Annotated in this window: 122 protein-coding genes, 1 tRNA gene, 2 pseudogenes and 1 riboswitch; of the genes and pseudogenes, 42 read left to right on the top strand and 83 right to left on the bottom strand. The window is 71.4% G+C overall.

Translation table 11 applies throughout. From position 1 onward, the window contains the following. Positions 1-96: 96 nt before the first annotated feature. The 4 genes from ACPC54_RS23030 to ACPC54_RS23045 form a co-directional block, all read right to left on the bottom strand. Complete coding sequence (locus ACPC54_RS23030; RefSeq protein WP_498967256.1) at positions 97-1,743, bottom strand: dipeptide ABC transporter ATP-binding protein; 1,647 nt, start codon at positions 1,741-1,743, stop codon at positions 97-99. Positions 1,744-1,828: 85 nt separating this feature from the next. Further along, positions 1,829-2,821: an ABC transporter permease gene (locus ACPC54_RS23035; protein WP_498967258.1), complete on the bottom strand. Its 993-nt coding sequence runs from the start codon at positions 2,819-2,821 to the stop codon at positions 1,829-1,831. Between the two features lie 117 nt (positions 2,822-2,938). After that, on the bottom strand, positions 2,939-4,693 hold the full coding sequence (locus ACPC54_RS23040) for an ABC transporter substrate-binding protein (protein WP_498967260.1): 1,755 nt from the start codon (positions 4,691-4,693) through the stop codon (positions 2,939-2,941). A gap of 121 nt (positions 4,694-4,814) precedes the next feature. Next, positions 4,815-5,789, bottom strand: a complete 975-nt coding sequence (locus ACPC54_RS23045; protein ID WP_498967262.1) for an ABC transporter permease — start codon at positions 5,787-5,789, stop codon at positions 4,815-4,817. A 325-nt stretch (positions 5,790-6,114) separates the two neighbouring features. Then, positions 6,115-6,212: riboswitch (ZMP/ZTP riboswitch) on the top strand. A gap of 21 nt (positions 6,213-6,233) precedes the next feature. Here ACPC54_RS23045 and ACPC54_RS23050 point away from each other — a divergent pair. Continuing rightward, entirely contained in the window at positions 6,234-7,724 is a 1,491-nt protein-coding gene (locus ACPC54_RS23050) for a glycine hydroxymethyltransferase (RefSeq protein WP_498967264.1), read from the top strand. A 72-nt stretch (positions 7,725-7,796) separates the two neighbouring features. Here ACPC54_RS23050 and ACPC54_RS23055 read toward each other — a convergent pair whose 3' ends face one another. Continuing rightward, positions 7,797-9,236, bottom strand: coding sequence for an aldehyde dehydrogenase family protein (locus tag ACPC54_RS23055; protein ID WP_498967265.1), 1,440 nt, complete (start codon positions 9,234-9,236; stop codon positions 7,797-7,799). 674 nt (positions 9,237-9,910) lie between these two features. On the opposite strand from ACPC54_RS23055, the gene ACPC54_RS23060 reads away from it, so the two are divergent. Then, entirely contained in the window at positions 9,911-10,900 is a 990-nt protein-coding gene (locus tag ACPC54_RS23060) for a class I SAM-dependent methyltransferase (RefSeq protein ID WP_498967266.1), read from the top strand. Positions 10,901-10,972: 72 nt separating this feature from the next. Here the strand turns inward: ACPC54_RS23060 and ACPC54_RS23065 are convergent, their stop codons facing one another. Beyond that, positions 10,973-12,616 (bottom strand): APC family permease, encoded by a 1,644-nt coding sequence (locus ACPC54_RS23065; RefSeq protein WP_498967268.1) that lies wholly within the window; start codon positions 12,614-12,616, stop codon positions 10,973-10,975. Between the two features lie 294 nt (positions 12,617-12,910). Beyond that, positions 12,911-12,998: transfer RNA gene (locus tag ACPC54_RS23070), tRNA-Leu, on the bottom strand. Positions 12,999-13,394: 396 nt separating this feature from the next. Here ACPC54_RS23070 and ACPC54_RS23075 point away from each other — a divergent pair. Further along, positions 13,395-13,886 carry an ATP-binding protein gene (locus ACPC54_RS23075; protein ID WP_045699591.1) on the top strand — a complete coding sequence of 164 codons (492 nt, stop codon included), beginning with the start codon at positions 13,395-13,397 and terminating at the stop codon, positions 13,884-13,886. A 56-nt stretch (positions 13,887-13,942) separates the two neighbouring features. Here the strand turns inward: ACPC54_RS23075 and idi are convergent, their stop codons facing one another. Beyond that, positions 13,943-14,563, bottom strand: a complete 621-nt coding sequence (gene idi, locus ACPC54_RS23080) for an isopentenyl-diphosphate Delta-isomerase (protein WP_498967569.1) — start codon at positions 14,561-14,563, stop codon at positions 13,943-13,945. A 489-nt stretch (positions 14,564-15,052) separates the two neighbouring features. Here idi and ACPC54_RS23085 point away from each other — a divergent pair, with 489 nt between their 5' ends. The 15 genes from ACPC54_RS23085 (at position 15,053) to ACPC54_RS23155 (ending at position 32,734) form a co-directional block, all read left to right on the top strand. Further along, positions 15,053-15,808 (top strand): phosphocholine cytidylyltransferase family protein, encoded by a 756-nt coding sequence (locus ACPC54_RS23085; protein WP_498967270.1) that lies wholly within the window; start codon positions 15,053-15,055, stop codon positions 15,806-15,808. Then, positions 15,796-16,857 carry an iron-containing alcohol dehydrogenase family protein gene (locus tag ACPC54_RS23090; RefSeq protein ID WP_498967271.1) on the top strand — a complete coding sequence of 354 codons (1,062 nt, stop codon included), beginning with the start codon at positions 15,796-15,798 and terminating at the stop codon, positions 16,855-16,857. Before ACPC54_RS23085 ends, ACPC54_RS23090 begins: the two co-directional genes overlap by 13 nt. 91 nt (positions 16,858-16,948) lie before the next feature. Next, a complete protein-coding gene (locus tag ACPC54_RS23095) occupies positions 16,949-17,686 on the top strand; it encodes a CDP-alcohol phosphatidyltransferase family protein (RefSeq protein WP_498967571.1) in 738 nt (245 codons plus the stop codon). A gap of 17 nt (positions 17,687-17,703) precedes the next feature. Next, positions 17,704-18,606: a glycosyltransferase family 2 protein gene (locus tag ACPC54_RS23100; RefSeq protein ID WP_498967273.1), complete on the top strand. Its 903-nt coding sequence runs from the start codon at positions 17,704-17,706 to the stop codon at positions 18,604-18,606. 148 nt (positions 18,607-18,754) lie between these two features. Continuing rightward, positions 18,755-19,696: an ABC transporter permease gene (locus tag ACPC54_RS23105; RefSeq protein ID WP_498967275.1), complete on the top strand. Its 942-nt coding sequence runs from the start codon at positions 18,755-18,757 to the stop codon at positions 19,694-19,696. A 37-nt stretch (positions 19,697-19,733) separates the two neighbouring features. After that, positions 19,734-20,498 carry an ABC transporter ATP-binding protein gene (locus ACPC54_RS23110; RefSeq protein ID WP_498967573.1) on the top strand — a complete coding sequence of 255 codons (765 nt, stop codon included), beginning with the start codon at positions 19,734-19,736 and terminating at the stop codon, positions 20,496-20,498. A gap of 271 nt (positions 20,499-20,769) precedes the next feature. Continuing rightward, positions 20,770-21,735, top strand: a complete 966-nt coding sequence (gene hpnC / locus ACPC54_RS23115; RefSeq protein WP_498967276.1) for a squalene synthase HpnC — start codon at positions 20,770-20,772, stop codon at positions 21,733-21,735. Positions 21,736-21,776: 41 nt separating this feature from the next. After that, positions 21,777-22,634: a presqualene diphosphate synthase HpnD gene (gene hpnD / locus ACPC54_RS23120; protein WP_498967575.1), complete on the top strand. Its 858-nt coding sequence runs from the start codon at positions 21,777-21,779 to the stop codon at positions 22,632-22,634. 154 nt (positions 22,635-22,788) lie between these two features. Then, on the top strand, positions 22,789-24,222 hold the full coding sequence (gene hpnE, locus ACPC54_RS23125) for a hydroxysqualene dehydroxylase HpnE (protein WP_498967278.1): 1,434 nt from the start codon (positions 22,789-22,791) through the stop codon (positions 24,220-24,222). A 224-nt stretch (positions 24,223-24,446) separates the two neighbouring features. After that, on the top strand, positions 24,447-25,535 hold the full coding sequence (locus ACPC54_RS23130; protein WP_498967280.1) for a polyprenyl synthetase family protein: 1,089 nt from the start codon (positions 24,447-24,449) through the stop codon (positions 25,533-25,535). A gap of 7 nt (positions 25,536-25,542) precedes the next feature. Next, positions 25,543-27,624, top strand: coding sequence for a squalene--hopene cyclase (shc, locus tag ACPC54_RS23135; RefSeq protein ID WP_498967282.1), 2,082 nt, complete (start codon positions 25,543-25,545; stop codon positions 27,622-27,624). After that, on the top strand, positions 27,621-28,301 hold the full coding sequence (locus ACPC54_RS23140) for a 5'-methylthioadenosine/S-adenosylhomocysteine nucleosidase family protein (RefSeq protein ID WP_498967283.1): 681 nt from the start codon (positions 27,621-27,623) through the stop codon (positions 28,299-28,301). The genes shc and ACPC54_RS23140 overlap by 4 nt, the downstream gene beginning before the upstream one ends. Before the next feature lie 2 nt (positions 28,302-28,303). Then, entirely contained in the window at positions 28,304-29,332 is a 1,029-nt protein-coding gene (hpnH, locus tag ACPC54_RS23145) for an adenosyl-hopene transferase HpnH (protein WP_498967285.1), read from the top strand. A 98-nt stretch (positions 29,333-29,430) separates the two neighbouring features. Further along, positions 29,431-31,341, top strand: coding sequence for a 1-deoxy-D-xylulose-5-phosphate synthase (dxs, locus tag ACPC54_RS23150; protein ID WP_498967286.1), 1,911 nt, complete (start codon positions 29,431-29,433; stop codon positions 31,339-31,341). Beyond that, on the top strand, positions 31,331-32,734 hold the full coding sequence (locus ACPC54_RS23155) for an aspartate aminotransferase family protein (protein ID WP_498967287.1): 1,404 nt from the start codon (positions 31,331-31,333) through the stop codon (positions 32,732-32,734). Before dxs ends, ACPC54_RS23155 begins: the two co-directional genes overlap by 11 nt. 73 nt (positions 32,735-32,807) lie before the next feature. Here the strand turns inward: ACPC54_RS23155 and ACPC54_RS23160 are convergent, their stop codons facing one another. Next, positions 32,808-33,083, bottom strand: a complete 276-nt coding sequence (locus ACPC54_RS23160; protein WP_498967289.1) for a DUF6343 family protein — start codon at positions 33,081-33,083, stop codon at positions 32,808-32,810. 78 nt (positions 33,084-33,161) lie between these two features. Between ACPC54_RS23160 and ACPC54_RS23165 the strand changes: the two genes are divergently transcribed. Continuing rightward, the gene (locus ACPC54_RS23165) at positions 33,162-33,341 is read left to right on the top strand and encodes a proteinase inhibitor I78 (protein ID WP_498967290.1); all 180 of its coding nucleotides are present in this window, start codon (positions 33,162-33,164) and stop codon (positions 33,339-33,341) included. A gap of 37 nt (positions 33,342-33,378) precedes the next feature. Here the strand turns inward: ACPC54_RS23165 and ACPC54_RS23170 are convergent, their stop codons facing one another. Together ACPC54_RS23170 and fabG are read right to left on the bottom strand one after the other, a co-directional pair. Next, positions 33,379-34,245 (bottom strand): phosphatase PAP2 family protein, encoded by an 867-nt coding sequence (locus ACPC54_RS23170; protein ID WP_498967291.1) that lies wholly within the window; start codon positions 34,243-34,245, stop codon positions 33,379-33,381. A gap of 243 nt (positions 34,246-34,488) precedes the next feature. Next, positions 34,489-35,256, bottom strand: a complete 768-nt coding sequence (gene fabG / locus ACPC54_RS23175; RefSeq protein WP_498967293.1) for a 3-oxoacyl-ACP reductase FabG — start codon at positions 35,254-35,256, stop codon at positions 34,489-34,491. A 406-nt stretch (positions 35,257-35,662) separates the two neighbouring features. Between fabG and ACPC54_RS23180 the strand changes: the two genes are divergently transcribed. Next, a complete protein-coding gene (locus tag ACPC54_RS23180; protein WP_498967294.1) occupies positions 35,663-36,529 on the top strand; it encodes a MarR family winged helix-turn-helix transcriptional regulator in 867 nt (288 codons plus the stop codon). 240 nt (positions 36,530-36,769) lie between these two features. Here ACPC54_RS23180 and ACPC54_RS23185 read toward each other — a convergent pair whose 3' ends face one another. Next, on the bottom strand, positions 36,770-37,636 hold the full coding sequence (locus ACPC54_RS23185) for an aldo/keto reductase (RefSeq protein ID WP_498967297.1): 867 nt from the start codon (positions 37,634-37,636) through the stop codon (positions 36,770-36,772). 468 nt (positions 37,637-38,104) lie between these two features. Between ACPC54_RS23185 and ACPC54_RS23190 the strand changes: the two genes are divergently transcribed. From ACPC54_RS23190 to ACPC54_RS23245, 12 genes are all read left to right on the top strand, one after another. After that, complete coding sequence (locus tag ACPC54_RS23190) at positions 38,105-39,874, top strand: ABC transporter transmembrane domain-containing protein (protein ID WP_498967299.1); 1,770 nt, start codon at positions 38,105-38,107, stop codon at positions 39,872-39,874. 103 nt (positions 39,875-39,977) lie between these two features. Continuing rightward, positions 39,978-41,750, top strand: a complete 1,773-nt coding sequence (locus ACPC54_RS23195; protein WP_498967300.1) for an ABC transporter ATP-binding protein — start codon at positions 39,978-39,980, stop codon at positions 41,748-41,750. 117 nt (positions 41,751-41,867) lie between these two features. Further along, positions 41,868-42,113, top strand: a complete 246-nt coding sequence (locus ACPC54_RS23200; protein ID WP_498967302.1) for a lipopolysaccharide assembly protein LapA domain-containing protein — start codon at positions 41,868-41,870, stop codon at positions 42,111-42,113. Between the two features lie 47 nt (positions 42,114-42,160). Further along, a complete protein-coding gene (locus ACPC54_RS23205; protein WP_498967576.1) occupies positions 42,161-42,889 on the top strand; it encodes an amino acid ABC transporter ATP-binding protein in 729 nt (242 codons plus the stop codon). A gap of 66 nt (positions 42,890-42,955) precedes the next feature. Then, positions 42,956-43,834: a glutamate ABC transporter substrate-binding protein gene (locus ACPC54_RS23210; RefSeq protein WP_498967577.1), complete on the top strand. Its 879-nt coding sequence runs from the start codon at positions 42,956-42,958 to the stop codon at positions 43,832-43,834. Between the two features lie 13 nt (positions 43,835-43,847). Then, positions 43,848-44,492 (top strand): amino acid ABC transporter permease, encoded by a 645-nt coding sequence (locus tag ACPC54_RS23215; RefSeq protein WP_498967304.1) that lies wholly within the window; start codon positions 43,848-43,850, stop codon positions 44,490-44,492. Beyond that, positions 44,489-45,358, top strand: a complete 870-nt coding sequence (locus ACPC54_RS23220) for an amino acid ABC transporter permease (RefSeq protein WP_498967306.1) — start codon at positions 44,489-44,491, stop codon at positions 45,356-45,358. Before ACPC54_RS23215 ends, ACPC54_RS23220 begins: the two co-directional genes overlap by 4 nt. Before the next feature lie 118 nt (positions 45,359-45,476). Beyond that, entirely contained in the window at positions 45,477-46,382 is a 906-nt protein-coding gene (locus tag ACPC54_RS23225) for a LysR family transcriptional regulator (RefSeq protein WP_045700099.1), read from the top strand. A 76-nt stretch (positions 46,383-46,458) separates the two neighbouring features. Beyond that, positions 46,459-47,040, top strand: coding sequence for a cysteine dioxygenase family protein (locus tag ACPC54_RS23230; protein WP_498967307.1), 582 nt, complete (start codon positions 46,459-46,461; stop codon positions 47,038-47,040). A gap of 50 nt (positions 47,041-47,090) precedes the next feature. Further along, entirely contained in the window at positions 47,091-48,137 is a 1,047-nt protein-coding gene (locus ACPC54_RS23235; protein ID WP_498967578.1) for a YeiH family protein, read from the top strand. 107 nt (positions 48,138-48,244) lie between these two features. Beyond that, complete coding sequence (locus tag ACPC54_RS23240) at positions 48,245-48,958, top strand: spermidine synthase family protein (RefSeq protein ID WP_498967309.1); 714 nt, start codon at positions 48,245-48,247, stop codon at positions 48,956-48,958. Between the two features lie 135 nt (positions 48,959-49,093). Further along, the gene (locus ACPC54_RS23245; protein WP_498967310.1) at positions 49,094-50,047 is read left to right on the top strand and encodes a TetR/AcrR family transcriptional regulator C-terminal domain-containing protein; all 954 of its coding nucleotides are present in this window, start codon (positions 49,094-49,096) and stop codon (positions 50,045-50,047) included. Between the two features lie 62 nt (positions 50,048-50,109). Here the strand turns inward: ACPC54_RS23245 and ACPC54_RS23250 are convergent. The 4 genes and pseudogenes from ACPC54_RS23250 to ACPC54_RS23265 all read right to left on the bottom strand — a co-directional run. After that, positions 50,110-50,616 (bottom strand): annotated as a pseudogene (locus ACPC54_RS23250) (TetR/AcrR family transcriptional regulator C-terminal domain-containing protein); the annotation flags it as partial. A gap of 245 nt (positions 50,617-50,861) precedes the next feature. Then, on the bottom strand, positions 50,862-52,742 hold the full coding sequence (locus ACPC54_RS23255; RefSeq protein ID WP_498967311.1) for a hypothetical protein: 1,881 nt from the start codon (positions 52,740-52,742) through the stop codon (positions 50,862-50,864). 143 nt (positions 52,743-52,885) lie between these two features. Further along, a complete protein-coding gene (locus tag ACPC54_RS23260) occupies positions 52,886-53,740 on the bottom strand; it encodes a TetR/AcrR family transcriptional regulator (protein WP_498967314.1) in 855 nt (284 codons plus the stop codon). Between the two features lie 58 nt (positions 53,741-53,798). Next, positions 53,799-54,314, bottom strand: a complete 516-nt coding sequence (locus ACPC54_RS23265; RefSeq protein WP_498967316.1) for an NUDIX hydrolase — start codon at positions 54,312-54,314, stop codon at positions 53,799-53,801. 88 nt (positions 54,315-54,402) lie between these two features. Between ACPC54_RS23265 and ACPC54_RS23270 the strand changes: the two genes are divergently transcribed. Then, on the top strand, positions 54,403-55,626 hold the full coding sequence (locus ACPC54_RS23270) for a serine hydrolase domain-containing protein (RefSeq protein ID WP_498967317.1): 1,224 nt from the start codon (positions 54,403-54,405) through the stop codon (positions 55,624-55,626). A gap of 21 nt (positions 55,627-55,647) precedes the next feature. On the opposite strand, the gene ACPC54_RS23275 is transcribed toward ACPC54_RS23270, so the two are convergent. From ACPC54_RS23275 to ACPC54_RS23290, 4 genes and pseudogenes are all read right to left on the bottom strand, one after another. After that, positions 55,648-55,971: a nuclear transport factor 2-like protein gene (locus ACPC54_RS23275; protein WP_498967318.1), complete on the bottom strand. Its 324-nt coding sequence runs from the start codon at positions 55,969-55,971 to the stop codon at positions 55,648-55,650. A gap of 217 nt (positions 55,972-56,188) precedes the next feature. Further along, a pseudogene (locus ACPC54_RS23280) lies at positions 56,189-56,332 on the bottom strand (aldehyde dehydrogenase family protein); the annotation flags it as partial. A gap of 45 nt (positions 56,333-56,377) precedes the next feature. Next, positions 56,378-56,593, bottom strand: coding sequence for a hypothetical protein (locus ACPC54_RS23285; RefSeq protein WP_498967320.1), 216 nt, complete (start codon positions 56,591-56,593; stop codon positions 56,378-56,380). A gap of 325 nt (positions 56,594-56,918) precedes the next feature. Further along, positions 56,919-57,107 (bottom strand): hypothetical protein, encoded by a 189-nt coding sequence (locus ACPC54_RS23290; protein WP_498967321.1) that lies wholly within the window; start codon positions 57,105-57,107, stop codon positions 56,919-56,921. A 168-nt stretch (positions 57,108-57,275) separates the two neighbouring features. Between ACPC54_RS23290 and ACPC54_RS23295 the strand changes: the two genes are divergently transcribed. Continuing rightward, entirely contained in the window at positions 57,276-58,322 is a 1,047-nt protein-coding gene (locus tag ACPC54_RS23295; protein WP_498967322.1) for a hypothetical protein, read from the top strand. Here ACPC54_RS23295 and ACPC54_RS23300 read toward each other — a convergent pair. Then, positions 58,290-58,490, bottom strand: a complete 201-nt coding sequence (locus tag ACPC54_RS23300) for a hypothetical protein (protein ID WP_498967324.1) — start codon at positions 58,488-58,490, stop codon at positions 58,290-58,292. The two genes, ACPC54_RS23295 and ACPC54_RS23300, sit on opposite strands and share 33 nt — an antisense overlap. A 116-nt stretch (positions 58,491-58,606) precedes the next feature. Here ACPC54_RS23300 and ACPC54_RS23305 point away from each other — a divergent pair, with 116 nt between their 5' ends. Further along, the gene (locus tag ACPC54_RS23305) at positions 58,607-58,852 is read left to right on the top strand and encodes a helix-turn-helix domain-containing protein (RefSeq protein ID WP_498967325.1); all 246 of its coding nucleotides are present in this window, start codon (positions 58,607-58,609) and stop codon (positions 58,850-58,852) included. Positions 58,853-59,068: 216 nt separating this feature from the next. Here the strand turns inward: ACPC54_RS23305 and ACPC54_RS23310 are convergent, their stop codons facing one another. From ACPC54_RS23310 to ACPC54_RS23320, 3 genes are all read right to left on the bottom strand, one after another. Continuing rightward, positions 59,069-59,611, bottom strand: coding sequence for a UCP032817 domain-containing protein (locus ACPC54_RS23310; protein ID WP_498967326.1), 543 nt, complete (start codon positions 59,609-59,611; stop codon positions 59,069-59,071). Between the two features lie 180 nt (positions 59,612-59,791). Beyond that, positions 59,792-59,929 carry a hypothetical protein gene (locus ACPC54_RS23315; protein ID WP_498967328.1) on the bottom strand — a complete coding sequence of 46 codons (138 nt, stop codon included), beginning with the start codon at positions 59,927-59,929 and terminating at the stop codon, positions 59,792-59,794. After that, the gene (locus ACPC54_RS23320) at positions 59,926-60,588 is read right to left on the bottom strand and encodes a hypothetical protein (RefSeq protein WP_498967329.1); all 663 of its coding nucleotides are present in this window, start codon (positions 60,586-60,588) and stop codon (positions 59,926-59,928) included. Before ACPC54_RS23320 ends, ACPC54_RS23315 begins: the two co-directional genes overlap by 4 nt. A 106-nt stretch (positions 60,589-60,694) precedes the next feature. Between ACPC54_RS23320 and ACPC54_RS23325 the strand changes: the two genes are divergently transcribed. Genes ACPC54_RS23325 through ACPC54_RS23335 form a run of 3 tightly spaced genes read left to right on the top strand, consistent with a single transcriptional unit; the run spans position 60,695 to position 62,206 of the window. After that, the gene (locus tag ACPC54_RS23325; RefSeq protein WP_498967330.1) at positions 60,695-61,462 is read left to right on the top strand and encodes a helix-turn-helix domain-containing protein; all 768 of its coding nucleotides are present in this window, start codon (positions 60,695-60,697) and stop codon (positions 61,460-61,462) included. After that, positions 61,449-61,916, top strand: a complete 468-nt coding sequence (locus ACPC54_RS23330; RefSeq protein WP_498967331.1) for an NUDIX hydrolase — start codon at positions 61,449-61,451, stop codon at positions 61,914-61,916. The genes ACPC54_RS23325 and ACPC54_RS23330 overlap by 14 nt, the downstream gene beginning before the upstream one ends. 35 nt (positions 61,917-61,951) lie before the next feature. Beyond that, positions 61,952-62,206 (top strand): hypothetical protein, encoded by a 255-nt coding sequence (locus ACPC54_RS23335; protein WP_498967332.1) that lies wholly within the window; start codon positions 61,952-61,954, stop codon positions 62,204-62,206. 56 nt (positions 62,207-62,262) lie between these two features. Here the strand turns inward: ACPC54_RS23335 and ACPC54_RS23340 are convergent, their stop codons facing one another. Further along, entirely contained in the window at positions 62,263-62,946 is a 684-nt protein-coding gene (locus ACPC54_RS23340) for a SpoIIE family protein phosphatase (protein WP_498967334.1), read from the bottom strand. A 171-nt stretch (positions 62,947-63,117) separates the two neighbouring features. Here ACPC54_RS23340 and ACPC54_RS23345 point away from each other — a divergent pair, with 171 nt between their 5' ends. Beyond that, complete coding sequence (locus ACPC54_RS23345) at positions 63,118-63,633, top strand: helix-turn-helix domain-containing protein (RefSeq protein WP_498967335.1); 516 nt, start codon at positions 63,118-63,120, stop codon at positions 63,631-63,633. Positions 63,634-63,654: 21 nt separating this feature from the next. Continuing rightward, the gene (locus tag ACPC54_RS23350) at positions 63,655-64,188 is read left to right on the top strand and encodes a hypothetical protein (protein WP_498967337.1); all 534 of its coding nucleotides are present in this window, start codon (positions 63,655-63,657) and stop codon (positions 64,186-64,188) included. Between the two features lie 759 nt (positions 64,189-64,947). Here ACPC54_RS23350 and ACPC54_RS23355 read toward each other — a convergent pair. The 12 genes from ACPC54_RS23355 to ACPC54_RS23410 form a co-directional block, all read right to left on the bottom strand. Beyond that, complete coding sequence (locus ACPC54_RS23355; RefSeq protein ID WP_498967339.1) at positions 64,948-65,277, bottom strand: hypothetical protein; 330 nt, start codon at positions 65,275-65,277, stop codon at positions 64,948-64,950. Next, positions 65,274-65,651 (bottom strand): hypothetical protein, encoded by a 378-nt coding sequence (locus ACPC54_RS23360; RefSeq protein ID WP_498967341.1) that lies wholly within the window; start codon positions 65,649-65,651, stop codon positions 65,274-65,276. Before ACPC54_RS23360 ends, ACPC54_RS23355 begins: the two co-directional genes overlap by 4 nt. Before the next feature lie 5 nt (positions 65,652-65,656). After that, positions 65,657-67,258, bottom strand: a complete 1,602-nt coding sequence (locus tag ACPC54_RS23365; protein WP_498967343.1) for a GH25 family lysozyme — start codon at positions 67,256-67,258, stop codon at positions 65,657-65,659. Further along, on the bottom strand, positions 67,255-67,749 hold the full coding sequence (locus tag ACPC54_RS23370) for a DUF1003 domain-containing protein (RefSeq protein WP_498967345.1): 495 nt from the start codon (positions 67,747-67,749) through the stop codon (positions 67,255-67,257). Before ACPC54_RS23370 ends, ACPC54_RS23365 begins: the two co-directional genes overlap by 4 nt. Positions 67,750-67,757: 8 nt before the next feature. Next, on the bottom strand, positions 67,758-68,297 hold the full coding sequence (locus tag ACPC54_RS23375) for a phospholipase D-like domain-containing protein (protein ID WP_498967347.1): 540 nt from the start codon (positions 68,295-68,297) through the stop codon (positions 67,758-67,760). Between the two features lie 93 nt (positions 68,298-68,390). After that, positions 68,391-68,870 carry a VIT1/CCC1 transporter family protein gene (locus tag ACPC54_RS23380; RefSeq protein ID WP_498967349.1) on the bottom strand — a complete coding sequence of 160 codons (480 nt, stop codon included), beginning with the start codon at positions 68,868-68,870 and terminating at the stop codon, positions 68,391-68,393. A gap of 85 nt (positions 68,871-68,955) precedes the next feature. After that, entirely contained in the window at positions 68,956-70,212 is a 1,257-nt protein-coding gene (locus ACPC54_RS23385) for a beta strand repeat-containing protein (RefSeq protein WP_498967351.1), read from the bottom strand. Positions 70,213-70,225: 13 nt separating this feature from the next. Next, positions 70,226-71,392 carry an SGNH/GDSL hydrolase family protein gene (locus ACPC54_RS23390; protein WP_498967353.1) on the bottom strand — a complete coding sequence of 389 codons (1,167 nt, stop codon included), beginning with the start codon at positions 71,390-71,392 and terminating at the stop codon, positions 70,226-70,228. Positions 71,393-71,408: 16 nt separating this feature from the next. Beyond that, positions 71,409-71,714: a hypothetical protein gene (locus tag ACPC54_RS23395; protein WP_498967355.1), complete on the bottom strand. Its 306-nt coding sequence runs from the start codon at positions 71,712-71,714 to the stop codon at positions 71,409-71,411. 22 nt (positions 71,715-71,736) lie between these two features. Then, a complete protein-coding gene (locus ACPC54_RS23400; protein ID WP_498967356.1) occupies positions 71,737-72,942 on the bottom strand; it encodes a hypothetical protein in 1,206 nt (401 codons plus the stop codon). Next, the gene (locus ACPC54_RS23405; protein ID WP_498967358.1) at positions 72,939-74,015 is read right to left on the bottom strand and encodes a hypothetical protein; all 1,077 of its coding nucleotides are present in this window, start codon (positions 74,013-74,015) and stop codon (positions 72,939-72,941) included. The genes ACPC54_RS23400 and ACPC54_RS23405 overlap by 4 nt, the downstream gene beginning before the upstream one ends. A 25-nt stretch (positions 74,016-74,040) precedes the next feature. Continuing rightward, complete coding sequence (locus ACPC54_RS23410; RefSeq protein WP_498967359.1) at positions 74,041-75,288, bottom strand: phage tail family protein; 1,248 nt, start codon at positions 75,286-75,288, stop codon at positions 74,041-74,043. Positions 75,289-75,594: 306 nt separating this feature from the next. Between ACPC54_RS23410 and ACPC54_RS23415 the strand changes: the two genes are divergently transcribed. After that, positions 75,595-76,020, top strand: coding sequence for a hypothetical protein (locus tag ACPC54_RS23415; RefSeq protein WP_498967360.1), 426 nt, complete (start codon positions 75,595-75,597; stop codon positions 76,018-76,020). A 64-nt stretch (positions 76,021-76,084) separates the two neighbouring features. Here ACPC54_RS23415 and ACPC54_RS23420 read toward each other — a convergent pair whose 3' ends face one another. The 45 genes from ACPC54_RS23420 to ACPC54_RS23640 form a co-directional block, all read right to left on the bottom strand. Beyond that, on the bottom strand, positions 76,085-79,948 hold the full coding sequence (locus tag ACPC54_RS23420) for a transglycosylase SLT domain-containing protein (protein ID WP_498967361.1): 3,864 nt from the start codon (positions 79,946-79,948) through the stop codon (positions 76,085-76,087). A 3-nt stretch (positions 79,949-79,951) separates the two neighbouring features. After that, complete coding sequence (locus tag ACPC54_RS23425) at positions 79,952-80,236, bottom strand: hypothetical protein (protein ID WP_498967362.1); 285 nt, start codon at positions 80,234-80,236, stop codon at positions 79,952-79,954. Positions 80,237-80,262: 26 nt separating this feature from the next. Further along, positions 80,263-80,655, bottom strand: coding sequence for a hypothetical protein (locus ACPC54_RS23430; protein ID WP_498967363.1), 393 nt, complete (start codon positions 80,653-80,655; stop codon positions 80,263-80,265). A 105-nt stretch (positions 80,656-80,760) separates the two neighbouring features. Continuing rightward, positions 80,761-81,351 carry a hypothetical protein gene (locus ACPC54_RS23435; protein WP_498967365.1) on the bottom strand — a complete coding sequence of 197 codons (591 nt, stop codon included), beginning with the start codon at positions 81,349-81,351 and terminating at the stop codon, positions 80,761-80,763. Between the two features lie 81 nt (positions 81,352-81,432). Beyond that, positions 81,433-82,146, bottom strand: a complete 714-nt coding sequence (locus ACPC54_RS23440; RefSeq protein ID WP_498967367.1) for a hypothetical protein — start codon at positions 82,144-82,146, stop codon at positions 81,433-81,435. Continuing rightward, entirely contained in the window at positions 82,146-82,310 is a 165-nt protein-coding gene (locus ACPC54_RS23445; RefSeq protein ID WP_498967368.1) for a hypothetical protein, read from the bottom strand. Before ACPC54_RS23445 ends, ACPC54_RS23440 begins: the two co-directional genes overlap by 1 nt. A gap of 11 nt (positions 82,311-82,321) precedes the next feature. Beyond that, on the bottom strand, positions 82,322-82,822 hold the full coding sequence (locus tag ACPC54_RS23450) for a hypothetical protein (protein ID WP_498967370.1): 501 nt from the start codon (positions 82,820-82,822) through the stop codon (positions 82,322-82,324). Positions 82,823-82,836: 14 nt separating this feature from the next. After that, positions 82,837-83,214 carry an HK97 gp10 family phage protein gene (locus ACPC54_RS23455; RefSeq protein WP_498967372.1) on the bottom strand — a complete coding sequence of 126 codons (378 nt, stop codon included), beginning with the start codon at positions 83,212-83,214 and terminating at the stop codon, positions 82,837-82,839. Between the two features lie 12 nt (positions 83,215-83,226). Further along, positions 83,227-83,547 carry a hypothetical protein gene (locus tag ACPC54_RS23460; RefSeq protein ID WP_498967373.1) on the bottom strand — a complete coding sequence of 107 codons (321 nt, stop codon included), beginning with the start codon at positions 83,545-83,547 and terminating at the stop codon, positions 83,227-83,229. 86 nt (positions 83,548-83,633) lie between these two features. Further along, complete coding sequence (locus tag ACPC54_RS23465) at positions 83,634-84,536, bottom strand: hypothetical protein (protein ID WP_498967375.1); 903 nt, start codon at positions 84,534-84,536, stop codon at positions 83,634-83,636. A gap of 49 nt (positions 84,537-84,585) precedes the next feature. Next, positions 84,586-85,266 carry a hypothetical protein gene (locus ACPC54_RS23470; RefSeq protein ID WP_498967377.1) on the bottom strand — a complete coding sequence of 227 codons (681 nt, stop codon included), beginning with the start codon at positions 85,264-85,266 and terminating at the stop codon, positions 84,586-84,588. A gap of 84 nt (positions 85,267-85,350) precedes the next feature. Beyond that, complete coding sequence (locus ACPC54_RS23475; RefSeq protein ID WP_498967378.1) at positions 85,351-85,698, bottom strand: hypothetical protein; 348 nt, start codon at positions 85,696-85,698, stop codon at positions 85,351-85,353. 76 nt (positions 85,699-85,774) lie between these two features. Beyond that, positions 85,775-86,191, bottom strand: a complete 417-nt coding sequence (locus ACPC54_RS23480; protein WP_498967379.1) for a hypothetical protein — start codon at positions 86,189-86,191, stop codon at positions 85,775-85,777. Between the two features lie 103 nt (positions 86,192-86,294). Next, positions 86,295-87,269 carry an HNH endonuclease signature motif containing protein gene (locus ACPC54_RS23485; protein WP_498967380.1) on the bottom strand — a complete coding sequence of 325 codons (975 nt, stop codon included), beginning with the start codon at positions 87,267-87,269 and terminating at the stop codon, positions 86,295-86,297. Between the two features lie 99 nt (positions 87,270-87,368). Continuing rightward, positions 87,369-88,871 (bottom strand): hypothetical protein, encoded by a 1,503-nt coding sequence (locus tag ACPC54_RS23490; RefSeq protein ID WP_498967382.1) that lies wholly within the window; start codon positions 88,869-88,871, stop codon positions 87,369-87,371. A gap of 81 nt (positions 88,872-88,952) precedes the next feature. Next, positions 88,953-90,575 (bottom strand): hypothetical protein, encoded by a 1,623-nt coding sequence (locus ACPC54_RS23495; protein ID WP_498967384.1) that lies wholly within the window; start codon positions 90,573-90,575, stop codon positions 88,953-88,955. Positions 90,576-90,577: 2 nt separating this feature from the next. After that, positions 90,578-90,961: an XkdF-like putative serine protease domain-containing protein gene (locus ACPC54_RS23500; RefSeq protein ID WP_498967385.1), complete on the bottom strand. Its 384-nt coding sequence runs from the start codon at positions 90,959-90,961 to the stop codon at positions 90,578-90,580. Positions 90,962-90,973: 12 nt separating this feature from the next. Beyond that, positions 90,974-91,363 (bottom strand): structural protein, encoded by a 390-nt coding sequence (locus tag ACPC54_RS23505; RefSeq protein ID WP_498967386.1) that lies wholly within the window; start codon positions 91,361-91,363, stop codon positions 90,974-90,976. A 326-nt stretch (positions 91,364-91,689) separates the two neighbouring features. Further along, positions 91,690-94,017 carry a phage portal protein gene (locus ACPC54_RS23510; RefSeq protein WP_498967387.1) on the bottom strand — a complete coding sequence of 776 codons (2,328 nt, stop codon included), beginning with the start codon at positions 94,015-94,017 and terminating at the stop codon, positions 91,690-91,692. A gap of 18 nt (positions 94,018-94,035) precedes the next feature. After that, a complete protein-coding gene (gene terL, locus ACPC54_RS23515) occupies positions 94,036-95,649 on the bottom strand; it encodes a phage terminase large subunit (RefSeq protein WP_498967388.1) in 1,614 nt (537 codons plus the stop codon). A 14-nt stretch (positions 95,650-95,663) separates the two neighbouring features. After that, positions 95,664-96,047, bottom strand: a complete 384-nt coding sequence (locus ACPC54_RS23520) for a hypothetical protein (RefSeq protein WP_498967389.1) — start codon at positions 96,045-96,047, stop codon at positions 95,664-95,666. Positions 96,048-96,274: 227 nt separating this feature from the next. Beyond that, on the bottom strand, positions 96,275-96,589 hold the full coding sequence (locus tag ACPC54_RS23525) for a hypothetical protein (RefSeq protein ID WP_498967390.1): 315 nt from the start codon (positions 96,587-96,589) through the stop codon (positions 96,275-96,277). Then, positions 96,589-97,728 carry a DNA-methyltransferase gene (locus ACPC54_RS23530; RefSeq protein ID WP_498967391.1) on the bottom strand — a complete coding sequence of 380 codons (1,140 nt, stop codon included), beginning with the start codon at positions 97,726-97,728 and terminating at the stop codon, positions 96,589-96,591. The genes ACPC54_RS23525 and ACPC54_RS23530 overlap by 1 nt, the downstream gene beginning before the upstream one ends. 146 nt (positions 97,729-97,874) lie before the next feature. Further along, positions 97,875-98,177: a hypothetical protein gene (locus ACPC54_RS23535; protein ID WP_498967392.1), complete on the bottom strand. Its 303-nt coding sequence runs from the start codon at positions 98,175-98,177 to the stop codon at positions 97,875-97,877. A gap of 25 nt (positions 98,178-98,202) precedes the next feature. Then, positions 98,203-98,553: a hypothetical protein gene (locus ACPC54_RS23540; RefSeq protein ID WP_498967394.1), complete on the bottom strand. Its 351-nt coding sequence runs from the start codon at positions 98,551-98,553 to the stop codon at positions 98,203-98,205. A 29-nt stretch (positions 98,554-98,582) separates the two neighbouring features. Further along, positions 98,583-98,765 (bottom strand): hypothetical protein, encoded by a 183-nt coding sequence (locus ACPC54_RS23545; RefSeq protein ID WP_498967396.1) that lies wholly within the window; start codon positions 98,763-98,765, stop codon positions 98,583-98,585. A 343-nt stretch (positions 98,766-99,108) separates the two neighbouring features. Continuing rightward, complete coding sequence (locus ACPC54_RS23550; RefSeq protein WP_498967398.1) at positions 99,109-99,315, bottom strand: helix-turn-helix domain-containing protein; 207 nt, start codon at positions 99,313-99,315, stop codon at positions 99,109-99,111. Positions 99,316-99,420: 105 nt separating this feature from the next. Further along, positions 99,421-100,116 (bottom strand): hypothetical protein, encoded by a 696-nt coding sequence (locus tag ACPC54_RS23555; protein ID WP_498967399.1) that lies wholly within the window; start codon positions 100,114-100,116, stop codon positions 99,421-99,423. A 96-nt stretch (positions 100,117-100,212) separates the two neighbouring features. Next, the gene (locus ACPC54_RS23560; protein ID WP_498967400.1) at positions 100,213-100,992 is read right to left on the bottom strand and encodes a transposase; all 780 of its coding nucleotides are present in this window, start codon (positions 100,990-100,992) and stop codon (positions 100,213-100,215) included. 151 nt (positions 100,993-101,143) lie between these two features. Beyond that, positions 101,144-101,488, bottom strand: coding sequence for a hypothetical protein (locus tag ACPC54_RS23565; RefSeq protein WP_498967402.1), 345 nt, complete (start codon positions 101,486-101,488; stop codon positions 101,144-101,146). 24 nt (positions 101,489-101,512) lie between these two features. Beyond that, a complete protein-coding gene (locus tag ACPC54_RS23570; RefSeq protein WP_498967404.1) occupies positions 101,513-101,887 on the bottom strand; it encodes a hypothetical protein in 375 nt (124 codons plus the stop codon). Positions 101,888-101,923: 36 nt separating this feature from the next. Next, positions 101,924-103,501, bottom strand: a complete 1,578-nt coding sequence (locus tag ACPC54_RS23575) for a restriction endonuclease fold toxin-2 domain-containing protein (RefSeq protein ID WP_498967405.1) — start codon at positions 103,499-103,501, stop codon at positions 101,924-101,926. A 197-nt stretch (positions 103,502-103,698) separates the two neighbouring features. Then, positions 103,699-103,872, bottom strand: coding sequence for a hypothetical protein (locus ACPC54_RS23580; protein WP_498967407.1), 174 nt, complete (start codon positions 103,870-103,872; stop codon positions 103,699-103,701). A 55-nt stretch (positions 103,873-103,927) separates the two neighbouring features. Beyond that, positions 103,928-104,092, bottom strand: a complete 165-nt coding sequence (locus tag ACPC54_RS23585) for a hypothetical protein (protein WP_498967409.1) — start codon at positions 104,090-104,092, stop codon at positions 103,928-103,930. Between the two features lie 17 nt (positions 104,093-104,109). Continuing rightward, positions 104,110-104,421: a hypothetical protein gene (locus tag ACPC54_RS23590; RefSeq protein ID WP_498967410.1), complete on the bottom strand. Its 312-nt coding sequence runs from the start codon at positions 104,419-104,421 to the stop codon at positions 104,110-104,112. Then, on the bottom strand, positions 104,418-105,158 hold the full coding sequence (locus ACPC54_RS23595; protein WP_498967411.1) for a hypothetical protein: 741 nt from the start codon (positions 105,156-105,158) through the stop codon (positions 104,418-104,420). The genes ACPC54_RS23590 and ACPC54_RS23595 overlap by 4 nt, the downstream gene beginning before the upstream one ends. After that, positions 105,155-105,694 carry a hypothetical protein gene (locus ACPC54_RS23600; RefSeq protein WP_498967412.1) on the bottom strand — a complete coding sequence of 180 codons (540 nt, stop codon included), beginning with the start codon at positions 105,692-105,694 and terminating at the stop codon, positions 105,155-105,157. Before ACPC54_RS23600 ends, ACPC54_RS23595 begins: the two co-directional genes overlap by 4 nt. After that, positions 105,691-105,987 carry a hypothetical protein gene (locus tag ACPC54_RS23605; protein ID WP_498967414.1) on the bottom strand — a complete coding sequence of 99 codons (297 nt, stop codon included), beginning with the start codon at positions 105,985-105,987 and terminating at the stop codon, positions 105,691-105,693. Before ACPC54_RS23605 ends, ACPC54_RS23600 begins: the two co-directional genes overlap by 4 nt. Positions 105,988-105,989: 2 nt before the next feature. Continuing rightward, the gene (locus ACPC54_RS23610) at positions 105,990-106,148 is read right to left on the bottom strand and encodes a hypothetical protein (protein WP_498967416.1); all 159 of its coding nucleotides are present in this window, start codon (positions 106,146-106,148) and stop codon (positions 105,990-105,992) included. A gap of 2 nt (positions 106,149-106,150) precedes the next feature. Beyond that, positions 106,151-106,303, bottom strand: a complete 153-nt coding sequence (locus ACPC54_RS23615; protein WP_498967418.1) for a hypothetical protein — start codon at positions 106,301-106,303, stop codon at positions 106,151-106,153. After that, the gene (locus ACPC54_RS23620) at positions 106,300-107,388 is read right to left on the bottom strand and encodes a hypothetical protein (RefSeq protein WP_498967419.1); all 1,089 of its coding nucleotides are present in this window, start codon (positions 107,386-107,388) and stop codon (positions 106,300-106,302) included. Before ACPC54_RS23620 ends, ACPC54_RS23615 begins: the two co-directional genes overlap by 4 nt. Positions 107,389-107,495: 107 nt before the next feature. Beyond that, on the bottom strand, positions 107,496-108,215 hold the full coding sequence (locus ACPC54_RS23625; RefSeq protein ID WP_498967421.1) for an NUDIX domain-containing protein: 720 nt from the start codon (positions 108,213-108,215) through the stop codon (positions 107,496-107,498). Positions 108,216-108,228: 13 nt separating this feature from the next. Further along, positions 108,229-108,393, bottom strand: coding sequence for a hypothetical protein (locus ACPC54_RS23630; RefSeq protein ID WP_498967422.1), 165 nt, complete (start codon positions 108,391-108,393; stop codon positions 108,229-108,231). Next, a complete protein-coding gene (locus tag ACPC54_RS23635) occupies positions 108,390-108,569 on the bottom strand; it encodes a hypothetical protein (protein WP_498967423.1) in 180 nt (59 codons plus the stop codon). The genes ACPC54_RS23630 and ACPC54_RS23635 overlap by 4 nt, the downstream gene beginning before the upstream one ends. After that, the gene (locus ACPC54_RS23640) at positions 108,566-108,718 is read right to left on the bottom strand and encodes a hypothetical protein (protein WP_498967424.1); all 153 of its coding nucleotides are present in this window, start codon (positions 108,716-108,718) and stop codon (positions 108,566-108,568) included. The genes ACPC54_RS23635 and ACPC54_RS23640 overlap by 4 nt, the downstream gene beginning before the upstream one ends. A gap of 145 nt (positions 108,719-108,863) precedes the next feature. On the opposite strand from ACPC54_RS23640, the gene ACPC54_RS23645 reads away from it, so the two are divergent. Further along, complete coding sequence (locus ACPC54_RS23645) at positions 108,864-109,190, top strand: hypothetical protein (RefSeq protein ID WP_498967425.1); 327 nt, start codon at positions 108,864-108,866, stop codon at positions 109,188-109,190. A 247-nt stretch (positions 109,191-109,437) separates the two neighbouring features. Here the strand turns inward: ACPC54_RS23645 and ACPC54_RS23650 are convergent, their stop codons facing one another. Further along, positions 109,438-109,683, bottom strand: coding sequence for a hypothetical protein (locus ACPC54_RS23650; protein WP_498967426.1), 246 nt, complete (start codon positions 109,681-109,683; stop codon positions 109,438-109,440). Positions 109,684-109,696 lie beyond the last annotated feature (13 nt).

Genomic DNA, 109,696 nt, shown 5'->3' on the forward strand with positions numbered 1-109,696 from the left:
CACCTTCCTGCACCAGTACAACTACCATCGCTGCCACACCGCACTCGGAGGCAAGCCGCCGATCAGCCGCGTGAACAACCCTGCGGGTCAATACAGCTAGTGCGCCGCCGCCAGCAGTTCCCGGGTGTACTCGGTGTGCGGCGCGGCGAACAGCCGGTCCCGGTCCGTCGACTCGACGAGCCGCCCCCGGTGCATGACCGCCACCCGGTCGCAGAAGTGCCGTACCACGGCCAGGTCGTGCGAGACGAACAGAAAGGCCACGTCGAGGCGTTCGCGCAGTTCCATCAGCAGGTTGAGCACCTGTGCCTGCGCGGACACGTCGAGCGCCGACACCGGCTCGTCCGCGATGATCAGGCGCGGCTGCGGCGCCAACGCCCGGGCGATGCCGATGCGTTGGCGCTGGCCGCCGGAGAACTCGTGCGGGTAACGGTCCAGGTGGTCGGCGGACAGCCCGACCTGTTCCAGCAGTTCGGCCGCGCGCTCGCGCCGCTGCGCCGCGCCGAGCGGGGTGTGCAGGCGCAGCGGGGTGTCCAGCGTCCGGGCGACGGTGCGGCGCGGGTTGAGCGAGGCGTACGGGTCCTGGAAGACCAGCTGGACTTCGCGGCTGAGTCGTCGCCGTAGCTCCCGGTCGGGCCGGGTGGCGTCCTGGCCGTCGTACAACACCGTCCCGCCGCTGGGGTGTTGCAGTCCGGCGAGGACCCGTGCGGTGGTGGACTTGCCGGAGCCGGATTCGCCGACCAGCCCGACCGTCTCGCCGGGGGCGATCCGCAGGCTCACCCCGTCGACGGCCCGCACCGGCTCGGCCCGCAGCGTCGGGAGGCGTCGCCGCCCGGGGAAGTGCACGGCGAGGTCGTCGACCTCCACCAGCCGGCGTTGCGGCGACGGCCGCCCGGCCGCCCTCGGCCGGAAGACCCGCGAGGGGGACGGATCGTCGACCGTCGCCAGGGCGGTGCCCGGTACGGAGTCCAGCCCCAGCGCCGCGCCCACCAGTGCCCGGGTGTACGGCTCGCGCGGCGCGGCCAGCAGTTCGGCGGTCGGCGCGGATTCGACCTCGCGGCCGCCGCGCAGCACCAGTGTGCGGTCGGTGGTGCCCGCGACCACGCCCAGGTCGTGGCTGACCAGCAGTACCGCCGTCCCGTGCTCGCGCTGCAACTCGCCCAGCAGGTCCAGGACCTGGCGCTGGACGCGGGCGTCCAGGGCGGTGGTCGGCTCGTCGGCGATCAGCAGCTGCGGGTCGTTCATCAGCGCCATCGCGATCATCACCCGTTGGCGCATACCGCCCGAGAACCGGTGCGGGTGGTCGCCGGCCCGGGCGGCCGGGATGCCGACGCGGTCCAGCATCGCGACCGCCCGCCGGCGGGCCTCGGCGCGCCCGGTGTCCGGGTGGTGCAGCCGGTACATCTCGGCGAGTTGGGCGCCGACGCCGTGGAACGGGCTGAGCGAGGTGAGGGCGTCCTGGAAGACCAGCGCCGCCCGGCCGCCCCGCACCCGGCGCAGCACCGATTCCTCGGCGCCCACCAACTCCTGCCCGCCCAGCCGGATCGAGCCGGTGACGGTGGTGGTGCGCGGGTCGTGCAGGCCGAGCACCGCCAGTCCGACCGTCGACTTCCCCGAGCCCGACTCGCCGACCAGGCCGAGGACTTCACCCGGCGCGAGGTCGAAGGACAGCCCGCTCACCGCCGTCACGGGCTCGCCGCCGCGCGGGGCGGCGAAGGTGACCGTCAGGTCCCGCACGCTCAGCACGGGCCCGGCCTCCACCGAATCACGAGCGCGAGCACCAGCGCGATCAAGATCGAGATCAACAGACTTCACCATCGGACAACTCCCCTCAGCCCAACCGGACGCGCGGATCGAGCCAGGCCACCGCCAGGTCCGCCAGCGCGACGAACAGCACCACGAAGCAGGCGGCCAGCAGCACCGCGCCGACCACGGCCGGCAGGTCCTGCCCCTCGACGGCCTCGGCGGCGAACCGCCCGACCCCGTTCAGCCCGAACACCGTCTCGGTGATCACCGCCCCGCCGAGCAGCGCCCCGGCCTCCAGCCCGAGCAGCTGGACGAGCGGTCCGGCGGCGCCGCGCGCCGTGTACTTGAGGTGGGCGCGCAGCCGTCCGAGGCCCTTGCCGCGTGCCGTCCGGACGTACTCCTCGCTCATCGTCTCCAGCAGCTGGGAGCGCGAGAGGCGGGCGAACACCGCCGAGTTGACGAAGCCGAGGACGAGCCAGGGGAGCAGCATCCCGCCGGCCCAGGCGGCCGGGTCGTCGGCCGGCGGGGTGTAGCCGGGCAGCGGCAGCAGCCCGGTGGAGTAGACCAGTCCCCACTGGGCGACGTAGCCGAGGAAGTAGATCTGCACGCTGGCGCCGACCAGGGTGAAGCCGGACAGCAGCCGGTCGGTGCGGCGGCCGTGCCGCAGCGCGGAGACGAATCCGGTGCCGGGGCCGAGCACCAGCAGCACCGCGAGCGCGCCGGCGGTCAGCGACAGGGTGACGGGCAGGTGGTCGGTCAGCGCCTCGGTGACGGGCTGGTGCAGCCGGTAGGAGTAGCCGAGGCAGGGGGCGGCGCAGTGGATGACGGAGCCGTCCACGTCGCCGACGTCCCGCCCGGCGACGATCCCGCCGAGGTAGTCGGCGTACTGGGCGAGCAGCGGCTGGTCGAGCCCCATGCTCTGGCGCACCGCGGCGATCTGCCCGCTGTCGCAGCGCGGGCCGCAGGCGGCGCGGGCCGGGTCGGCGGGCGCGGCGTAGAAGAGGGCGAAGGCGGCGGCGGAGACCGCGGCCAGGACGGCGAGCGCCTGGAGGGCGCGCCGCAGGGCGAAGGTGAGCATTTCTCGGTACCTCGGACAGCCTCGGACGACGTCTGACGGGCTCGGACGATCCCGGAGGATCCCGCGGGCGGTGGGCGGACGGCTCGCAGCGCCGGCCGCCCACCGGCCCGCCCTGCCTCAGGACTTCAGGTACAGCCAGCTCAGCCCGACCGTCCCGTAGATGGGGTGGACGAACGCCCCGCCGACGTTGGCGCCGTGCAGCTGGTTGACGGTCGGGTAGGCGAACGGCAGCACCGGCACGTCCTTCATCACGGTCTGCTCCAGCGCGTACAACTCCTTGGCCTTGGCGCGCGGTTCGCCGATCTGGTTGATCCGGTCGATCTCCCGGTCGACCGCCGGGTTGCGGTAGCGGGCCGAGTTGAGGTCGCCGCCGGCCCGGCCGTCGAAGGAGAACGGGATCAGGGTGGAGGGCGTCGGCCAGTCGACGGACGAGGTCTCCTCGAACAGGTCGTACGGCGAGTCGGCGCGGTGCACCTCGTCGAGGTAGGCCTTGGGGTCGATCGGCTTGGGCACGACGGTGATCCCGGCCTTGGCGAAGCCGTCGACGAGCACCTGGGCGACGCGCTGCCCGTTCGGCGTGTTCTTGTACCCGTACGTCAGGCTGGCGGGTGCCTGCTTGGCCTTGGCGAGTTCGGCCTTGGCGGCCTCCGGGTCGCCCTCCGGCTTGGCCGGGTACAGGTCGTACTTCTGCCAGTCGATGAGGGCGGGCGAGCTGAGGGTGGTGGCGAGTTCGCCGGTCCGGGAGCCGCCCTGGACCTGGCGGGCCTGCTGGCGGGGGTAGGCCAGGTGCAGGGCCTTGCGGACCTCGACGTCGGGCACCCGCTCGTTGTTGACGACGAGCTGGGTGACGAAGGCGCCCTGGCGGCCGGTGACGACGAGGTCGCGGGCCTTGGGGTCGGTGTCGGCGGTCTGGTACAGCTCGGGGGAGAGGGTGTCGGAGGCGGTGGTGGCGTCGGCGCCGCCGTCGCGCCCGGCGAGGACCTCCTGGTTGATGTTGAGCGTCTCCTTGCCGTAGGTGAAGACGAAGCGGTCGGGGTACTGGTTGCGGATCGGGTCGGTGTCGGCCTTCCAGCCGGGGTTGCGCTCCAGCACCATGCGGGTGTTCTGGACGTGCTCGACGATCCGGTAGGGGCCGGTGGCGAACGGCAGCCGGTCGTAGTCCGTCCCGGTGTCCTTGTCGCGGCGCACCGGCGAGGAGGAGGACTGCGCGGCCATGTACGGCACGTCGGCCTGCGGCTGCGGGAAGTGGAAGACGACGGTGCGCTCGTCCGGCGTCTCGATCGCGGCGAGGTCGCCGGCCTGCGGGCCCGCGTACTTGGCGCGGGCGGCCTCGTAGGAGGCCTCGCCGGTGAGCCACTGCGGCCAGTACGGCGGGCCGACCTCGTAGCCCTTGCCGAAGGTGCGCTCGATGCCGTACTTGACGTCCTGGGAGGTGATCGGCTTGCCGTCCTCCCAGGCGACGCCCTCCTTGAGCCGGTACGTCCAGGTGCGTCCGCCGTCCGCCGGGGTGCCGGTGTCGGTGGCGAGGTCGCCGACCAGCTTGGCCCTGCCGTCGACGACCTGGTACTGGGTGAGCTGGCGGCCCCAGAGCAGTGAGGCGTTGTAGGCGGCGCCGGCGTACACCTTCTGCGGGTCGAGGTGGCGGAACTCCACGCTGTTGTAGACGTTGACCGTGCCGCCGGGGCGGGCGCCGGGGACGGCGGGGGCCGGTCCGGCGCTCTCCTTCTCGGTGCCGAGCGCGGCGGTCAGCGGCGAGGTCTCCTTGGCGGAGGCGCCGGCGGGCGCGGAGCCGGTGCTGCCGGCGCCGGCCGAGCAGGAGGTGGCCAGCAGGGTGGTGGCGATGACGGCGAGCGACGCTCTGGTCCAGCGCATGGCGAATCTCTCCTCGGCCCCGGGCGGATCGCACCGGAGCGAACTGGGTGACGGGGGTGACGGGGACATCGGGGGTGACAGGGAAGTCAGGGGTGACGGGTGGGGCGAGTGAGGGCGGGTCTCAGCGCCCGCCGCCGGTCCGCGGATCGAGCGCGTCGCGGACGGCGTCGCCGAGCAGGTTGAAGGCGAGGACGAAGGCGAGCAGGGCCACGCCGGGGAAGACCATGTAGGTGGGGTCGGCCTGGAAGACCTCCGAGCCGCGGGCGATCATCCGGCCCCAGTCCGGTACGGGCTCGGTGACGCCGACGCCGAGGAAGGACAGCGCGGCCTCGGAGGCGACGAAGGTCGGCACCGCCATGGTGGCGTGCACCAGCAGCTGCGAGCGGACGTTCGGCAGCAGTTCGTGGACGACGATGTGGAACCGGCTCGCTCCCTGGGCCCGGGCGGACTGCACGAAATCCCTTTCCCGGAGCGATCGCACGGTGGCGCGCAGGGAAAGTGCGAGCGGAATCCAGCCGAATGCGGAGAACACCAGGATCAGCACCAGGAACTGCATCCACTCGGGCTCGGCGGCGCCCGGATCGACCAGCCGGGACTGGACGACCGGGCTGAGTGCCAGCAGCAGGAGCAGGGTGGGGAAGGCGAGCAGCACGTTCGCCAGGAATCCGAACGCGCGGTCCGCGATCCCGCCGAGGTAGCCGACCGCGACGCCGGCCAGCACGCCGAGCGCGGTGGTGACGGCGGCGGCCGCGAGGGCGATCAGCAGTGAGGTGCGGATGCCGTACAGCAGCTGGGTCAGCACGTCCCGGCCGAGCCCGGGCTCCAGTCCGAACCAGAACTCGCCGGAGATCCCGCCGTTGGGCGCCATCGGCAGCCCGCCGTCGCTGAGCAGGCCCGGCAGGTTCTGGCCGTAGTGCTCGACCGGGTTCTTCCCGTACAGCGCGGCGACCAGTGGCGCCGTGAGGGCGAGCAGCAGGAACAGCAGGACGACGGCGAGTGCGGCGGCGCCCACCCGGTCGTGCAGCAGGCGGCGCAGCGGGCCCGGCGCGGCGGGGCGCCGGCGGACCGGCGCCGGGACGGTGTCGACCACGGCCATGACAGGCGTACTCCCCGAATTCTCCGCCGCCCCGTGGGTGTGGGTGCGTCGATGGGCATGTGAGGCGGCCTTGCGGGGGTTTCCCGGCGGGCCGTGCGGGCCACATCAGATCGGATGCGTCGGATGTTCGGCAAATCCCCGGAATGCGGTCCGAAGCCATTCCTTCCGTTTTCCTTCGGCATTGTTTCCGGAATGGTGACGGCTTCATTTCGCCGCAACACTGCCGTCGCACCGGAACGGACATAAGCCTCAATCCGGGCGGGCCGTCCCGCATTCTGAGACCTCCGCCACAGTCCCTCCGCCGGCGCCCGGTATTGCTACGATCCCGGTGGGCCGCGACTGGCGCGCACGGATGGAATCGACCATCGGGAAGCGGCCCCGTGAATCCTCACGCCGAAGTTGCCGAGCGCCTGGGCCGCCCGCAATCCCCGTCAGGAGACCGCCATGGCCCAGGACCGGCACCCGCAGCCCCCGCGCACCGAGCAGGCCCCGCACACCGCCGCCACCCCCACCGCGAACACCGCCTTCCGCAGCGCCGTCGACGTCGTCGCCGAGGTCGAGCCGCGGATCGCCGCCGCCATCGGCCGCGAGATCGACGACCAGCGCGCCTCGCTCAAGCTGATCGCCAGCGAGAACTACGCCTCCCCGGCCGTCCTGCTCGCGATGGGCAACTGGCTCAGCGACAAGTACGCCGAGGGCACCGCCGGCCGCCGCTTCTACGCCGGCTGCCGCAACGTGGACACCGTCGAGACGATCGCCGCCGAGCACGCCCGCGAGCTGTTCGGCGCCGAACACGCCTACGTCCAGCCGCACTCCGGCATCGACGCCAACCTCACCGCCTTCTGGGCCGTCCTCTCCCAGCGCGTCGAGAGCCCCGCCCTGGCCCGGGCCGGGGTCCGGGGCGTCAACGACCTCACCGAGCAGGACTGGGCGCGGCTGCGCCAGGAGCTCGGCAACCAGCGGATGCTCGGCATGTCCCTGGACACCGGCGGCCACCTCACCCACGGCTTCCGCCCCAACATCTCCGGCAAGATGTTCGAGCAGCGCAGCTACGGCACCGACCCGGCCACCGGCCTGATCGACTACGCCGCGCTGCGCGAGAGCGCCCGCGAGTTCCGCCCGCTGATCATCGTGGCCGGCTACTCGGCGTACCCGCGGCTGGTGAACTTCGCCACGATGCGCGAGATCGCGGACGAGGTCGGCGCGACCCTCATGGTCGACATGGCGCACTTCGCCGGCCTGGTGGCGGGCAAGGTGCTGACCGGCGACCACGACCCGGTGCCGCACGCCCACATCGTCACCACCACCACCCACAAGTCCCTGCGCGGCCCGCGCGGCGGCATGGTGCTCAGCACCGCCGAGCTCGCCGAGCACGTCGACCGCGGCTGCCCGCTGGTGCTCGGCGGCCCGCTCTCGCACGTGATGGCCGCCAAGGCCGTCGCCCTCGCCGAGGCCCGCCGCCCCGAGTTCCGGGCCTACGCGCACGCCGTCGTCGACAACGCCCGGGCGCTCGCCGAGGGCCTGCTGCGCCGCGGCACCACCCTGGTCACCGGCGGCACCGACAACCACCTGGTCCTCGCCGACGTCTCCGGCCACGGCCTGACCGGCCGCCAGGCCGAGGCGGCGCTGCTCGACGCGGGCATCGTCACCAACCGCAACTCCGTCCCGCTCGACCCGAACGGCGCCTGGTACACCTCCGGCGTCCGGCTCGGCACCCCGGCGCTCACCACCCGCGGCCTCGGCACCGACGAGATGGACGAGATCGCCGCCCTGATCGACACCGTCCTGCGCGCCGCCACACCGACCACCACCGCCCTGGGCGCCCCCTCCAAGGCCGGCTACGCCCTCGACGACACCGTCCGCGACGGCGTCGCCAAGCGGGCCGCGGACCTCCTCGCGCCCTTCCCGCTCTACCCGGGCGTCGACCTGGCCTGACCGCCTCCCGCCGGGCCGTCCGACGCCGCCTCCCGCCGGGCCGCAGGACGCCGGCCCGGCGGGGCGACTCGGCTAGTACTGCAGCGACTTGTACTGGAGGAACTCCTCCAGCCCGTGGCGGCCCATCTCCCGGCCGAGGCCGGAGCTCTTGTAGCCGCCGAACGGGGCGAGCGGGTTGAAACGGCCGCCGTTGAGGTCGACCTGGCCGGTGTCGAGGCGGCGGGCGAAGGCGGCGGCGGTCTCGGTGTCGGCGGCCCAGACGCCGCCGGCCAGGCCGTACTCGGTGCCGTTGGCGAGGTCGGCGGCGTGGTCCTCGTCGCGGTAGGGGAGGACGACCAGGACGGGGCCGAAGATCTCCTCCTGGGCGGCCGCGGCGTCCGACGCGACGTCGGCGAGCACGGTCGGCCGGACGTAGTGGCCGGTGGGGAGTTCGGCGATCGGTTCGGCGCCGCCGACGACCAGCCGGGCGCCCGCGGCGAGCGCGTCGTCGAGGTAGCGGCGCACCCGGGCCAGCTGCTTGGCGTTGACCAGCGGCCCGACCCGGGTCTGCGGGTCGGTCGGGTCGCCCGGCCGGTACTTGGCGGCGGCCTTGGCGGCGAGCGCGACGGCCTCCTCGTACTGGTCCTCGTGCACCAGCAGCCGGGTCCAGGCGCTGCAGGTCTGGCCGGAGTTGGCGAAGACGTTGGCGATGTTGACGTTCACCGCGCGGACCAGGTCCGCGCCGGGCAGCACCACGTTGGCGGACTTGCCGCCGAGTTCCAGACAGACCCGCTTCAGCCCGCGCCCGGCCGTCTCGGCGATCTGCCGGCCGACCGCCGTGGAGCCGGTGAACGACACCGCGTCCACCCCGGGGTGCGCGGCCAGCGCCGCCCCCGCCACCGCGCCGGTGCCGGTCACCAGGTTGAACACCCCGGCCGGGAAACCGGCTTCGTGCACCAGCCGGGCGAACAGCCGGGCCGTCAGCGGGGTGTCCTCGGCCGGCTTGAGCACCACCGTGCAGCCGGCCGCCAGCGCCGGGAGGACCTTGGCCGTGATCTGGTGCAGCGGGTAGTTCCACGGCGTGATCGCGGCCACCACCCCGGCCGGCTCGGCGAGTACCACCGAGTTGCCGATCCGCTCCTCGAAGGGGTGCTCGGCGAGCAGCGTCAGGTAGGAGTTCGCCACCGTCAGCGGCAGTCCGGCGTGCACGGCCGCGGCGAAGCCGACCGGGGCGCCGAGCTCGGCCACCACCGTCGCGGTGATCTCCTCCTGCGCGGCGGCGAGGCCGTCCCGCAGCCGGGTCAGCGGTGCCAGGCGCTGGTCGGCGGTGGTGGCGCCCCAGGCCCGGGCCGCCCGGCGGGCCGCGGCGACCGCGGCGTCGACGTCGGTGGCCCCGCCGGCCGGGACGGTGGCGATGGCCCGCTCGGTCGCCGGGTTCAGCACGGTGATCGACCCGGCGTCCCCCGAGGGCCGCCAGTCGCCGTCGATGTACTGGTCGCCGTACCGGTCGCCGTACTCCGCGTGCTGCTGCACCGATTGTCCTCTCGTCCGATCACCTGCTGCGCGTGACGGTGGTAGTCAAGGCGGCCGGGGCACCCGCGCGCAAGAGCCGATTCCGCCCGCTGGGGCGTGCGTCGACGGCCCGTCACCTGCGAGGCGTCGCCGACTGCCGGTCACCCACCGCCGTTCACCCGGGCGTGAACCGCGCGGTGTACGCGTCGAACGGCCCGCCCCCGCCCCGCCGAGCGACCGGTCGCGCGGCCGACTCCCCTACGGTGAAGGAGTTCTGACGACCAACCCGGTGCCTGTCCGCCACTGCGGTGCTCGCCTTTCCCGATTCCGCCCCCTCCGTCCCGGGGCACGCCCCCCACCGCGGTGCGAGGGGAAGGCCCGGCGAAGGCCGTCCCGGTGGAGCGGTGACTCGGCGCGGTCGGTGGACCACGGTGGAGACCGGCCGCCCGGCGGCCGTGTACATGTCCGCCCCCGAGGTGCGCGGACCGTGGAAATTGCCGGCCGAATGCCCTCCCCAGAAGGGGGTCTACCGGAGTAGATTGCGTCGAACGCAGCACGGGGGGACCATCGCTGTCAGTGGTCTGATACGACGTACACGGTCGACGACCAGCACTCTTCTGGGCCGGGCGAGGCGTGCCCCACGGCTGAGGTTCGCTCAACTCGCTTGTAGTACGTACCGTTCAAAGGAGCACCCCGTGGTTGACGCCGCGTTGCAGGGCGAAGCGCACAAGCCCGCCGAACCGGCTGATTTGAACGATGTCCCGGGTTGGTTCTGGGACCACGACCGGCATTCCTTCGAGTGGTTCCTGGCGCGCCAGGAGAAGGCCGGCGTGACGGGTGACCTGATGGAGATGGGTGCCTACCTGGGCCGCAGCGCGATCGTGATCGGCGAGCACCTGCAGCCCGGTGAGACGTTCACCGTCTGTGACCTCTTCGACTCGGACGCTCCCGACGACGAGAACGCGGCCGAGATGGACATGTCGTACCGCAAGACGCTGACCCGCGCGGCGTTCGAGGCGAACTACCTGTCCTTCCACGACGAGCTGCCGGAGATCATCCAGGCGCCGACGAGCGTCCTGGCGGACGGCCGCCTCGCGCCCCGTTCCTTCCGGTTCATCCACATCGACGCCTCGCACCTGTACGAGCACGTGGTGGGCGACATCCAGGTGGCCCGGGTCGCGCTGCAGGAGCAGGGCGTCGTGGTGATGGACGACTTCCGCTCGCAGCACACCCCCGGCGTCGCCGCGGCGACCTGGGAGGCGGTGTTCAACCACGGGCTGAAGCCGATCCTGCTCACCGAGTCCAAGTTCTACGGCACCTGGGGCGACCCGGAGCCGTTCCAGCGCGACCTGCTCGACCGGGTCGGCCTCGCGGCCGGCTGCGAGCTCGGCATCGAGACCATCAACGGCCTGCGGTTCCTGCGGATGGTCGGCAGCTCGGAGGGCATCGAGCCGTTCCGCCCGTCCCGGCACAACGACCGGCTGGCCGCCCAGGAGGCCCGCCGCGAGGCCGAGGAAGCCCGCCGGGCGCTGCGCGAGGCCCAGGACGAGGCCGCCCGCGACCTGGCCGAGCGCCGGGCCCGGGCCGCCGAGCGCCGCCGCCCGGTGAACGTCGCCAAGCGCGCCGCCCGCGACCTGCTCCCGCCGGTGGTCACCTCCGCGATCCGCCGCGCCCGCCGCGGCTGAGCCGCCCCGCACGTACGGCGAAGGGCCGGTCGGATGTTCCGACCGGCCCTTCGCCGTACGTGCCTGCGGGCCTCAGACCCGCGCGGCCTCGACCGGCTCCTCTGCCGGCTGCTCCGCCTCGGCCATCTCCTGCCGGACGGCGGCCAGCGAGGGGTTGGCCCAGGCGCTCGCGACGCCCCAGTAGTAGAAGGCCAGCGCGATCGCGGCCACGATCAGCAGGTCCCAGCCCTCCGGCAGGTCGCCGCGGCCGCCGTAGTCGGTGCTGCCGGCCCAGGAGATCCCGGCCATCACGAACAGGTAGGCGATCATCCAGGCGCCCGCCTTCAGGTGTGGCTTGAGCTCGGCCCACGGCTTGCGCAGCTCGTAGAAGGCCCAGATCGGCAGGCCGGCGGCCATCAGCAGGATGACCTTGCCGGTGAGCGGCCACTTGGCCCAGTACAGGACCAGCGAGCCGAACACCATGGCGATCGGGGCGATCACCGGCATGGCCCGCAGCCGGACCGGCCGCTTCAGCTCGGGGGCGAGGCGGCGCAGCGCCATCACGGCGACCGGGCCGGTGATGTACGAGATCACGGTGGCCACCGAGACGATCTCGGCGAGCGAGCCCCAGCCGCGGAAGACGGCGAGGAACAGGAAGGCGACGATCAGGTTGAGCACCAGCGCCGGGCGCGGGATGCCGGTCTTGGCGTCGACCTTGCCGAAGACCTTCGGCAGGTGTCCGTTCTCCTGCACGCCGTGGATCATGCGCGAGGTGGTGGCGGCGTAGATCATGCCGGTGCCGGACGGCGAGACGAAGGCGTCCGCGTACAGCAGCATGGCGAGCCAGTTCAGGCCCCAGGCCATCGCGAGGTCGGCCAGCGGCGAGGTGTAGCCGAGGCCGCTCCAGCCGTTCGCCAGGCCTTCGGTCGGCACGGCGCCGAGGAAGGCGACCTGGAGCGCGATGTAGATGACCAGGGCGATCAGGATCGAGCTGATGACGGCCTTCGGCAGCGACTTGCCGGGGTTGCGGGCCTCACCGGCGAGGTTGAGCGGCGACTGGAAGCCGTTGAAGGCCCAGACGATGCCGGAGGTCGCGACGGCGGTGAAGACGGCGCTCCAGCCGTTCGGCGCGAAGCCGCCGTGGTCGGTGAAGTGGGCGGTGTCGAAGTGCGCGAAGAGCAGGGCGCCGGCGGTCAGCGCGGGGACGACGACCTTGAAGACGGTGATCGCCGTGTTGGTCTTGGCGAACATCGTGATCGCGAACCAGTTCAGCGCGAAGTACACCAGGAGCAGCACGCTGGCGAGCGCGACGCCGGTGACGCTCAGTTCCTGGCCGTCGTACAGGGCCTTCGCCCAGCCGAAGTCCCAGGAGCTCATGTACTGCACGGAGGCGGTGGCCTCGCCCGGGATGACCGAGACGATGGCGATCCAGTTGGCCCAGGCGGCGAGGTAGCCGGCGAGCGAGCCGTGCGAGTACTGGCCGTAGCGGACCATGCCGCCGGCCTTGGGGAACATCGAGCCGAGCTCGCTGTAGGTGAGGGCGATGGTGAGCGCCACCGCGGCCCCGATCACCCAGGCGAGGATCGACGCGGGGCCGGCCAGTCTGGCGGCCCGCTCGGCGCCGAAGAGCCAGCCCGAGCCGATGATCGACCCGAGGCCGACCGCGGTGAGGCTGATCGTGCCGAGTGACCGGCGGTAGTTCTGGTGTGATGCCGTCGACGCTTCGGGCTCACTCAACGTATCGGTCCTCTCGCTCGCGGTCCACCGGATGGAGTCGTGGTTTTTGCGGTTTTGCACTGCCATTTGGGGCAAACGGAGAGCAGCCTATGGGGCGAAATGGGGCGAAGACCTCAGAGGAAGCTCAAACCGTCCGATCGTTGCCATCTCGTGTCCGGCTTCCGGACGCGGATGCGCAGGTCGGAGGCCAGATCGGGGAGTCGGGCAACGGGTCGGACGGGGCCGGCCGCAGTCGGCCGGGCCGGGAAAAGAAAATTCCCCGCGGATTCCTGGGGAATCCACGGGGAATTTCTCTGGTGTCCGAGGGGGGACTTGAACCCCCACGCCCGATAAAGGGCACTAGCACCTCAAGCTAGCGCGTCTGCCATTCCGCCACCCGGACGGGGTGTGTGCTTCGGGGGTTTTTCTCTCGCCCCCTCGGCGACAGAGAGAACACTACCAGCATTCGGGCGTGGTTCTCACCGCGTTTGCACCGGTGGGGAGGGGCGGGGTGGCCGGGGTGGCTGGGACGGCTCGTGAGGACGCTCGAAACCGGGCCGAACTGGGCCCCGATGCGAAGGAAGCGGTCGACTCCGGTGCCCGCTGCGGTCGGTTCCGGTCGGAAGCGGTCCGACACGGGCAAGTTGTCGCCGGTGCCCCGGCCGCCGGGGCGGCTCTCCTAGCCTCTGTGGACCGAGGGGCCCGGGGTGGAACAACGGGTTCCCGGACGGTTCCGGTGGTTCCGGTCGTTCCCGGACCGCGCCGGGTCGCGGACGAAGGGCGGCGGCACGTGGAGCAGATCAGCGGGGCGGCGAAGGCCGAGCCGAGACGCGGCGGGCCGCGCGCGGCCCCGGACGGGCCGGTCGAGGGGGTCTGGCGCTTCCCGGTGCCCGCCGCCGAGGCCTCGGTGCCGCTCACCCGGCACGCGGTCCGGGACCGCCTGCTCGCCCAGGGCATGGCCGGGGTGCGCTACCAGGAGCTGGTGGACGACCTGCTGCTGATCGTCTCGGAGCTGGTCGGCAACGCCGTCACGCACGCCGCCGAGCTGTCCCCCGAGGTGACCACCGAGCTGTCCGTGCGCCGGGGCTGGGTGCGGGTGTCGGTCGAGGACGGCGACCCGTACCGGCCGAAGGCCCAGGAGAGCGACGCCGGCCGCACCGGCGGCCGCGGCCTGCTGCTGGTCAAGAGCGTGACCCTGCAGGCGGGCGGGGTGTGCGACGTGGAGCGGACCGGGGAGGGCGGCAAGGTCGTCTGGGCCTCGCTGCCCGTCCCCCCGGAGCCGGCGGACTGACCGGCACCGGCCGGGGCCGGCCACCGGGAGCGACCGGCGCCGCGGGCCCGCCCCGGCTACCAGTCCCGCCCGGCGATCTCCCGGATGCCCGGCAGCGCGGCCTCGAAGACCGTCTCGAACCAGACCGAGAACGGGCGCTCGGCGCGCAGCTCCCGCAGCTCCTGCGCGGTGACGAAGGCGAAGTCGTCGACCTCCTCCGGGTCCGGCTGCACCGGCGCGGTGACCAGGCCCACGAACAGGTGGTTCCACTCCCGCTCGATCAGCCCGGAGGCCTCGTCTGGCAGGTCGTAGCGGACGGTGCCGGCCTCGCAGAGCAGCGCCGGCGCGACGCCCAGCTCCTCGGCGGTGCGGCGGGCGGCGGCCACGAACGGCTGCTCGTCCGGGTACGGGTGCCCGCAGCAGGTGTTCGACCAGACGCCGGGGGAGTGGTACTTGCCGAGGGCGCGGCGCTGGAGCAGCAGCCGGCCCTGGCGGTCGAAGAGGAACACCGAGAACGCGCGGTGCAGCCGGCCGGGCTGCTGGTGCGCCCAGAGCTTCTCGCCGGTCCCGATGGTGACGCCCTCGTCGTCGACCAGCTCCAGCAGGATCTCGGGGCCGGTCGCGGCGACGGCCACGTCCGTCTCCACGTCGAGGCCGGTGTCGATCTCGGCGGTGAACTGCGTCGGGTCGGTCGGCAGACTCTGGGGCATGGTGCCTCTTTCGGGAGCGGAACCAGGGGGAGCACGAGCATGGGGGTGCGCCCGGTGGACCGCGAGGGGTGCGGCAGACGTGCCGGACGCGGCGGGCGCACCGGCGCCGACGCCGGGGTCAGTCTGCCGTACGGGTGGCGGTCGGCACCGGCCACACGCACAATCCGATGGATCATGACCCTCGGGGGTCCGGTCCTGGCCGGGCGGGGCACCGGGGGCCCCTCGAAAGAGGGACCGCAATCGGATACCCGCGCGATCGGCGTTCGAACCACGTTCGAGCGTACGATCCGTCGCCCGCCCGTCACCGCACAGCCCCCGGCCGCGTTCGGGCTGGTCGCCCCGGTCGCCTACCATCACTTACAGCACGGTGCCCGGATCCGCGCCGCTACCGGCGCGCCGCCGCCCGGTTCGGCCCGGCGGCGCCGGTGCCCCCCGGCACACCCCCTGTGCACAGCACGACGGATCAGGAGACCCCGCATGATCGGCCTCGTTCTGGCAGCCGGCGCCGGCCGCCGGCTGCGCCCGTACACCGACACCCTGCCCAAGGCGCTGGTGCCGGTCGACGGGGAGCGGACCGTCCTGGACCTCACCCTCGGCAACTTCGCCGAGGTCGGACTGCGCGAGGCCGCGATCGTCGTCGGCTACCGCAAGGAGGCGGTGTACGACCGCAAGGACGCCCTGGAGAGCAAGTACGGCGTCAAGCTCCACCTGGTCGAGAACGACAAGGCCGAGGAGTGGAACAACGCCTACTCGCTCTGGTGCGCCCGCGAGCTGTTCACCGAGGGCCTGCTGCTGGCCAACGGCGACACCGTCCACCCGGCCTCCGTCCAGCGCACCATGCTGGAGGGCAACCAGCGCCTCACCGAGGCCGGCACCGCCCCCGGCATCCTGCTCGCCCTCGACACGGTGAAGAGCCTCGCCGACGAGGAGATGAAGGTCGTCGTCGACCCGGCCACCGGCATGCGCCGCATCACCAAGCTGATGGACCCGAGCGAGGCGACCGGCGAGTACATCGGCGTCACCGTGATCAACCCGGCCGCCGCCGCCGACCTGACCGACGCGCTGCGCGCCACCTACGAGCGCGACCCGCAGCTGTACTACGAGGACGGCTACCAGGAGATGGTGGACCGCGGCCTGCGGGTCGACGTCCAGCCGATCGGCGAGGTCTCCTGGGTCGAGGTCGACAACCACGACGACCTGGCGAAGGCGCGGGAGATCGCGTGCCGGTACTGACCCGACTGGTCCCGTCGCCGCTGTTCGTCGAGGTCCGCCCGGGCGCGCTGGACGCACTCGGCGGTATCCTCGCCGACCAGCGGCTGTCGGCCTCGGGCCGGATCGCGGTCGCGATCAGCAACGGCTCCGGCGCGGCCATGCGCCGCCGCCTGGAGCCGGCCCTGCCCGGGGCCGACTGGTACAACGTCGACGACGGCAGCCTCGACAGCGCGGTGCGCTTCGCCGAGGAGATGCGCGGCAAGCACTACGACGCGGTCGTCGGCCTCGGCGGCGGCAAGATCATCGACGCCGCCAAGTACGCCGCGGCCCGGGTCGGCCTGCCGGTGGTCGCCGTCGCCACCAACCTGGCCCACGACGGCATCTGCTCGCCGGTCTCCACCCTCGACAACGACTCCGGCCGCGGCTCCTACGGGGTGCCCAGCCCGATCGGCATCGTGGTCGACCTGGACGTCATCCGGCAGGCCCCCAAGCGCTTCGTCGCGGCCGGCATCGGGGACGTGGTCTCCAACATCTCCGCCTGCGCCGACTGGGAGTTGTCGCACGCGGTCACCGGCGAGCCGGTGGACGGACTGGCCGTCGCGATGGCCCGGTCGGCGGGGGAGAACCTGCTGCGGCACCCAGGGAACATTCAGGATCAGGACCTGCTGACGGCGCTGGCCGAGGCCCTGGTACTGTCCGGCATCGCGATGAACATCGCGGGCAGCACCCGGCCCTCCTCGGGCGCCTGCCACGAGATCTCGCATGCCCTGGACGTGCTTCACCCCAAGCGCTCCGCCCAGCACGGCGAACAGGTGGGCCTCGGCGCCGCTTTCGCCAGTTTCCTGCGGGGCGAGCGCGAGCTGTCCGGACTGATCGTGGAACGCCTGGCGCGCCACGGACTTCCGGTGACCGCAGCTCAAATCGGCTTCACGGATGCGGAGTTCACCGAAGCGGTGCACTACGCTCCGAACACCCGGCCGGGGCGCTTCACCATCCTCGAACACCTCGACCTCTCCCCTTCCGCGATCAGGGACGCGTACGCCGACTATGTCCAAGCCGTCAACAGCTGACCCCTCCACCGCGGGCGCCGCACCGCCCCCGGTCGACCTGACCCGCCGCCCCTCGATCGAGGAGCTGCGCGCGGTGATCCACCCGGAGGGCATGCTCCAGCGCCGCAGCGCCGAGCACTGGGCCGGGCGCCTCTACATGCGGAGGATCTCGCTGCGGATCACCCGCGTGCTCTCCACCATGACGGCGATCACGCCCAACGGCCTGACCTACCTGATGATGCTCACCGGCGTCCTGGCCGGCGCCGCGCTGGTGCTGCCCGGCCTCGCCGGAGCCGTCCTGGGCGCGGTGCTGATCCAGGTCTACCTGCTGCTGGACTGCGTGGACGGCGAGGTCGCCCGCTGGCGCCGGCAGACCTCGCTCACCGGCGTCTACCTGGACCGGGTCGGCCACTACATGTCCGAGGCGGCGCTGCTGACCGGCCTCGGCCTGCGCGCCACCGACCTGCTGCACCGCGAGGGCGCCGGCGCGCACTGGGAGTGGGCCTTCCTCGGCACGCTGGCCGCGCTCGGAGCCATCCTGATCAAGTCCGAGACGGACCTGGTGGACGTGGCCCGGGCCCGCAGCGGCCTGACGGCCGTCGAGGACAGCGCCTCGGTGCCGCGCTCGGCCACCGTGGCCAAGGCCCGCCGGGCGGCGTCGCTGCTGAAGTTCCACCGCCTGGTCGGCGCGGTCGAGGCCTCGCTGTTCATCCTCGCGGCCGGGATCGCCGACGCGGTGCACGGCGGGCTGTTCTTCACCCGCATCGCGGTCGTGGTGCTGGCGGCGATCGCCATGCTGCAGACCGTGCTGCACCTGCTGAGCATCGTCCTCTCCAGCAGGCTGCGATGAACGAGCGGAGCGAGCGAATGAACGAGCGCACCACCACCGCCGAGGGCTTCCGCCTCGGCGCGGTGATCATCACCATGGGCAACCGGCCCGCCGAGCTGAACGCCCTGATCGAGTCCGTCCGCGCCCAGGAGGGCCCGGCCGTGGAGCTGGCCGTGGTCGCCAACGGCGCCCCGCTGCCCCCGCTGCCGGAGGGCGTGCGCAGCGTCGAGCTGCCGGAGAACCTCGGCATCCCGGGCGGGCGCAACGTCGGCATCGAGCTGTTCGGCCACGACGGGAAGGACGTCGACGCCGTCCTGTTCCTGGACGACGACGGCCACCTGCCGCGCACCGACTCCGCCCGCCTGCTGCGCGAGGCCTTCACCGCCGATCCGGAGCTGGGCATCGTCTCGTTCCGGATCGCCGATCCGGACACCGGCGTCACCGCGCGCCGGCACGTCCCCCGGCTGCGCGCCAGCGACCCGCTGCGCTCCTCCCGGGTGACCACCTTCCTGGGCGGCGCGAGCGCGGTGCGCTGCGCGGTGTTCCCCGAGGCCGGGCAGCTGCCCGCCGAGTTCTTCTACGCGCACGAGGAGACCGACCTCGCCTGGCGCGCGCTGGACGCCGGCTGGGCCATCGACTACCGGGCGGACGTCGTCCTGCACCACCCGACGACCTCGCCCGCACGGCACGCCACGTACTTCCACAACGTGGCCCGCAACAGGGTGTGGCTCGCGCGACGGAACCTTCCGGCCCTGTTGGTGCCTCTCTATCTGGGAACCTGGTTTCTGCTGACCCTGGCCCGCCGCCCCTCCCCGGAGGCGCTGAAGGCCTGGTGGGGCGGATTCCGGGCGGGCTGGCGCGAACCCTGCGGTCCGCGTCGGCCGATGCGATGGCGTACCGTTTGGCGACTGACCAGGCTGGGACGTCCTCCGATCATCTGATCCGTCTGTGATCGAATGATCGTTCGCCACGGCCGGCGGTCATCCGCCGGCCTGACTCCCCCGTGATCCCAGTGGATCTCCCTCGGCGCACGGCCGGCGGACCCCCGCCGACCGGCCCGCCCCGACCGATCCCGCGTGAAGGACGAATGTGTCGACAGTGAGTGAACCCGTCAGCCTCTCAGCCCCCCGGGGGGCGGACGCGGGCCTGACCCCCAAGCAGCTCGCGGCCAAGTACGGCCTGGCGGTGAGCGGCGCCCGGCCGGGCCTGTTCGCCTACACCAAGCAGCTCTGGGCCCGGCGCCACTTCATCTGGGCCTTCGCCACCGCCCGCCTGGTGGCCCAGTACACCGACGCCAAGCTCGGCCAGCTGTGGCAGGTCGTCACCCCGCTGCTCAACTGCGGCGTGTTCTACCTGGTCTTCGGCGTCATCCTGGAGAACAAGGACGGCTTCCCGCCGAACACCTACATCGCGTGGCTGTGCATCGGCGTCTTCATCTTCCAGTTCACCCAGAACGCGGTGCAGTCCGGCACCCGGGCGATCTCCGACAACCTCGGCCTGATCCGCGCCCTGCACTTCCCGCGCGCCAGCCTGCCGATCGCCTTCACCGTGATCCAGCTCCAGCAGCTGCTGATCTCGACGGTCGTGCTGGTCGTCACCGTGCTGGCCGCCGGCATCACCCCGGGCAAGACCTGGCTGCTGATCGTCCCGGCGCTGATCCTGCAGACGCTGTTCAACACCGGCATCTCGCTGATCATGGCCCGGATCGGCGCCAAGACCAGTGACATCTCCCAGCTGATCCCGTTCGTGATGCGGGCCTGGATGTTCCTGTCCGGCGTGATGTTCAGCATCCAGGACCGGGTCCACAAGTGGCCGCACTACATCCAGGTGATCTGCAACATCAACCCGGCCTCGGTCTACATGGACCTGCTGCGGCACGCCTTCGCGCCGATCATCTACAACAAGCACCAGCCCGCGCACCAGTCGCTGCCGCCGCACCAGTGGACGTACGGCATCGCCTGGGCGGTCGGGATCTTCGTCATCGGATACGTCTTCTTCTGGAAGGCCGAGGAGGAGTACGGCCGTGGCTGACACCGACCTGAGCAAGCAGGACGCCGTGGCGGGCACGATGGTGGCCCGCGAGCCCACCGTCGTCGTCGACGACGTGCACATCGTCTACCGGGTGCACGGCGCCGGCTCCGGCAAGGGCAGCGCCACCTCGGCGCTGAGCCGCATCATCAGCCGCAAGCGCGCTTCCGGCGTGCGCGAGGTGCACGCCGTCAAGGGCATCAGCTTCACCGCGTACAAGGGCGAGGCGGTCGGCCTGATCGGCTCCAACGGCTCCGGCAAGTCGACCATGCTGGCCGCCATCGCGGGCCTGCTGCCGACCGAGAAGGGCGGCATCTACACCAACGGCCAGCCCTCGCTGCTGGGCGTCAACGCGGCCCTGATGAACGAGCTCAGCGGCGAGCGCAACGTCGTCCTGGGCTGCCTGGCGATGGGGATGTCCCCGGCCCAGGTGCGGGCGCGCTACCAGGAGATCGTCGACTTCTCCGGCATCAACGACAAGGGCGACTTCATCTCCCTGCCGATGCGCACCTACTCCTCCGGCATGGGCGCCCGGCTGCGCTTCTCCATCGCCGCCGCCAAGACCCACGACGTGCTGCTGATCGACGAGGCGCTGGCCACCGGCGACCAGGCCTTCCAGCAGCGCAGCAAGAAGCGGATCGAGGAGCTGCGCGGCTCCGCCGGTACCGTCTTCCTGGTCAGCCACGACAACAACTCGATCCGCGAGGTCTGCGAGCGGACCATCTGGATCGAGGCCGGCGAGCTGGTCATGGACGGCCCGACCGACGAGGTCGTCGGCCGCTACGAGCGCGGCGAGCGCCCGTAACCGCAGGTCACGCGAGGGGCCGGCACCGGAATCCTCCGGGGTCGGCCCTTCCGTGTGCGCCCGTGCGTGCCCCGGGTGGCCCGCCGCCGGCGGGGTGAGCGCCCCCGCGCGCGGGCGGGGCGCTCTTCTCCGGCGCGCCCGGTGGTGCGAGGCTGGTAGGCGCGGGGGTGGTGTGCCGGAGGTGACGCCCGCGTTCGGACGCGTGTCCGAGTCAGGCCGGCGTCGTCGAGCGGTGTAGAACGGGGGAGTGACAGCAGTGTCGGCTTCGGCCATGCCCAGAGACCCCTCGGCGAACCCCTCCACGGGCCAGACCCTGGAGAAGGCGGGTGCGGAGAACTTCCCGGTCGCCCCCTTCTTCCTGCCCGCCGCGTGGCGCGCCGACCTGATGGCCGTCTACGGCTTCGCCCGGCTGGTCGACGACGCGGGCGACGGCGACCTCGCCGACCCGGCCGCCATCGCCGCCCTGCTCGGCGTCGAGGCGGTGCCCCCCGTCACCCCTTCGGCCCAGCCCGGCCCGCCCGTCCCCGCCGAGACCGCGTTCCGGCTCGCCCTGCTGGACGGGCTGGAGCGCGACCTCGACCGGGTGTTCGAGGCAGCCCTGCGGCCGGAGGACGCCGAACCGCCCCGCCACCCGCTGCTGCGCGCGCTCGTCCCGCTGGTCGGCAAGCACGCGCTCACCCCCGAGCCGTTCCGCCGTCTGATCGAGGCCAACCGGGTGGACCAGACCACCGCCCGCTACCCGACCTACGACGACCTGGTCGGCTACTGCACCCTCTCCGCCGACCCGGTCGGCCGCCTGGTGCTGGCCATCGCGGGCGTCTCCACCCCCGAGCGGATCGCGCTGTCCGATGCCGTCTGCACCGCCCTCCAGCTGGTCGAACACCTCCAGGACGTGGCCGAGGACCTGGCCCGCGGCCGGATCTACCTGCCCGCCGAGGACCTGGTCCGCTTCGGCGTGACCGAGGCCGACCTCGCCGCGCCCGCCGCGAACGGGGCGGTGCGGGAGCTGATCGCCTTCGAGACCGAACGGGCCCGCACCCTGCTCGATCGGGGCGCACCATTGGTAGGTACGGTTCGGGGGAGGCTTCGACTGCTCCTGGCGGGATTCACCGCAGGCGGCTACGCGGCCCTGGCGGCCGTCGAGGACGCCGGGTACGACGTGCTCGCCCGGCAGGCGAAGCCGGACAAGCGCCGCCTCGCAGCGAAGGCGGCGGCCATCTTCGCGAAGGGAAGGTGAACGCCCGAGTGGCGGCATCACCACTGGCCTCGGCCCAGGTCATGGCGGCATACCGGTACTGCGAGGCGGTGACCGGGCTGCAGGCGCGCAACTTCAGCTACGGCATCCGCCTGCTGCCGGAGCCCAAACGGCTGGCCATGTCCGCCCTCTACGCGCTGGCCCGCCGGGTGGACGACATCGGCGACGGCGACCTCCCGGCCGACCGCAAGGCCGAGGCGCTGCTGCGCACCCGGGAGCTGATCGGCGAGGTCCGCTCCGGGGTGGTCGCCGAGGACGACACCGACCCGATCAAGGTCGCCCTGGCCGACGCCGCCCGGCGCTTCCCGATCCCGCTCGGCGGCTTCGACGAGCTGATCGACGGCGTCGAGATGGACCTCAAGGGCGCCGAGTACCAGACCTACGAGGAGCTGAAGGTCTACTGCCGCTGCGTGGCCGGCGCCGTCGGCCGGCTCTCGCTCGGCGTCTACGGCTGCGACGACCCCGAGCGCGGGGCGCACTACGCCGACACCCTGGGCCTCGCGCTGCAGCTCACCAACATCCTGCGCGACCTGCGCGAGGACGCCCTGAACGGCCGCACCTACCTGCCCGCCGAGGACCTCGCCCGGTTCGGCTGCGAGCAGGGCTTCGCGACGCCCCGGCCGCCGGCCGGCGCCGACTTCGCCGGGCTGGTCGCCTTCGAGGCCGCCCGCGCCCAGGCCGCCTTCGAGGAGGGCCTGCGACTGCTGCCGATGCTCGACCGCCGCAGCCGCGCCTGCACCGCCGCGATGGCCGGCATCTACCACCGGCTGCTCGGCCGGATCGCCGCCGACCCCGAGTCGGTGCTGCGCGGCCGGGTCTCGCTGCCGGGCTGGGAGAAGGCGTACGTGGCGCTTTCCGGGCTCGCCGGGGGGCGTTCTTGATTCTCACCGGAGTTCTGTCACGCTGTGTCAGCGGGGAATCACATCCGGGTAGACCCTTGTTCACCACAGCGCCGACGAGGCGCGTGCCGACCGGGCGCGTGCCGACCACCGCGACCGCCGCCGGGCGGTCCGCCGACTTCGAGGGGGAGGGCCGATGACCGGGCGAGCCGATGCCGCGCGCCCGGCCGTCGTCGTGGTCGGCGGCGGCCTGGCCGGGATCACCGCCGCGCTGCGGCTGGCCGAGGCCGGGCAGCGGGTCACCCTCCTGGAGGGCCGGCCCCGGCTCGGCGGCCTGGCCTTCTCCTTCCAGCGCGGCGAGCTGACCGTCGACAACGGCCAGCACGTCTACCTGCGCTGCTGCACCGCCTACCGCGGCCTGCTGGACCGGCTCGGCGCCGCCCGCCTCACCCACCTGCAGGACCGGCTGGACATCCCCGTGCTGTCCGTCGCCGGGCCCGCCGACGCGCCGGTGCGCACCCTCGGCCGGCTGCGCCGGGCCGCCCTGCCCGTCCCGCTGCACCTGGCCGGCAGCCTGGCCGGCTACCCGCACCTCGCCCCGGCCGACCGGGCCCGGGTGGTGCGCGGCGCGCTCGCCCTGTGGGGCCTGGACCTCGCCGACCCGGCGCTGGACGAGCTCTCCTTCGGCGAGTGGCTGCGCCGCAACGGGCAGAACGCCGCGACCACCGCCGCCCTGTGGGACCTGGTCGGCGTGGCCACCCTGAACGCCCGGGCCGACCAGGTGTCGCTGGCGCTCGCCGCGATGGTGTTCAAGACCGGCCTGCTCTCCGACCCCGGCGCCTCCGACATCGGCATCGCCGCCGTCCCGCTCGGCGCCATCCACCACGACCGGGCGCTCGCCGAGCTCGAACGTGCCGGCGTGACGGTACGGCTGCGTGCCCGGGTCGCGGAGCTCAAGCCCGGCGCCCCCCAGCACGCCGTGCGCCTGGAGGACGGCGAGCTGCTCGCCGCCGACACCGTGGTGCTGGCCGGCGCCCAGGACACCGCGGCGGCCCTGCTGCCGCCGGACGCCGTCCCCGGGCAGGAGCGGCTGGCCGGCTTCGGCACCGCGCCGATCCTCAACGTGCACGTGGTCTACGACCGCCGGGTGCTCCGCCGGCCGTTCTTCGCCGCGCTCGGCTCGCCCGTGCAGTGGGTCTTCGACCGCACCGCCCACTCCGGCCTGGCCGGCACCGACCTGGGCCGGGCCCACCCCGGCGCCCAGTACCTGGCGCTGTCGCAGTCCGCCGTCCAGGACGAGATCGACCTGCCGGTGGCCGAGCTGCGCCGCCGCTACCTGCCCGAGCTGGCCCGGCTGCTGCCCGCCGCGGCCGGTGCCGAGGTGCTGGACTTCTTCGTCACCCGCGAGCGCACCGCCACCTTCGACCCGGCCCCGGGCAGCGCGGCGCTGCGCCCGGGCGCCCGCACCGCCGTCCCCGGGCTGCTGCTGGCCGGCGCGTGGACGGCCACCGGCTGGCCCGCGACCATGGAGGGCGCGGTGCGCAGCGGCCACGCCGCCGCCGACGCGGCCCTGACGGCGGCGGGCGCCCGGCCCCCGGTGGACCGCGGCGACGGGAGGTGGCCCCGGTGACGGGCCCCACCGCCGGGGACCCCGTCAGATCCCACGGGCACGCCCCGACCGACCGCAGCGGCGCGGACGGCGCCGACACCGGCCGTACCGACGCCGTCCGCACCGGCACGATCCGGACCGACCGCATCCGGACCGACCGCATCCGCACCGACGCCAGCCGTACCGACAGCGCTGGATTCCAGCCGCCCCGGGGGGGTCGGCATGACGAAGGAGAGGGAACGCACGTGGAGTCACGCACCAGCTTCACCGCATCGGGAACGGCACAGGCCGAACCGGTCTCGGTGCCGGAGCTGCTCGCCCGCAGCCGCACGCTGTGCAACCCGCCGCTGCGGGCCGCCGTCGCCCGTTTGGCCGCACCGATGGACACCGTCGCGGCCTACCACTTCGGCTGGATCGACCGCGACGGCACCCCGGTGGAGGGGGACGGCGGCAAGGCGGTGCGCCCGGCGCTGGCGCTGCTGTCCGCCCGGGCGGCCGGCGCGAGCGCCGAGGTGGGGGTGCCGGGCGGCGTCGCCGTTGAACTGGTGCACAACTTTTCCCTGCTCCATGATGATCTGATGGACGGTGACGAGACCCGCCGGCACCGGGCCACCGCCTGGACGGTCTTCGGTCCGGCCCAGGCGATCCTGGTCGGCGACGCACTGGCGACGCTCGGCACGGAGGTGCTGCTCGACGCCGCGGTGACCGGCGGCGCGAGCCCCACCGACGCCGCGCGCGCCGTCCGGCTGCTCACCACGGCGACCCGCCGCCTGATCGACGGCCAGGCCATGGACGTCTCCTTCGAGCAGCGCGACAGCGTCACCGTCGCGGAGTGCCTGGAGATGGAGGGCGGCAAGACCGCCGCGCTGCTGGCCGCCGCCTCCGCGATCGGCGCCGTCCTGGCCGGGGCCGACGACGAGGTCTCCGACGCGCTCCAGCGCTACGGCCACCACCTGGGCCTGGCCTTCCAGGCGGTGGACGACCTGCTCGGGATCTGGGGCGCCACCGAGGTCACCGGCAAGCCGCACTGGGGCGACCTGCGCCAGCGCAAGAAGTCCCTGCCGGTCGCCGCCGCGCTGGCCGAGGGCGGCCCGGCCTCCCGCCGGCTCGCCGGGGAACTGGCCGACCCGAAGGGCCGCGGCGAGGAGAGCGAGGCCGAGCTCGCCGCCCGCGCCGCGCTGATCGAGCAGGCCGGCGGCCGGGCCTGGACCCAGGAGGAGGCCCGCCGCCAGCACACGACTGCCCTCGCCGCCCTGGACGAGGTGCCCATGACCGACGAGGTGCGCGAGCACTTCGTCGCACTCGCCGAATTCGTGGTGGTACGAGAGAGGTGACGTTACGTTGACAGCAACCGCGGACGGCCGGCTCGACCCTGAGTACGATTCCGAGCCGGTCGCGGTGGGCGACCGGCCGGCGGCCCTGCTGGGCACCGGTCGGTGGCAGCCCGAGGAGGCCGACCGGCCGCGCCCGGCGGGCGAGGCGGACCTCGGACCGGCCGACGCGCGGGAGGCCCTGGCCCGCGCCACCGCCCACCTGCTCTCCCTGCAGTCCTCCGAGGGATGGTGGAAGGGGGACCTGGAGACCAACGTCACGATGGACGCGGAGGACTTACTGCTCCGGCAGTTCCTCGGGATCCGGACCGAGGAGCAGACCAAGGCCTCCGCCGAGTGGATCCGCTCCCAGCAGCGGGACGACGGCACCTGGGCGACCTTCCACGGCGGCCCGCCGGAACTCTCCACCACCGTCGAGGCCTACGTCGCCCTCAAGCTCGCCGGGGACGACCCGAACGCCCCGCACATGCTGGCCGCCGCGCACTTCGTCCGCTCCCGCGGGGGCATCGCCGCCGCCCGGGTGTTCACCCGGATCTGGCTCGCACTGTTCGGCTGGTGGCCCTGGGCCCGACTGCCCGAGATGCCGCCCGAGATCATCTTCCTGCCCCGGTGGCTGCCGCTGAACATCTACGCCTTCGGCTGCTGGGCCCGCCAGACCATCGTCCCGCTGACCGTCGTCTCGGCCCACCGGCCCGTCCGGCCGGCGCCCTTCCCGCTGACCGAGCTGCACACCGACCCGGCCGACCCCTATCCCGACCGGCCGCTCGCCCCCGCCAACAGCTGGGACGGCGTCTTCGAACGCCTGGACAAGGTGCTGCACGCCTACCACCGCCACGCCTTCCGCCCGCTGCGCCGGCTCGCCGTCTCCCAGGCCTGCCGCTGGATCGTCGAGCGGCAGGAGGCGGACGGCTGCTGGGGCGGCATCCAGCCGCCCGCCGTCTACTCGCTGATCGCCCTGCACCTGGAGGGCTACGAGCTGGAGCACCCGGTGATGCGGGCCGGGCTCGCCTCCTTCGACCGGTTCACCGTGCACACCGAGGACGGCAAGCGCTGGATGGAGGCCTGCCAGTCCCCGGTGTGGGACACCTGCCTGGCCGCCATCGCGCTGGTCGACGCCGGACTGCCGGCCGACCACCCGGCGCTGGTCGCCGCCGCCGACTGGATGCTCGACGAGGAGATCACCACCCGTGGCGACTGGGCCGTCCGGCGGCCCGGGCTCCCGGCCGGCGGCTGGGCCTTCGAGTTCGAGAACGACACCTACCCCGACATCGACGACACCGCCGAGGTGGTGCTGGCGCTGCGCCGGGTCGGCCACCCCGATCCGGCCAAGATCGAGGCGGCCGTCGACCGGGGCGTGCGCTGGAACCTCGGCATGCAGTCCAAGAACGGCGCCTGGGGCGCCTTCGACGTCGACAACACCAGCAAGCTGCCGAACCGGCTGCCGTTCTGCGACTTCGGCGAGGTCGTCGACCCGCCGTCCGCCGACGTCACCGCCCACGTCGTCGAGATGCTCGCCGAGACCGGCCGGGCCCACGACCCGAGCACCCGGCGCGGCATCGAGTGGCTGCTGCGCAACCAGGAGGAGGACGGCTCCTGGTTCGGCCGCTGGGGCACCAACTACATCTACGGCACGGGCTCGGTGCTGCCCGCCCTGGCCGCGGCCGGCGTCCCGGCCGAGCACCCGGCCGTGCGCCGGGCGGTGCGCTGGCTGGAGGACCGGCAGAACCCGGACGGCGGCTGGGGCGAGGACATGCGCTCCTACGAGGACCCGGCGCGCTGGGCCGGGCGCGGCGACTCCACCGCCTCGCAGACCGCCTGGGCGCTGATGGCGCTGCTCGCGGCCGGGGAGGGCCCGCAGGGCCGGGCCAACCCGGCGGTCGAGCGCGGCGTGGCCTGGCTGGTGCGCACCCAGCTGCCCGAAGGCACCTGGGACGAACCGCAGTTCACCGGCACCGGCTTCCCCTGGGACTTCTCCATCAACTACCACCTGTACCGGCTGGTCTTCCCGGTCACCGCGCTCGGCCGCTACCTGCACGGCGGCCCCGGCGGACTCGACCACCCGGCCGCCCCGGCGAACGGGACGGCGCGGTGACCACCGCCCCCCTGCTGGTGCTCTGCGCGCTGGGCCCCGAGGTCTGGGCCCTGCGCGGCGGGGACTGGCGCGACTCGCCCGGCGGGCCGCCGGTGCTGGTGCGCACCGGCGTCGGCCGGCGCCGCGCCGCGCTGACCGTGCGCCGGCTGCTCGGCTCCGTCCCGGGCGGGTACGGCGCACTCGTGGTGGCCGGCTTCGGCGCCGCGGTCGGCCCGGGCGTGCGCCCCGGGGACGTCGTGGCCGCGGACGGCGTGCGCGACGCCGAGGGCCATCTTTACTCCGTCGACTCCGGCACCGGCCTCACCCGGGCGCTCAAGGGGTACGGGCTGACCGTGCACACCGGGGTGCACCACACCGCCGACCACGTGGTGCGCGGCCTGGAGCGGCGGGCCCTGCACCTGCAGGGCGCGCTCGCCGTCGACATGGAGGCCGCCGGCGTGCTGGCCGCGCTGCGCGAGGTGCGCCCGGCGCTGCCCGCGGCCGTCCTGCGGGTGGTGGTCGACACCCCCGAGCGCGAACTGCTGCGGCCCGGCACCCTCCCGGCCGGGGTGCGGGCCTGGCGGACACTGCGGGCCACGGTGCCCGCCCTGGCCGACTGGTACCGGCAGCAGTGCGCCCCGCGCCCCGCGGACCTGAACCACCCCACATCCTCGACGCTCCCCCAGGAGGCGAGCTAGCCATGGCCATGCCGTTGCGCCAGACCGTGCGGGTCGGCACCTACCTCATGCAGCAGAAGCTGCTCAAGCGACGGGACAAGTTCCCGCTGATCGTCGAGCTGGAACCGCTGTTCGCCTGCAACCTCGCCTGCGAGGGCTGCGGCAAGATCCAGCACCCGGCCGGTGTGCTGAAGCAGCGGATGCCGGTGGCTCAGGCGGTGGGCGCGGTCCTGGAATCGGGTGCGCCGATGGTCTCGATCGCGGGCGGCGAGCCGCTGATGCACCCGCAGATCGACGAGATCGTCCGCCAGCTCGTCGAGCGCCGCAAGTACGTCTTCCTCTGCACCAACGCGCTGCTGCTGCGCAAGAAGATCGACAAGTTCCGGCCCTCGCCGTACCTCAGCTTCGCGGTGCACATCGACGGCCTGCGCGAGCGGCACGACGAGTCGGTGGCCAAGGAGGGCGTCTTCGACGAGGCGGTGGCCGCGATCAAGGAGGCCAAGCGGCGCGGCTTCCGGGTCACCACCAACAGCACCTTCTTCAACACCGACACCCCGCAGACCGTCATCGAGGTGCTGGACTACCTCAACGACGAGCTGAAGGTCGACGAGATGATGATCTCCCCGGCCTACGCCTACGAGAAGGCCCCCGACCAGGAGCACTTCCTCGGCGTCGAGCAGACCCGCGAGCTGTTCCGCAAAGCCTTCGCCGGCGGCAACCGCAAGCGCTGGCGCCTCAACCACAGCCCGCTGTTCCTCGACTTCCTGGAGGGCAAGGCCGACTTCGAGTGCACCCCCTGGGGCATCCCCAACTACTCGCTGTTCGGCTGGCAACGGCCCTGCTACCTGATGGCGGACGGCTACGTGCCGACCTACCGCGAGCTGGTCGAGAAGACCGACTGGAGCAAGTACGGCCGCGGCAAGGACCCGCGCTGCGAGAACTGCATGGCGCACTGCGGCTACGAGCCGACCGCCGTCCTCGCCACCATGGGCTCGCTCCAGCAGTCGCTGCGCGCCATCACCGAGACCGTGGGCGCCAACCGCGGGCACTGAGCGCCGAGCCGTCGTCCGGCCCGGGCCGCGCGCCCGGGCCGGCCCCGCCCCACCGGGCACAGGCACCACCGCACCGCCGACCGTCGTGAGGTGTACCCATGTCACTGCTCTCCCGCGTCACGTCCCCGGCCGAGCTGCGCAAGCTCCCCGCGGCCGAACTCCCGCTGCTCGCGGACGAGATCCGCGACTTCCTGATCGACGCCGTGACCCGCACCGGCGGCCACCTCGGCCCCAACCTCGGCGTGGTGGAACTGACCATCGCCCTGCACCGGGTCTTCGACTCGCCGTACGACCGGATCGTCTTCGACACCGGCCACCAGAGCTACGTCCACAAACTGCTCACCGGCCGCCAGGACTTCACCAAGCTGCGGATGAAGGGCGGCCTGTCCGGCTACCCCTCGCGGGCCGAGTCCGAACACGACCTGGTGGAGAACTCCCACGCCTCCACCGCCCTCTCCTACGCGGACGGCCTCGCCAAGGCCGCCCAACTGCTCGGCCAGCACGACCGGCACACCGTCGCGGTGATCGGCGACGGCGCGCTCACCGGCGGCCTCGCCTGGGAGGCGCTCAACAACATCGCCGAAGCCCGCGACCGGCCGCTGGTCATCGTCGTCAACGACAACGAGCGCTCCTACGCCAGAACCATCGGCGGCCTCGCCAACCACCTCGCCACGCTGCGCACCACCCAGGGCTACGAGCGCTTCCTCGCCCTCGGCAAGGAGGCGCTGCAGCGCACCCCGTTGGTCGGCCAGCCGATCTTCGACGCGCTGCACGGCGCCAAGAAGGGGTTCAAGGACGCCTTCGCCCCGCAGGGCATGTTCGAGGACCTCGGCCTCAAGTACCTCGGGCCGATCGACGGCCACGACCTGGCCGCCGTCGAGCAGGCGCTGCGGCAGGCCCGGGGCTTCGGCGGCCCCGTCATCGTGCACTGCCTCACCGTCAAGGGGCGCGGCTACCGGCCCGCCGAACAGGACGAGGCCGACCGCTTCCACGCCGTCAACCCGATCGACCCGTACACCTGCCTGCCGATCTCGCCCAGCGCCGGCGTCTCCTGGACCTCGGTGTTCGGCGAGGAGCTGCTGGCGCTCGGCGACGAGCGGCCGGACCTGGTCGCGATCACCGCCGCCATGCTGCAGCCGGTCGGGCTGGCGCCGTTCGCCAAGGCCTTCCCGACGCGGACCTTCGACGTCGGCATCGCCGAGCAGCACGCCGTCACCAGCGCGGCCGGCCTGGCCACCGGCGGCCTGCACCCGGTCGTGGCCGTCTACGCGACCTTCCTCAACCGGGCCTTCGACCAGGTGCTGATGGACGTCGCCCTGCACCGGCTGGGCGTCACCTTCGTGCTCGACCGCTCCGGCGTCACCGGGCCGGACGGCGCCTCGCACCACGGCATGTGGGACATGTCGATCCTCCAGGTCGTCCCCGGCCTGCGGCTCGCCGCCCCGCGCGACGCCGACCAGCTGCGCGCCCAGCTGCGCGAGGCCGTCGCCGTCGACCACGCGCCCACCGTGATCCGCTTCCCCAAGGGCACAGTCGGGCCCGCCGTCCCCGCGATCGGGCGGATCGGCGGCGTGGACGTGCTGCTGCGCACCGGCCCGCTGCCGGAGATCCTGCTGGTCGCGGTCGGCACCACCGCGCCGGCCTGCCTGGACGCCGCCCGGCTGCTGCTGGCCGAGGGCTTCACCGCGACCGTCGTCGACCCGCGCTGGGTCAAGCCCGTCGACCCGGCGCTGGCCGAACTCGCCGCCGCCCACCGGCTGGTGGTCACCGTCGAGGACAACGGCCGCACCGGCGGCGTCGGTTCGGCCGTCGCCCAGGCGCTGCGCGACGCCGACGTGGACGTGCCCGCGCGGGTGCTCGGCCTGCCGCAGGAGTTCCTGGTGCACGCCTCGCGCGGCGAGATCCTGGAGGAGGCCGGCCTGACCGGCACCGGGGTCGCGGCCCAGACCGCCGTCTTCGCCAAGAACCTGCTGCCGACCCGAGGAGCGAACCCGCGCCATGCCGGCTGAACCCGACCGCCCCGCCTTCGACCTCGCCCAGCTGCTCGCCGAACGCGGCGGCGAGCGCTACGAGTTGAACAGCCGCTACGTCAACCCGCAGCTGTCGCGGATGCTGCACACCATCGGCTTCGACAAGTACTACGAGCGCGCCAAGGGCCCGTACTTCTACGACGCCGAGGGCCACGAGTACCTCGACATGCTGGCCGGCTTCGGCATCTTCGCGCTCGGCCGCCACCACCCGGTGGTGCGCTCGGCCATCCAGCAGGTGATGGACCTGGACCTGCCGGACCTCGTCCGCTTCGACTGCTCGCCGCTGGCCGGGCTGCTGGCCGAGCGGCTGCTGTCGTACGCGCCCGGGCTCGACCGGGTGTTCTTCGGCAACAGCGGCACCGAGGCCGTCGAGACGGCGCTCAAGTTCGCCCGGTACGCCACCGGGCGCAAGCGGATCCTGTACGCCGACCACGCCTTCCACGGGCTGACCACCGGCTCGCTGTCCGTCAACGGGGAGAACGGCTTCCGCAAGGGTTTCGACCCGCTGCTGCCGGACACCGCCATCCCGCTCGGCGACATCGGGGCACTGGCCAAGGAGCTCAAGCGCGGCGACGTCGCGGCCCTGATCGTCGAGCCGATCCAGGGCAAGGGCGTGCTCGCGCCGCCGCCCGGCTGGCTGCGCGCCGCCCAGGCCCTGCTGCACGAGCACAAGGCGCTGCTGATCTGCGACGAGGTGCAGACCGGGATCGGGCGCACCGGCGAGTTCTTCGCCTATCAGCACGAGGACGGCGTGCTGCCCGACCTGGTGTGCGCCGCCAAGGCGCTCTCCGGCGGGTACGTGCCGATCGGGGCGACGCTGGGCAAGGGCTGGATCTTCGAGAAGGTGTACTCCTCGATGGACCGGGTGCTGGTGCACTCGACCAGTTTCGGCTCCAACAACCAGGCGATGGCGGCCGGGTTGGCGACGCTGCGGGTGCTGGAGGACGAGCAGGTGGTGGACAACGCCCGCAAGGTCGGCGACCAGTTCCGCGAACGGCTGGCCGCGCTGGTCGACCGGTACGAGCTGCTGGCCGAGGTGCGCGGGCGCGGGCTGATGATCGGCATCGAGTTCGGCCGGCCCAAGTCGCTCAAGCTGCGCACCGGTTGGACGGCGCTGCAGGCGGCGCGCAAGGGGCTGTTCGCGCAGATGGTCGTCGTGCCGCTGCTGCAGCGGCACCGCATCCTCACCCAGGTGTCCGGGGACCACCTGGAGGTGATCAAGCTGATCCCGCCGCTGATCATCACCGAGCGGGACGTGGACCGGTTCATGGACGCCTTCACCGACATCATGGACGACGCCCACCGGGGCAGCGGGCTGATGTGGGACTTCGGGCGGACGCTGGTCAAGCAGTCGCTCGGCAACCGGACGTGAGCTGCGCGGAGTGGGAAGTCGGCCGGGCCGACTTCCCACTCCGTTGAACTACCTGTTCTGGGGAGACACCGCGTCAGAGCTCGGTCCGGCGCCGGCGGACGACCACCACGAGGTCCACGGCGGCGAACAGGGTGAGCAACCCGCAGGCCACCGCGAAACCGATCAGGGTGCCCCGGCTCGGGGCGCCGAAGGCGGGGGAGGCGGCCGCCCAGAGCGCGAAGCCCAGCGTCGCCAGCGCGAACAGCGGGGTGAAGGTGAGCGAGAGCAGGAAGCGCAGCTTGAGGTCGCTGCGGGCGGTGGCGGGCTCGGTGCCGCTGCGCCACCGCCGCCGCGGGGTGGTGGTGCGCATGGCCGTTCACCTCCGGGCCGCGCGGGTGCGGGCTACCCTCCCAGCGTACGTCCGAGCAGCGGGGCAGGGGGAGGTCCGGTGGAGGCCGAGCGGTACGTGGGGATGAGGATCGAGCGGGCCCGGGAGGCGGCCGAGCGGGACGGCTGGGCGGCGGTGCGGGAGCTGGGGCCGCAGGACCGGATCACCATGGAGTTCCGCGAGGGGCGGCTCAACCTGGTGGTGAGCGGCGGCGTGGTCGAGCGCGGCTGGGAGGGGTAGCCGCCGTAGTCCCGGTGGTCCGGTGGTCCGGCGGTCCTCAGCGGCCGAAGCGGTGGGCCAGCCGCCGTTCGGCGGCGGCGACCAGCGGCTCCAGCAGCGGCAGCGACAGTAGCACCAGCAGGCCGGCGGCCCAGCCGGCCAGCACGTCGGTGACCCAGTGGGTGCCGAGGTAGACCGTGGTGAGGCCGATCGAGCAGGCGGTGGCGGCGGCGATCACCGCGCCGGTGCGCCGCCAGCGGACGGCCAGGTAGGCGAGCACGCCCCAGGTGACCACGGCGTTGGCGGTGTGGCCGGAGGGGAAGATGGTCCCGCCGGAGAACAGTTCGGGGGAGCCGACGTACTGGGCGTAGTGCGGGCCGAGCCGGCCGGTGACGATCTTGACCGCGCCGACCGTGACGTTGAGCAGCAGCAGGGCCACCGCCATCACCAGCAGCGGGCGCACCCGGCCGAGCCGGTGGGCGCGCCAGGCGAGCCAGACGAAGGCGGCGATCGCGGAGGGGCCGCGCTGGCCGGCCACCACCCAGGTGTCGAGCAGCGGCTCCAGCCGGGGCCAGCGCTCGTACGGCCGCAGCAGCCGGACCGACCAGTCGAGGTCGACCAGCTCGGTGTTGAGCAGCACCCCGGCCAGCACCAGCAGGTAGACGGCGCAGGTGGCCAGGAGCAGGGCGGCCCGGCGGCGGCTCAGCGGCGGCCAGGCGGGCTCGCGGCAGTCGGGGCCGGGCGGGTGGTGGGTGCGGGCGGCACGGTCGGCGGGCCGGAGTCCGGTCCGGAGTCCGGTCCGGAGTGCGGCCAGGGGTTCGGGTCGGGGTTCGGCCAGGAGTTCGGCCCGGGGTTCGAGTCGGGGGGAGGTGCGGTGTTCCGGTCCGCGCCGCTGAAACGGGACGTGGGTACTTCTGACTGCCACGGAGGTGACCTTACCCATTCGGGAAGGGTCATTCCGGGGGGAATTGTCATTTTCCCGGGAAATCGACAAACAGGTCGATCGGGTGCGGTCGGGCGGGCGATTTCCTCGATTATTCGAGCGAGTACCAGTGTTGTCTTCGAATGATTCCGCAAAAGTCCCGGTAAAGGAAAAGGGGCGGGGAGCCGGCCCGGCCGGCTCCCCGCCCCGTGGTCACCCTGTGTAGGTTCCGTGCGCGGGACGGGCTCAGTCGAGGGGGCCGCCCGCGACGTAGATCACCTGACCGGACACGAAGCCGGCACCCTCGCTGGCGAGGAACGAGATGGTGTGGGCGACATCCTCAGGCTGACCGACCCGCTGGACCGGGATCTGAGAGGCTGCGGCGTGCTGGAAGGCCTCGAAGTCCATGCCGACGCGGGCCGCGGTGGCCGCCGTCATGTCCGTGGCGATGAAGCCGGGGGCGACCGCGTTGGCGGTGATCCCGAACTTGCCCAGCTCGATGGCCAAAGTCTTGGTGAAGCCCTGCAGGCCGGCCTTGGCGGCCGAGTAGTTGGCCTGGCCGCGGTTGCCCTGGGCCGACGAGGAGGACAGGTTGACGATCCGCCCGAAACCGGCGTCCACCATGTGCTTCTGCACCGCCCGGGTCATCAGGAAGGCGCCGCGCAGGTGCACGTTCATGACCGTGTCCCAGTCCGACTCCGACATCTTGAAGAGCAGGTTGTCGCGCAGGACGCCGGCGTTGTTGACCAGGACGACCGGGGCGCCCAGCTCGGCGGCCACGCGGTCGACGGCGGCCTGCACCTGCTCGGCGTCCGAGACGTCGGCGCCGACGGCCAGGGCCCGGCCGCCGGCGGCGGTGATCCGGTCGACGGTGTCCTTGCCGGCGGCCTCGTCCAGGTCCAGGACGGCCACCGCGTAGCCGTCCTCGGCCAGCCGGAGGGCGGTGGCGGCGCCCAGGCCGCGGGCGGCGCCGGTGACGACGGCGACCCGGGGGGCGGTGCTCTGCTCGGTCATGCCCACAACTCGTCTCTCTCGGGGGTTGCCTCCGGGGGAGCGCCCCCGGAGAGGGTGGCCACACCCTACCGGCGGGTAGGGGGCGCGGCCAGGGTGGGAGAGCCGCAGGTGACGGTCGGTAAGGACCGACCGGTCGGCTTTCTGCTGAATCCGGGTTACTGCAAGCGGGTCGCAGCGCGTAAATATGCCAATGTTGCCGAACCTGCGTCTACTATCCGCCCCTGCCTGCCAGCAAGGGCCTGCCGTTTGTATAGTGTCCGCCAGCAGCCACCGGCTGCACGGCTGGAGCGCCCTCCCTCATAGCTGGACGCCCACTCGCCGTAACTGCCCCACCCGGGTGTCCCACACACACCGGGTGTGACATCGGGACGGATACATGGTGCTGGGGGAGATCCCGACAACCCGCGTGTCCGCGCGACTGCAGCAGTCGCCCGGACACCTCATTCGTGTTGCGCAGCAGGTTCACACCCGGCTGTGGTCCGAACACGTCGGAGCCGATCTCACGGCTCCGCAGTTCGCCGTTCTGCTGGTGCTCGCCCTGGAACCGGGCGCGGACCAGCGGACGGTCGGCGAGCGAGCCTCGCTGGACAAGGCGACGATGGCCGAGATGGTCGCGCGGCTGGTCCGCCGCGGCCTGGTGCTGCGAAGGCGCGACCCGGCCGACGGCCGGCGCAAGTTGCTCGCTCTCTCGCAGAGCGGGGCCCAGGCGGTGCGCGAGGCCACCGGCGGCGTGGTCCGTGTGCAGCGCGTCCTGTTCGAGCCGCTGACGGCGGAGGAGCAGGTCGAGATCGTCCGGGTGATGGCCAAGATAGCCAGGCTGGAGCCCGCGGCGGTCGCCGTCATGACCGACGCGCGGCCGATACTGGACGCCCAGCGGGCGATCGGCTACCTGATCAGGGTCGGCCAGCAGGTGCACACCAAGCTCTGGTCCGAGCACGTCGGCTCGGAGCTGACGGCGCCGCAGTACGCGGTGCTGGACGCGCTGGAGCTGGAGCCGGGCGCGGACCAGCGCACGGTCGGCGAGCTGGCCTCGCTGGACAAGGCCACCATGGCCGAGATGGTCAGCCGGCTGGTGCGCCGCGGTCTGGTGCAGCGCCGGCGCGACCCCTCGGACGGGCGGCGCAACCTGCTCTCGCTCTCACCGGCGGGGCAGGACCTGCTGCACCGGTCCGCGGCCGGCGTGGCCGAGGTCCAGCGGCTGCTGCTCGCCCCGCTGGGCGAGGAGGAGCACGAGGCCGCGCTCGCGCTCATCTGCAAGGCGGCCAGGCTGTAGTCGAAGCCGCACACATCACCGCCAAAACGATTCGCCAACGGTCGGTCGGAAGGCTTCGGCGTGCGTCGCGTGCGGTGAGGTGTCGTCGGGTGCCGTGAGGCGCCCGTGACGCGTGAAGGACCGCCGGCCCCCGTCTGGGGGCCGGCGGTCCTTCGGTCACTCCGGACGCGACGTGGCGTCAGGGGCGCCGGACGGCGCCGCCACGGGGTGCTCCCCGGGCCGCGGCCGCCCGGTGCTCCGTCAGTTCCAGTCGAAGCCCTGCGGGTCCGGACCGATCCGCTTGCCGGTGGCGACGCCGGCGATCGCCGCGAGGTCCTCGGCGTCCAGCTCGAAGCCGGCCACGTCCAGGTTCTCCCGGATGCGGGACGGCGTGACGGACTTCGGGATGGCGATCACACCGCTCTGCAGGTGCCAGCGCAGCACCACCTGGGCCACCGTGCGGCCGTGCTTCTCGGCGATCTTCACCAGCGCCGGCTCGGCCAGCAGTTCGCCGCCCTGGCCCAGCGGGCTCCACGCCTCGGTGGCGATGTCGTGCTCGGCGTGGAAGGCGCGCAGCTCGGTCTGCGGGAAGTACGGGTGCAGCTCGACCTGGTTCAGCACCGGGGCGACCGAGGACTCGGCCAGCAGGCGGGTCAGCTGCTCGGGGCCGAAGTTGGAGACGCCGACCGACTTGACCCGGCCGTCCGCCTTCAGCTGCTCGAAGGCCTTCCAGATGTTGAGGAAGCTGCCGTGCATCGGGCGCGGCCAGTGGATCAGGTAGAGGTCGACGTAGTCGAGGCCCAGCTTGGCCAGCGAGGCGTCGAACTCGCGCAGCACGGCGTCGCGGCCCTGCTCGCCGGACCAGTCGCGGGTGCCCGAGTTCCACAGCTTGGTGGTGACGTACAGGTCCTCGCGGGCGACGGCGCCGCTCGCCAGCGCCTCGGTGATCGCCCGGCCGGTGCCGGTCTCGTTCTCGTACACGGCCGCGGTGTCGATGGAGCGGTAGCCCGCCTCGATCGCGGAGCGGACGGCGGTGGTGGCCTCGGCGTCCGGGACCTGCCAGACGCCGAAACCGAGCTGCGGGATCCGGGCGCCGTCGTTGAGGGTGACGCTGGGGATGGTGCTCACGGGGACGCGGTGCCTTCCGGTCGTACGGGTGGTTTCAGTGGGGGCAACCGGTGCCCGGGCGGGATTGTTCCCGCCGTTCGGGGGAACTTCGGGGCGAATCGGACGGTGGTGGTTCCGGGGGTGACCCCCGGGGGCGCGCCGGGGCGTGCGGCGGGGGCGCGCCCGGAGTGCGCCCGGCCGGGGCGGAAAAACCTGTTGCGCGGATCACATTTCGGTTGGCAGGCTCGCGGTCATGGCCTCCTGAGATCCGGGCCCTTCGTGCCCTTCCCTTGTCCGCCGTCGTGCGGCGCCCTGCTCCCGGCGGGCTGACGCCGTCGTTCCGGCGCCGCTTGCGACGTCACCGTGCAGTCGGGCCGCCCGCCCGCGCCTCGCGGCCGGGCCCCGTGCGTCCGTTCCCCTGCCGGTACCTCCGTACCCCCGCACCCTCGCACCGCCGCGTTCCCCCGCGCCCTTCCGCATCGGAGTGTCATGCCGCTCACCCCACTGCCGCTGGCCGATCCCGGCAGTCCCGATCTGACCTCACCCACCGCCTTCCTGCGCTGGCTCGGCCGCGGCCAGCGGCGCGGGCAGGTGCTCGCCACCTGCTGGGCGCTGGTGGAGATGGGCGGTCAGGCCGCCCTGCCGGTGGCGCTCGGGTACGGCGTGCAGGCCGCCGTCGACGGCGACGAGGCCGGGATCTGGCGGGCCGGCGGCCTCGCCGTGCTGCTGGCCGCCACCGCCGCGCTGGGCACCGTGCTGCTGCACCGTCAGGCCGTCTGGAACTGGATCCACGCGGCCACCCAGGTGCGGCAGTTGGTGGCCCGGCAGGCCTCGCGGCTGGGCGCCGGGCTGTCCCGCCGGATCGCGACCGGCGAGGTGGTCGCGGTCGGCAGCGGGGACGTGGAGCGGATCGGCTGGTACGTCGAACTGCTCGCCCGGGTAAGGGCCTCCGTGCTGGTCTGGCTCGCCGTCAGTACGGCGGCGCTGCTGACCGAGCCGGTGCTCGGGATCGGCGTGCTGCTCGGCGTGCCGGTGCTGGCGGCCTCGGTGTGGCCGCTGATCGGCCCGTTCGAGCGGCGCTACGAGCGGCAGCGCGAACTCGGCGGCAAGGCCACCGAGCTGGCCGCCGACACCGTGGCCGGGCTGCGGGTGCTGCGCGGCATCGGCGGTGAGGAACTGTTCCTGGAGCGGTACCGGGCCGCCTCCCAGCAGGTCCGCGCCGCGGCCGTCCGCTCGGCCCGGATCTCCTCGCTGATGCAGACTCAGGAAGTGCTGCTGCCCGGCCTGTTCGTGGTCGGCGTCACCTGGTACGGCGCCCGGCTGGCCGCCTCCGGGGAGCTGGCCGTGGGCACCCTGATCGCGGTCTACGGCGCCACCGCCTTCCTGGCGGCGCCGCTGCGGATCCTGGGCGAGGCGGCGCACGCCTGGAGCGTCGCCCGGGTCTCGGCCGGCCGGGCCGTCCGGGTGCTCTCGCTGAGCCGCACCAGCGGGGCGGCCCGGGCCGCGCTGACCCGCCCCGGGAAGGCCGACCTGCACGACCCGGCGACCGGACTCACCGCGCGCGCCGGCGAGTTGACCGCCGTGGTGTGCGGCGACCCGGACTTCGCCGGGGCGCTCGCCGAGCGACTGGGCGGGCACGTCCCGCTCGCCGAGGGCGAATCGGCGCACCCCTCCGTCCGGCTCGGCGGGACGGCGCTGGACGCGGTGCCGCTGGCCGAGGCCAGGGCGGCGGTGCTGGTGCACGACAAGGATCCGGTGCTGCTCTCGGGCACCCTGGCCGAGCTGTTCGACGTCCCCGGCGCCGGGCGGGTGCCGGCGTCCGAGGCGCTGGCCGCCGCCCGCTGCGAGGACGTCCTGGACGCCCTGGTCGACGGCGCGCCGGACTGCGGCGGCGACGCCATGCGCGCCCGGATCACCGAGCGCGGGCGCTCGCTGTCCGGCGGCCAGCGCCAGCGGCTCGCGCTGGCCCGCGCGCTGCTGGCCGACCCGCCGGTGCTCGTCCTGGACGAGCCCACCAGCGCGGTGGACGCGCACACCGAGGAGCGGATCGCCGCCGGCCTGCAGGGCCTGCGGGCCGGGCGCACCACCGTGGTGTTCGCGACCAGCCCGCTGCTGCTCGACCGGGCCGACCGGGTGGTGCTGCTGCGCGACGGCCGGGCCGTCGCGGCGGGCCGGCACCGCGAGCTGATGCGGGCGGAGCCCGCCTACCGGGCCGTCGTCACCCGCGACGAGGCGCAGCCGGTCGGGGAGGCGGTGTGAACCGGGGGAGCACGGTGAACCCGCCCGTCCGCCGTCCGGCCGTCCGTCGTCCGCCAGTCGGCCGTCCGACCGTCCATTCCCGAACGCACCCGAGGAGCACGTCATGAAGCCCCCCGTCCACCAGGAGCAGGGGCCGGTTACCACCCTGCCGGTCGGCTCCCCGGCGACCGTGCGCGCCTACCTGCGGCTGCTCGCCAGACGCCACCGGGGCGGCTTCTCGGCGGTGGTCGCGCTGCACTCGGTGGCCACCCTGGCGGGCCTGGTCGGCCCCTGGGTGCTCGGCAGCCTGGTCGAGTCGCTGGCCACCGGCACCGCCGAGGGCACCATCGCGGTGGCGGTCGGCTGGTACCTGCTGGCGCTGCTGGTGCAGTCCGCCTTCACCGGCTGGTCCCGGATGCGCGGGGCCGTGCTGGGCGAGCGGGTGCTGGCCGACCTGCGCGAGGACTTCCTGGTCCGCTCGGTGGCGCTGCCCACCGGCGTGCTGGAGCGGGCCGGTACCGGCGACCTGGTGTCCCGGGGCACCACCGACGTCGACCGGCTGGACAAGTCCATCCGCGAGGCGGTGCCCGAACTCGCCGTCGCCGTCGTGTCGTTGCTGCTGGTGTTCGGCGCGCTGCTGGTCACCTCGCCGCTGCTCGCGCTCACCTCGCTGGTCGGGTTGCCGCTGCTGCTGGTCAGCTCCCGCTGGTACTTCCGGCGGGCGCCGCAGTCGTACCGCAACGAGTCGGCCGGGTACGCCGCGGTGAGCAATGTGCTGGCCGAGACGGTGGACGCCGGGCGGACGGTCGAGGCGCTGCGGCTGGGCGAGCAGCGGATCCGGCTGACGGACCGCAAGCTGGGCGAGTGGCTGGCCTGGGAGCGGTACACGCTGTGGCTGCGCTCGGTCTGGTTCCCGACCGTCGACGCGGTGTACGCCTCCGCGGTGCTCGCCACGCTGCTGCTGGGCGGGCTGTTCACGCTCCGGGGCTGGATCACCGTGGGCCAGCTGACCGCCGGCGTGCTGTACGCGCAGCAGCTGACCGGCCCGGTCGACCTGATCCTGCGCTGGTACGACGAGCTGCAGATCGGCCAGGCCTCGCTGGCCCGGCTGGTGGGCGTGCGCGAGGTGCCGGAGCACGAGGGGGACGAGTCGGCCCGTCCGGACGGCCGCCGGGTCGAGGCCCGGGACGTCCGCTTCGGCTACCGCGAGGGCGCCGACGTGCTGCACGGGATCAGCCTGGACGTCGCCCCGGGCAGCCGGGTCGCGCTGGTCGGGCCGTCCGGGGCGGGCAAGTCGACCCTCGGGCGGCTGCTGGCCGGGATCTACGCCCCCGGCCGGGGCAGCGTCACCCTGGGCGGCGCGGCGCTCTCCCGGATGCCGGCCGAGCGGGTGCGGGCCGAGGTGGCCCTGGTGAACCAGGAGCACCACGTCTTCGTCGGCACCCTGCGGGACAACCTGCGCCTGGCCGCGCCCGCCGCGGACGACACCGAGCTGCGGGCCGCGCTGGACGCGGTGGACGCCGGGGGCTGGGTGGACGCGCTGCCCGAGGGCCTGGACACCGAGGTCGGCTCCGGCGGCGCCGCGCTGACCCCGCCGCAGGCCCAGCAACTGGCCCTGGCCCGGCTGGTGCTGGCCGATCCGCACACCCTGGTGCTGGACGAGGCCACCTCGCTGCTGGACCCGCGCGCCGCCCGGCACCTGGAGCGCTCGCTGTCCCGGGTGCTGGAGGGCCGCACCGTCATCGCGATCGCGCACCGGCTGCACACCGCGCACGACGCGGACGTGATCGCGGTGGTCGAGGGCGGGCGGATCAGCGAGTACGGCAGCCACCCCGAGCTGGTCGCGGCCGGCGGCCCGTACGCGGCGCTGTGGCGTTCGTGGCGGGACGAACGCTGACGCGTCGTCGGCCGGGCTCAAACCCGCACGGGGCAGGATTGCCCCGTGCGGGTTACTCGCCCGCCCGGAAGGGCGCGTAGCCGGGCAAATCGGTGCCGCCGCCCGCAGACTGCTCCGGTGACCAAGATTTCAGACGGCTCGGCCCGCCCACAGCGCAGCGAGATCGGTGGGATTCCCACCAGGTACATCGGGATCGGCGTCATCGTGATCCTCGCCGTGTGGTTCCTGTTCGCCAACCTCGACAAGGTGAAGATCCAGTTCTGGGTGTTCACCGTCACCGCGCCGCTGTGGATCGCGCTGCTGGCCACCCTGATCGCGGGCGCCGTGCTGGGCTGGCTGCTGAAGGGAAGGCGCGGCCGGTGACCACCACTCCCGAGCCGGCCCCGGCCGGGTCGTCGGCCTTCACCCCGCTGATCGAACTGCGCGGCGTCAACAAGCACTTCGGGGACCTGCACGTGCTGCAGGACATCGATTTGACGGTCGGCCGCGGCGAGGTGGTCGTGGTGATCGGCCCGTCCGGTTCCGGCAAGTCGACGCTCTGCCGGGCGATCAACCGGCTGGAGCCGATCGAGCGCGGCACCATCCTGATCGACGGCGAGCCGCTGCCCGAGGAGGGCAAGGGCCTGGCCCGGCTGCGCGCCGAGGTCGGCATGGTGTTCCAGTCCTTCAACCTGTTCGCGCACAAGACCGTACTGCAGAACGTCTCGCTCGCCCAGATCAAGGTCCGCGGCCGGGGCAAGGCCGATGCGGACGCCAAGTCCCGGGCGCTGCTGGAGCGGGTCGGCCTCGCGGCGCAGGCCGGCAAGTACCCGGCGCAGCTGTCCGGCGGCCAGCAGCAGCGGGTGGCGATCGCCCGGGCCCTCGCGATGGAGCCGAAGGCGCTGCTGTTCGACGAGCCGACCTCGGCGCTCGACCCCGAGATGATCAACGAGGTGCTGGACGTCATGCGCCAGCTCGCCCACGAGGGCATGACCATGATCGTGGTCACCCACGAGATGGGCTTCGCCCGGGCGTCCGCGAACCGGGTGGTCTTCATGGCGGACGGCCGGATCGTCGAGGACCGCGCCCCGGAGGACTTCTTCAGCGCCCCCGAGAGCGAACGCGCCCGGGACTTCCTGTCCAAGATCCTGAAGCACTGAGGCGGCGCCGTGAACCGTACGACGACGCGCGCCGCGCGGGCGCGCACCCGCCAGCGCACGCGCCGGCTGGCCGCCGCGCTGCTGCTCGCCGTCCTCGCGGCCGGCTGCGGCAAGGCCGGCACCCCGCCGCCCAAGGGCCCGCAGCCCAGCTCCCTGCCCAGCTACCAGGTGCAGGACGCCTCGTCGATCACCGGCTCGCCGACCCTGGACGCCGCCCGCGCCCGCGGCCACCTGGTGGTCGGCGCCAAGGAGGACCAGCCGTACCTGGGCCAGAAGAACCCGGCCACCGGCGTGTACTCCGGCTTCGACATCGAGATCGCCAAGATGCTCGGAGCCTCGCTCGGCTTCCCGCCGGAGAAGATCCAGTTCAAGACCATCGCCTCGGCCAACCGCGAGACCGCGCTGCAGAACGGCCAGGTGGACTTCTACGTCGGCACCTACACCATCAACGACAACCGCAAGAAGCTGGTCGGCTTCGCCGGCCCGTACTTCGTCGCCGGGCAGTCGCTGCTGGTGCGCAAGAACGACGACGGCATCCACGGGCCGCAGGACCTGAACGGCAAGAAGGTCTGCTCGGCGGCCGGCTCGACGCCGTACCAGCGGATCCAGTCGCAGTACCCGAAGGCGCACCTGATCGGCTACGACACCTACTCGGCCTGCGTGGACAACCTGATCACCAACCAGGTCGACGCCGTCACCACCGACAACGCGATCCTGCTCGGCTACGCGGCCAAGGTGCCGGACGAGCTCAAGGTCGTCGGGCCGCTGTTCTCCAAGGAGCCGTACGGGATCGGGACCCCGAAGAACGACACCGTGCTGCGGGCGGCACTGAACGACGCGCTGGCGAACCACGAGCAGAACGGCGACTGGAAGAGGGCCTTCGACGCGACCCTCGGCCTGTCCGGGGAGCCCGCGCCGACCCCGCCGCCGATCGACCGGTACTGAGGAGGGCCGCGCTGTGAAGACGCTGACCGACAACTGGTCGACCTACTGGGACGGCTTCCTCGGCACGCTCTCGCTGTTCGCGGTGAGCGGCGTGCTGTCCCTGGTGCTGGGGGTGCTGATCGCGGGCTTGCGGGTCTCGCCCGTCCGGCCGCTGCGGGTGTTCGGCACGGTGTGGGTGACGGTGCTGCGCAACACGCCGCTCACCCTGCTGTTCTTCATCGTGGTGCTGGGCCTGCCGCGCTTCGACATCACGCTGCCCTTCTACACCTTCGCGGTGCTCGCGCTCGGCTGCTACACCTCGGCGTTCGTCTGCGAGGCGATGCGCTCGGGCATCAACACCGTGCCGACCGGGCAGGGCGAGGCGGCCCGCAGCCTGGGCATGAGCTTCGGGCAGACGATGGGCCTGGTGGTGATGCCGCAGGCGTACCGCTCGGTGGTGGCGCCGATCGGCAGCGTGATGATCGCGCTGGCGAAGAACACGGCGATCGCCGGCTCGTTCAGCGTCACCGAGCTGCTGGGCACCTACCGGACGATCAACGAGCTCGGCTACAGCATCATCTGGACCTTCGTCTGGATCGCGGTCGGCTACCTGATCATCACCCTGGCCGTCAGCGCCGTCTTCAACCTGCTGGAACGACGAGTGGCGGTGTCCCGATGACCGTGGAGTCCTCCGCGCTGTACGACATCCCCGGCCCGAGGGCACTGGCCCGGCACCGGCTGTACGGCGGGATCGCGCTGGTGCTGATCGCGGCGCTGGTCGGCTGGGTGGTCTACATGCTGTTCCACACCCACCAGTTCACCTACGCCAAGTGGGAGCCCTTCGAGTACCGGGGCGTGCAGGACCTGCTGCTGCGCGGGCTCGGCAACACCCTGCGGGCCTTCGGCTGGACGGTGCTGTTCGCGCTGCCCTTCGGCGCGCTGTTCGCCGCCGGGCGGCTGTCCGACCACCGGGTGGTGCGCTGGCTCTCCACCCTGGTGGTGGAGTTCTTCCGGGCCATGCCGGTGCTGGTGATGATCTTCTTCGTGTTCGTCGCCCTCAAGGTGCAGCCGCTGTGGGCGCTGGTGGCCGGGCTGGTGCTGTACAACGGCTCGGTGCTGGCCGAGGTGTTCCGGGCCGGCGTCCTCGCGGTGCCCAAGGGGCAGCGGGAGGCGGCGTACGCGCTCGGGATGCGCAAGACCCAGGTGATGGCGTACGTGCTGGTGCCGCAGGCCAACCGGGCGATGCTGCCGGCGATCATCAGCCAGCTGGTGGTCGCGCTCAAGGACACCTCGCTCGGATTCCTGATCACCTACGAGGAGTTCCTGCACGCGGGCAAGCTGATCGCCACCAACCTGGACTACGACCTGCCGTTCATCCCGGTCGTGATCGTCATCGCGCCGATCTACATCGGCATGTGCCTGCTGCTGTCCTGGCTGGCCCGCTGGGTCGAGCGGCGCAGCCGGCGCAGCCCGAGCGCCAAGGGCGGGGCGCCGGTGGCCGAGGCCGGGGTGGCGATGGGGCTGCCGCCGTCGGTGCAGCAGTGAGCCGAGCGGTTCGCGCTTGAACCATAGGTGCGGGTGGGGTCCGGGCCGGTATCTCCAAACTCCTCTTATGATTGCGAGGATCGACGGCAGACGACCGGGCGGAGGGGCCATGGAGCCGGTGTTCGACTCGCGGCACATCAGGACGTTCCACGAGGTGGTCCGGGCCGGTTCGTACTCCGCCGCCGCGCGGGAGCTGGGCTACACCCAGCCCGCCATCACCCAGCAGATGAAGGCCCTGGAACGCACCGTCGGCGTGCCGCTGTTCACCCGGGCCGGGCGCGGGCTGCGGCTCACCGAGGCCGGCGAGACGCTCTCCCGGCACGCCGAGCTCATCCTCGGCAGCCTCTCCGCCGCCCAGCAGCAGCTCGCCGCGCTCGCCCGGCTGCGCGCCGGGCGGGTGCGGGTCTGCGCCTTCCCCAGCGCCAACGCCACCCTGATACCCGAGGCGATGGCCCGCCTGCTCGCCGAGCACCCCGGCGTGCGGGTCGAACTGCTGGAGGCCGAGCCGCCGGACTCCGTCCAGCGGCTGCTGCGCGGGGAGTGCGACATCGCGCTGGCCTTCCGCTACCCGGGCGCACCCACCGAGGTGCCGGACGGGCTCGACGAGATCCCGCTGATGGAGGACCTGCTCACCGTGCTGCTGCCGGTCGGGCACCCGCTCGGCCGCCGGCACGCCGTCCGGCTCGCCGACCTCGACGGCGAGCGGTGGATCGCCGGCTGCCCGCGCTGCCGGGCCAACCTGCTGCAGGTCTGCGCCGAGGAGGGCTTCGCGCCGGACATCGTGTTCTCCACCGACGACAACCTCGCGGTGCAGAGCCTGGTCGCCGCCGGGGTCGGGATCGCGCTGATGCCCGCGCTGGTGCTCTCCTTCATGTGCCACCGCAAGGTCACCGGGCGGGCCGTCGAGCCGCACCTGCGGCGGCAGGTCAGCGCCTACGTGCTGCGCGAGCACCGGCGCATCCCCGCCACCGGGCTGGTGCTGGACCACCTGCGGCGGGCGGCGGCGAGTCGGGTCGGGTGCTGACTTATAAGCGGTGATGGGGGTATCGCTTAGAAACCCTCGTTGGACGTGATGGGTCGGTTCGTTCGAGTCTGCTCCCATGACACCCCCCTCCACCGTCGGCAGTGACCGACTCACCGAGCGGATGACCGCGCTGATCAGCGAGATCCGGGCCGTGGTGGACCGCGGACTGCCGCCGGAACTCACCGCCTACCTGGTCGGCGAACGCCTCGCCCCGCACCTGCTGGCCGCACCGGACGGGCCGGACGCGCTGCTCACCCCCGCCCAGCAGGAGGGCGACCCGCAGCGCTACCGCCAGCACGTCGTGCACGCCGAGGAGGACGGCAGCTTCTCCGTCGTCGCCCTGGTCTGGCTGCCCGGGCAGCAGACCTGCATCCACGACCACGTCTCCTGGTGCGTGGCCGGTGTCCACCAGGGCCAGGAGTCGGAGACCCGCTACCGGCTGGTCTCGGACGGCCGCACCGCCCGGCTCGTCGAGACCGAGCACGTCGCCGGCCCGGCCGGCAGCGTCGCCGCCTTCGCGCCGCCCGGGGACATCCACCTGGTGCGCAACGCGTGCAGCACCACCGCCATCTCCATCCACGTGTACGGCGCGGACGTCTCCCGGCTCGGCACCAGCATCCGGCGGGTCTACCGGCTGCCCGCCGACCGGGAGCAGTGAGCGGCGGCGTGGCACTCACCCTCAAGCAGCGCGCCGTCCGGACCCGCTCGCTGCCCCCGCTCGGCGGGGACACCCCCGGCCTGCTGCTCGCGGCGGCCGGGGTGGCCGCCGCGATCGGCGTCCACGCGGCCGTCCCGGCCGTGCCCAAGCTCACCGCGGCCGTCGTGCTCGGCATGGCGGCCGCCCACCTGCCCGGGCTGCGCCCGGTGGTGCGCGGGGTCGCCCGGTCGGGGCTGTCGCTCGCCGGGAAGCGGCTGATGCGGCTCGGCATCGTCCTGCTCGGGCTCAAGCTCAGCCTGGGCGACGTGCTCGGCCTCGGCTGGGCCACCGTCGCCATGGTGCTCGCGGTGGTCGCCGCGACCTTCACCGGGACGCTCTGGCTCGGACGGCGGCTCGGCCTGCCCGGGGACCAGCCGCTGCTGGTCGCCACCGGGTACTCGATCTGCGGCGCCTCGGCGATCGGCGCGGTCAGCCAGGCGGCCGGCAGCGACGAGGAGGACGTGGCGTCCTCGGTCGCGCTGGTCACCCTGTGCGGGACGCTGGCGATCGCCGTACTGCCGCTGCTCCAGCACCCGCTCGGGCTCGGCGACGTGGAGTTCGGGCGGTGGGTCGGCGCGAGCGTGCACGACGTCGGTCAGGTCGTCGCCACCGCGCAGAGCGGCGGGGCGGGGGCGCTGCGGGAGGCCGTGCTGGTCAAACTGATGCGGGTCGTGCTGCTGGCGCCGCTGGTCGCCGGGGTGGCCGTCGCGGTGCGGCGGCAGGCCCGGTGGGTGAAGGGCCGGGCCGGCGCGGACGCCGGGAGCGAGGCCGGGGCCGGGGCGGCGAAGGCGGGCGCGCGGCCGCCGATCGTCCCGCTGTTCGTGGCGGGGTTCCTGGCGATGATCGTGCTGCGCACCACCGGGGTGCTGCCCGAGCGGGCGCTGGGCCTGGCCGGGGACGCCCAGGAACTGCTGCTGGCCGCCGCGCTGTTCGGGCTCGGCAGCGCCGTGCACCTGCCGACCATGATCAGGACCGGCGGGCGGATCGCCCTGCTCGGGCTGGCCTCCTGGGTGGTCGTCGCGGGCGTCTCGTACGCGGGAGTGCTGGTCACGACCTGACCGGGGGCGTACCGGCGGCTCCGCTATTGTCGGGCGGGTACCCGGTCGGGTCGGTCGCACCCGCCCGACCGGGAGCCCCTGCCACCCGAGTTCGCCGAGGAAGCCGGATGACCACCGCACTGCCCGAACGCAACGGCGACGACGCCGTGGTGACCCTCGACCGCCGGGACGGCCCGTACGGCGAGGCGGTCCTGCGGCAGCGCGGGCAGCACTTCGAGATCATCGTCAACGGCTGCTTCCTGATGGACACCGTGGACGGCCGCTCCGAGCGGCTGCTGATCCAGGCGGCGCTGGACGAGCTGGAGCGCACCGGCGGCGCCGTCGAACGGCCCTCGGTCCTGATCGGCGGCCTCGGGGTCGGCTTCTCGCTCGCCTACGCGGCGGCCGAACCGCGCTGGGGGCGGATCGCCGTCGTCGAGCGCGAGAGCGCGATCATCGACTGGCACCGGAGTGGGCCGCTCGGTGCCTTCTCCGGGGGCGCGCTGGACGACGAGCGGGTCGCGGTGCTCCACACCGACCTGCTGGAGCACCTCGCGGCGGGCGACGGCGAGCGCTACGACGCGCTGTGCCTCGACATCGACAACGGCCCGGACTGGACCGTCACCGACTCCAACGACGGGCTGTACGGCGCGGACGGGCTCGCCGCGCTGTGGCGGCGGCTGCGGCCGGGCGGGGTGCTGGCGGTGTGGAGCGCGCAGCCCTCGGCGGCCTTCGAGGAGGCGCTGCGCGGGGCGGGCTTCTCCGACGTGGTGACGCACGAGATCCCGGTCAGCCGGGGCGTGCCGGACGTGGTGCACCTGGCCCGGCGGGCCGCGGGCTGAGCTGAACCAGGCCGCCCGTGAAGGGAGTTGACTGACCGTCAACTCCCTTCGGCGGCATCGGTTGTCGGCTGGTCGGGGCGCGCTGGAGGGTGGTGGTGGGCGGTGGCCGAGGCCGGGACGCCTTCGGAACGGATCGTGGCCGAGCTGCGACGACGCATCGTGGCGGGGGAGTTGGCGCCGGGGGCGCGGGTGCCGTCCACCCGGCGGATCACCCGGGAGTGGGGCGTGGCGATGGCCACCGCGACCAAGGTGCTGACCCGGCTGCGGGAGGAGGGGCTGGTCCGGGCCGTGCCGGGGGTCGGCACGGTGGTGGCCGGGGCGAAGTCCGTGCCGGAGCCCGTGCGGGAGGTGCGGCCGGCGGTGGCGCCGCAGGGGGAGGCGGCCGGGGCGCGGCGGGCCCGCGGCGGGGACCGTGAGCTCGGCCGGGAGCGGATCGTCGAGGTGGCCGTCCGGGTGGCCGACGCGGAAGGCCTGGCCGGGCTGTCGATGCGCCGGGTGGCGAGCGAGCTCGGGGCGGCCACCATGTCGCTCTACCGGCACGTGCCCGGCAAGGACGAGCTGCTGCGGCTGATGATGGACCGGGTGTTCGGCGAGCAGCCGCTGCCGGACCCGCCGGCGCCGGGCTGGCGGGCGCGGCTGGAGGAGATCTCCCGGCTGCAGTGGCGGATCTACCGGCGGCACCCCTGGCTGGCGTCCACCATGTCCTTCACCCGGCCGGTGCTGGCGCCGGACGCGGCGGTGCACACCGAGCGGGCGATCGCCGGCCTGATCGGCGCCGGGCTGACCCCGGAGGAGGCGGCCCAGGCCGCCGTGAGCCTGGCCGCCTTCACCTGCGGGCTGGCCGTCCACTTCGAGCGCGAGGAGCAGGCCGAGCAGGACAGCGGGATGTCCGCGGACGAGTGGATGAACGGGATCCACAACGAGGACCGGGACCGGCTGATGGCGGACCCGGAGAGGTTCCCGGTGTTCGACGCGCTGAACCGCGGGCCGGAACTCGACCTGGGGCTGGACGCGCTGTTCGAGTTCGGGACGGCGCGGATGCTGGACGGGCTCGGCGCGGTGATCGAGGCGCGGGCCGGGCGCGCCTGACGGTGCGGCGGGCCCGGCCGTACGGCGGGCGCGCCACACAGCGCGCGTGACCCGGCGGCGGGTCAGGGGATCCGGGCCTCGATCTCGCGGAGGTGGGCGGCGAGGATCTCCTCGAACGCGGCGCGGCGGTCCGCCCCGAGCGGGCGGACCTCGCGGGCGAAGTGGGCCAGCGCGGGGAAGCGCTCGGGGTCGGCGCCGAGCACTGCGACGCGGAACTGTTCCATGGCCTGTTCGTACTCCGTGGGCGTGATGCCGCCGATGTCGGCCTCGGCGGCGATGAGTGCGGCGAGCAGGATCACCAGGCGGTGGTACCGCACCGGGACGTCCCGGTCCGGCAGGCCGGCCGCGCGCAGGGCCTGCAGCAACTCCTCCATGACCAGCCGGGATCCGGTGCCGCCGGACGCGTACCGCCCCCACACGGTGGCGAGTTGGGGCTGCTCGCCGAAGGCCTCGCGCAGCCGCAGGGCCAGGGCGGTGATGCGCTGCTTCCAGTCACCCTCGGGGCGGTGGCCTTCCACGGCGGCCAGCAGGACCCGGTCGGCGACCGCGCGCAGCAGTTCGGTCTTGTTGGGGCCTGACGGCCGGCGCTCTCCCGGCTCGGCCTCGCCTGGCCGCTGACCAGGGGCGGCGACGTCGTCCCGTCCCGGGCAGCTCCCGCCGCCGCCACCTGCGCGACGACCTGGCCGCCCTGGACCTGCGGCTGAGCGACGCCGACCTCGGCGACATCGCCGCCGCCGTCCCCGGCACCGGGGCCCTGGGCACCCGGTACGGGGAGCACGGGACGGCGCTGATCGACCGGTGCGGCCGCCGGGGCTCAGCCGAAGGGGCGGTGTTCCGGTGCCCGGTCCGCCTCGGCGTCCGCGGCGGGCTCGTCCGGCGGGGTGAGGGGCATGGTCGGCGGGGCGAAGGGGTCGAAGTCCGGCGGGGGGATCATGACCGGGGTGCCCTTGCGGGGCTTCGGCTCGTCCTCGGCGGCGGATTCGGCGGCGGGCTCCGCGGCGGGCGCGGCCTGGGCCGGGATGCGCGGCGGGGTGCTGGGCGGCGGCGGGACGGCCGGGCCGTCCGAGGCGACGGTGGTGCCGAACGGGTCGCGCGGCTGCTCGGCCGCGACCGTCGTGCCGAACGGGTCGGGTGCCGCGCCCGCTCCGGCCGCCGCGGCGGGTTCGGCGGGTGGGGTGAGGGGCATGGTCGGCGGGGCGAAGGGGTCGAAGTCCGGCGGGGGGATCATGACCGGGGTGCCCTTGCGCGGCTTCTGCTCCTCCTCGGCGCCGGGCTCCGCGGTGGGCTCCGCGGCGGGCGCGGCCGACAGCGGCTCCACCACCGGCTGCGCAGCCGGTTCGGCGGCCGGCGCGGGCTCGGCGACCGGCGCGAAGGGGTTGAAGTCCGCGGGCGGGACGCGCACCGGGGTGCCGCGCAGGTCCACCGGCAGCTCCGGCACCTCCGCCTCGGCCGGCGCGGGCGCGGGCGCGAGTGCGGCGTCGGGAACGGCGGCGGGCACGGGCACGGCCGCCGGCCGCACCGGCTCGCCGTCCCAGCCGAACTGGATGCTCTTCAGCAGCTCCGCGAACGCGTCGGTGTACAGCTCCCAGTCCTCCGGCCGCGCCGTGGACAGCTGGACGCAGAGCAGGGTGCCGCCGTCCGGCAGCGGCACGAAGGCCTCGACCACCGAGGTGACGACCCAGCGCCGCTGCCCGTCCGAGGCGAGCGGTGCGGGCACCGGGACGGTCCGCCCCTCGACCAGGACGGCGGCCGGCCCGGCCGGCAGCAGGACCGTCCACACCTCGGCGTGCCGCCGTACGGTGGCCAGTTCGGTGGCGAGCGCGGTGATCGGCAGCGGGTGCCGGGCGAGCGAGACGACCAGGGTGGCGTCGGTGGCGCGGCCGTCCGACTCCAGGGCGCAGACGCCCGCGTAGGCCGTGCCGGAGTCCTGCAGGAGGTCGGCGAGGGTGGCGGCGATCACCGCGAAGTCGCGGCGCGGCTCCCGGCCGGCGCCGCCGAACAGCTCGTCGGCGACCTCGCCCAGGTGCCCGGACAGCTCCTCGGCCGCCGCGAGCGCGGCCGGGTCGGTGCCGGCCGCGCCGGTGCCGGCCGCGCCGGGCTCCCGGGCGGGGACGGTCCGGGCGGTGGCCCCGGCGGGCCCGCCGGGGGAGGTCAGCGGGTGGAAGCCGGGCGGGACGACGAGCCGGACCTCGGCGCCCGCGCCGGTGGGCAGTTCGACGGGTTGCCGGGTCTGCTGCCCGGCCGCGAGCGCGGCCAGCGCCGGGGTGAACGGCGGGCGCAGCTTGGCGTCGGCGAACTCGCCGGTGACGGGCAGTTGGAACAGCGCGGCCGAGGTGGTGCCCCGGTCGGCGATGGCCCCGCGCACCGCCCCGCCGCCGTAGCGCTCGTGCAGGTCGGCGGTGGCCCGGTCGGCGAGGCGCGCGCCGCTGCCGGGGCGGGCCGTGCCGGCGGTGATCACCGTGCCGAGCCGGTCGAGGGTGGTGTGCACCGGCCCGTTGGGGGCCAGCGGGAGCCCGAACAGCGCTTCGGCGGCCGGGTGCGGGGCCGCCGCGCGCAGGGCGGTCAGCGAGGCCGCCGGGTGGCGGGTGGTGCGGTGGTCGAAGAGGGCGTCGGTGAGTGTGCCGAGGGTCGCGCAGACCTGTTCCGCGGCCGCGAAGGGGTTGGCCTCCGGGCTGAACTGGACGTCCTGGGTCACCTGGTGAGCCCCCCGCTCTGCTGCGTCTGCCGTCGGTGGTTCGGGTCGGACCGGTCGCGCCCGGGGCGGCGTGCCGTCGGATCCCCGCCCATTCCTATCAGAGGCCGCCGCTCCGGTTGAACCGCAGGATCATCCGGTGATCGTCAGCCGGCCGTCCCGGCGCCGCCCTCGGTGGCCTGCGGGGACTCCTCGGGCGCGGTGCCGGCGGCCAGCGCGGTGACCGCCTCCGGGAGGCCGGGGACGGCGAACAGCCCGGCGAGGTCCCGCACCAGGCGCCCGGTCGGGCCGTCCGGGCGCTCGTCGGCGAAGAACCCGGCCAGTTCGGCGGCGAGCGCCGGCTCCCGGGCGGCCGTGATGGTGAGCGCGGCGACGAACTCCTGCACCAGGTGCAGCTGCAACTCCTCCAGCGGCACCGAGCGTTCGGACAGCCACTCCAGCGAGGTGATCTCGGCGTTGGCGATCCAGGCCCGGACGGCCAGCCGCAGGCCGGGGCTCGGCGCGGGGAGCGCGAGGTGGGAGAGGATCTGGTCGTGGGCGGCCCGGCGGACCTCGTCGATCACGGCCGAGGTGTCCGCGCTGGCCGCCACCGAGCCGCCGCGCAGCAGCGCGGCGAAGCCGGGCCCGTGGCTGTGCACGAAGTCCAGGTAGCGGCCCATCACCCGGTACAGCCGCTCGGACAGCGGCCCCTCCATCGGCTCCTCGAAGCGGGCCGACAGCTCCTGCCCGGCCCGGCGCAGGGACTCCTCGTAGATCGCCTGCTTGCCGGGGAAGTAGTGGTAGACCAGCGGTCGGGAGGCGCCCGCGGCGGCGGCGATGTCGTCGATCGACACCTCCTCCGGCGGGCGCCGGCTGAACAGCTCCAGGGCGACGGCGATCAGCTGTTCGCGCCGCTCGTCCACACTGAGCCGCCGGCGCGGCCGCTCGCCGGTCGCGCCCCGGTCGGCTGCGGCGGTCCGTGCAACGCGGTCGGCCGTCGGCGACGGCGTACGGGAGGCCATGCGCGCCACCCTATAAGGCGGGCGTTCGAACGCCCATGCGGCGTCGCCGTGCTCCGGGTCAGCCCGCGCGCAGCTCCTGGTAGCGGCGGTAGGCCTCGATGCCGTCCGGGACGAAGGTGTCCCGGGTGAGCCGCTCGGCGAGCTCGGCGGGGGTGATCCAGTCGTGCCAGGCGACCTCGGACACCTGCGGGGAGACCGGGCCGTCCCACTCGGCCTCGTACATGTCGCACCACCAGGACAGGCCGGCCGCGTCGTCCTGGTAGAGGAACTTGAACATCGGGCGCGGGACGATGCCCTCCACGCCCAGCTCCTCCTGGGCCTCGCGGACGGCGGCCTCGGCGTAGGTCTCGCCGGAGCCGACCACGCCGCCGACCCACATGTCGTAGGCGCCGGGGGAGAACAGCTTGGTGTCGGTGCGGCGGTGGACGAAGATCCGGCCGCGCGGGTCGCGGACCATCACGAAGACGCACCGGTGGGTCAGGCCCTGCCGGTACACCTCCCCGCGCAGGGCGGTCCCGATCACCCGGTCGTGCTCGTCGACGATGTCCAGTACTTCTTCGGCGGGGTTGCTCATGGTCGACACGTTAAGGTTTCCGGGCCCGATGCGTAGGAAGATCGGGAAAGCATGAATCCGGTACGGAACAAGCTGAGGACGGCGCACGGTGGTGCAGATCTGGGGCGGGACGGCCGAGGGGTTCGAGCCCGTACGGGCGGCGTTCGCGCGGAACTTCGCCGAGTACGGCGAGCTGGGCGCGGCCTTCGCGCTGTACGTGCGCGGCCGCAGGGTGGTCGACCTGTGGGGCGGTGACGCCCGGCCCGAGGTCGGCGGGCGGCCCTCGCCCGCCGTGCCGTGGACGGCGGACACCGCGCAGGTGCTGCGCTCGGTCACCAAGGGCCTGACCGCGACCGTCGCGCTGCTGCTGGCCGAGCGCGGCCGGCTGGACCTGGACGCGCCGGTGGCCTCGTACTGGCCGGAGTTCAAGGCCGAGGGCAAGGGCGAGATACCGGTGCGCTGGCTGCTGTCGCACCAGGCCGGCGTGCCCGCGCTGGACGAGCCGCTGCGGCTGGAGGAGGTGCTCACCTGGGAGCGCGCCGCGGCCGCCGTCGCCGCGCAGGCGCCCGCCTGGGAGCCCGGCACCGCGCACGGCTACCACCCGTACACCTTCGGCTGGCTGGTCGGCGAGGTGGTGCGGCGGACGAGCGGCCGCACCGTCGGGCAGTACTTCGCCGAGGAGATCGCCCGCCCGCTCGGGCTGGACCTGTGGATCGGCCTGCCGGCCGCCGCCGAGGCCCGGGTCGGCAAGCTGGTCGACCTGCCCGCGCCCGACGCGGCCCGCAGCGGCCCGAGCGGGCTGCGGCTGCGCCCCAAGCAGTCCGTCCGGGACGCCTACCAGGACCCGACCTCACTGACCGCCCGCTCCTTCGCCTCGGTCGGCCCCACGGTCGACCTCAACGACCCGGCGGTGCACGCCGCCGAGATCCCCGGCGGGAACGGCATCGGGACGGCCCGCTCGCTGGCCCGCTTCTACGCGGCGCTGATCGGCGTGGCCGACCGGGCGGACGGCTCCGGCGAGCCGCTGCCGCCGTTGCTCGGGCCCGAGGTGCTGAGCCGCGCGCTCGGCCCGGCGGTGAGCGGCCCGGACCGGGTGCTGATCGTCAACTCCACCTTCGGCCTGGGCTTCTGGCGGCACGGCCCGACCGCGCCGATGGCCTCCCCGGCGAGCTTCGGCCACCCGGGCCGGGGCGGCTGCCTGGGCTTCGCCGACCCGGACCTCGGGCTGGGCTTCGGCTACGTCACCAACGGCATGCAGCCGGGCGTGACCGGGGACGTCCGCTCGCGCAACCTGATCCGCGCGGTGCGGGAGTGCCTGGGGCTGGAGCGGTAGCGCCGGGCCCGGCCGGTGGCGTCAGGCCTGGCCGGTCTCGAAGCGGCTGATCCGGCCGCCGTCGACGGTGAAGCGCCAGGCGGTGCGCATCTCGCCCCAGGTGTCGTTGGTGAAGTTGGCGACCAGCGCGTGGCCGCCGCCCGACTCGGTCAGGACGTCCATGTGGCCGCGCGAGGAGAAGATCTCCCGCTCGGTCCAGTCGGCGAGGTCGCGGTCGGAGCCGTCGTCGGACATGGTCGCGCCCGGGGTGAGGACGGCCTCGAAGGCCGCCCGGTCGCCCGCGTTGACCGCGGTGACGAAGGCGCGCACGGCGGGGTCGGTGAGCTTGGCGGTGGAGATGCTCATCGCGGCGGGACTCCTCGGGGAGGTGTGGGTAGGGGAGTCCTGTCTACGGCGTTCGCGCGGGCCGTCCGGGCATGTCGGCGGCGCGTCGGCAAAATCGCCGGATTCATGTGCTTAGATCCCGAAACGGGTGATTTCGCCCCTCGGGCCCGCCACGGGGAGTGGCGGTGGAGCGGGAGGTCCGCCCGGACCTCCCGCTCCACTTTCGCCGCCCGGGCGGCTAGAACAGCCCGGTCGCGTCGGGGGAGTAGCTGACCAGCAGGTTCTTGGTCTGCTGGTAGTGCTCCAGCAGCGCCTTGTGGCCCTCCCGGCCGATGCCGGAGTTCTTGTAGCCGCCGAACGCCGCGTGTGCGGCATTCGCATAAGGGGGTACAGGAGGGGATGGAGTTCTGCCAGCTCAGAGACCTGATCAGGAGGCTAGCCCGGCAAGAGTTGCCTGAAGGCTGGCTGCGAGCCCCTGAAGCTCGGTGCGGCTCATGAGGGCCAGGTCGGCCTCTTCGGCCTTCCAATACCCGGCCCACTGCGATGCGGCGTCCTCGTGAACGCGAAGCATGTCCGCCAGTGATCCGCGGAGTTCTTCGATGAGGAGCACGAGATCGGCCGGCGTGAGCGAGTGCAGGCGCATGTTCCGGGAGCGGGAGACGTCCGCCTGGGCGAGTTCGATCTGGATGGAAACGAGCCTCGGCGTGGGTGGGGCGGAGGGAACGTCCGGCGGCTCGGTGCGACCAAACGGGGTGGAGGATGTGCTGATTACATGTACCGCTGGCATATTCATGCGGTCGCGCTCACCGGGTGTCTCCAGACTGGCTGGCTATGACGAGGGTTTGGGAGGCCGAGGCGGGCCTGCGTGCGTCATCCCCCTCGCCGGATGGGGCGAGGGGGCGGCGCGATCGAGGAGTGGACGGGAGGGGTGATCGGGCTGGCGGATGTCCTTGCCGGTCGGCCGTGTTTTAGTTCCAGCCGGAGTCGGCGGCAGTGGCCGTGGGCGCCGGGGTGGGCTGGGGGGCCGGCGTGGTGCTGGGGGTGACGACGTTCCAGCCGGAGTCGGCCTGGCGGGCGGTCGCGGGCGTCTCCGTGGCGATGGCAAAGGCGCCGGCCGCGGCGAGTGCTACGGCGGCGGCGATGATGCGGATCTTCATGTTCGTCCCTGGGCGTGAAGGTGCCTGTCAGGCAGTATGGGCGCGGTGAACCTCGTGTGGTTGAGGGTTGCACGATGATTGTCGGTTCGGGCACGCGATGTGATCAAGGGCTGGGGCGTGCGAGAATTCGCAATGCGGATTTTCCCCTTCCGGAGAGGCGCCTGCCCCATGTCAACCCCCGCTCCCCTCGGCGGATTTGAGGCAACAACGATCAGCGATGAGGCGCGTGGTCTCTACATCTCCATGCGCCTCGGCGCCCCTGTCGATGAGTCCCGAGACCTGGGGGCACTGGCTGAGCTCCTCGACTTCGGCCTGGTCTCCTTCTACGAGCGGGGGGGCGAGCGGGGGGGCGAGCGAATATATGTCACTTTGGACCCGCAGGAGGCGGCTGCGCGGAAGCAGCGCCGCCTCTACCAGCAGATCAGCCGGGCCATGTCCGAGGCCGCAGGGCTTCCGGAGTCACTGCAGGACCTGGCGATGGCTTACCACTACTCGGTGCCGGACCCTCTGGAGGGTTCTGTGGAGCACTTGTCGGGAATGGAGAGAATTAACTCCCGTCTGTCAGAGCTCATCTCCACTGCTACGCACGAGCTTCTGACGGCTCAGCCGGGGGGGCCTCGTCCGGTCGAGGTTCTACGGTTTGCGCTGGCTCGGGATCTCGCTGCGCTTCGCCGTGGTGTCGCGATGCGGACGCTCTATCGGGTGTCCGCAAGGTCGGAGCGACCGACAGCGGAGTGGGTGACGACTATCTCGGAAGCCGGTGGTCTCGTGCGGACGCTGGACGCGGATTTTCTGCGTCTCGTGATCATCGACCGGCGGGCTGCTGCGTTGACGGACTTCACGCCTTGGACGGGGTCCGGGCCGGAGCCTGTCCGGGGGTTGATCGTCCACGATGAGGGGGTGGTCCACTACCTCGCCGCGATGTTCGACCAGGACTGGAGCCGTGCTGTGGCATGGCGGGGCGAGGAGGCCAAGGCGCCGGCTGGGCTGACGGACCTGCAGCGGGCTGTTGTCCTGCGTGTCGCGGCTGGGTCGGATCAGGCGGCGGTTGCCCGTGAGGTGGGGATCAGTCCGCGGAGGGTGTTTGCTCAGCTTGCCGAGTTGCGGGCTGCCTATGGGTGCAACTCGACGGCCCAGCTCATGTATGAGCTGGGCCGGCGGGCGGGTCTTCGGGAGGCTGCTTCAGGCGCGGCGGTGGCGTCTGAGTCGGGCTGAGAGTAGGCGGATGATGCGCTTCGTCTCGGCTATGGCGGCGGTGTGGTCGGCCGATCCGTCGTCGGTGCGGGACAGGTGGGCGGCGTGCGCGTAGGCGGCCTTGAGGTCTTCGATGGCGTTGTCCGTGTTGAACGGTTCGTCGAGGCTCCAGCCCGGGGGTTTGGTCATGTCGGCGCTCCGTTTGCGTACCGCGCGTGCGGTTTTCCATGCTATCGAACATGCGGTCGGGTAAGTGGTGGGTTTGGTATGCAGACTTTCGATCATGGACCGGCCAGCGTCAAGGGGTGCCGACTCCGCCTCGCCGCCCGCCCGATGCCCGCCAGCTGCAGGAACGCCGCGAGGTGGGAGCCCGGATCAGGTATTTGCGCCGCCAGCAGCATGTGAGCCAGGAGCGTCTTGGCCAGCTGATCGGGCGTGACCGGCAGTCGATCAGCAACTGGGAGATCGCCCGGACGGCGCCCAGCCTCGATGACCTCGTTGCCGTCGCCCGGGCACTCGGCGTCGAGACGTGGAGGTTGCTCTACGGGTGACCTTGGCCGGCCGGTCCGCGGACCGGCCGGCCAAGGAGCCGCGTTACTCGGAGTCGGGCACCGGTACGAGGAACGCGCGCCGCACAGGGCGCCCTTCTTGCTCAGCCGTCTCCAGCTCCTGGCGGTGCCACGCGGCCAGATCCGCATCATCCGGGTCGGACATGTCTACCTCCTCCCTTCCCGGGCAGCGTATTGGCAGCGGGCGACGCCGTGCCGCTAGACCGCCACCCCGGGCTTGGGCTTGGGGATGATGACGATCGGACTGCAGTTCGGGGCGTGCTGGCACGAGGCCGCGACGGACACGAGACTGTCGTCAGTCGGCGCCCGCCACAGCTCCGCGTCGACCTCGAACCCAGCTGCCCGGATAGCCTCCTGCGTCTGCGCCAGGATGTCCGGGGCGAAGTTCTCCGGGGCGAAGCCGGGGCTGTGGTGCACGAACACGCCCTCGCGGGCACACAGCTCGGCGTAGGCCTCGGTGTGGACGATGAGCGCGTGCCATCCCTCGTCCACGATCCGGCTGGGCGCCATGGCCAGGTGGGGCTGCCGGGCGGCCGTGACGACGAACGCGATCGCCTCGCGCACGATGCGCTCCGCCATGCCGACCGCCATGCCGTTGTTGTTGTCGAGCACGGTGGACACGACGGAGGCCACGTTCGCCTCGCCCATGAAGACGTTCGCCGCGACGGGGTACGTCGGCCCGGGCGGCCTCGTCGGCCCGGGCGGGGGCGTCGGAGCCGGTGCGGGCGTGGGAGTGGTCATGGTGGTGCTCCTCTCGGTGGTGTCGAGTGGTGCGGCCTCCCGGAGCCTGGAGTCGTCCTCAGGTCCCGGGAGGAGACAAAAGGAGGGCGGACAGAAGCAGTGCGGACAGGACCATCAGGCCGGCAACGGAGACCGCGCACGACGACGCCAGCCGATGGGCTGGGGCTCGGTGGCGGCCGGTCACCGGTGCTTCTTCGCGTGGTGCTCGCGCATGCGGATCCGTACGTCCACCGCTCTCGACCGGTCGAAGCGGCGCTCAGCCTCGGCGTGCCGCTCGGCCAGCTCGCTGCACTCGGCGTGCGGGGGGTCCAACCTCACCGCGCCACCCCGCCGGGCAGCGACCGGTAGCCGGCGATGTACCCCTGGCGGCGGCGCCAGTCCTCCGCGCCGGCCTGTGTGGAGTAGATCCTGGTCGTGCCCTCGTCGTCCTGGACCAGGGTGTCGGTCTCGGTGTCGCGGATCGCCCAGCGGCCGGGCGCCTGCTGCTCGACCCGGTAGCGGGCCAGGGTCCTCTGTGCCCGGGTGAGCCCGTCTCCACGCCAGATCCGGACCGTGGTCTGCTCCATCGGGCCGAGGTCGAGCGGTAGCTCGACAGCGCCCTGGCCGTCGAGCAGTCGCTCCAGCTCCAGGGTGTCGCCGCTGCCCAGCAGGCGTTTCATGTGCCGGCGCGCGTAGTCGCCGAGCGGCAGATTTTGGATGGCCTGCCAGAGGATCGTCTGCGCCTGCTCGAACGGTGCAGCGGTCACCGTCAAGACCCCGTCGACTGCGACCCGCAGGTCGGCGTCCTTGGTCTCCACGTCGCCCTCTCCTCGAATGCACTTGGGATGCGCAACCACGGCCCAGCCGAGCGGGGCCCGCCCCGGGCCGGTCGGCGTCTCCACGTGGCCAGCCGGAACCAGCTCTCCGTCCTCGCCGCCGCAGCGGATGCAGGCCTCGGCCTGGAGCTGGGCGCGGGTGGGAGGCACCGAATTCGTCACACCTGAATCGTCGGGTCACCTGATGGGACGTCATACCGCGTTTGCGGGACGTCTCGGACGTTTCGCTGGTACACCTTGAAACGTCCCAACTGTGAGAGGCGAGCCCGTGACCAGCCCACTCCGCGACGCGATGGCCCGTGCCAACATGACCGAGTCCCGGCTCGCCCGGGTGTGTGGAGTCGACCCCAAGACCGTCAGCAGGTGGATCTCCAACCCGCAGCGCGAGCCCCACGCCCGGCACCGCGCAGCAGCCAGCCGGGCCCTCAATGAGGAGGAGACCGTGCTCTGGCCGTCTGTACAGCAGCTGGTGAAGTCGGGACCGGACCGTGAGCTGGTGCAGATGTACCCGTACCGGTCGGCGGCGCCCGCCACGCTGTGGCGTCAGCTCGCCAAGGGGGCGACCCGAGAGCTCGTGTTCGCCGGTTACACCAACTACTTCCTGTGGCTGGAGCACGCCAACTTCGGTGCTCTTCTGCGGAAGAAGGCCGCGGCGGGCTGTCGAGTCCGGTTCGTTCTTGGCGACCCGGCCAGCCCGATTACGCGACAGCGCGAGACCGAGGAGGACGTGCCGCTCACCTTGTCCACCCGGATCGAGGTCACTCTGTCCGAGCTGGCGAAGCTCCGGGACACCGCGATCGAGGCTCGGTACGAGACCGGGCACGTCAGCCTGTCGGCCTTCCGGTTCGACAACGACATGATCGTCACGCCCCTGCTGCCCGGTAGGATCGGCCACGACGCCCCGATGATGCACCTCCGCAGATGTCAGGACGACGGCGTGTTCGACCGGTTCGCTGGCCACATCGAGGACTTGTGGGCCAAGGGGCGCGACGTGTGGACGATCCCGACCGCGGAGGTGGCGCATGCCCAGGCGTGACTACGAGGACGACCCGAACGCCCCCAAGGCGAACAGTCTCGTCCCTGCGGCAAGCGTCGTGGTCGTCGACGACGCCGGCCGCGTCCTGCTCCAGCGTCGCACCGACAACGGCATGTGGGCCCTACCCGGCGGCAAGATGGACTTGGGCGAATCCCTCGCCGGGTGCGGCATTCGCGAGACCTACGAGGAGACCGGCCTCGACATCGAGATCACTGGGATCGTCGGCACCTACACCAACCCCGGCCACGTCTTCGCTTACGACGACGGCGAGGTCCGCCAGGAGTTCAGCATCTGCCTCCTCGGGCGCCCGGTCGCTGGGGAGCTTCGGGTCTCCGACGAGTCTCATGAGGTTGCGTGGTTCACCCCGGCCGAGACGGACGACCTGCCGATGGTGTCTAGCATTCGCAAGCGGCTGGCTGATTGGCGGTCCGGGGCGATCCCGGTGGTGCGCTGACCTGCGTCGTCCGACCCTGGTCGTACGATGACGACATGGCCGACGCACCTGATCTTCCCGCTGACCTGCTGCCCCTGCATATCGCCGCTCTCCGTGCGGACCGGGCCATGACCACGGTTCGGGAGGCCGGTGGTGATGTCGAGGCCGCGCGTGAGGTGTACCTTCAGGCGGCTGCCGCGTTGGAGGCCCACCCCTACTGGGAGCAGGCCCGGCAGGCCGGCACTCGCCACAAGGCTTGGCAGGCTTCGCTCGATGCCGCGAAGGCCATGCTCGACGGCGAATCGGACTGAGCGCGGACACGCCGGAGCGTCCCCGCCCTCCCGAAGGGGAGCGGGGACGCGGTGCTTCAGCCCAGCGGAGGCACAACCATGGCCGTCGCGTCGTCCCGGTACCCGTCCGCCGCCGGCTCCGCAGCAGCCACCAGCGCCTCCGCCAGCCGCTGCGGATCGTCCTGGTGCTCACGTACCAGCGCCGCCACCCGGTCCTCGGGCACCTGGTCGTGAACCCCGTCCGAGGTCAGCACCAGCAGGCCATCCGCAGGGACGGCCACGACCGGCACCGTCGCAGGCACCGCGGTCCCGATCGTCACACCGACGTAGTCCGCGAGCGCCGACACCGGCACCTCACCGGCACCTCGGGCCGCCTTTGTCAGGTAGGCCGCGAGGTTGTGGTCGGTCGTCAGTTGGTGCAGCTGCTCGCCGTCCCACCTGTAGGCGCGGCAGTCCCCGGCCCACGCCACCTGCCTGCTGCCGTCGTCCCGCAGCACCGCCAGCACGCCCACGCCATCCGGGCCCGGGTCCCGGACGAGCACCCCGGCGTGTAGCAGCCCGCCGAGCACGCCCACCAGGGCGCCAGCGCGGGCTGCGGACTCGGCGAGCATCGGTGCCAGGCGCACGATGTCCGGGTCGTGGCCCATCCCGTCGATCAGGGCGACGGTGGTCCAGCCTGTGGCGTCGGAGGTGTAGGTGGCTGTGGCGTCGGCGATGGGGCCCGCGGTGCCCTCGCGCTGGGCGATCCCGATGGTGGTCATCCGGCCATGGTGTCGTGGTCTGGGTGGCTGTCTGGCGAAAACGCGCAAAGCGCCCCGTCCTTCTGGAGGAGAGTGGGCCATTTTGCTTGCCTGGTAACCCAGTTGGGTGAAGCAGCTTGAACTTTGCCTCACCGTGAGGCAAAGTTATCGGCGTAGCCAAGGAGGGCCGAGATGACCACCGTCACCACCACCAACGCCGCCACCCAGGCCGGAGTCACGGTCGCCACCATCCGCACCTGGTGCCGCACCGGGGCCATCGCCGCCACCAAGCGCGCCGGCCGCTGGGCCATCGACGCCGCCTCCCTCGCCTACCGCATCAAGCTCCCCACCCTCCTCCGCAAGACCCGCCAGGTCGCCCTCACCGTCGAGAACCTGCTCGCCATCGGCGGCAACCGCTGGCAGAAGAACGGCATGGACCGCGTCTACCTCAACGACTGGGCCTCCTTCGCCGGCCTCAGCACCTCGCACTACAACACCGGCAACATCGCCTCCGCCTCCTGGCAGGGCGAGCACATCTCCAACTCCCAGGCCCGGCTCATCCTCGGCTCCCTGACCAAGGTGTGGTTCGACACCGCAGACGGCAAGCTCCACGGCTACTTCGGCCACTCCGAGTCCCGCATCGCCACCCAGGACGAGATCTGGCAGGCAACGACCGCTGGCATCCGTGCCGCCGTCGCCGCCCTCTGAACACCTCCGAAAGGAATCGGCATGGTCACCACCACCAACTACGGCAGCTGGCTCAACCACACCAAGCACAGCCTCACGCCCGAAGCCGTCATCCTCGACTTCATCAACGGCGGTGGCACCGAATGGTGTGAACGCGTCGACGAATGCGGCGCGTTCAGCCTCATGGGCAGTGACTACCGCGACGCCGTCCAGGCCGCGTTGCCGGACGGCGTCTACCTGACCGGCGACGAGTTCATCGGCCCGGCTTACGAGAAGGACCAGGACTGGGACGGCGAACTCGACATCAGCGAGATCATCGAAGGCATCGACCTTGGCCCGATCGTCGAACGCTGGGACCCCGACGCGGAGTGGACCATCGAAGACGTCGCTGACCGCATCGGCGCCGGCAGCACCGGATCTGCCCGCAAGACCCTCTCCCGATGGGACATCGAGGCCATCGGCCGCCAGCCAGGCCGAGGAGGCCAGTCCATCTACCGCGCCGAGAACGTCATCGCCGCCATGAACGACCGCCCCGGCCGCGGCGCCCGCACCGACCTCAAGGGCGACGACGAATGAGCGAGCAGTGCGCGGCTGAGGGCCGCGGATGCGGCAGCACCTGGGGCTGGCGAGCAGGCGGCCGGTGCCGAAACTGTCGAGCCGCCCACAACGAGGACACCGCCGCTCGCCGTAGGGCAAGGAAGGCTCCAGGCCCGGAGGTCATTACCGCCTACGCGCAGGGTCTTGAACGCGGCGAGGACCCACTGACAACAGCCCGCAAGCTCGGGATGCACCCGCGGACGGCACTATCACTGGCAAAGGACCATCCGCGAGTCGCTGCCGCTATGGCCCCGGGTGGCGGACGCCCAGACGGTCTCCCTCCATCCAAGGAAGCACGCCAGGCCGACTACCTCAAGGCGCTGATCGACCACAACGGTGTCGTGGCAGATGCCCTGCAGGCAGCTGGGATGACAAATGCCGCTCTTACGGACTGGCGCCGTAACAGGCAGTTCAAGACTGCGGAACGGGCACTCAAGGAGTGGCTCGCTCACCGGCCCGCCGTGCCTGCGCAAAGGCGGTCCCACGGCCGGACCAGCCCGGGCCAGTACGACCGTCTGCTGGGTCTCCTTGAGGACCCCAATGTCACCATCATCGAAGCGGCTCGTAAGGCGGGCCTCAGCCGAGGGAACATTCAGTACCGCCTCGAACACGACGGCGATTTCGCCCAACGGTTCAACAAGCTGCGGCCAGTGGGGCAGAACGGCCGGAGAAGTCGACCATAAGGGAACAAGGCAAAGTCGCCCCCGCCCGGCACGTGGCCGAGCGGGGGCGAAGTCGTCAGGGATGAAGGACAGCGAGCGCGGTGCCGACGACCGTCGCGACCGCGACGACCACCCCGGCGACGACTCCCCACGTGGACATCCGGCGCCGACGCGCGCGTTCGACCTCCTCGTCGGCGGTCACCTCGCGCTCCAGCCGGTTGATGCGGCGGTCGTGCTCGGCGAGTTCCGACGTCACTGTCTTGAGCTGCTCGTCGGTCTGGCCAGCCCGTTGGACGAGCAGCGCCAGCGATCCCTTGGTCTCTGCGAACCCGGTCGACACGGCTCCTTCGAGCTTGGCCAAGGCGACGGCGAGGACGGCCTGAGGGTCCTGCGCCGGGGTGCTCACTCGCGGCTCCCGACCGGTGCCACCTGCGCTCTGGCTGGCACGGACGGGGCGACTGGCGCGGTGACCTGCGTGCGCGTCCACATCCCCACCCCGGCCGCGACCAGCGACATCACCACCGCCTGCTGGTCCGCGCGCAGGTGGAGGCCGAGGCCCACGGCGAGGGCGACGACGGACTGGACGGCGCCGAGAAGCGCGGCCGACAGCCCGTCGTGCACGATCACTGCGACAGCCACGCCGACGATCGCGGCGGCGGCCGCGTTGATCGCGGCCTGCTGGCTGTCGGTGACGTGTAGACCGAAGGCGGCAACCGCCTTGACGGCCACGGCGATGAGGGTCAGCCACAGGGCCGGCTCCCGGCCCAGGATCTTGGGCATCGGCGTCACGAGGTCACCGCCTTCGGCGCGACAGCCGGGGTGCCGGTCACGTCGACCTGGACGTGGACCGTCGCCGTGGCGATCGCCTGCTGTACTGCGGTCTGAAGCGCGGTGAGGGCCGCGGGCGGCAGGGTGGAGAGCGCGGCGGTCAGCTGCGGCAGGAGGCCGCCCCAGGCCTGGCCAGTGGCCTCCGGGACCGGAGTGCCGGTCAGGGCCTTCTGGAGCCACCACCCGACCGCGAACGCGTTGGCGTCGCGGACCTGAGTCGAGGACCCCTCCTCGCGGAGCACGGCGCCGAGCGAGGAGCGGACCTGCGGCAGGAGAGCGGACCAGCCTCCGTTCGCCCCGGTCGGGACCTGGCCGGCGAGCGCGGCCTGGAGCCACCAGTGGACCGCGAACGCGTTGGCGTCGCGGATCGCCGGGTCGGAGGCGAGCCGCGCGGCGACGGCGTCGGTGATTGCCTGGATGTCCTGCGGGGTCACGATGTCCTCCGGGGTGGTGTTTGGGCGCGGGGCGCCGGCCTGGACCCACGCGTACAGGGGGCTGCCGGGGCAGTCGGTCTGGTAGCCGTCCTTGTGGCCCTTGATCTCGGGGCCAGCGGGGCCGTGCTGCTGGCAGTACTCGATCGCGTCGCGCAGGCCCTGGAGCTGCTCCGGCGTGGGCTCGGTCGAGCCGGACGACCCAAGGAAGGCGCAGACGGCGTAGTGGGCCTCGTTGAGTGGGACGTCACCGTTGGCGCTGTTCCGGCGGGTGAGCCCGCGCCCCTCGAAGACGACGCCGTGCTCGCAGACGCAGAGGCTGTAGCCGATGTCGGACCAGCCGTTGCTGTCCATGTGCTCGGCCTGGACCTTGCGGACGTAGGCAGAACAGCCAGCGTGGTCCCCGAAGGTGTAGGGGCTGCCCAGATAGTGGATCTTCACGCCAAGGCGCGGGCCGGCGTACGGGATCGAGCCGTTCGGCTCCTTCCACGGCTTGGCCCCCCACTGGTCGCGGGTGACCAACTGCAAGCCCGGCCACGGTGCGGCGTGCGGCGCTACCGGGGCAGGCGCCGAAGCGCCGGCCCACGCCCTCAGGTCGTCGATCGTGCCGTTGTACATGTCGCAGTCGAGTGGGTTGTCCGTCCACTGATGGAAGCGCCAAGCGGCCTGGACCCGGGGCGAGCCGGCCGCGACATAGTCGGCGATCCACAAGAAGTCGGCCGCGTTGTCGTCGGTGCGGTGCCACCAGTCGACGCTCGTGTAGAGCCCCACCCGGTTGTTCGGGTAGCGCTGTTTGATTGCCGTCAGCCAGGCGTTCTTGACGGCGGTCGCGGCCGCATCGGCGACAGGCTGACCGTACGGCTCGAAGTCCAGCACCAGTAGTTCGCCCGCCGGGACGGTGCCGACCACCTGGCAGAAGTGGTCTATCTCGCCCTCGATGGGGTTCTCGGCGTGTAGGAAGTGGTAGTGGCCGACGACCAGTCCACGGCCCCGCGCATCAGCGAGCTTGGCAGCGTAGCCCTGCTGGTTGGTGCGACCGCCCTCGGTTGCCTTGATGAAGACAAACTGTGCGTCGCTGGGGATGTTGGCCTGGTAGTCGCTGACGTCATAGCCAATCGCGAACGTCATGGTGCATTCTCCTCCTGAGAAGCGCCCGGGGCATACATGCCGGCGGCGAATGATTCGTCCGGGGGTTCCACACCCAGGTGCGCACCGATCGCCCGATTCCAGGCGAGGGACCTCTCGTTGGTCTCGTAGTCGTGCTCAGCCCTGACCCGGTCGTGCTCGGCCTGCCGGTTCTGCGACATGAGGATGATCGGCGTGGCGTACGCGGCCTCAGCAGACATGAACAGGTTCAGGAATACGAAGGGGAACGGATCCCACCTGTCTCGATTGATCATCAGAACGAGAGCGTCTTGCGGGCTGTGCGCAACTCCAACTACGTGGAGTAGGGCGACGATGGCCTGGGTGTTGACGACCATCCAGATGATCATCAGTGCGGTCTGAAGGATGATGAACTTCCAACTGCCGACGAACGCCGCTGTTGCATCCGCGACCCTGTCACCGAAAGACCGGCCGTCGTGCCGGGCGATGTTCGCTGGGTGCCGGTGTTCCGCCATGAGCCGTCTCACCTGCCGGAATTCCGTGCGACGTTGAGCATGTGGTGATGGACGGCGTCGATGCGTGCGCGGGCCTCGGCGGCGACGAGGGGGTCCCGGATGATGGTCGCCTGGTTGTCCTGGAGCGCTTCGCCGGAGTGGCTCCAGTTGGTGGAGCCGGTGACGACATCGAGGCCGTCAACAACCAGCATTTTGAGATGCATGATCGCGCCGTGCTCGCTCCGGCCGATCGCCACGCTCGACGCCGGATACGACTCCCGCCCGAGCAACAGGCGCTCGTGGACGCCGCCGGCCTGACTGCTGTCAAGCGTGAGCTGGACGAACACCTTCTCGTCCGTCAGCTTCTCCTGGATCGCGTCGGCGAGGTCGTCGTCGTCGAAGCCGTACATCGCCACGATGAGACTGGAGTTGGCCGAGCGAACCAGGTCGAGGAGCATGCTGTGGACGTCGTCGACCGGCGAGTACCAGGTGCGGACGTTGATCGGGTAGCCGGGCGGGAAGCCGTTTGTCTTGTGCCTGTCGAGCATGGTGAGGTTGGCCAGGGCCATGGGTGTCTCCCGGGGCATGAGAATGCCCCCTGCCAGTGGCGCGGGGGCGGAGGTTCGGATCGGATTACCTGGTGCGGTGGCCGAGGGGAGGGGTCACACGGGTCCGCCCGGGCTGATGGCGGCGACCACGGCCACTGCCGCGCACACGAGGACGAGGATCAGGTACGTCTCGCCCGCGGATCGGCCGATCGACTCGGGAGGCTGCCCGTCCTCGGCCGGAAGGCGGGTGCGGGCTGCGCTGATGGCCGCGCCAAGTACGGCGAGGACCACGCCGGTCCCGGCCAGCGCGGCAGGGCCGGACAGGACCAGGTACGGGAGCGCCGGCAGGATCGTTCCCGCCGCGGTGGCGGCACCGAGGACCAAGGCTCGGGTGAGCCGGGTGAGCCGCGTCTGGGCGCGCTCCGAAAGCCATGCGCCGGCGGCCATGCTCATCCCGGCGGACACCGCGCCGAGGCACGCGGCGTGCACCACGTCCTCGGCCGGCACGCCTTGAACGACGCCGATGATCGAGTTGGCGCCGTCGAAGCCTCCGAAGATAGCGGGTCCGAGCAGCGTCAGGGCGTTGCGGTTCACGAGTCCCCCGATGGTTTGCGGGCATGCGAAACCCCCGGGGGCGGCCGGGGGTTCATACGGTCGGCAGGTACGGGAACAGGGGCAATTAGCTGACAGCCGCCCACAGAGTCGTCATGCCGCTGAGGGAGTTGTTGCCGGGAGTGATAGTCGCCGGCAGGCTCGTCAGGCCGGTGCCGTTGACCGCGAATCGGTAGGCCGCGGCCGCAAGGCCCGCGTTCGGTGTGGCCAGGAACGAGGAGGAGCGGCCAAGGGTGGTTGGGGTCGTGGCGTTGTTGACGAACGCGATCCAGTACATGCCTGCCGGGGCAGAGTAGGAGGCGCTGAACGTCGCGGTGAGGAGCCCGGGAGAGGCGATGCCGGCGTCGATGGATCCGGCCGCCGTGGAGGCACGCAGGCTACCGCCCGAGTCGTAGAGCCCGACGAAATTCTGGTTGGCGGTGACGCCGGCTGCCGCCGTGGCGATGCTGAGGTACGCCTTGGTGAGCGTGGTGGCGAACCTGATCGGCACCCGGGCCAGGTACAGGGTGCCGCTGGTGGTCAGTGTGGTGTTGACCGCACCGGTCGGGTCGTAGGTCCATGCCGCGAGCCCGTGGTCGGACGGGTAGTACACCCCCGCGGGGAAGGTGATGCCAGCGACGCTCGCGGAACCCGCCACCGTCAGGTTTCCGCTGGCCGTCACGCCCCCGGTGAGGGTGGAGGTTCCTGTGACCGACAGGTTGGTGCCGACGTTGATGGCGCCGCTGGCGGTCACCGTCCCGGTGAGGGTAGAGGTGCCCGTGACGGTCAGGTTGGTGCCGACGCCGAGGGTTCCGGCGGTGGTCACGGCCCCGGTCAGGGTGGAGGTTCCGGCAACGGACAGGCTGGCGCCAGCGGTCACGTTCCCGGTGAGGGTGGACGTTCCTGCGGCCGACAGGTTGGCTCCGGCCGCGAGGGACCCGTCTGTGGTCAGGGTTGCGGCTGCGGACCGGTACAGGTTGGTGTCCGTCCCGGTTGACCCGCCGGGGCCCCAGCCGTGCCTTCCGTTGGAGTCCACGGTGAGTCTGGGCTGCGTGTCGCCTGTCACCTGCACGGCCAGGGTCTTGTCCGCCGCGGCGTTCGAGGTGATGTTGACGTTTGCGCTGGTGGGCGCGGAGGTCGTGTTGCTGACCTGGAGTACGCCCCCGCCAGAAGCCGCGGTACTGAGGGACTCGGTGAGGCCCGTGATCGCACCGTCGACACTGAGGGCGGCCGTGTGGGGGGTGGTGGCGTTGGTGACGGTGAGGTTGCCGCCCTGGGCGGTGACGGTGCCGGTGTAGACCGCGCTTCCGGTGGTCGTGTAGGTCGGGGCGGGGACGGAACTCATGGCACCCTCCCTGTCAGAGTGCCAGGTACGGCAGCAGGGTGTTCGCGATGAACTGGTGGCCCGCGTCGCTAGGGTGGACGGTGTCGGATCCGGCGGCGCCGGGGTTGGATGCCGAGGCCCAGTAGCCGAGTGACTGCCAGTAGTTCCAGGTGTTGTCGCCGATGGTCCAGAAGTCGACGAGGGCGGCGCCGAACGCCTCCGCCAGCCCGCGGGCGGGGCCTGCGTAGTCCTGGTAGAGGTAGTTCGTGTCGAAGTTGCCGACGTTCGGCAGCACGATCATCAGCTCGGCGTTGGAGTTGGCGTCGCGGACGTTCTGCATGAGCAGCCGGGTGTTGCGGGCCCACGTGTCGCCGGTGTCGCCGTGTGCAGCGTCGTTGGGGCCGTGGGCGAAGATCACCAGGTCGGCCGGGTAGGACGCGCCCGCGTTGAACGGCGTGGCGAGGGTCTGGTCCGCGAGGGCGTAGTCGCCTGCCCGGCTGCCGTACCGGGAGAAGTCGTTGACGATCACCCCACTGGTGGTCTCCCCGGCGATGCCGACCACCGACAGGAAGTTGCTGCCGGTCCCGGCGTAGGTGATGACAACCTGGTGGGCTCCGGCCGCGAGCCCGCTGATGGCGGTCGTGCGGATCGTGGCCTGGGCGGAGCCGGAGTCGGTGACGGTGACCGCTGCGCCGCCGTCGATCGAGTAGGTCCAGTTGGCGTGGTTGCCGCCGCCGTCCACCGTGAAGATTTTGGCGATGGTCCCGAACACGGACAGGGTCCATGTGGCCCCGGACGCCTGCGTGTACACGTAGTAGCCGCCGGGGCCGTACGCGCTGCCGCCGGCGCTCCACGCACCGCCGAGGGTGGCCAGGTTGCCCTGGGCGTTGTAGACGTTTGTCGCTGCTGTCGGGACGCCGTTCGCGGACTGGAACAGCGCCGTCATGGACGAGGAGCGGAACCCGGAGCCGCCGGCACCGCACGTGGCCTGCAGCGAGCTTCGCAGCAGCCCGAGCCAGCCCTTGACGCGCAGGTCGGAGGCGTAGTAGCCCTGCGTGGAGGATCCGCCCATGGCGGCGGCCACGGCCGTGCCGGTGCCGGCCTGCGCGGCAGCCAGCTTGGTCTTCCAATTCGCGCCCCATCCCGGCGGGATGTAGATCCCCTTGCCGGTGTTGGCGATGCCGTACACGTTTGCGGTCAAGGCGGGTTTCTCCTGGTCAGATCAGTTTGCCGAGGATCACGTACGTCTGCTGTGCGCCGACCGGCATGACGAGGACGTGGTCGCCTGCGGTGGGCGTGTAGGACGACAGGCGCTGGTAGGGGCCGGTCAGGGTGGTGGACCCGTTGAGGTAGGCCCTGGGCTGGCCGGAGGTGTAGGACGGGTCGATGACCGCGGGAAGTGCGGCGAGCGGCCAGCCGGAGTCGATGCCTGCGGTGCGCGCTTCGAGCCGGGCCAGCCGCTGTTGCATGGCCTGGAGTTCGGCGGGGAAGCGCTGCTCCAGCGGGTGCGGGTAGAGGGGCATCGGCGCACCGGCCTTTCGCGGTCTATCCGGTGACGACGCCGGAGGTCTGGAGCTGGATGGTTTCGGGTTGCTGCGGTCCGGGCGGGTAGCAGGTCCAGCCGACGACTCGGACCTGCTGCTGCAGGCCTGGGGCCCCCGTGGGCGTCGGTGGGTGCAGTGCCGAGGTGGCGACCAGCGTGGTGGTGTCGCCGAGGACGATGTCCCGCAGCTTCGGGTGGCCGGATCCGCCGATGGTGACGAGCGGATTGGTCATGGCTTGGGTGCGCAGCTGGACCTCGCCGTCCGCGAAGCCGTCGATTTGCGCCTGGGTGGTCACCCAGGATCCCTGCCAGGAGACCGAGGACTCCAGCAGTGGGTATCCGGCGGACAAGTCCTTGTTGTCCACGCCGTGCGGGTAGGCGGACTGCCACTGCAGTGCAGCGCCGTTCGGTGGGGCGGTCGCCCAGACGACGTTGCTGCTCTGGCTGCCAGTGCGCTGGTAGCCGTAGTCGATCAGGTTGCCGGGGTAGGTGAGGGAGTAGCCGGAGGCCGGGGCTGGGCGGCCCATTCTCAGGTAGGCCAGACGAAGGAAGATCGCCAATTGGCCGCTGGAGTCGATGCCGGGGACGAACGCGTACTCCAGGTTGCCGGATGCGCACATGTCCTGCCAGGCGCTGCTGACTTGGGTGTGGTCGGAGTATGTGTAGGACGCCGTCCACAGCGTCCCGGCCAGGGCCGCGGACCCCTGTGGGACTACCAGGCGGGAGACGGCTCCGTTGCGGGCCACCATCGACAGGTACGCGGGTGTGCGGGTTGCCGCGGGGGAGACGGAGGAGATGTAGCCGGACTTCTTGGAGGTGCCGTAGCGGACCAGGTCGATGAAAACCTGGAACAGGTCGACCTGCTGGTAGATGATCGTGTCGGTGATGAGCCTCTTCGACCACAGGGTGTCGAGGGTCTGCGCGGAGATCGGCAGGGTGCCCTGCTTGCGGCCTTGGTCGGGCCAGTCCCAGACGATGCCGGCCCACACGGGGTAGCCGTCCTGCAGGACCCACAGCACCGCGCGGCGGCACTCAAGAGCCGCGACGGCCGGGGCATTGACCGCGTAGGTCTCGTCCAGGTCCAGTGCACCGGTGAGGGTGCCCGACCCGTTGAGCCTCGTCCCGAACGACTGGACGGCCAGGGGGAGACTGTCGGCGAGGACGGCCCCGCTGATCAGGTCGGTTGCAGCGTAGGTGTAGGTGCTCACAGGGTGACCGGCTGCACCCGCAGGATGATCTTGCTGTTCTGGCCGACCACCGTGGTCCAGTTGCTGGTGCCGACCATGTTCTGAGCTGTGACCTTGACGGTGTGGGTGCCGGCGGACGGTGTGTCACCGGTGGCGCCGCTGGTGTAGTAGCTCCACGAGCCGCCACCGTAGATCCCGTTGTCCGTAGGGCAGTTCGGGCTGAAGTAGTTGTCCACCACCGTGCTGTCGATGTACATGCGGAACTGGACGTTGAAGTTGGGCGTCACTGTGGCGTTGGAGGACACCGCAGCCCACTTGAAGAAGAGCTGGATGTCGGTGGTGCCGTCTGTGGTGATAGTGCCGCTGAGGACCGTGGACTCGGAGCCGAACCAGTTGAAGTTGTAGGAGATCGTTGTGATGAAGGGCGGCCACGGGAGCACCTTCATCTGCTGCGAGCCGGAGCTGTTGTTGTGGTAGAAGCTGCCGGACGCCTTGTCCCAGGCGACTTGTCCTGCGTAGCCGGTCACGCTGTTCTTCGGTGCGACGAGTACGCCGCCGGCCGCCGTGGTGAACGGTCGCTGGTCGGCGATCATGCCGCTAGTGATGGAGGTTGCGGCCGCCGGGACGGTGATCTTCGCCAGGGTGATGGAGTTCGCCGGCGCCGTGGGGACAGACGGAGTCGGCGCTGCCACGCCAGTGATGATCTGGACCGCGCCGAGGCTGGACGACGTGCCGACATCGGACACGTACGCGACGACGATGTCGATCCGCGCGTTGGACGGGTCCGCGGTCTGTACCGTCAGGGCCGCGGACGACGCCAGGGTGGAGACGTAGCCGCCGGCTGTGGGCGTGGCCGTGTTGGGTACGACGTACGACCCGGGCTGCACGTTGACGGTCATGCCGGTGCCGGCGGTCACTTGCAGGCCAGCGCCTCCGACGACGCCTCCCAGGACACCGATGCTGCTGCCGCCGGCGATACCCGGGTCGTAAAAGTAGGCCGTGACCGCGGAGTTGCGCAGGTCGGTACCACTGTTGGTGTCGTACGTCTTCCCGGTGAGCCACAGCGGGGTGGACGTTGTCACCTGGGTAGCCATCGATTCCCCTTTCGGCGCGCCGGGCTCAGACCCAGGAATCCCGCCAGTAGTACGTGGTCATGGCGCCGGACCCGGCTGTGCCGCCGAAGGCGATCGGGGTGGTGCCGGGCCCGAGCTGCCACCATGTAGAGCCGATGTCGGCCGGCCAGAACGTGCCGCCGGTGGAGGGCAGTCCGGGCGAGGTCGAGGGCGTGGTCGGGTTGACGACGCCCTGACGGTTCAGGAAGTCCACGGCGAGGATGTCACCAGGGCCAAGCGTCAGCCCGGACCAGGACACGGTCTGGCCGGTGGCCAGGTTCGTGAGCGTCGGTCCCGCGATGGGCCCCGACACGAGCGCGACCGGTGGCGACTGGAACGACCCGCCGTTCGTGGCCGCCGCCGCTCCTGGTGGTGCGGATGCCGCCAGGGTGAACGGCACGGTGAACGGAACCGTCATGCCGCCGCCGCCCCCGGAGGGCGCCAGGCCGATGGTCAGCGATCGTTGCGCGGTGGCGTACTTGCGCGGGTCGGGGGCGATCAGGCCGATCGTGAAGGTGACGTCGGTCAGGGTCGGATAGGCCTCGGTGAGCTTCCCCGACCTTCGCACACACGTGAACTTGGGCACCGGCTCGTCGACCCGCAGCATCGCCAGGTCACTGATGGGTACGGCCTGCTGCAGCAGTGCGCGGGCCTGGTCCCGTAGGGCCTGGGTCGGTGCGGACGCGGTGACGGTCCAGGTCAGGGCGCGGGGCGCGAAGTACTGCGGGGAGGCCCAGCCGCCGTGGTCGCCGGCACGCGCGATGACGCCTGCTCCCTGGACGTCGGGTCCGTCCCAGCCCTCCAGCTTCTGCCACAGCCAGGCGATGCCGTTGCCGTCGACCTTTCCGAACTCGATGTCCAGGCCGCCGTAGGTCAGGCCGCCGGTCCAGAACCCCACGTCCCCGGCCGGCACTGGCAGTAGGAGGCCGCCCATGACGTTGAAGTCCTCGACGCCGAGCCACGTCGCGCCTCCGTACTTGCACGTCCAGTTGGCGACGTACACGCCCTGTGCCGCAGTGGCCGGCACGTTCCAAAGGCAGGAGTACTGGCCAGGACCGGTCCGCCACACCTGGCCGGCCGTCGCTGCGTAGGCGCCCTGGTAGGTGTACGGCCCGGCGGTGTCCGGGACGAATCCGACCTGCTGCCCGTAGGTGATGTCCAACTGCACGGACGTCGGGTCCGCCAACTTCCCGGTGGTCTCGTCGTAAAAGTTCAGGCTCAGCGTGTACGGCTGCCCCGCGATGGCCTGCGCCACGCGCCATCACCCCCGGTGCCTTGTGCTGGTATCGGTTACGGTCCGGCAAAGCCCCACGACGGGGTGATCGACGCGCTGCCACACTGGCCGCACCAAACCGCCACAACCCCTGGGAGGGGTCCGGTGCGTCGCGCCTTACCGGCACTCGCCGCCATCCTGCTGACCGCGGCATGCGGCGCCAGCACCACCACGGCGCACCCGGCGCCCTCGCAGCCGGCCGAGGCGCCGAGCCCAACCCGGTCAGCGACCGTGGCCGAGACCGCGACTCCAAGCCCGACGCCGACTGCGGCACCAACCCCCAGCACGGTGGCCACCGGACAGTCGGAGGTGGCCATCCCGGCCGCGCAGCTCCCCTACAAGCCGGCGCAAGGGGCGCCAGACCTCGACGACGTCAAAGTCGTGAAGACCCCGGCCGATCCGTGCGCGATCCCGGCCGACGACTCCGGCAACGAGGCGCAGCTCCTCGACGCCCACCTCCACGGGAAGCTCGTGACCGTCACGTTCGAGTTCACGAACCCGTGCTCGGCCCCGGTCAGCTACGCCTTTCACGTCACCCAGGCCTTCGGCAGCGCAACTGGGCAGCCCGGCGGCCCGGGGGTCGATGCGACGACGACTCCCATTCCGCCGGGGAAGTCGATCTCCTTCGACGTCAATGTCACCCCCAAATCGGGGCTGACCACGACGCAGGTGAGTCAGTTGTGGATGGGCGTCACCCGGATCACCAAGTCCTAGACCGGGTGGCTCCTCGACGCGGGGCAGTGCGGAATCGTCCGCACTGCCCCGTGCCGTCCCGGTGTCAGGCTCCGCTGAGCGCGAGCGTGAGGCGCCGCTGCATGTCGGCCTGCTGTTCCACGGTCGGCAGCTGTGTGCCGTGGTAGTGCTGCTCGACCGTGACCTGCCGGCCGACCGAGGCACCGCCGGGGCCTTGCCCGGCCAGATGCCGGGCCAGGGTGATGAATGCCTGCGACTGGTCGGGGGTGAGTACGGCTTCGGGCCGGGCCAGGCCGTTGACCGGCATGGTGCCCGGCATCAGCCACCCACCCCGGTCGTAGCCCTTGGGCGGCAGGTTCGGGTTGGCCTGCTGGACCCGGCTGATGCTTCCGTAGCGGCTCACGATGTAGTGAATCGCCGCGGCAACGTTGGCTACCGGGTCGTAGATGTCGGTGCTCGTGCCGGCCACGTGGTTCGACAGAAACGTCGACATGATCGTCTGAGCGAGGCCGCGTGACGGGTCCCCGTTCTGCGCGTTGATGTCCGTGTTGTTGATGGCTCTGGGATTCCAGCCGCTCTCGCGGGTGATGAGCGTGTTGAGACCGGACCGCCATTCGTCCTGCGTGCCCGGCGGAGGCACACCCGCGGCCTGGAGTGCCGCGTCGATGATGGTCAAGTGGTCCCCGCTGGGAATGGCACCGCCACCGCTGGGAGCGGAGTGGTGCGCTCCGAGAATCGCCTGGACCATGCTGTGGATCAGCGAAGTCGGCACGCCGAGCAGGAGCTTGGCGTAGTTGCCGACCGCGTCCTTGGTCCCGACGAGCTTGGCCAGGGCGTTGGTCAGAGCCTCGCCGTTGCCGGTCGCGAGCGCAGCGGTGATCTTCGCGATGTCCGAGACCTTGTCGATCAGGCCGCCGACGAAGTGCGTGATGCCGCCGACGATGCCGCCGCCGGAGAAGTGGGTGCCGGTGGACGACCGGCCGCCGCCGTAGGTGGCGTTCAGGGTGCGGACCGTGTCCGGGCCGATCGCCTGCACGGCCTCCGGCACCAGCACGCCCTCGCCGGGCGAGAGCATCGCCGGCACGGTGTCCTGACCGGGAGCGTAGCCGGGGACGATGCCACCAGACGCGAAGCCGGTGATGATCGGCAGGTCGAGTGAGTGCATGCCGATTGCGCCGGTGACCGTGTTCCAGAGTTTGGCAATGCCCCCGTCGTAGACCGTGTTGATCAAGAAGGACACGGGGTGCTTGAAGGCATCCTCAAGCGTGTCCCAGACCTTCTTGAAGCCGGTGACGAAGTCGTCGGCACCGTCGCGGATGCCCTTCCACAGCGGCTCGAAGACGTGGTGCCACAGCCACGAGGCCTTGTCCTCGACCCAGTCGACCGCGTCGCGCCAGTGTGACGCGAAGTTGAGGATCGCTGAGGCCGCTGAGACGATCGCGCTGATCACCGGGCCGATCAGCTTGGCGGCGAAGTCCACCAAGATCCCGCCGATTTTGAGGACCAGGCTGACGAGCGGCAGCAGCGACTCGATGAACTTGGCGGCGACCGGGATCAGGGGAAGGATCGCCTGAAAGGTCTGAAGCAGCCCGGCCTGCAGGTCCTTAACAAGGAACTGCGCGAGTTGCACAACGACTGGCACCAAGGCCTGGAACAGCGGCGTCAGATCCTTGCCGACCTGCCCGATGAGATCCCCGATGACCGGCAACAGTGGCGAGAACGCCTGAACGACGCCAGTGATCGCCTGGGCCACCGGTAGCAGTAGCGGCCCAAGGGCCTGGAAGATCGGACTCAGCCCCTGGCCGAGCGCGCCGGCGAGCGTCGTCACCGCCGGCAGCAGGGCCGCGAGTACGGGCGCGAGTGCCTGCGCGGCCTGGCCCACGACCGTACCCAGAAGCGTTCCGATCGGCGCCAGAGCCTGCCCGAGAGTCGACAGGGCAGACGACAGCGGTCCCACGAAAGGCCCCACCGCCTTCACCACATTGGTCAGGCTCGTCGCGATCCCGGCGACCGCGCCGCCAAGGCCGTCCGCCGCGCCCTTCTGCGCGCCGAGCTGCGCCAGCGCCCCGAGGAGCCCCCCGATAGCGGGCCCCACCGTCTTCGCGAGCTGGAGGCCATTGTCGATCAGGCCCTGGAGGACGTTCTGGCCGTCCTGGGACTGCAGCGCCTTGCCGATGGAGCCGAATATCTGCCCAATGACCGTGCCCATGGCCGACACGCCGGAGGTCAGCGAGGGCATCGACTGGGCCAGGCCAGTAAAGAACTGCGAAAGACCCGGGGCAACCGCATTCTGCGCGGCCTGCTTCATGCCCTCGAATGCGCCGCTCATCCCCAGGACCTGCTCGAAGACGCCACGCATAGCGGGAGTCATGCGTGCCAAGTCCCTGGCGAGCTGGTTGGCCGCCTCGTTCTCCGTCGACTTCATCGCGGCCCACTGGAGCTGCTGCTCCTGGATCACGTTGCCGACGTTGCGCTCGGCCAGAGCGACGCTGCGCGCGTCCATCTGCCGCCGGTAGGCGGCGTCCTCCTCGGCCGCCGCGAGCTGCATCCGCGCTTCCTTGACCTGCGCGGCATCGTTCAACTGAGTGTTCGTCAGGTTCTGCTGGGCGATGGCGAACTGGGCCTGGGAATCGATCTGCCCGTACTGCGCCGTGACGACGGCCTGCTTCGCCTTGATGATCTCCTGAGAGCCGTCGATGCCCTCCTGGTTGGCCAAGTTGGCCTTGTACTGGGAGGCCGTCAGCTGGTCCTGGGCGTCCACGAGCCGCTGCTGGGCCTGGGCGACAGCCAGCGCTGCCTGCTGCCGGTCCAACTGCGTGGAGTAGGCGTTCTCGTCGGTAAGCTTCTGCTGGTACAGCGCCTGCTGGATGCCGAGCTGGGCCTCTTGCACGCTGAGTTTGCTGTCGGCGAGCTGGTCGTCCAGTTCCCGCAGATTCTCCCGTGCCCGCTCCCACGCCTGGTTTAGGTTGTACTGGGCCTCGCTCAAGCCATAGTTGGCCTGCTGAACGCCCTGCTCGGCCTGCACCACCGACTGCAGCGCCTGCACCTGCTGCGCCGCGGTGGAGCGCTCCACCGACGCGAGGTTCATCTGCGCGGACTCGATGGTTCGGGCCGAAGTGACGGCGTCCTGCGCCTGCTGCATGCGCGCGGTGGTGACCTGCTCCTGCGCGTCCTGGCGCTGGACCCCGTAGGAGAACTGCGTCGCGGCGACCTGCTGCTTGGTCATGCCGATGTTCAGGGACGCCTGGTGGGCCTCACCCAGCGCCTTGGCCACCGGGCCGAGGGCAAGGCCCCCGGCGCCCGCGAGCAGACCGCCTCCCATCGCGGCGCCGCCGATGCTGGGCAGCAGGCTGGTGATGCCGCCGACGATGGCTGGCATCATCATCGAGTGCTCGCCGAGACCGCCGAGCAGGCCGCCGCCTTCGCCCCCGCTTCCGCGGCCGTGGCCGCTGCCGCCTGCGTCGAGACGGGCACTTGCGGACCTGGCGTTGAACGCGTGCAGCTGGGCTTCGGCGCGCTCAAGTTTGGCCTCGAACTCGGCCGTGTTCAGTTCCAGGTCCGGCCGGGCGCGGTCATGGCTCAGCCGGTCGATTCTGGCCTCGGCGTCGTCGACCTTGGCCTCGAACTCCGCGTCCTCCAGGCGCAGCGAGGGGTCAGCTCGCTTGCCGCCCAACTCCTCCAGCTTGGCCCGCGCGTCGTCGGCCTTGGCCTCGAACTCGGCGGCCTCCAGGTGGATCGAAGGCTCGGCGTGCTCGCCGCCCAGCTCGTCGAGACGTGCCTTGACCTCGCCGGCTTTGCCATCGAACTCGGCAGTGTCCAGCGTGACCCGGACCCGGCCCTCGACTCCGGCGGTCGCCTCGCTGAGCTTGGCCTGGAGCTCCTCCCGGAATCCCCCCAGGTCCGGCGACACCTTCACCCACGCCGCGGCGATGCGAAAGCCCTCCGGCACGGCTCACCCCCGGGCATCTCCGTAGCTGAAGAGGCCTGCGAAAGCCGGGTCGGCCATCAGGGCCGTGCGGGTGCCGGGGTTGATCTCCTCGCGGCGGCCGGGTGCCATCCGCGGTGAGGTCTCGGGATCGTTGTGCTGGGTGGCGGCGGCCCTGGCCCGCATCACGCCCTCGTACGCGGTCATTCGCCACGCGAGCCGCAGGAACGCCGGCCCGTCGAGGACGGTGACGTCGGGGATGCGGTGGAAGACGTTGAAGTCGCTGGCGAGGTCGTCGAGATGGTCCAGCACCCAGCCGACCTGAACGACCCGGTCGACTACGCTTTTGGGAGCTCCAGAGCGCCCAGGGTCAGCCGGCTGGCGACGGTGGTGATCTGCTGGAACTGCTCCGCGGTGAGCTGGTCGTACTCGCGCAGCGCCCGGTAGCCCTCCTCACCGAGGAGGCTGCCGAGGAGGAAGTCCGCGGCGACGGCGTCGCCCTGGTCCTTGGCAAGGTGCATGTACTGCAGCGCGATGTTCATGCGGGGCCTGGCCGGGATCGTGTACTCCGTGTCGTCGATGTAGAACAGCGGCACCCGTCGTTCGGCCACCTGCGGGGTGGTCGTGAGGCGCAGAACCTCGAACTCAGGCCCGGCCGATACGGACGGGACGGGTGCCGGGGCAGGACGGCGGGCGGAGGCCTGCTTGCTGGCGGTCACCTTCGCGGCCATGGGCTCCTCTTTGGGGGTGGCAGGGATGGGGGGTTCCAACGTGCTGAACAGCGGGCTTGACGGCCCGGGTTGGGCTTGGGCGCCCCCCGGGCACCGGCCGCGTGGCTACACGGCCTGGTCCACGATGTGCACGGGCGGGATGCTGCTGCTCACGTAGTACGCGGAGAACGTGCAGTCCAGCGCCTGCTGAGTCTTGCGGTCGTAGGCGAGCTGCGCCTTGACCTGCGACAGCACCTTGCGGACGATGACGCGGCGTAGCGCCGGTTGGCCGCTGGCCAGCATCGGAGCCCAGCCGTCGATGATCAGCCCGGCGTAGCTGGGCTGGGTGGACGCGGAGGTGACGGGGATGTCCAGCGTCGTGTAGCCGGTGTTGGTGGCGAGGGTGCCGATGTTGTTGAGCGCCGTCTGGAGGTTGGTCAGCGTCATCTCGGCCAACTTCGCGGTCACCGTCATCTTCATGCCGGTGAGCCGCGCGCCGACCTCCATGGTGATCTGGTCCACGTTGAGCCCGGTGTAGGTGTTGTCGACCTCCCAGGTGACGCCGCCATCGGTGCCGCCGACGTCGGTCCAGGGCGGGCCGGGCGGAGTGATGGGGCCGTTGGGGGTGACGGCGGAGTCGAGAGGCTCGGTGCTGCCGAACGCGGCAACGTACAGGCGGGCCGGTCCGAGGACCAGGTTGGCGGCATTCACTGCCACAGGGATCATCCCCTACGTAGTGGGTGCGGGCATGAGAAAGGCCCGCACGAAGCGGGCCGGGAGCTGGGCGTGGAACGCGGATCAGAAGACGCCGGCGTTCTGAACGAGCGCGACGCCGGTGACGCTGGCGGGGGTGCCGAAGTCGACGTAGATCAGGCCGCCGGGCTGGTTCTCGTCCGTGGGGAACGGGCCGACGATGTTGGTCGCGTTCGTGGCCAGCGCCGCCGTGATCGCGGAGACCGGCTGGCCCTCGATGGTCGTCCCGATGTTGACGACGACGGTGCTGGCGCCGGCACTGCCGTTGCTGGACTGCGGTGCCAGCCCGGAGTTGGTGGGAGGGGCGGTCAGGGTGAGGTTGGTGCCGATCGCGGTCGGCGCGCCGGCGGTCTGCTGGCGGGTGTAGCTGGCGCCGCCGGCCTGGGTTACGTAGGCGTACCAGCCGGTGGCGTTGCCCGCTGCGGGCGGGGAGGTGATGGTGATGGTCGACGTCGAGCCGGTCGTCGTGACGCTGGCGGACGCGGAGGCGAGGGTCTCGCCAGCGGCGTTGGTGTAGGAGACCTCGACCTGGTAGGTGCCGGCGGCGACGGTGCCGCCGGTGGCGGCGGTGGACACGCTGGGAGCGGCGGGAGCGGTCAGCTGACCGAGCTGGACGTGCAGCACCTCGCGGCCGGTGTTGAAGAAGCTGACACCTGTGTTCGCGCCCAGGGTGGTGGCGGCGAGCAGCGAGGTGAGGTTGAGCGGCGCGGCGGAGCCGGTTTTCGGCTGGGCGGTCGCGGTCAGGCTGAGGCGGGCCATCAGGCAGCGTCCTTCGGCTTGGGCGCCGCCTGCTTGGCGGGCACGGTATCGGTGGTGGGCGGGGTGGTGTCCTCGACCAGGAGGCCCTGGGCGCGGAGCACCGGGATTTCGTCGTCGGGGACCTCGACCGGGCCGGAGAAGAAAGTGGTGCGGACCAGGGGCATGGGGTCCTCGCTCAGTAGAGGCGGTCGTTGACGGTCACCCACGACAGCGCCAGGTCAGCCTGGTAGCGGGCGTAGTCGCCTTGGTCGTCGTAGAGGCGGCGGAAGGCGGTGGCCAGGTAGGCGGTCTGTACGGTCGCGGTGGGGTAGGCGATGCCGTTCGCGTTGATTCGCAGGGGCCGGGCGATGGTGCGCCGGTCCCAGGTCGCGCGGCGGATGGCGCCGGCCAGGGCCGCGGCCTGGTTCCAGGGCGGCTTGTTGCTGCCGGGGACGGTGGCCCAGCAGTCGATCTGCATCGTCGGCCTGTTGATTGGTAGTTGTGGATCGGGGCCGCCGCCGACCACGGCGACGGTGACGAACCCCGTCGTGACCCACGGGGCGGGGGTGCCGTCCGCGTTGACGTCCGGCGGCAGGGTGGTGCCGACCATGGCGGGGGTGAAGCCCGGGATGGTGGCGATCCACTGCGCGGCGACGAGTTCGTCGGTGCCGTCCAGCGGGAGTGCCGGGGTTGCCACCGCGTTGCCCCCTCCTACTCGCCGCGCTGCTGGAACAGGGCGGGCCTCAGAAACGGCTGCGGCCGGGTGCCGGGGTGGTGGACCTCCCGGACCGGGTGCGCGGCGCCCTCCCAGAACATGGCCTGCTTGCCGGTGGGGCGAATGATGTGCGGGCCGGTGCCGAGCTCCACGTAAGCGGCGTAGGTACGGCCCTCGGCCCCGCCCGTCGCTGAGACGATCAGGTCCGGGCCTTCCATGTGGTGCTCGATGCTGGCCGCGAGCGACCCGGTGTCCTCGGGGCAGTAACGGGCGGCGTCCGCGGCGATGGCCGGGCCCAGCCGTTCGGCGAACAGCCGCGCTACGGCGGTGTTCACCTCGTTTTCCCAGGCGCCGTCGATCTCCACGTGGGCCACGGAGACCTCCCGTTAGTCGGAGCCGGTGGTGACGCCGGAGCGCTCGCGCAGCGTCAGTGTCTTCGGCGGCGGGTAGTAGCCGATGCCGGGCTGCTCCTGGATGTTCTCGATCATGTAGAACAGGCCGGTGGTCTCGTCCCGGATCGTGTCCGTGGTCCGCACGTCGGCCCAGGCCGGCACGGTGCAGGTGATGCTGCGGATGATCTGCTGGCGCTGGCTGGCCGAGTCGAACGCGGTCTGCTCGGTCTCCGCCAGGGCGGCTGGCACCCCGGTGTAGACAGGAACACCCACGTCTGTCGCATCGCCGTATGCGCTGATGGCGGTGCCACGCATGATGGTGATCGTGCGGTTCCAGAAGCGGAGGACCCCGGTTGTGCCGACTGCTCCTCCTCCGCCGTAGTTGGGCCGCCGGCGGGCCATCAGGCGACCCGCTGGTAGTCGTCGAGCAGCATCTCCACCTCGGTGGCCAGCGCCCCGGTCCCCCCTGCGAGTTGCCCGGAAAGGGACTGCGTCGCGATGGCGTCGATGCCCTCCAGCGCCTCCACCGCGGCGGCGAGCGCCGCGGCGTGGATGACGTTCGCCGGGAGCGCCGACACGACCGCGCCCGCCGGGTGGCCCGCGGTGAGTGGCTGGGCGAGCTGGATCGTGCCAGGGCCGGTCTGCACCGTGGTCGTTGTGTTGGGCAGCACCGTGGGCGTGGTGGCGGCGGCGCTGCCCACGACGATGGTCTCCGTGGCCGCGCCGTCGTAACAGAACCCGGCGGCGCCGTGCGCCCCACCCCAGCCGGTGACGTCGTCCACACTGATCGTCATCGCGCCCGCCGCGGCGGCTGCGGTGAGGCCGGCGTGCGGCCAGCCCGACGCGGTGGACATCTGCACCTGCCAGCCGCTGCGGCCTTGGCGCCAGTCGATCCAGCCGGGGGCCACGTCGATGACGCTGCCGCCCGATGGTCCCGTTGCCGGGGTCGGCCCGGCGGGGAACACCGGCGTGCGGAGCCGGAACTGCCCGGCGGGCACCGACGCCCACACCGGGGGGAAAGCCCGGGCCGGTGACACCTGGACCGCGAGCACGTCGTACAGGTGCCGGTGACGGGCGATCAGCGTGCCGGCGTGAGTGTGCTGGTTCACCGCGACGCGGCGTCCCCCCGGACCCGCATGGGTCTCGGTGGTCACCATCGCGCGCAGCGGCTGACGGCAATAGGTGTCCACCGTCGCCGTGGCGCTCCAGCAGACCTGCTGGATCTGGGCGAGCTGCGACGGGGTGTCCGCCGTCAGGGTCGGGATCACCTTCCAGCTGATTCCGGCCGGCTGTGCCAACAACATAGACGGCGTGATGTACGGCGTAGCCATGCTGGATCACCCCTTCTGCAGGTCAGGCGACCCTCTCAGTCCATCCTCCGAGCAGCTGGATGGAGTTGCCGGCAGCGCCGGGGGTGACGTCGAGGACCCATGCCTTGGTGGAGGTGAGCGACACCGGGACGGCGGCAGTCGAGGCCGCCAGGTACTCCGGAGCCAGACCGGCGGCGGTGCTGTTTATGAGCAGCTCCGTCATGCACATCACGCTGGTCGGGGTGAGGAAGTTGATCAGCGTCTCGTGCTTGAACTGGGCGTTCGTCAGCGACGCGGTGAGGGCGAGGGATGCCGTCGCGACCAGCGACGTACCGGCGACGCCGCCGAGGCGGCCGGTGAACACGGTGTTGCCCGGGCTGGCGGTGGTGCTCAGCACTCCCCAGCCGACCATCTTGTAGACGGCCCCGGCGATGGCGTCGTTCGCCGGAAGACTCATCGACTGCAGCACGGTCTCCGCCGTGGTGCCGGTGATCGCTGGCCCGGCCGCGGTCTGGCCGCCCTGGGAGCCGACGATGGTGTTCACCAGGCCCTGCGGGTTGGTGTAGGTCAGTACGCCGTTGGTGGCGTACATGACCGCGCCGCCGCCCGGTGTGGCGGGCGCGTTGGCCTGGTTGTTGAAGGTGAGCGGGCCCTGGAGCGTGCTGCCGGATGTCTCGGCGGCCATCGGGCCGTTGTTGCCGCCGGTCACAACGAAACCGGGCATGGTGGTCCTCCATAGGAATCGACGCGGCGGGCCGCGCGGATCAGAACAAGGTGGTGGCCCAGCCGGTGGCGGCGGGCCGAGGTGTTACTCGGAGGCCGTGGCGGCGCGCTTGCCGCTGCCGCGTCGTGTGGGCGCTTCCTGCACAGTCTGGGACTGGGCAGCGGCCGGGGCGATCGCGGCCACGACCTGAGTGAGCTGCGCGACCATGGACATCAGGGTCGCCGGGTTCTGGGCCTGTTCCAGCTGTTCGGCCATCTGCCGGTCCTGCCGTTCGACGGCGTCCTCCCACAGCCGCTGCTTGCCGACGTGGAACCGGCGCAGGCGGTCCGACAGGTCGTCGGGGAAGTCGAAGCTGCCGTCCGGGCCGGCCTCGAACCGGCCGTGCTCCGGGTCGTCCACGACGGTGGCGCCGGTGCGTGAATACATGCGCATGCCTGCGCTCCTTATGGGTGAGGGGGAGGCGGAGGCCTGGACGGCATCGCGTCGGGGCCTTTGGCGGGTTCGGGCGCTATCGGCCGAACAGGCTGAACGTGACGCCGGAGAATGTCGGGTTGGAGGTCCCCGTCACAACCCAGCGGATCCGGCCGTTGAAAGTGAGGGTGTAGCTGGCGTTGATGACGCCGTAGGTGTAGGCGGCCGTGGTGAGGACGACACCTCCGATGGAGGTGCTGGCCGAGGTCTGCACCCATGTGCCGAATGCGTCCTGGGTGTCGAAGAAGACCGCCAGACCCGGCGACGACCCCGTCACCCCGGCTACGGTGACGACCAGGAGGCCGTTCGACACCGATGACACATCGATCGGCTGGCCGGTCTTGCCGGTCACCTGGTTCAGGGCATTCGCGGTGATGCTGTCGGAGTTACCGGTCAGGGTCAGCCCATCAGCCCGGAACAGCTCCTGCGTGGCGACGAAGTTCGGGACCGGCACGGCAGCACGAGCAGGCGGGGCCATAGAGACCTCCAGGGGGGAGCGGGCGAGAATGCGGAAGGCCGAGAGCGGTTGGGCTCTCGGCCTTCGGGTGGTCTGCTTTCTACCGGCGTACCTTGCGCAGGCGCAGGTTCTCGCTGCGCGTGACCGCCTCAAGATGCGCGGGATTCACACAGTGCCGGACGTGGCACGTATGGTGCACGTCTCGGCCCTCGGGGATGGGCCCGAAGGCCAGCTCGTACGAGTAACGGTGCGCCTGCACTTGGTTCCCGTGGCTGACGGTGAAATGCCCATATCCTGTGCCGGGGTTGACGGCCGCCGTCCACGACCAGCAGGACTCGGCCTTGTTGATCTTCGCCCAGAACCGCTGCTCCGGTGTCGGGCGGGCGGGCCGGTCAGGGTTCGCCAACCACTTGCGGTAGTGCGGGCGGCACCGGCTCCCTTTGGCCGGGGGCCGCTCGCAGCCCTCCTCAACGCAGACCGTTGGCTTGTCGACCTGCGGCTGCCGTTCCGGGATTGACGGGACGTACCCCCAGAACGCCCCCTGGTCGCCCCGGCGGATGTTCTCCCGGGGCGTCACGGGCTCAAGGTGTTCCGGGCGGACACACAGGCGGCGGCGGCACAGGTGGTCCAGGTGGAGGCCCTTCGGTATCGGTCCCACCTTGTACTGGTAGGCGATCCTGTGGGCGATCTGCGTCCCCTTGCCCCCGAACACGCCGTAGCCCGTCTTCGGGTGCGCGCAGCCGGTCCAGACCCAGCAGGGCCCCAGCTCCGGGCGTTCTTCGGCCAGGGGGCCGTCCGTGTCTACCTGGGCCCAGAACCGGCGCTCGCGGGGGTCGGTGAGCTCACCGTGTTTGAGGAGCCGGCGGACGTGCATCTCGCACATCCCGCGCCGCTTCGGAGCGCGCTCGCAGCCCTCGACCGCGCATGTCTCGCCTTGCTTAACGTAGCGGCGCCCCTCGTGCAGCGGGTCACCGTGCGTGCGCCAGCGGGCGTAGTGCATCGAGCACCATCCACGACCGAAGGCGTGCTTGCCGCATCCAGGGATCAAGCAGTCCATGTCGGAGTTGACGGTCATCCAGGCCTCTTTGTTGGAGCGGGAGACTTCACTTCCACTCCAACAAAGGTACCATGTGGCAGCCTCTCAAGCAGTGGCCGGATCTGCTAAAGCTGCAGGTCAAGCGACATTGGAGAGAACCGCCATCGCAACGGGCGCCTTGTTGATAAAGGCACCCATTGACTTAATTTCGAATTCCCGACGAGGCCCTCCGCCGGCGGTTCCGGCGACGCGGTTGATGCCGTAGTCGAACTGGGTGGTGTCGCGCAGGGCGCGGTACTCCAGTACGGAGGTGATGTTGGCCTGGGGGAACGGGACCCTGTCGGTGCGGGCCACGATCATGCCCGGCGGGACGGAGACGTGGACCTCGATCGGGACGGTGACGCCGCCGGCGGGGGCGTTGACGATTTCACCGACGCGGCCGCCGGCGGTGACGCTGATGCGGCCGGTGGAGTCGGTGTTGAGGAAGGTCGTCGCCGAGGAGTTGCCGAGGATCAGGTTGGCGATCTCTTGGGCCTGCGCGGCGTTCATCATGATCGCGGTGGGGCTGGTCTTGACCTGCTGCCACAGGGACAGGAACAGGAAGTTCTCGATCTCGGCGATGCTGCCGCCGGACAGGGTGAGGCCCGCGCCGTCGAGGGAGCTGAAGACGGACGGGTTGGCGGTGCCGGTGCCGGGCTGGACCCACTGTCCGACGCCGTTGTAGTCGCCGGACAGGGAGGCGAGGAAGCCGTCGTAGTCGGCTGCGTTGGCGCTGCCGTTGTCGGCGGATCCGTTGTAGGTCGGGGCGGTGTTCTGGGCGCCCTTCCACACGTTGGTGAGGTCGGGGGCGGCGATGTTGGACGGGAACGCCTGGTTCGCTGAGATGACCTTGGTCATCTTGACCGTGTTCACGGTCGTGGTGGTGTAGTAGTACCAGGTGACGCCGTTGGCGGACTGGAACCAGTCGTAGCAGACGGCGCCGCGGACGGCGGTGACGGTCGCGGTGACCGAGTTGGTGCTGCCGGACGCGAAGGTGGTGTTCGCGCTGTTGCCCTGGGAGTTGCCGGAGCCGTAGTAGTAGCCGGATCCGGTGCGGGCGGCGACGCCGACGTAGACCTGGACGGCGCCGATGGTGCCACCGGTGGAGGACTGGGTCAGGGTCGGCGCGGCGGGCTGGGCGAGCGGGAACGACTGGGCGCCGAACAACTTGCGGTCGTCGCCGATCAGGACCTGATTGAGGACGTTGAACGTCGCGGTGGCGTACGGGTCGTCGTAGCCGGTGGCCAGGTCGTAGGCGTCCTGGGTGACCATGCCGGCCAGACCGGTGCCCTTGTAGGCGGCCTGGAAGTCCTGCTCGCTGAAGACGACCTCGGCGGCGGCGTAGTCGAACGGCACGGACGGGTCGGGCTGCTGGTTGGTGGCGTTGAGGATGGAGCGCCAGACGGCGTACTTGTTGCCGTCCGGGCTCTTGGTGCGGGTGACGATGTCCCGGAACGGGGTCACCACGGGAACGAGGCTGACCAGCGGCGACAGGTCGTACGAGACGATGCCGGTGCCGGTGGTGATGCCGGTGGTCTGCGCCTTGGAGATGGCGGACACCGCTCCGAGGGTCTCCTCGGAGATCTCCTGCATGGTGCTCAAGGGATGCCTCCTGTGGGCATGCGAAAGCCCCCGGGCGCGGGGTGCGTTCGGGGGCTCGGGGGTTGGCTGCTGTGGGGGCGGCTACTGTCGCTGAATCGCCTGGAGTGCGGCGATGGCCTCGCCCTGCATTTCCTGTGCGAGCCGGTTCTGCTCGGTGGCGTTGGCGGTGCGGTACAGGTCGCGGCGGCGGGCCTGGGCCTTGATCACGTCGGCCTGGAAGCCGCCGCGGTCCATACCGCGCAGGTCGGTCGGGGGCTGCACTCCGTTGGTGAAGACACGCGGCTGGGCGGGCTGCTCCTCCAGCGCCTGGACCTGCGCCTTGAGCGCATCGACCACGCCTGCCAGGTCCTTGAGGGCCTTCGCCTGCTTGGCGATCACCTCGTGGGCGGCGTTCTGCTGGTCGACAGCGGCTGCGTCAGTGTCCGGGGCGTTGCTCTTGAGTACCTGTCCGGAGGTGGTGTCGGTGTCGGTCTGGGACTTGGTGACCGCCTGATCGTCGTCGTCGGGGACGGCGTCGGCGGGGGTGCCGACCTCGGCGGCCGGGGCCGGCGTGAGGTCGGAAGCGTCGGATGCGTCGCTGCTCTCGGCGGCGCCGGAGTCGCTGTCGTTGGGGGAGGCGTCCAGGTCGTCTGCGTCGGCCTCGGCGTTGGCGACGGGGGTGATGTCGCCGGGGTCGACGATGCCGATCAGGCGGCCCTTCTGGTCGTAGACCACGACCAGCGGCGTCTTCTCGCTGTCGGCCTTGCCCACCGGATCGACGGCGGCGGTATCGGTGGCCTTTTCGACCCCGGCGGTGCCCATTGCGGGCTCCTGGCCCGACGCCGTGGTGACGTCCTCGGACGGGGTGGGCGTGGGCATGGTGGGCTCCTCGTGGGCGGTCTTGGCGACCTCGGGGGCGGCAGGCAGGCTGGCGAGGACCTTCTGCAGGTGATGGGCCGCGGTGCGGATCGCGGCCTCGTTCGCCGCGCTGAGGACCCGGCCTGCCTTGGCGACGTGCCCTAGGGCCTCGACGGTGTCGAGGGCGGCCGGGTTCACCCCGTGCAGAACCTTGCCGACCGCGGCCATGGCCTCGCTCCCGAGCTCGGCTTCGGCCTGCTCGTCCACGGCAAAGCCGGCGAGGGTGTCGATGACGTAGTCCAGGGCACACTGCGCGTCCTGGAGGTCCCACGCTGCCTCGGCGTCATCGGGGTCGGCGCTGGCGGCTTCCAGGAGCTCGCGGTCGGCCATCACGCCGAGCGCGTTCTTCAGACGAACCGCGATCGACGTCCACTTCTGGGCGGTAGCGGCGTCAATGGCCTCCCATGCCGGGGAGCCGGGCGTGTTCTCGTCGCCGGGCGCGTCACAGTCGGGCTCGGCGAGCACGACGGACGGGTCCAGGACGTCGATCTCGTCCGAGTCCATGGCCTTGGACACCTCGCTCTCTGCGGCGGTGGCGCGCGCTGCGGCCTGGTGGATCATCTTGGCGATGGCGGCAGGGCTTCCGGACACGCTCACCTGTTCCTGCGTGGAGGGCGGGTCATCGTCGGCGCTCTTGCTGATCAGCTCGCGCACGAAGGCGGGGTCCATGAGGCCCGAGTTGGCGTCCTGCTTCATCAGCAGCCACCCCGGTGCTCCGTTGGCGGGGCCGTTGACGAGGTCGACGCGTGGGATGTTGGCGTCGACCAGTTCCGTGAACTCGGAGTCGCCATCGGGGGATTCGGGCACTTTCAGCTCCCGGGGTCTCGTGGGGTGATGCGCCGTGCGGCGCCTTGGGGACTGAAGCCGTTGACCCTGCCCGACTTCACGAGGCGCCAGGCGATGTCGTCGCAGATGCCGCCGATGAGCCAGTCGCCGGCCTTGATGACGGTGCCGTTTTCCTGCGGCCAGTCCGGGCCTCGATAGATGTAGCTCTCAGTAACGGTGAAGTGGCCGATGGTGTCGTCGGGGCCGTGGAAGAGGCCGACGTCCGCGCCCCCGGGGAGGAAGGACCAGCACGCCTTTTCCAGCTCGTCCGGGGTGAAGAAGTCCCGGCCGCCGTCCATCCCCTTGACGATTCGTGCGTCCCGGCCGGCCTGATAGGCGAGGCCGAGCACGTATTGACGTTCGGGCACAGGTCCCACCTCCTATGCGGGGAGGACGGCGCAGCGGCACCGTGGGTGCGCGGGTGGGGCGGTGTCGCCACTCGGGTAGGGGCGGCCGATCGCCACCGGGCCTGCGGCCTCATTGGCGTCGCACACCGGGCAGACGTGGTCGTCGGGTTCGGTCTGCCACCGGCCGAGGGTGACGCCGCTGCGCCGGTAGGTGTCGGCTGCGCCCGCGGCGACGCCGCGGGTGGTTTCGGTGATGGCGGCCGCGTAGGCGTGATCAGGGTCGGTCAGGGCCGAGCGCATCGCCGCGCCGATGATGCGCGGCGTGTGGCCGGCCGCGACACCGGCGGCGAGCGCCTTGGCCGCATCCTTGATGCGGGATGCGGTCAGGGCGGCTGCGGTGGCCGCAGCACTGGCGGTCAGCACCGCGAGCGCAGGGCTGGGGCCGTGCTGGTCGATGCGGTCCTGTGTCGTGGTCGAGTCGCCGGGCTCCCAGTCGTCCAGACCAGTGGTCTCGCCGCCGGTTACTGCCGTCGCGGACGTGGCGCCGACGAGGTAGGCGTCGGTGTAGAGGCCGGTGAGTGTGTCAGCGAGTGCGGGCCCGGCGGTGATGTCCTGTCCGGTGAGCCAGGTGACGGCTGCAGCGGTTAGGGCCTGCTGGTCGGAGTCTTGACCGCTGCTGTCGGTGGTGAAGGCGCGGGCGAGCTGGGTCGCGGCGGTGGCAGTGAGCGCGCCGCCGAGCGCGGCGGCGATCAGCGGCGCCCAATGCCCGGCGGTGCGCTCATCCTGGTCCCAACCGGTCCAGCCGTCAGGGCTTTTGGGTCCGCATCACCGGCCTTCGCCACCTGGTCGTCGTCGGTGGGGATGCCGAGGGCGGCGAGGACGTCCGGCAAGGTGGCCAGCAGCTCGGGGCGAACGGCGGGGTTGCCCGCCAGCGTTGCCGGCTCCCACCAGGCGATCGCCTCCGCCTGGTCACCGTCCGGGTCGTCCGGGTTGCTAATCTCCCGATCGCTTCGCACCGGTACGCACGACTCGGAGTCGACCGTCCATACGATCCCGGCGTAGATGCCGTTCGGGCTGGTCCACGAGCCGGTCTGCACGCCCGGAGGCGGGATGCATCCCGTTTCCTCTGACCACTCCCTCCACGCGCCCTGCAACGGAGTCTCGTTTCCTTCGAGATGACCACCGGGGAACTCGAAGGTCCCGCCTGCGGGGTCTTCGGGGTCAAGGGCCCGCTGGATCATCAGGACACGGCCGGTGTCGGCCGCCTGAACAGCGAGTCCGGCGACGGCGACCTCGCCAGCGGCCTTGCGGACGGCGAGGCGGCCGGTCTGGTTAAGGCGCCGGGCGCGGGACGGCGCGACGCGTTGGAAGGTGAAGTCCCGCCAGCGGCCGTCGCGGCGCCGCGCCCGGGCGAAGCGGTGGAAGGCCGCCATCTCCTGCTTGGTCAGCTCCGAGCGGTCGTTCTCGTCGTCCTTGTCGCCGGTGTGCACAAGGTCGTAGCCGCTGATGCCGGTGGCTGAGGTGATGCCGCCGGCCGGCGCGGAGGCCTCAGCGTCCTTGGTCAGGTCTGAGGCGTGGACCATCTGGTTGTACTTGCCCTGGTACACGTCCTCGGCAGCCGCGCTCGCCGTCTGGTCGGTGGTACCGGGGGACGGCACCGTGCCGGGCGGGGGTACGAACGGCTGGTCGAGGATGGGCTGATCGTGTGCCGGTCCGTACGTTTCCGGGTCGACCCTGCCGGCGACGCCGTCGATGGCGAGCAGCGGGATTGGGCCGACGCGGGGGGTGGAGTAGAAGCGGGGGGTGGGCCGGTTGGGGTCGCCGGGCAGGCCGAGGAGATGCTCGCGGCCTTCGTCGGGGGAGGCCATGCCGGTGTCGATGTAGATCTGCCACGCCTGCGCGAGGGTGAGGCGATCCTCCTTCTCCTGACCGGTGTCGAAGGAGAAGACGACCGGCAGGTGGAGATCGTTCTGCAGGAAGTCGGTGATGATCGCCTCAAGGTGGGCGACCAGCGGGAGGTCACCAACGCGGTGCTGGACGTCGCCCTGCGATTCGGCGCTGGACAGGTTGACTGTCTCGGTGAAGCCCAAGTCGCTGGGAACGATGTGGAACGCCGCGCAGGTCTTCCTCATCAAAAAGAGGGAGAAGGTGTCGGAGAAGTCCTTCTCATTGGACCAGGAGATGCCGGACCCGCCGGGCATCCACTTGATCTGGTGCTTGGCGGCCTGGTCGCCGAGCATCATGGCGTCCCAGAGGGACTGCCACTGCTCGATCTGGTCAGGGCTCCAGGACTCTGGTGCGCTGGCGAAGGCCTCGGGGATGTTGCCCTCAGTGAACCTCTGCAGGAAGTACGCCTGGAAGCGGAGGTCCGTGTTGGCGTTGATCAGCACGGTCTCTAGGGGCGCGACACCGTAGGGGCCGTTGTTGCGGGGCCGGAACGGCTCGTAGATGAGGTCGTCGCGGGTCAGCCAGTTCCACGGGATGCCCTGTGCGAACTGGACGTACGCTTCGGTGCCGTCGTCGGGGATGTTGCCCCAGTAATCGAGCAGCGGGGCGATGGTGGTGCCGTCAACGTTCATCAGGCCGATGACGTCACCGCGGCGGTTCCGCAGCCGGTACAGGGCGCCGGCGTCGTAGGCGAGGGTGTCGTACAGCCACTTCGCAAGCCAGCCGGCGAACGGGGTCTTCCGATCGGGCTTCTTCATGACGGCCATGCCCTGGGCGATGGCTTCCTCGGCGTCGCCGTGGAAGCCCGGGGCCGGGGTGAGGGACCAGTCGAGAGCGCGGATGGAGTCGATCCGGTGCCAGATGCATGCCTGCGCGACGTCGTACGCCTCGATCATGCCGCGCAGGGTGTGGAAGGAGACGCGTTCGTGGAGGCGGGGCCGGGCGGCGATGTTGACGCCGGCCGGGAAGTCCCGGGCTCGGGGCTGCCTGGAGTAGCCGTCGAACGGGGCCGGGGGGGTGCCCGGGGCGTAGGGCGACTCCATGGTCATCTGCGCGGCCTGCTCGCCAGCCAACATCTGGGCGGGCGCCCGGTTGCCGAAGACCTTGGCGATGCGATCCCGGATGCGCACGCGACCTCCCATCAGGGGTCATTGGCGCTGCTGCCGGACGGCGGCGTCGCGGGCGCGTTTACGAGCGGCCACCGGGTCTTCTGGAGCGTTTATGCCGGTGGGTTCGGGCGTGGGCGGCTCCGGTTCGGCGGCCGGCTGGGTCGCCTGGGCGCGCCGTCTGGCGTAGTTGAACCAGGCCTGGGCGCCGCTGCCGTCCAGGAGCAGGTAGGAGAGGGCTTGGCTGGTGGCATCGACCAGATCGTCGTGCGCCCCATTGGGGAATCCAGCGGCCTCGTCGATGAGTTCCTCGGGGTCGAACAGTGCGATGCCGGCTTCGGGGAGCAGGACGTTGCCGGCCTCGATGAGGGGTGCGGCTGCGTTTGCCCGGGCGTACTTGCTCTCGGTCGGGGTGATGGCGATGATCCCGGGGATCTTCGACTTGAGGGTGTCGATGATCGCGGTGCCGTTGGCCTTGTCCTCGACGAGCTTGGCGGTGGCCTGGGGCCAGCGCGCAGCGAGGGTCTTGAACACGGTGAGAGTGTCGGTGAACGACAGCCGCTTGCGGATCTGGTCGAGGAGGTAGACGTTGGCGCCGCGCCGGCACCAGACCTGCCCCACGACGTAGTCGCTGCTCTTGGTGTCCTTGAACGTCATGTCCCACGACATGATCAACTCGTCGAACTCGTCGACCAGGTAGGCGTCAGCAACGCTGGGGTGCTGTGACCACAGCGGGATGCTGTAGCGGCGCCACCACGGTCGCTTCCACACATTGCCCGCGTCCGGTGAGGGCCTGCCCTGGTAGAGGGCGTTGAAGACACGGGAGCCGGCCTGGACGCGGATGGCTTCCCATTCTTCGCTGCTGCGGCCGCGCGCTGAGATGAGCCACTGGCCGGGGGCGCGGCCGAGCGGGTCGCTCTCCCCCTTAGCGGGATCGTGGTCAGCGAGGGCAGGAATGTTGATGACGCGCCATCGGTGGCCGTCCTCGGAGTCGAGGAACCGTCCGGCGATGTCGTCCTCGTGCCAGCGGGTCAGGATGCAGATCACTGGTGCGCCGGGGGCGAGCCGGGTGGAACCGACTGCCTGCCACCACCCCCACACGCGTTCGCGGTAGTAGGCGGACGCTGCTTGCTCCTTGTCGGCGAACGGGTCGTCGATGACCAGGGCGTCCAGCGGGCGGCCGGTCAGGCCGCCGCCGATGCCGACGCACACGATGCCGCCGCGGTGTCCGGCCAACTGCCAGCGGCGCGCTGATCCGTTGTCGCGGGCGATGCGCAGCCCGAGGTCGAGGGTGTTTTCGTCGCCGTTGTTGGAGGCGATCCAGTTCCGCACGTCGCGGCCGAAGCCCTCTGCCAGGGCCTGGGAGTAGGAGACGATGCCCAGGCGCAGCTCGGGGTTGCGGTGGAGTGCCCACAGGGATCCGGTCTTGGTGACCCGCTCGCTCTTGCCTTCCTGCGGCGGCATGGATACCAGGAGGCGGGCGCCGGGCGTGGTGTAGGCGCGGACGATCTCTTGGTCGACGACGCTCAGCGCGGGTGTTTGCACCGTGGCCGGGTTGATCGCGGCAGCGAGTTCACCTGGGGTAGCGAATTCCATGAGGGCGTTGCCGTCGTCCTCAAGGCGGTCGGCGAGGATGGACAGAGCGTCTCGCCGCACGCTGCCACCCCGCCTTAGCTGATGGCTCTCAGCTTCCGGGCCATGACCTGCCGGACGGTGGCGGCCTGTTCGGCGGTGACGCCGATCGCGGCGAGGCCGGCCTGGACGGCGTCCATGAGGAGCTGCGCCTTGGTCTCCTCGATGCGGGCGAGGCGGCCGTCGATGTCGAGACGGGCGATGGTGGCCAGCACGGTGTTCGCGCGGTCCATCGCCCGCTCGTAGAGGGCGACTTCGGCCCGCAGCTGCTCGCCGCCGGCCAGCCCCTCGTACCGAACTTGATCGCCGAGCCGATTGACGATCGTGGCGATGGCCTTCTGCCAGGTGACGACCTGGCCGGCGAGTTGGGCGAGAGCGGTCAGGGGGTCATCGACAGGCTCAACGTTCAGCTCGGCGAGCACCGCCCGGACCTCCTGTTCGGCCTGAAGCTGAGCTGCCTTCGCCCGCTGCCCTGCGGTCTTCCCGCCGTGCAGCTTGCACCGGCCGACACCAGGGTGGTCGGTTCCCCAGCCGGCGGGGAGCCCGCAGTGTTCGGCGGATTCTTCCTGGCGGGTCCTTGCGCCGCACCGAGCTCTCCGGGTGATCGTGTTCGCGTTGTCACTTGAGCTCGTGGAAATCGCGGACCTCCTCAGTGGCCACGCGCGGAACGCAGGTAGAGACGCAGCATTCGGGCGCGACGGTCTCCGATGGACAGGGCCGCGTTGACGGCGGCGAGGTCCCCCTTCATGGCCGCGCTCCAGACTGCTGCTTGGAGCCGGTCGAAACGGAGAATCTCAAGGACACGTAGAGGATCGAGCGGTACGCCGTCGTACTGGGCGTCGGCTGCCTCGGTCACGTCTTCGATCGCGGCCGAGACGTCTGGGTAGTCGAGGCGCTCGACGATGGTGTTCCAGTCGACCCCGGCCAGACGAAGGGTGAGTGCCTGCGCTGCGCGGCTGGCCACTACGTGCCCCTTGGGGCCTGCACGGGGGGATCGAAGTCGACGGCCTCGTTGCTTGATTGCAGAACGGGGCGAGTTCCTGTGAGTTGCTGGTACCGGCGGCAGATGACGTCGGCGTATCTCGGATCGAGTTCGACGACGCGGGCGGCGCGGCCGGTGGTGTGCGCGGCGACCAGCGTGGTGCCGGAGCCGCCGAACGGCTCGTAGACGGTGCCCCTCGACGGGCAGGAGTTCCGGAGCGCCGCGGCAACAAGTTCCACTGGCTTCATCGTCGGGTGGTCCTGGCTGCGAGCGGGCTTAGGAACGGCGAAGACACTGGTCTGGGAGTTGTCTCCGAACCACCGGTCCCCGCCGCGGCCGAGGCGACCGGATCCCGTGGGAGCGTCGGTGAAGCCGTACAGGATGGGCTCGTGCTGGTAGTGGTAGTCGCTTCGGCCGAGGACCAGGGTTCCCTTGTCCCAGATGAGGTTCTGGCGGAGTAGCCAGCCGGCCTGGAGGAAAGCGTGGGCGAAGTCGAGGGCCAGCGGGCCGGGAGGGTGCGCTACGTAGACCGGCGCGCCCGGCTTGAGGGCGATTGTTGCGACGGCGAATGCTCCGGCGAGGAGTTCGGGAAGGTCGGAGGCGCCGTCGTTCTGGATGGTCAGGGCGTCCTTTGTCTTACCGACGTAGTCCACGCCGTAGGGCGGGTCCGTCCACATGCAGTCGGCCCGGTCGCCGGCGAGCATGTTCTCCACGGCGGTGACGTCGGTGGAGTCACCGCACAGGAGCCGGTGTTGGCCGAGGATCCAGACATCGCCGCGGGTGGTGATCGGATCGGCTGGCGGGTCCGGCACGTCGTCCGGGTCGCCAAGTAGGGCGGGAAGCTCCTGGATGCTACCGAGGATCGAGTCGATGTCCGCCGTGGTGTAGCCGGTGCCGTCGAGGTCGCCGTCCGCTGCGGCGAGGAGTTCGGCGAGGGCCTCCGTGTCGAAGCTTCCGAGTTCGGCGATGCGGTTGTCGGCCAGGTTGATGCGGCGGGCTGTGGCGTCGTCGCAGGCGATGATCTCGCAGCGGGCCGTCGAGTGGCCCTCGGCAGTAAGGGCCTGGAGGGTGTGGTTTCCGGCCAGGACCGTGATCGGCCCGTGCTCGATGAGGCGGACCACGAGGGAGCGGTACTGCCCGTTGCGGCGAAGGGAAGCGCGAATTGCTTCGACGTCGCCGCGCTTGGCGTTTCCGGGGAACGGTGTCAGTTCGTCGAGGGGAACTTGACGGGTTTCTATGTACGTGGCGCCTTGGTGGGCTGCCACGGTCAGACCTGCGGGGTGGGCTTCTCGGGCTGCGCCGCGGTCTGGACGTCGGCGACGGCCTCGGTGGCGATGGCCTTGGTCTCCTGGGCGACGTCCTCGCCGATGCTGTGGGCGTCGGCCTTGATCTCGGCGACGACGGGACCGGCGTCGATCGCGACCTTGTGGGCGTCGGTACCGACTTCGGTGGCGAGGGTGTGCTCGTCGCCGCGCAGGCGGTCCCACAGGTGGTGGGCCTCGTCGGCGAGGTGGTGGCGCTCGTCCTTGAGCTTGACGACGAGGGCGTGGAAGTCGTCGGCGATGGACATGCAGGTCTCCTTGAGGTGAGGGCGGTCAGGCGAAGCGGCTGCGGGGGCCGAGTTCGGTGAGGGTCGACCTGAGGTCGCGGTGCAGTGTGTCGAGGGTGCCGACGTAGCTCCTGAGCTTCTGGACCTGGTAGTTGGTCCAGTAGTCGGTGCGGGCGTTGCGCTTGGCGTTGATGCGGGTCTGGCCGCCGCCGTTGATAGTGCCGGAGTACAGCCAGGCACGGTCGTGGGGACCACGGACGAGCGTGGAGACGTCGCCGCGCCATCCGTGGCGGCGGCGTTCGGCCCGGTTCGACCCGGCGGTGGGATTGGCTCGGCTGTGGGCGCGGGCGGCGTCTCGGGAGAGAGCGCGGCGTTCGGTGCGGAGGCGGAGGGGCATGAGGGCTCCCGGTTGAGGGCGGGGGTGGGTCAGTCGTTGCGCTTGCGGACGGCGGTGCCGAGTTCGTGTAGGTCGTCCTGGTGCTGGTCGACGCGCTTCTCCAGCTCGTCGATCCGGTCCGACAACTTGGTCTTCCAGCTGGCTGCGCGGGCGGTGAGTGTTGCGAGGAGGACGATCGGGGAGACGAGGGCCAGCACCTGGAGGGCGTTCACCGTGGTCTCTCATCCGGGATGAACTGGGCGATCACGGGCGCGGTGACGTGGTCGACGCGTCGGGCTCGGCAGGTGGGTCCGTCATGCCACCAACGTGTCTCGCCGAGCCAGGCGGGGCGGCCGCAGCGGGAGCAGGTGCCGGGGATCGGGTCCCACTCGCTGGTCGGGACGAAGGGGGCGTCGAGGGCGCGCCAAGGATCGTGTTCCACGGTCACCTCCGGGATGGGGCTCGCGGCCTGGCGGGATGGTGTACGCCAGGCCGCGAGCTGGGCCCGCCGCCCTCAGGGCGGGCCGTCCCCGCCGGCCGGCGCGCGTGGGCGGCACACGGCGGGGAGCATGTGGGTCAGGCCGCCGCGCAACCTTCCGGCAACGCCGGGGCGGCTCCAGGGCCGGCGTCGGTGGCGGCCGGCAGCTCGCGCAGGTCGTACCTGGTGCCGCAGGGCGTCTCGTGGCGGCTGATCCGGCGTTCGGACGCCCATCGCCAGATCGTGCCTACCGGGCGGCCGGTCCACAGGGAGGCTTCGCGGGCAGTGACGAGTATGGGCTCCACGGGTGTCACCGCCTTGCGGGAATGCGAAAGGGCCACCCCGTGGTGGGGTGGCCCTTTCGACAGATGTTCTAGTTGATCAGATGATCGCTTCGGTCGGGCGGCGTGTCAAGCTGCCTTGCCGATAGGCGGCGTGTCGAAGCCGCGCAGCGCGGCGCCAAGGGCCAGCCATTCGTTGCGCGGCCAGGTGGTGCCACAGCCGCCGCACTTGATCTCCAAGGCCCAGGGGGAGACCTTGAGCCGCTCGCCGCAAGGCTGGCCGGTGTCGGCGCCGGTGGGGCAATGGCCGATCGGGACGCGCTGCTCCCATTGCCCGGTGACTGTCGCATCGGCTTGCGTGTGGAGGGAGTTGACGAGCTTCATCTCGGCGCTGATGTCGGCGTAGTGCTCGCAGGCCCATGGCAGGTTGTTGGTCAGCATGGTGACGCAGCCGGCGAGGCTGGCCTCGTAGTTGCCGCGGAACGGCAGGGGTTCCCAGTCGAGTTGGTCGCGCCAGCGCTGCTCGATGCCGAGGAGTGAGGAAACGATTCCGCCGGGGCCGCGGAGGTCGAGCGGGGTGAGGGCGGCGGGGAGGGGTGCCGTACCGGATGCGCCGGTGATGCGGCCGGTGTTGCTTGCGGCGGCGGTGGGGGCGAGCTTGCTGCCGAGCTGCTCGTACAGCCCTGGCATGGCGCGGAGTTGGGCGGTGGCTCGGTCTTCGCAGACGCGGCAGGCGTAGCGGTGGAGCTCGTCGTGGCGCAGCAGGCGGGGGCAGTGGGCGCAGCGGGGTGTGTTGTCGTCCGTGGCGGTGGGGGTGGTGTGCATGCTGGTCCTCCCGGGGCGGCGGGGTGATCAGCCCAGTGTGGCATCGATCATGCCGAAGCCCCACCTGCTGGCCGCGTGGTGGGGCCTGGATTCCTGCTAGTTGAAGGCGGACCCGTCCGTTGTGATGACTTCCAGGCCGAGTCGAGCTGCGTCTTCTCGGAGGGCGGCGGCCTGCTGTCGCTGGGTCTCGGGCTGCTCCACGTGGTCGACGAGTTGCCAGGCGCGCGGGACGGCCTTCTTGAAGATGAGGTCGCTTTGCTCGGGACGGAGAGCGTTCTTGTCGATGTGATGCATGCCTTCGAGTACCGCTTCGGCCTGGGTCGAGATGCTGCGAACGCCGAGGGCTTTGTAGAGGCTACCGAGGGTCTTGCTGTCGGCGGTGGTGACGTTGGGGTGGGTGATGATGGCGAGGGCGCCATTGAAGAGGATTCGGTCCTCGCGGTTGCGGATCCACTCGTCAAGGGTGGGCCGGGTGATGCCCAGGTTGCGGGCGATGGCGTCCTTTGTGGCTCCGCGCTGCTGTGCCTCGGCGATCGCGTCGAGCTTGCGACGGTGGGCTCCGGCGGCCCAGACCGTGTCGGCGTGTGCGAGGGCGCCGAGGGCGTCGAGGCTTGCCTGCTGTGCGTCTTCCTTGCGCTGTTCGATGGCGTTGTCGATCTCGGCCCGGATCCAGCCGAGGAGGTCCGCGCGGGTTGCCTCGGGGCTGGTGGCGACGGTGACGGTGCTGTTGGCCAGGTCGTCGAGGTAGTCGTCGGCGATGTCGCCGATCGGCAGGGTGCCGTTGATGAGCTGGTCGAGTTGGTCGGGCGTGACGTAGTCCTGGAGCCCGGGGCCCTGGTGGTTGAGCAGGTCGATGATGGTTTCGTACTGTCGCATGACACCCTCCCGATTGATGTAAATCCACCTTACAGTCCACCGATCGAGACGTAAAGCGGGCTTACGCTTCTCGTTTGGCTTGGTCATGTGGGCGCCCGCCCCGGGTGGCACCTGGGGCGGGCGGGCTGGTTGGCCGGTAGGCCTGAGCTGATCAGCCTTCCTCTTCAGTGGGCAGGAAAAACCGCTCGACCTTTCCGGCCTTCTCGGACAGGACGCCGTGTTGCATCCACACATCGAGTGCGCGCCGGACCGTGTCCCGCGACCCGAACTGCCCGTGCTCGACGAGGTCGCCCTTGGTGGCGTGCCCCTGGTCCTCGTAGAGCCGACAGAAGACCTTGTAGAGGCCAGGCCACTCCTCTGGGGTGACCGGTCGGCCGTTCGGATAGGTCAGGGATGGCCTCGCCGCTGGCTTCGACAGTTGCACCGCCGGCTGGCCTTGCGGGGCGAACCGGCCGATCGACCGGCTTCCCGACGCCCGACCGTGAAGGTGCGCCACATCGGCGTGCCTCGGCTACCCGACTCAGAGAGGGAAACTTGAGAGGAACGCTTCGCGGCCGCCGGCCAGATCAAGGGGTTGAAGATCGACGTCATAGTCGATCCACCACACCACCGGCACTGTGGGTGCCAGCTCGTGCAGCACCGTATAGATAACGATCAGTGGTGCGGAGTGCGGCGCCCGGTCTTCGAACGAGAATGCGCCGTGCTTGAGGTTGTAGGAAAGCTCGGCCCGCTGGGCGGGTTCGACCTCTGCGGCGATCTCCAGGAAGTCCTCGAACGCCCTGCTCACCGTGGCGTCCGGCCAGTGCCGCCGGATGCACTCCTTCACCTGCTCACCGGTGAAAGTCCACGGTCCGCTCTGCCGGCGGTCGGCGCTGACGTAGAAGCTGGCTCCCACAAGTGCTCGTTTCTCTCGGTGGTTCGTGCTAACCGGTCAGGGTTCGATTCGAACCCGGCCGGTGACGCCCTGGGCCGTCATCAGGCTCTGGAAGTAGGCGCTGGCTTTGGCGTCGTTCGTGATGAGTTCGAGGTGGTTGACCTTGTTGCGGGGGTCTTTCAGAGCCGACGCGTACTTGTTCAGCTTCTTCGATTCACCGGCCATGATATTTTCGTACGCGAAGTCCATGACGCCGTCCGCGTTGTCCAGTCGGAACGGCGAGTTGCAGCTCTTCTGCTGGCCGATGTACTTGGCATCGATCGCGGCGCCGTCCTCCGGGCGGACACCGTCGGCGTTCATGCTCAGCTCACGGCCGGAGTCGTCGGTCACGGTGGTGTACAGCGAGTACTCCGTCGACCCGGCTACCCGAACCTGATACGCACGCCGGGCATTGATCTTCGGGTCGGGCTTCTTCGGGGGATCGGGCTGATGGGGGCCTTCGGCCTGGAACGTACGGCCGTCCTTCTCCATCTGCGTCATCCACGCCCGGATCGCTGCCTGCTGCTGAGCGGGCAGCACCGGGAACGGACTGGTCGGATCGTGTGGCAGTGGCAGCATCCCGGGCGTAACCGTAAACGGCGGAGGCTTCGGGGCGGGTGCTGCTGCGGCGTCGGTCGCCCCAGCCAACACGACGGCCGTCGTGGCTGTGGCGGTCACCGCTGCGCCGACCGGGATGAGGCTCGCCGCTGCAGTGTCGACGACGGCTGCGGCCTCGGCCAGAACGGCGAGTTCCGCACTGCCTTCGACCGCTGCCGCCATGGCGACCGCCGCGGTGCTCGCCTCCGCGGCGATCGCGGCTTCCCCGCCGGCGGCCGCCACGTCGGACCCCCCGAAGGTGACGACGGTCAGCAGGATGCCGGTGCCCGCGACGATGCCGGCACCGATGGCGAGATCCTCCAACTTGTTCCGCAGGTCCTCCACCTGCTTGGCGTACGCCTCGCATGCCTGCCCGAGCTTGTACGCCGCGTTCGTCATGCTGTTCAGCAGCGGGCCCTCGGTGGCACAGCCGTCGTGTACCTTCGCCCAGTTCTGCGAGAACGAGGTGACCGCGCTGGAGGTACTGGAGGCGGTGACACGCTGGACGCGCTTGTCTCCCTCGGTCCCCAGACGGCTCACCAACTGCGCGAAGTGCTTCCAGTCCTTCGCGGCCTGACGGAGCTTGCCCGGATTGCCCTGGGGCCAGAACTTCTTGACGATGTCGTGGACGGCGCCGCTTCCGTTGTGGCCCATCGCAGAGCGGAGCTTGGCCTTGGCCACCTCCTCGTCGCAGTCTGGGCTAGCGGACTCGGGAAGCTTCTGTGGAGCCATGAGAGCCGCCGCGATGTCGGCATCGGTCTGGAGGTAGCTGATCGCCATGGTGTACAGACCGTTGGCGGTCCCTCCAAGTTGGCCGACGACCTGCGCCATCGCGTCGACGAGCTTCTGCGCCACCGGGTCGTACTTGGCGGCGAACTTCTTGCCCGCGTCGTCGTCCCCCGCCATGCCCGCGGCGCCGTCCATCGAGAACACCAGGCTTCGGTACCACTGGGCGGCGGTGTTGTGCAGGTCGGTGAAGCCAGCGGAGGAAAGGATCATGTCCGCCGGTTTGACATGAAAGCTTGTCATTGGGCCCCCCACCTATCTGTCCCTGTTCACGTTAGCAAGGGCTGGGGACCTCGGTGCGAACGAGTGACAGGAGGCCAATTCGCGTCTAACTCGCGGACGCCCGGCCCGGGTCTTCTCGCGCGAAGGCCCGCCCCGTCATTCGAGCAGGGCGGGCGCTTGTTGGTCGGTCAGGCGGTCTCGCGCTGGCGGCACATCGCGGCCTGGATCTCCTGCTCGGTCGCGCCGAGGTCGATCGCGCGGGCCATGGCGCGTAGGCCGATGTGCGGGTCGGTGGAGCAGTTGGGGCCGCCGTGGGCGAGGATCTCGCGGGCTGCCTCGCGGACGGCTTCGTTCTTGGTCATGATCTGCCCTCGGCTGTCGTGGTGGGCGATGGGGCGGGAAGCGTCGGGGTGCCTCTCAGGCCGGCAGGAGCGCGTACAGCCTGCTGATCTCGATGCGAGTCTCGCGGATCTGATCGGTGAGGCGGCGGCGCTTGTCGGGGTCGTGGGCAGCCGCGACGAAGGTCTGCTGGAGTTCGGTGAGCCGGGCTTCGGCGGCGGCGAGTTGCTGGTCGGTGCTCATCTGGTAGTTCCTCTCAGCTAGCGGTCGATGGCGTGGCCGGTGCCGGCGGGCGTTGCCCGGCACGTGTCGGCGTGCTGCTGCGCCCAGGGGGCGAGCTGTTGGGCTGAGTGCTGGGCGGCGCGGTGGCCGCGGATCTGGCGGGACTTGTCGGCGGGGAGATTACGGTCGTCGGTGGTCCACGAGATGTCGCTGTGGGCGGCCTTCGTGGCGCCGCAGAGAGCGCCGCTGCAGGTGGCTTCGGCGGTCTGGTGGCGTTCTTCGGCGGGGGTGGTGATGGTGATGTCGACGGTGGCGCCGCCGGCGGTGAGGTAGCTGCCGAGCTTGGTCATGACGCTTCCTCCCATTCGACGATTGATCGGTGTGGGTGGTCCGGGTGACCCTTGATCCAGAACCCCTCTCGGGCCGCCACTTCCGAGCGTTGTTGCTGTTGTTGTTGCTGGTCAGGGCCGCCAACCACAGCCGGGAGGGGTTGCTGGTCCGGGTCGGGGAGTGGGGGTACGTCGCGCCGGTAGATGCCGGTGCTGGAGCCGCGGTCGGGGACACGGCATGAGGTCGTGGGGATGTTCAGCCGGGCGAGGAGCGCTCGGATAGGGGCGGTGTCGGCGCCCTCGACGCCCCAGGCGGAGGCGATCTGGGCGAGGTGGATCCGGTCGTTGCGGCCGGGGGTGGTGCCGGGCATGAGGTGGTGGAGCAGGGTGATGAAGTCGGCGAGTTCGTCAGGCTTCTCGACCGCCTCGGTCGCTTCGGTCGCTTCCTCTTCTTCGCCCTGCGGTTCCTCGACTGCCTTGTCCGCCGCGACGGGCTCGGCGGGCTTCGCTGCAGGCTTCGCAGTGGGGTCGCCGGCCCTCCAGGCGGACAGGCACCAGATGCCGGCACCCGCGATAAGGACGGCGGGCGTGTGGTGGGCGATGTCCAGCAGCCGGAAGCCGAGCCAGGCCGTTCCCCCACACCGGACCACGGTGGCGATCGGCCGCTGCTCGGGGACGAGTGCGGCGCCGATGCGCTTCACGACGATGGTGGTGCCAGCAGCGAGCCGGTCGGCGGCTCGCCGCTGGATGGTGGTCACAGCTGGCCGCCGATGAGGGCGCCGGCCTGGTTGACCAGGGGGATGAGCACGGTGGCGGTGATGCCGGCGGCGCCGGCGGACAGGCCGAGGGTGGATCCGGCCCATACCCCGCTGAACATCTGCCCCTTGGCGCGCTTGTCGAGGGTCTTGCGAAGGATGATGACAGCGACGACGGCGAGGACGGTGATGAGGCCGCCGAAGGGGGTGACAGCGGTGGCGGCGTGGCGGGTGACGGAGGTGGCTGCGGCGCCTACGCCGCCGGAGACGACCTTGTCGCCGACCGTGTTGCTGATGCCGACTGCCTTCGCGGCGAGGGTGCCGATGAGGCCGCCGGGGCAGGAGATGGCGAGCATGCCGACCGTGGTGCCGATGAGGAAGGGCGCGTGTGCGCGAAGGGTGAACTTGCCGCTGGCCACCCCGGGTTGGGCGGCTCCGCCGCCGCCCTTCATGACGGCGCCCCAGGCGTCGGGGAGAAACTGGCGGAGGATAAGGACGAGGCCGATGAAGAGGCCGCCGAGGGTGATGGTGACGTTCACAGGTCTGCTCCGGTGAGGAAGGCCATCACGGGCCGGGCGGCCGGGAGGCTGTAGGCGGGGGCGATGAGGGCGGTGAAGAGGGCGGCGCGGGGGAGCCAGATGTTGTGGTTGAGGGTGCGGTCGGCGATGAGGGTGGCGGTGGCGGCGATGGCGGTGGCGCCGAGGGGGCCGGTTCCGTCGCCGACGTGGGAGATGTTGTTGAGGACGTGGGCCCAGGCGGGGGCGGCGAGGATGCCGGCGGCGAGGGCGCTGCCGTTGTAGGCGGGTCGGAGCCGGGTGGTGTCGATGTGCATGGTCAGCGGTCCTTCCGGGGGCCGATGCCGCCGTTGCGGAGCCAGGTGGCGGTGCCGGCGTCGATGCGGCGGATCTCGCGGTTGCGACGCTCGTGGTCGCGGGTGGTCCGCCTGGTCGCGCTGGCGGTCTGACTGCTGGTGATCTTGGACCAGAGGCCCATGGCTATCTCCAGGTGATGACGAGAGCGAGGCTGGCGGCCCAAAGGGCGGCGAGGCCGATGAGGCAGAGGGTGTGCCGATCCGGGTGGTCGGCGACGCAGTAGACGCCGGCGAAGGCGATGGCGGCGGGGAGCAGCCAGCAGAGGGCGGCGATCACGGGTAGAACCCGGTACCGGCGCGCCGGTCGTCGCTGGCTCGCTGCTGAGCTGCCGCGGCGTCCTTCTCGGCGGTCTTCGCTGCGGCCTTACGGGCGCGGGAGAGCGCGGTGCGAATGTAGGCGGTGTCGGTGGGAAGGCCTTGCCACGCGAGGAGCTGGGCCACGGCGGCGGGTTCAGCGTCGAGGCCGCCGAGGTGGTTGGCGATTGTGGTGATGGCCTCGGCCTTCGACATGCCAGTGACCATCGGCATCTCGGCAATGCCGCGGGGACGCATCATCGCGGAGGGGACGAGCGCGAGCTGCTCGGGATTGGGCGGAGTGACACGGTCGAGGGTGACACTCGGGACCGCGGCGCGGCCGAGGAGGAGCGCGACGTCGAGCGCGGACACGGTGATGCCGTAGGTGGTGAGCATCTCGGCGAGCTGCTCGTGGTCGAGGGTGGGGTGCGCGGAGGCGGCGATCTGGACGGCTTCGTCGGGCGGGATCTCTGCGAACTTCGCGCGAAGGAGGGCCCGGTGGTCCTTGTGGCCTACCGGTGGTGCGGGCGGATGCGTGGTGGATGCGCCGCTGGTCACATGCACTGCGGCCTTGGCCTTGAGTGCGGCGTACGCCTGCGGCCGAGCGAGGACCCAGCCGAGGGCGCCGTAGGCCGGCAGGCGCATCGGGGACTCGCCGCGGGCAGCGCGTGCGGTGGTGCGGTCGGCGGCCCAAGACAGGCCGGAGACGGCGAGCAGCCCAATCGTGGGGGTGGCGTAGAGGACCTCGGCGGGCCGGCCGCCGCCGGTGATGCGGGCGTGGACGACGTTGAGGTAGACGCTGGTGCCGGCCATGCCGAGGGTGGCGAGGATGGGCAGGGCGGCGGAGCGGGCGGCGCGGACGGCTTCGGATGCCTGGTACAGGCAGGCCATGGCGATGCCGTCGAAGACGAGGCTGGCGAAGAGGGCGAGCTGCCAGGGGACGTCGTAGTGGCGGGCGACGGCGTAGAGGGACCAGGCGGCCATGCCGGCGGCGGCGGGTCGGATGATCCACATGGAGAGGTTCCAGGCGAACTGGCTGGGGGGCTCGGGCGGTTCGGTGGCGGTCATGGGCGTGGTGCTCCGGGGATTTGGGGCGTGGCGGGGTGGCCGGGCTCGCGCGGTGGGGCGGGCCCGGCCGGTCCCGGGGGGTTATGCGCCAGCTGCTCGGGGAGCGGCTACAGGGCGAGGTGGCGCAGGGCGTGCTGCAGGAACGGCCGGTGCGCGGCGTAGAGCGTGTGGCCGGCGGCGGTGAGCGCGGCTTCGAGCTGCGCCAGATCGCGAAACGGCCACCAGGCAGCGTCGCGGGCGTCGTCGCCGGCGGTGGCGGGCATCGTGGCGGGCACCCGGAGAAGCCCGAAGGCGGAGGCAACCCAGGACCGGTCCGACTCGCGCCAGTCGCGCACCACCTGGCGGCCCAGGATCACCAGCTGGTGATCGGTCAGGATGAGGCCGGTCTCCTCGTGCAGCTCGCGGCGCAGGGCTTCCTCTTCGGTCTCGCCCGGGTCGCGCATGCCGCCGGGTGTCGCCGAGACGCCGATGTCATCCCGAGTGATCAGCAGAACCTGCCGGTCCTCCCCGCGTCCTGCGACCACGATGGCGTCGGCCGCAGCGTTTTCGCCCCAGAGGGGGAGGTTGCGGCCGCACTTGCCGGTGCGGCCATGGGGGTGCTGCGGCCAGCCGTGGGCGTCGAGCTGGTAGGGCACGATGGCGTTGGCCTGGCGCTGGGGCCAGTTGGTCACGGCGTCCGGGGTCGGGGCGGCCTCCGCCCAGTCGGGCACGTGGTGGGCCAGTGCTGCCGGCTGCAGCTCGTCCGGTGTGACGTCCACCGGCGCGTACTCCGGCCAGGTCACGGCCCAGTCGCGCAGGGCAGCGGGGACGGCGGTGATCTTGTTCATGCTGGTCATCTCCCTAGGCGGCGTAGGCGAGGCGCTGGGTGACAACGCGGTCGTACTCGTGGACGGCGTTGTCGATGCAGTTGAGGCAGTGCGGCTGGCCGGCGTGCTCGCGGATCTCGTTGCGGTGGACCTCGTCGGGGCAGACGCTGCAGGGGACGAGGTCGTCGTCGGGGGTCACGCGTCCTCCCCGAAGGCGCGCCACGCCGCAGGGCGGCTCTCCGGGTCGGCCCAGTCGACGCCGATCTCGGGGGCGCCGTTGGGCCAGGTGGGCGCGGAGGGCTCGGGCTCGCGGAGGTGCGCGGTCTCGGCCTTGAGCTCGGCGGCGAGCTGGGCGAGGTCGTCGGGCTGGTTCACCGGGGGCCTCCGCTGGGCTGCGGGGCGCGGCTGGTGGCCGGCACGGCGTGGTGGCGCGGGCTGCCGGGGTAGGTGGAGGTGCTGGTGTCCCGGATGGGGAGCGGCGGGGTGGTGCCGTTGGGCGGGGAGGTCACACTACGATCGGGCATGGTCCTGTCCTCGTGCTTTGCGGTGGAGGGTGGGACTGGCCCCGGCCATGTGGCGTCGTCAGCGCCGGCCGGGGCCGTTTGCTGTTGCTGGATCGAGAGTAGCGAACTTCTAGCCATAAGGCTAGAAGTCGGGGAAGATGGTGCCGTGACCGCAGCAGAAAGGGGGCCGGAGATGGTCTCGTTCCGTGAGTTGGCGCGACGGCTTGTCAAGGAAGGCATCCTCGATGGCATCAGCCATCAGCGGGTCTCCCAGCTTTCGCGCGAAGACCCCAAGTTCCCCCCAGTGGTCACCGTTGGCCGAGCCAAGGCGGTGGACTGGCATGCCGCTGTGCCTTATTTCCAAGCAAGAGAGGGTGGCCAGGGCCGGCGCACCGATCTGGAGCGCAAGCGCTTGGAGGCGGCAGCCGGGACGGCGGACCTTGCGCGGGGCGATGCCCCGCCAAGCGCGGGAAGGCGAGACCGCCCCGCATAGGTTCTTCGGCGGCGCTGGGTGGCGCAGGCATATTCGCTGGAGTGGTCTGCGCATCTCGGTCCCGCCTGAGCATCCAGGCGGGGTTGTCGTCGTATCGCTGACCTGCTGCGCATCCGGTGCGTATCTGCGGCGCATCCCTGCGACGGATGCGGGTCGAGCCGATGGCCGTGCGGGTTCTGGGTCAGGCCTCGCTGAACACGCAGCTGCGCCCCGCCGGACGAATCTGGCGGGGCGCAGCGGTGCTTCGTCAGCCCAGGTAGTCGATCTGGTAGATGTGCAACACCTTTGCTGAGTGCTCCAGGTACAGCACTGCGAAGACGTCGCTGAGAACCAGCATCCGGGTCACCCCGTCATCGATGCCCCACGGCTCCGTCTCACCCATCGGGTCGTCGCAGGCGCGAGCGAGGGCGGTGGCGAGCCGCTCGGACACGGGCTGTGGAAGAGAGTCCCAGACCGCCTCGACGATCCGACTGCACTGCAGGGAGTAGGTCATTCGCTGTCCAGGT

This window comes from Kitasatospora sp. NPDC094028 (assembly GCF_049543595.1).
GTDB lineage: Bacteria > Actinomycetota > Actinomycetes > Streptomycetales > Streptomycetaceae > Kitasatospora.

Bases quoted from the DNA above. Each gene is read 5' to 3' on its own strand.
- ACPC54_RS23035 (WP_498967258.1), bottom strand. From the start codon at position 2,821: ATGCTCACCTTCGCCCTGCGGCGCGCCCTCCAGGCGCTCGCCGTCCTG.
- ACPC54_RS23040 (WP_498967260.1), bottom strand. From the start codon at position 4,693: ATGCGCTGGACCAGAGCGTCGCTCGCCGTCATCGCCACCACCCTGCTG.
- ACPC54_RS23045 (WP_498967262.1), bottom strand. From the start codon at position 5,789: ATGGCCGTGGTCGACACCGTCCCGGCGCCGGTCCGCCGGCGCCCCGCC.
- ACPC54_RS23050 (WP_498967264.1), top strand. From the start codon at position 6,234: ATGGCCCAGGACCGGCACCCGCAGCCCCCGCGCACCGAGCAGGCCCCG.
- ACPC54_RS23085 (WP_498967270.1), top strand. From the start codon at position 15,053: ATGATCGGCCTCGTTCTGGCAGCCGGCGCCGGCCGCCGGCTGCGCCCG.
- ACPC54_RS23095 (WP_498967571.1), top strand. From the start codon at position 16,949: ATGCTCCAGCGCCGCAGCGCCGAGCACTGGGCCGGGCGCCTCTACATG.
- ACPC54_RS23100 (WP_498967273.1), top strand. From the start codon at position 17,704: ATGAACGAGCGCACCACCACCGCCGAGGGCTTCCGCCTCGGCGCGGTG.
- ACPC54_RS23110 (WP_498967573.1), top strand. From the start codon at position 19,734: ATGGTGGCCCGCGAGCCCACCGTCGTCGTCGACGACGTGCACATCGTC.
- hpnC (WP_498967276.1), top strand. From the start codon at position 20,770: ATGCCCAGAGACCCCTCGGCGAACCCCTCCACGGGCCAGACCCTGGAG.
- hpnD (WP_498967575.1), top strand. From the start codon at position 21,777: ATGGCGGCATACCGGTACTGCGAGGCGGTGACCGGGCTGCAGGCGCGC.
- hpnE (WP_498967278.1), top strand. From the start codon at position 22,789: ATGACCGGGCGAGCCGATGCCGCGCGCCCGGCCGTCGTCGTGGTCGGC.
- hpnH (WP_498967285.1), top strand. From the start codon at position 28,304: ATGGCCATGCCGTTGCGCCAGACCGTGCGGGTCGGCACCTACCTCATG.
- dxs (WP_498967286.1), top strand. From the start codon at position 29,431: ATGTCACTGCTCTCCCGCGTCACGTCCCCGGCCGAGCTGCGCAAGCTC.
- ACPC54_RS23155 (WP_498967287.1), top strand. From the start codon at position 31,331: ATGCCGGCTGAACCCGACCGCCCCGCCTTCGACCTCGCCCAGCTGCTC.
- ACPC54_RS23160 (WP_498967289.1), bottom strand. From the start codon at position 33,083: ATGCGCACCACCACCCCGCGGCGGCGGTGGCGCAGCGGCACCGAGCCC.
- fabG (WP_498967293.1), bottom strand. From the start codon at position 35,256: ATGACCGAGCAGAGCACCGCCCCCCGGGTCGCCGTCGTCACCGGCGCC.
- ACPC54_RS23190 (WP_498967299.1), top strand. From the start codon at position 38,105: ATGCCGCTCACCCCACTGCCGCTGGCCGATCCCGGCAGTCCCGATCTG.
- ACPC54_RS23195 (WP_498967300.1), top strand. From the start codon at position 39,978: ATGAAGCCCCCCGTCCACCAGGAGCAGGGGCCGGTTACCACCCTGCCG.
- ACPC54_RS23220 (WP_498967306.1), top strand. From the start codon at position 44,489: ATGACCGTGGAGTCCTCCGCGCTGTACGACATCCCCGGCCCGAGGGCA.
- ACPC54_RS23230 (WP_498967307.1), top strand. From the start codon at position 46,459: ATGACACCCCCCTCCACCGTCGGCAGTGACCGACTCACCGAGCGGATG.
- ACPC54_RS23240 (WP_498967309.1), top strand. From the start codon at position 48,245: ATGACCACCGCACTGCCCGAACGCAACGGCGACGACGCCGTGGTGACC.
- ACPC54_RS23260 (WP_498967314.1), bottom strand. From the start codon at position 53,740: ATGGCCTCCCGTACGCCGTCGCCGACGGCCGACCGCGTTGCACGGACC.
- ACPC54_RS23265 (WP_498967316.1), bottom strand. From the start codon at position 54,314: ATGAGCAACCCCGCCGAAGAAGTACTGGACATCGTCGACGAGCACGAC.
- ACPC54_RS23275 (WP_498967318.1), bottom strand. From the start codon at position 55,971: ATGAGCATCTCCACCGCCAAGCTCACCGACCCCGCCGTGCGCGCCTTC.
- ACPC54_RS23285 (WP_498967320.1), bottom strand. From the start codon at position 56,593: ATGCGCCTGCACTCGCTCACGCCGGCCGATCTCGTGCTCCTCATCGAA.
- ACPC54_RS23290 (WP_498967321.1), bottom strand. From the start codon at position 57,107: ATGAAGATCCGCATCATCGCCGCCGCCGTAGCACTCGCCGCGGCCGGC.
- ACPC54_RS23295 (WP_498967322.1), top strand. From the start codon at position 57,276: ATGTCAACCCCCGCTCCCCTCGGCGGATTTGAGGCAACAACGATCAGC.
- ACPC54_RS23300 (WP_498967324.1), bottom strand. From the start codon at position 58,490: ATGACCAAACCCCCGGGCTGGAGCCTCGACGAACCGTTCAACACGGAC.
- ACPC54_RS23310 (WP_498967326.1), bottom strand. From the start codon at position 59,611: ATGACCACTCCCACGCCCGCACCGGCTCCGACGCCCCCGCCCGGGCCG.
- ACPC54_RS23330 (WP_498967331.1), top strand. From the start codon at position 61,449: ATGCCCAGGCGTGACTACGAGGACGACCCGAACGCCCCCAAGGCGAAC.
- ACPC54_RS23335 (WP_498967332.1), top strand. From the start codon at position 61,952: ATGGCCGACGCACCTGATCTTCCCGCTGACCTGCTGCCCCTGCATATC.
- ACPC54_RS23340 (WP_498967334.1), bottom strand. From the start codon at position 62,946: ATGACCACCATCGGGATCGCCCAGCGCGAGGGCACCGCGGGCCCCATC.
- ACPC54_RS23345 (WP_498967335.1), top strand. From the start codon at position 63,118: ATGACCACCGTCACCACCACCAACGCCGCCACCCAGGCCGGAGTCACG.
- ACPC54_RS23350 (WP_498967337.1), top strand. From the start codon at position 63,655: ATGGTCACCACCACCAACTACGGCAGCTGGCTCAACCACACCAAGCAC.
- ACPC54_RS23360 (WP_498967341.1), bottom strand. From the start codon at position 65,651: ATGCCCAAGATCCTGGGCCGGGAGCCGGCCCTGTGGCTGACCCTCATC.
- ACPC54_RS23365 (WP_498967343.1), bottom strand. From the start codon at position 67,258: ATGACGTTCGCGATTGGCTATGACGTCAGCGACTACCAGGCCAACATC.
- ACPC54_RS23370 (WP_498967345.1), bottom strand. From the start codon at position 67,749: ATGGCGGAACACCGGCACCCAGCGAACATCGCCCGGCACGACGGCCGG.
- ACPC54_RS23375 (WP_498967347.1), bottom strand. From the start codon at position 68,297: ATGGCCCTGGCCAACCTCACCATGCTCGACAGGCACAAGACAAACGGC.
- ACPC54_RS23385 (WP_498967351.1), bottom strand. From the start codon at position 70,212: ATGAGTTCCGTCCCCGCCCCGACCTACACGACCACCGGAAGCGCGGTC.
- ACPC54_RS23395 (WP_498967355.1), bottom strand. From the start codon at position 71,714: ATGCCCCTCTACCCGCACCCGCTGGAGCAGCGCTTCCCCGCCGAACTC.
- ACPC54_RS23405 (WP_498967358.1), bottom strand. From the start codon at position 74,015: ATGGCTACCCAGGTGACAACGTCCACCCCGCTGTGGCTCACCGGGAAG.
- ACPC54_RS23430 (WP_498967363.1), bottom strand. From the start codon at position 80,655: ATGGCCGCGAAGGTGACCGCCAGCAAGCAGGCCTCCGCCCGCCGTCCT.
- ACPC54_RS23440 (WP_498967367.1), bottom strand. From the start codon at position 82,146: ATGGCCCGCCTCAGCCTGACCGCGACCGCCCAGCCGAAAACCGGCTCC.
- ACPC54_RS23445 (WP_498967368.1), bottom strand. From the start codon at position 82,310: ATGCCCCTGGTCCGCACCACTTTCTTCTCCGGCCCGGTCGAGGTCCCC.
- ACPC54_RS23460 (WP_498967373.1), bottom strand. From the start codon at position 83,547: ATGCGTGGCACCGCCATCAGCGCATACGGCGATGCGACAGACGTGGGT.
- ACPC54_RS23465 (WP_498967375.1), bottom strand. From the start codon at position 84,536: ATGTTGTTGGCACAGCCGGCCGGAATCAGCTGGAAGGTGATCCCGACC.
- ACPC54_RS23470 (WP_498967377.1), bottom strand. From the start codon at position 85,266: ATGCCCGGTTTCGTTGTGACCGGCGGCAACAACGGCCCGATGGCCGCC.
- ACPC54_RS23475 (WP_498967378.1), bottom strand. From the start codon at position 85,698: ATGCGCATGTATTCACGCACCGGCGCCACCGTCGTGGACGACCCGGAG.
- ACPC54_RS23485 (WP_498967380.1), bottom strand. From the start codon at position 87,269: ATGACCGTCAACTCCGACATGGACTGCTTGATCCCTGGATGCGGCAAG.
- ACPC54_RS23535 (WP_498967392.1), bottom strand. From the start codon at position 98,177: ATGTCCATCGCCGACGACTTCCACGCCCTCGTCGTCAAGCTCAAGGAC.
- ACPC54_RS23540 (WP_498967394.1), bottom strand. From the start codon at position 98,553: ATGCCCCTCCGCCTCCGCACCGAACGCCGCGCTCTCTCCCGAGACGCC.
- ACPC54_RS23555 (WP_498967399.1), bottom strand. From the start codon at position 100,116: ATGCACACCACCCCCACCGCCACGGACGACAACACACCCCGCTGCGCC.
- ACPC54_RS23560 (WP_498967400.1), bottom strand. From the start codon at position 100,992: ATGCGACAGTACGAAACCATCATCGACCTGCTCAACCACCAGGGCCCC.
- ACPC54_RS23575 (WP_498967405.1), bottom strand. From the start codon at position 103,501: ATGATCCTTTCCTCCGCTGGCTTCACCGACCTGCACAACACCGCCGCC.
- ACPC54_RS23580 (WP_498967407.1), bottom strand. From the start codon at position 103,872: ATGACCAAGAACGAAGCCGTCCGCGAGGCAGCCCGCGAGATCCTCGCC.
- ACPC54_RS23585 (WP_498967409.1), bottom strand. From the start codon at position 104,092: ATGAGCACCGACCAGCAACTCGCCGCCGCCGAAGCCCGGCTCACCGAA.
- ACPC54_RS23590 (WP_498967410.1), bottom strand. From the start codon at position 104,421: ATGACCAAGCTCGGCAGCTACCTCACCGCCGGCGGCGCCACCGTCGAC.
- ACPC54_RS23605 (WP_498967414.1), bottom strand. From the start codon at position 105,987: ATGCACATCGACACCACCCGGCTCCGACCCGCCTACAACGGCAGCGCC.
- ACPC54_RS23610 (WP_498967416.1), bottom strand. From the start codon at position 106,148: ATGGGCCTCTGGTCCAAGATCACCAGCAGTCAGACCGCCAGCGCGACC.
- ACPC54_RS23620 (WP_498967419.1), bottom strand. From the start codon at position 107,388: ATGACCGCCACCGAACCGCCCGAGCCCCCCAGCCAGTTCGCCTGGAAC.
- ACPC54_RS23625 (WP_498967421.1), bottom strand. From the start codon at position 108,215: ATGAACAAGATCACCGCCGTCCCCGCTGCCCTGCGCGACTGGGCCGTG.
- ACPC54_RS23640 (WP_498967424.1), bottom strand. From the start codon at position 108,718: ATGCCCGATCGTAGTGTGACCTCCCCGCCCAACGGCACCACCCCGCCG.
- ACPC54_RS23650 (WP_498967426.1), bottom strand. From the start codon at position 109,683: ATGACCTACTCCCTGCAGTGCAGTCGGATCGTCGAGGCGGTCTGGGAC.